This is a genomic window from Mycobacterium sp. MAA66 (assembly GCF_041261665.1).
Classification (GTDB): domain Bacteria; phylum Actinomycetota; class Actinomycetes; order Mycobacteriales; family Mycobacteriaceae; genus Mycobacterium.
Window position 1 is genome coordinate 282,533 of the sequence record NZ_JBGCCC010000004.1, and the last position, 111,825, is coordinate 394,357.

Annotated in this window: 113 protein-coding genes and 2 riboswitches (2 of these 115 only partly in view); of the genes, 69 read left to right on the forward strand and 44 right to left on the reverse strand. The window is 65.7% G+C overall.

The window, feature by feature from the left end; all coding sequences use genetic code 11:
* The 3 genes in view from ABIA30_RS15685 to ABIA30_RS15695 are tightly spaced (at most 24 nt apart) and all read left to right on the forward strand, a layout consistent with a single transcriptional unit that may run on beyond the window.
* Nucleotides 1-262, forward strand: partial view of an SRPBCC family protein gene (locus tag ABIA30_RS15685; protein WP_370066891.1) — the 3' portion only. 176 nt of this gene lie to the left of the window's left edge; only the last 262 of its 438 coding nucleotides appear in the window; its start codon lies off the left edge, out of view; the stop codon is at nucleotides 260-262.
* Nucleotides 263-279: 17 nt separating this feature from the next.
* Complete coding sequence (locus tag ABIA30_RS15690) at nucleotides 280-990, forward strand: GntR family transcriptional regulator (protein ID WP_370066893.1); 711 nt, start codon at nucleotides 280-282, stop codon at nucleotides 988-990.
* Between the two features lie 24 nt (nucleotides 991-1,014).
* On the forward strand, nucleotides 1,015-2,466 hold the full coding sequence (locus ABIA30_RS15695) for an NCS1 family nucleobase:cation symporter-1 (protein WP_370066894.1): 1,452 nt from the start codon (nucleotides 1,015-1,017) through the stop codon (nucleotides 2,464-2,466).
* Here ABIA30_RS15695 and ABIA30_RS15700 read toward each other — a convergent pair.
* Both ABIA30_RS15700 and ABIA30_RS15705 read right to left on the reverse strand, forming a co-directional pair.
* Nucleotides 2,435-3,604 carry a pyridoxal phosphate-dependent aminotransferase gene (locus tag ABIA30_RS15700; protein WP_370067124.1) on the reverse strand — a complete coding sequence of 390 codons (1,170 nt, stop codon included), beginning with the start codon at nucleotides 3,602-3,604 and terminating at the stop codon, nucleotides 2,435-2,437. The genes ABIA30_RS15695 and ABIA30_RS15700 overlap by 32 nt on opposite strands.
* A 28-nt stretch (nucleotides 3,605-3,632) precedes the next feature.
* Nucleotides 3,633-4,103 carry a DUF2834 domain-containing protein gene (locus ABIA30_RS15705; RefSeq protein ID WP_370066896.1) on the reverse strand — a complete coding sequence of 157 codons (471 nt, stop codon included), beginning with the start codon at nucleotides 4,101-4,103 and terminating at the stop codon, nucleotides 3,633-3,635.
* A gap of 70 nt (nucleotides 4,104-4,173) precedes the next feature.
* On the opposite strand from ABIA30_RS15705, the gene ABIA30_RS15710 reads away from it, so the two are divergent.
* The 5 genes from ABIA30_RS15710 (at nucleotide 4,174) to ABIA30_RS15730 (ending at nucleotide 11,012) form a co-directional block, all read left to right on the forward strand.
* Nucleotides 4,174-4,749, forward strand: a complete 576-nt coding sequence (locus ABIA30_RS15710) for a TetR family transcriptional regulator (protein WP_370066898.1) — start codon at nucleotides 4,174-4,176, stop codon at nucleotides 4,747-4,749.
* 48 nt (nucleotides 4,750-4,797) lie between these two features.
* Complete coding sequence (locus ABIA30_RS15715; RefSeq protein WP_370066900.1) at nucleotides 4,798-6,348, forward strand: phytoene desaturase family protein; 1,551 nt, start codon at nucleotides 4,798-4,800, stop codon at nucleotides 6,346-6,348.
* Between the two features lie 77 nt (nucleotides 6,349-6,425).
* The gene (locus tag ABIA30_RS15720) at nucleotides 6,426-7,454 is read left to right on the forward strand and encodes an alpha/beta hydrolase (RefSeq protein WP_370066902.1); all 1,029 of its coding nucleotides are present in this window, start codon (nucleotides 6,426-6,428) and stop codon (nucleotides 7,452-7,454) included.
* A gap of 186 nt (nucleotides 7,455-7,640) precedes the next feature.
* Nucleotides 7,641-8,852, forward strand: a complete 1,212-nt coding sequence (locus ABIA30_RS15725; RefSeq protein WP_370066904.1) for an acetyl-CoA C-acetyltransferase — start codon at nucleotides 7,641-7,643, stop codon at nucleotides 8,850-8,852.
* 12 nt (nucleotides 8,853-8,864) lie between these two features.
* Nucleotides 8,865-11,012, forward strand: a complete 2,148-nt coding sequence (locus ABIA30_RS15730) for a 3-hydroxyacyl-CoA dehydrogenase NAD-binding domain-containing protein (protein WP_370066905.1) — start codon at nucleotides 8,865-8,867, stop codon at nucleotides 11,010-11,012.
* Nucleotides 11,013-11,070: 58 nt separating this feature from the next.
* Here the strand turns inward: ABIA30_RS15730 and ABIA30_RS15735 are convergent, their stop codons facing one another.
* From ABIA30_RS15735 to ABIA30_RS15745, 3 genes are read right to left on the reverse strand one after another with little or no spacing between them, the layout of a single operon-like run.
* Nucleotides 11,071-11,514 carry a TIGR03618 family F420-dependent PPOX class oxidoreductase gene (locus ABIA30_RS15735; RefSeq protein ID WP_370066907.1) on the reverse strand — a complete coding sequence of 148 codons (444 nt, stop codon included), beginning with the start codon at nucleotides 11,512-11,514 and terminating at the stop codon, nucleotides 11,071-11,073.
* Between the two features lie 20 nt (nucleotides 11,515-11,534).
* Nucleotides 11,535-12,545 (reverse strand): zinc-binding dehydrogenase, encoded by a 1,011-nt coding sequence (locus ABIA30_RS15740; RefSeq protein ID WP_370066909.1) that lies wholly within the window; start codon nucleotides 12,543-12,545, stop codon nucleotides 11,535-11,537.
* Nucleotides 12,542-13,441 (reverse strand): helix-turn-helix domain-containing protein, encoded by a 900-nt coding sequence (locus ABIA30_RS15745; RefSeq protein ID WP_370066911.1) that lies wholly within the window; start codon nucleotides 13,439-13,441, stop codon nucleotides 12,542-12,544. The genes ABIA30_RS15740 and ABIA30_RS15745 overlap by 4 nt, the downstream gene beginning before the upstream one ends.
* A gap of 60 nt (nucleotides 13,442-13,501) precedes the next feature.
* Here ABIA30_RS15745 and ABIA30_RS15750 point away from each other — a divergent pair, with 60 nt between their 5' ends.
* From ABIA30_RS15750 to ABIA30_RS15770, 5 genes are read left to right on the forward strand one after another with little or no spacing between them, the layout of a single operon-like run.
* On the forward strand, nucleotides 13,502-14,761 hold the full coding sequence (locus ABIA30_RS15750; protein WP_370066913.1) for a sulfotransferase: 1,260 nt from the start codon (nucleotides 13,502-13,504) through the stop codon (nucleotides 14,759-14,761).
* 9 nt (nucleotides 14,762-14,770) lie between these two features.
* Nucleotides 14,771-16,021, forward strand: a complete 1,251-nt coding sequence (locus ABIA30_RS15755) for an MBL fold metallo-hydrolase (RefSeq protein ID WP_370066915.1) — start codon at nucleotides 14,771-14,773, stop codon at nucleotides 16,019-16,021.
* Nucleotides 16,018-16,767: an SDR family NAD(P)-dependent oxidoreductase gene (locus ABIA30_RS15760; protein WP_370066917.1), complete on the forward strand. Its 750-nt coding sequence runs from the start codon at nucleotides 16,018-16,020 to the stop codon at nucleotides 16,765-16,767. Before ABIA30_RS15755 ends, ABIA30_RS15760 begins: the two co-directional genes overlap by 4 nt.
* Nucleotides 16,768-16,770: 3 nt before the next feature.
* Complete coding sequence (locus ABIA30_RS15765) at nucleotides 16,771-17,718, forward strand: LLM class flavin-dependent oxidoreductase (protein ID WP_370066919.1); 948 nt, start codon at nucleotides 16,771-16,773, stop codon at nucleotides 17,716-17,718.
* Between the two features lie 10 nt (nucleotides 17,719-17,728).
* Nucleotides 17,729-18,112: a nuclear transport factor 2 family protein gene (locus ABIA30_RS15770; RefSeq protein ID WP_370066921.1), complete on the forward strand. Its 384-nt coding sequence runs from the start codon at nucleotides 17,729-17,731 to the stop codon at nucleotides 18,110-18,112.
* Nucleotides 18,113-18,138: 26 nt separating this feature from the next.
* Here the strand turns inward: ABIA30_RS15770 and ABIA30_RS15775 are convergent, their stop codons facing one another.
* The 5 genes from ABIA30_RS15775 to ABIA30_RS15795 form a co-directional block, all read right to left on the reverse strand.
* Nucleotides 18,139-18,735 carry a class I SAM-dependent methyltransferase gene (locus tag ABIA30_RS15775; protein ID WP_370066923.1) on the reverse strand — a complete coding sequence of 199 codons (597 nt, stop codon included), beginning with the start codon at nucleotides 18,733-18,735 and terminating at the stop codon, nucleotides 18,139-18,141.
* A 4-nt stretch (nucleotides 18,736-18,739) separates the two neighbouring features.
* On the reverse strand, nucleotides 18,740-19,165 hold the full coding sequence (locus ABIA30_RS15780; RefSeq protein ID WP_370066925.1) for a pyridoxamine 5'-phosphate oxidase family protein: 426 nt from the start codon (nucleotides 19,163-19,165) through the stop codon (nucleotides 18,740-18,742).
* Between the two features lie 83 nt (nucleotides 19,166-19,248).
* Nucleotides 19,249-19,740: a hypothetical protein gene (locus ABIA30_RS15785; protein ID WP_370066927.1), complete on the reverse strand. Its 492-nt coding sequence runs from the start codon at nucleotides 19,738-19,740 to the stop codon at nucleotides 19,249-19,251.
* Between the two features lie 102 nt (nucleotides 19,741-19,842).
* The gene (locus ABIA30_RS15790; protein WP_370066929.1) at nucleotides 19,843-20,940 is read right to left on the reverse strand and encodes a phosphotransferase family protein; all 1,098 of its coding nucleotides are present in this window, start codon (nucleotides 20,938-20,940) and stop codon (nucleotides 19,843-19,845) included.
* Nucleotides 20,937-21,569, reverse strand: coding sequence for a TetR/AcrR family transcriptional regulator C-terminal domain-containing protein (locus tag ABIA30_RS15795; protein ID WP_370066931.1), 633 nt, complete (start codon nucleotides 21,567-21,569; stop codon nucleotides 20,937-20,939). The genes ABIA30_RS15790 and ABIA30_RS15795 overlap by 4 nt, the downstream gene beginning before the upstream one ends.
* 201 nt (nucleotides 21,570-21,770) lie before the next feature.
* Between ABIA30_RS15795 and ABIA30_RS15800 the strand changes: the two genes are divergently transcribed.
* Nucleotides 21,771-22,820: a TIGR03857 family LLM class F420-dependent oxidoreductase gene (locus ABIA30_RS15800; protein WP_370066933.1), complete on the forward strand. Its 1,050-nt coding sequence runs from the start codon at nucleotides 21,771-21,773 to the stop codon at nucleotides 22,818-22,820.
* Between the two features lie 41 nt (nucleotides 22,821-22,861).
* Here ABIA30_RS15800 and ABIA30_RS15805 read toward each other — a convergent pair whose 3' ends face one another.
* Nucleotides 22,862-24,049, reverse strand: a complete 1,188-nt coding sequence (locus ABIA30_RS15805) for an FAD-dependent monooxygenase (RefSeq protein WP_370066935.1) — start codon at nucleotides 24,047-24,049, stop codon at nucleotides 22,862-22,864.
* A gap of 81 nt (nucleotides 24,050-24,130) precedes the next feature.
* On the opposite strand from ABIA30_RS15805, the gene ABIA30_RS15810 reads away from it, so the two are divergent.
* On the forward strand, nucleotides 24,131-24,682 hold the full coding sequence (locus ABIA30_RS15810) for a TetR/AcrR family transcriptional regulator (RefSeq protein WP_370066937.1): 552 nt from the start codon (nucleotides 24,131-24,133) through the stop codon (nucleotides 24,680-24,682).
* 1 nt (nucleotide 24,683) lies between these two features.
* Here ABIA30_RS15810 and ABIA30_RS15815 read toward each other — a convergent pair whose 3' ends face one another.
* Nucleotides 24,684-26,396, reverse strand: coding sequence for an alpha/beta fold hydrolase (locus ABIA30_RS15815; RefSeq protein ID WP_370066939.1), 1,713 nt, complete (start codon nucleotides 26,394-26,396; stop codon nucleotides 24,684-24,686).
* Between the two features lie 231 nt (nucleotides 26,397-26,627).
* On the opposite strand from ABIA30_RS15815, the gene ABIA30_RS15820 reads away from it, so the two are divergent.
* The 3 genes from ABIA30_RS15820 to ABIA30_RS15830 all read left to right on the forward strand — a co-directional run bounded on the left by ABIA30_RS15820 (nucleotide 26,628) and on the right by ABIA30_RS15830 (nucleotide 29,925).
* Nucleotides 26,628-27,644 (forward strand): VWA domain-containing protein, encoded by a 1,017-nt coding sequence (locus ABIA30_RS15820; RefSeq protein ID WP_370066941.1) that lies wholly within the window; start codon nucleotides 26,628-26,630, stop codon nucleotides 27,642-27,644.
* A 24-nt stretch (nucleotides 27,645-27,668) separates the two neighbouring features.
* On the forward strand, nucleotides 27,669-28,874 hold the full coding sequence (locus ABIA30_RS15825; protein WP_370066943.1) for a hypothetical protein: 1,206 nt from the start codon (nucleotides 27,669-27,671) through the stop codon (nucleotides 28,872-28,874).
* 61 nt (nucleotides 28,875-28,935) lie between these two features.
* Entirely contained in the window at nucleotides 28,936-29,925 is a 990-nt protein-coding gene (locus ABIA30_RS15830; RefSeq protein ID WP_370066945.1) for an LLM class F420-dependent oxidoreductase, read from the forward strand.
* Here ABIA30_RS15830 and ABIA30_RS15835 read toward each other — a convergent pair.
* The gene (locus ABIA30_RS15835; protein ID WP_370066947.1) at nucleotides 29,922-30,371 is read right to left on the reverse strand and encodes a pyridoxamine 5'-phosphate oxidase family protein; all 450 of its coding nucleotides are present in this window, start codon (nucleotides 30,369-30,371) and stop codon (nucleotides 29,922-29,924) included. The two genes, ABIA30_RS15830 and ABIA30_RS15835, sit on opposite strands and share 4 nt — an antisense overlap.
* A gap of 61 nt (nucleotides 30,372-30,432) precedes the next feature.
* Between ABIA30_RS15835 and ABIA30_RS15840 the strand changes: the two genes are divergently transcribed.
* A complete protein-coding gene (locus ABIA30_RS15840) occupies nucleotides 30,433-30,840 on the forward strand; it encodes a MerR family transcriptional regulator (RefSeq protein ID WP_370066949.1) in 408 nt (135 codons plus the stop codon).
* On the opposite strand, the gene ABIA30_RS15845 is transcribed toward ABIA30_RS15840, so the two are convergent.
* A complete protein-coding gene (locus ABIA30_RS15845; protein WP_370066951.1) occupies nucleotides 30,837-31,442 on the reverse strand; it encodes a TetR/AcrR family transcriptional regulator in 606 nt (201 codons plus the stop codon). The two genes, ABIA30_RS15840 and ABIA30_RS15845, sit on opposite strands and share 4 nt — an antisense overlap.
* Before the next feature lie 84 nt (nucleotides 31,443-31,526).
* On the opposite strand from ABIA30_RS15845, the gene ABIA30_RS15850 reads away from it, so the two are divergent.
* From ABIA30_RS15850 to ABIA30_RS15860, 3 genes are read left to right on the forward strand one after another with little or no spacing between them, the layout of a single operon-like run.
* Complete coding sequence (locus ABIA30_RS15850) at nucleotides 31,527-32,279, forward strand: SDR family oxidoreductase (protein ID WP_370066953.1); 753 nt, start codon at nucleotides 31,527-31,529, stop codon at nucleotides 32,277-32,279.
* A 15-nt stretch (nucleotides 32,280-32,294) separates the two neighbouring features.
* Entirely contained in the window at nucleotides 32,295-33,554 is a 1,260-nt protein-coding gene (locus ABIA30_RS15855; RefSeq protein ID WP_370066955.1) for an acyl-CoA dehydrogenase family protein, read from the forward strand.
* Entirely contained in the window at nucleotides 33,551-34,684 is a 1,134-nt protein-coding gene (locus ABIA30_RS15860; protein ID WP_370066957.1) for a phosphotransferase family protein, read from the forward strand. The genes ABIA30_RS15855 and ABIA30_RS15860 overlap by 4 nt, the downstream gene beginning before the upstream one ends.
* Before the next feature lie 75 nt (nucleotides 34,685-34,759).
* Here ABIA30_RS15860 and ABIA30_RS15865 read toward each other — a convergent pair whose 3' ends face one another.
* From ABIA30_RS15865 to ABIA30_RS15880, 4 genes are all read right to left on the reverse strand, one after another.
* Nucleotides 34,760-35,281: a hypothetical protein gene (locus tag ABIA30_RS15865; protein WP_370067126.1), complete on the reverse strand. Its 522-nt coding sequence runs from the start codon at nucleotides 35,279-35,281 to the stop codon at nucleotides 34,760-34,762.
* A gap of 59 nt (nucleotides 35,282-35,340) precedes the next feature.
* Nucleotides 35,341-35,937 (reverse strand): hypothetical protein, encoded by a 597-nt coding sequence (locus ABIA30_RS15870; RefSeq protein WP_370066959.1) that lies wholly within the window; start codon nucleotides 35,935-35,937, stop codon nucleotides 35,341-35,343.
* A 2-nt stretch (nucleotides 35,938-35,939) separates the two neighbouring features.
* Entirely contained in the window at nucleotides 35,940-36,593 is a 654-nt protein-coding gene (locus tag ABIA30_RS15875) for an MspA family porin (protein WP_370066961.1), read from the reverse strand.
* Between the two features lie 262 nt (nucleotides 36,594-36,855).
* The gene (locus tag ABIA30_RS15880; RefSeq protein ID WP_370066963.1) at nucleotides 36,856-37,350 is read right to left on the reverse strand and encodes a hypothetical protein; all 495 of its coding nucleotides are present in this window, start codon (nucleotides 37,348-37,350) and stop codon (nucleotides 36,856-36,858) included.
* Between the two features lie 119 nt (nucleotides 37,351-37,469).
* On the opposite strand from ABIA30_RS15880, the gene ABIA30_RS15885 reads away from it, so the two are divergent.
* The gene (locus ABIA30_RS15885; RefSeq protein ID WP_370066965.1) at nucleotides 37,470-37,802 is read left to right on the forward strand and encodes a cupin domain-containing protein; all 333 of its coding nucleotides are present in this window, start codon (nucleotides 37,470-37,472) and stop codon (nucleotides 37,800-37,802) included.
* On the opposite strand, the gene ABIA30_RS15890 is transcribed toward ABIA30_RS15885, so the two are convergent.
* A complete protein-coding gene (locus ABIA30_RS15890) occupies nucleotides 37,799-39,448 on the reverse strand; it encodes a DNA repair helicase XPB (protein ID WP_370066967.1) in 1,650 nt (549 codons plus the stop codon). The genes ABIA30_RS15885 and ABIA30_RS15890 overlap by 4 nt on opposite strands.
* 58 nt (nucleotides 39,449-39,506) lie before the next feature.
* Nucleotides 39,507-41,750 (reverse strand): helicase-associated domain-containing protein, encoded by a 2,244-nt coding sequence (locus ABIA30_RS15895; RefSeq protein ID WP_370066969.1) that lies wholly within the window; start codon nucleotides 41,748-41,750, stop codon nucleotides 39,507-39,509.
* A gap of 83 nt (nucleotides 41,751-41,833) precedes the next feature.
* Between ABIA30_RS15895 and ABIA30_RS15900 the strand changes: the two genes are divergently transcribed.
* From ABIA30_RS15900 to ABIA30_RS15915, 4 genes are read left to right on the forward strand one after another with little or no spacing between them, the layout of a single operon-like run.
* Nucleotides 41,834-42,031, forward strand: coding sequence for a hypothetical protein (locus ABIA30_RS15900; protein ID WP_370066971.1), 198 nt, complete (start codon nucleotides 41,834-41,836; stop codon nucleotides 42,029-42,031).
* Between the two features lie 2 nt (nucleotides 42,032-42,033).
* Nucleotides 42,034-42,498, forward strand: coding sequence for a cyclic pyranopterin monophosphate synthase MoaC (moaC, locus tag ABIA30_RS15905; RefSeq protein WP_370066973.1), 465 nt, complete (start codon nucleotides 42,034-42,036; stop codon nucleotides 42,496-42,498).
* Entirely contained in the window at nucleotides 42,495-42,968 is a 474-nt protein-coding gene (locus tag ABIA30_RS15910; RefSeq protein ID WP_370067128.1) for a molybdenum cofactor biosynthesis protein B, read from the forward strand. The genes moaC and ABIA30_RS15910 overlap by 4 nt, the downstream gene beginning before the upstream one ends.
* Complete coding sequence (locus ABIA30_RS15915; RefSeq protein WP_370066975.1) at nucleotides 42,968-43,390, forward strand: molybdenum cofactor biosynthesis protein MoaE; 423 nt, start codon at nucleotides 42,968-42,970, stop codon at nucleotides 43,388-43,390. Before ABIA30_RS15910 ends, ABIA30_RS15915 begins: the two co-directional genes overlap by 1 nt.
* A 63-nt stretch (nucleotides 43,391-43,453) precedes the next feature.
* On the opposite strand, the gene ABIA30_RS15920 is transcribed toward ABIA30_RS15915, so the two are convergent.
* The 4 genes from ABIA30_RS15920 to ABIA30_RS15935 form a co-directional block, all read right to left on the reverse strand.
* The gene (locus ABIA30_RS15920) at nucleotides 43,454-44,599 is read right to left on the reverse strand and encodes a transglycosylase family protein (RefSeq protein WP_370066977.1); all 1,146 of its coding nucleotides are present in this window, start codon (nucleotides 44,597-44,599) and stop codon (nucleotides 43,454-43,456) included.
* Between the two features lie 8 nt (nucleotides 44,600-44,607).
* Nucleotides 44,608-44,812, reverse strand: a riboswitch (cyclic di-AMP (ydaO/yuaA leader).
* A gap of 208 nt (nucleotides 44,813-45,020) precedes the next feature.
* Nucleotides 45,021-45,278, reverse strand: a complete 258-nt coding sequence (locus ABIA30_RS15925; protein WP_370066979.1) for a MoaD/ThiS family protein — start codon at nucleotides 45,276-45,278, stop codon at nucleotides 45,021-45,023.
* A 1-nt stretch (nucleotide 45,279) separates the two neighbouring features.
* Nucleotides 45,280-46,269 carry a GTP 3',8-cyclase MoaA gene (gene moaA, locus ABIA30_RS15930; RefSeq protein WP_370066981.1) on the reverse strand — a complete coding sequence of 330 codons (990 nt, stop codon included), beginning with the start codon at nucleotides 46,267-46,269 and terminating at the stop codon, nucleotides 45,280-45,282.
* A complete protein-coding gene (locus tag ABIA30_RS15935) occupies nucleotides 46,266-46,679 on the reverse strand; it encodes a YccF domain-containing protein (protein WP_370066983.1) in 414 nt (137 codons plus the stop codon). Before ABIA30_RS15935 ends, moaA begins: the two co-directional genes overlap by 4 nt.
* A 146-nt stretch (nucleotides 46,680-46,825) precedes the next feature.
* Between ABIA30_RS15935 and ABIA30_RS15940 the strand changes: the two genes are divergently transcribed.
* On the forward strand, nucleotides 46,826-47,236 hold the full coding sequence (locus ABIA30_RS15940; protein WP_370067130.1) for a cold-shock protein: 411 nt from the start codon (nucleotides 46,826-46,828) through the stop codon (nucleotides 47,234-47,236).
* Between the two features lie 86 nt (nucleotides 47,237-47,322).
* The gene (locus ABIA30_RS15945; protein ID WP_370066985.1) at nucleotides 47,323-48,324 is read left to right on the forward strand and encodes a glutathione S-transferase family protein; all 1,002 of its coding nucleotides are present in this window, start codon (nucleotides 47,323-47,325) and stop codon (nucleotides 48,322-48,324) included.
* Between the two features lie 16 nt (nucleotides 48,325-48,340).
* Here the strand turns inward: ABIA30_RS15945 and ABIA30_RS15950 are convergent, their stop codons facing one another.
* On the reverse strand, nucleotides 48,341-48,829 hold the full coding sequence (locus ABIA30_RS15950) for a DUF2771 domain-containing protein (protein WP_370066987.1): 489 nt from the start codon (nucleotides 48,827-48,829) through the stop codon (nucleotides 48,341-48,343).
* 2 nt (nucleotides 48,830-48,831) lie between these two features.
* A complete protein-coding gene (locus ABIA30_RS15955; protein WP_370066989.1) occupies nucleotides 48,832-50,514 on the reverse strand; it encodes an MFS transporter in 1,683 nt (560 codons plus the stop codon).
* 88 nt (nucleotides 50,515-50,602) lie between these two features.
* Between ABIA30_RS15955 and ABIA30_RS15960 the strand changes: the two genes are divergently transcribed.
* Nucleotides 50,603-51,373 carry a DUF3027 domain-containing protein gene (locus tag ABIA30_RS15960; protein ID WP_370066991.1) on the forward strand — a complete coding sequence of 257 codons (771 nt, stop codon included), beginning with the start codon at nucleotides 50,603-50,605 and terminating at the stop codon, nucleotides 51,371-51,373.
* 6 nt (nucleotides 51,374-51,379) lie between these two features.
* Here ABIA30_RS15960 and ABIA30_RS15965 read toward each other — a convergent pair whose 3' ends face one another.
* The gene (locus ABIA30_RS15965) at nucleotides 51,380-51,844 is read right to left on the reverse strand and encodes an SRPBCC family protein (protein ID WP_370066993.1); all 465 of its coding nucleotides are present in this window, start codon (nucleotides 51,842-51,844) and stop codon (nucleotides 51,380-51,382) included.
* Nucleotides 51,845-51,852: 8 nt separating this feature from the next.
* Nucleotides 51,853-52,131 carry a DUF2530 domain-containing protein gene (locus ABIA30_RS15970; RefSeq protein WP_370066995.1) on the reverse strand — a complete coding sequence of 93 codons (279 nt, stop codon included), beginning with the start codon at nucleotides 52,129-52,131 and terminating at the stop codon, nucleotides 51,853-51,855.
* 38 nt (nucleotides 52,132-52,169) lie between these two features.
* Between ABIA30_RS15970 and ABIA30_RS15975 the strand changes: the two genes are divergently transcribed.
* The 3 genes from ABIA30_RS15975 (at nucleotide 52,170) to ABIA30_RS15985 (ending at nucleotide 53,807) form a co-directional block, all read left to right on the forward strand.
* Nucleotides 52,170-52,601, forward strand: coding sequence for a MarR family winged helix-turn-helix transcriptional regulator (locus ABIA30_RS15975; RefSeq protein WP_370066997.1), 432 nt, complete (start codon nucleotides 52,170-52,172; stop codon nucleotides 52,599-52,601).
* A gap of 107 nt (nucleotides 52,602-52,708) precedes the next feature.
* A complete protein-coding gene (locus ABIA30_RS15980) occupies nucleotides 52,709-53,524 on the forward strand; it encodes a TrmH family RNA methyltransferase (RefSeq protein ID WP_370067132.1) in 816 nt (271 codons plus the stop codon).
* Nucleotides 53,525-53,534: 10 nt separating this feature from the next.
* Complete coding sequence (locus ABIA30_RS15985; RefSeq protein WP_370066999.1) at nucleotides 53,535-53,807, forward strand: DUF2537 domain-containing protein; 273 nt, start codon at nucleotides 53,535-53,537, stop codon at nucleotides 53,805-53,807.
* 24 nt (nucleotides 53,808-53,831) lie between these two features.
* Here ABIA30_RS15985 and sepH read toward each other — a convergent pair whose 3' ends face one another.
* Both sepH and serC read right to left on the reverse strand, forming a co-directional pair.
* Nucleotides 53,832-54,830 carry a septation protein SepH gene (gene sepH / locus ABIA30_RS15990; RefSeq protein WP_370067001.1) on the reverse strand — a complete coding sequence of 333 codons (999 nt, stop codon included), beginning with the start codon at nucleotides 54,828-54,830 and terminating at the stop codon, nucleotides 53,832-53,834.
* An 82-nt stretch (nucleotides 54,831-54,912) separates the two neighbouring features.
* Complete coding sequence (gene serC / locus ABIA30_RS15995; RefSeq protein ID WP_370067003.1) at nucleotides 54,913-56,019, reverse strand: phosphoserine transaminase; 1,107 nt, start codon at nucleotides 56,017-56,019, stop codon at nucleotides 54,913-54,915.
* Nucleotides 56,020-56,225: 206 nt separating this feature from the next.
* Between serC and ABIA30_RS16000 the strand changes: the two genes are divergently transcribed.
* Together ABIA30_RS16000 and ABIA30_RS16005 are read left to right on the forward strand one after the other, a co-directional pair.
* Nucleotides 56,226-57,242: a diiron oxygenase gene (locus ABIA30_RS16000; protein WP_370067005.1), complete on the forward strand. Its 1,017-nt coding sequence runs from the start codon at nucleotides 56,226-56,228 to the stop codon at nucleotides 57,240-57,242.
* A 14-nt stretch (nucleotides 57,243-57,256) separates the two neighbouring features.
* Nucleotides 57,257-58,942, forward strand: coding sequence for an FAD-dependent oxidoreductase (locus ABIA30_RS16005; RefSeq protein WP_370067007.1), 1,686 nt, complete (start codon nucleotides 57,257-57,259; stop codon nucleotides 58,940-58,942).
* Nucleotides 58,943-58,994: 52 nt separating this feature from the next.
* On the opposite strand, the gene ABIA30_RS16010 is transcribed toward ABIA30_RS16005, so the two are convergent.
* Nucleotides 58,995-59,441, reverse strand: a complete 447-nt coding sequence (locus ABIA30_RS16010) for a VOC family protein (protein ID WP_370067008.1) — start codon at nucleotides 59,439-59,441, stop codon at nucleotides 58,995-58,997.
* A 120-nt stretch (nucleotides 59,442-59,561) separates the two neighbouring features.
* Nucleotides 59,562-61,586 (reverse strand): putative bifunctional diguanylate cyclase/phosphodiesterase, encoded by a 2,025-nt coding sequence (locus tag ABIA30_RS16015; protein ID WP_370067010.1) that lies wholly within the window; start codon nucleotides 61,584-61,586, stop codon nucleotides 59,562-59,564.
* A gap of 174 nt (nucleotides 61,587-61,760) precedes the next feature.
* Between ABIA30_RS16015 and pdxH the strand changes: the two genes are divergently transcribed.
* The 7 genes from pdxH to ABIA30_RS16050 all read left to right on the forward strand — a co-directional run bounded on the left by pdxH (nucleotide 61,761) and on the right by ABIA30_RS16050 (nucleotide 68,717).
* Complete coding sequence (gene pdxH, locus ABIA30_RS16020; RefSeq protein WP_370067012.1) at nucleotides 61,761-62,429, forward strand: pyridoxamine 5'-phosphate oxidase; 669 nt, start codon at nucleotides 61,761-61,763, stop codon at nucleotides 62,427-62,429.
* A gap of 103 nt (nucleotides 62,430-62,532) precedes the next feature.
* The gene (locus ABIA30_RS16025; protein ID WP_370067014.1) at nucleotides 62,533-63,792 is read left to right on the forward strand and encodes an MFS transporter; all 1,260 of its coding nucleotides are present in this window, start codon (nucleotides 62,533-62,535) and stop codon (nucleotides 63,790-63,792) included.
* 105 nt (nucleotides 63,793-63,897) lie between these two features.
* Nucleotides 63,898-65,187, forward strand: a complete 1,290-nt coding sequence (locus ABIA30_RS16030; protein WP_370067016.1) for a citrate synthase — start codon at nucleotides 63,898-63,900, stop codon at nucleotides 65,185-65,187.
* A gap of 192 nt (nucleotides 65,188-65,379) precedes the next feature.
* On the forward strand, nucleotides 65,380-66,795 hold the full coding sequence (locus ABIA30_RS16035) for an MFS transporter (RefSeq protein WP_370067134.1): 1,416 nt from the start codon (nucleotides 65,380-65,382) through the stop codon (nucleotides 66,793-66,795).
* Entirely contained in the window at nucleotides 66,785-67,204 is a 420-nt protein-coding gene (locus ABIA30_RS16040) for a MarR family winged helix-turn-helix transcriptional regulator (RefSeq protein ID WP_370067018.1), read from the forward strand. The genes ABIA30_RS16035 and ABIA30_RS16040 overlap by 11 nt, the downstream gene beginning before the upstream one ends.
* Before the next feature lie 56 nt (nucleotides 67,205-67,260).
* Nucleotides 67,261-67,626, forward strand: a complete 366-nt coding sequence (locus ABIA30_RS16045; protein ID WP_370067020.1) for an FKBP-type peptidyl-prolyl cis-trans isomerase — start codon at nucleotides 67,261-67,263, stop codon at nucleotides 67,624-67,626.
* A gap of 104 nt (nucleotides 67,627-67,730) precedes the next feature.
* Nucleotides 67,731-68,717 (forward strand): OmpA family protein, encoded by a 987-nt coding sequence (locus ABIA30_RS16050; protein WP_370067022.1) that lies wholly within the window; start codon nucleotides 67,731-67,733, stop codon nucleotides 68,715-68,717.
* Here ABIA30_RS16050 and ABIA30_RS16055 read toward each other — a convergent pair whose 3' ends face one another.
* A complete protein-coding gene (locus ABIA30_RS16055) occupies nucleotides 68,718-70,061 on the reverse strand; it encodes a sensor histidine kinase (RefSeq protein ID WP_370067136.1) in 1,344 nt (447 codons plus the stop codon). It abuts the gene before it with no gap.
* Between the two features lie 101 nt (nucleotides 70,062-70,162).
* Nucleotides 70,163-70,864, reverse strand: coding sequence for a two-component system response regulator PrrA (gene prrA, locus ABIA30_RS16060; protein ID WP_370067024.1), 702 nt, complete (start codon nucleotides 70,862-70,864; stop codon nucleotides 70,163-70,165).
* A gap of 81 nt (nucleotides 70,865-70,945) precedes the next feature.
* On the opposite strand from prrA, the gene ABIA30_RS16065 reads away from it, so the two are divergent.
* The 5 genes from ABIA30_RS16065 to ABIA30_RS16085 are packed head-to-tail and all read left to right on the forward strand — an operon-like array spanning nucleotide 70,946 to nucleotide 76,841.
* Nucleotides 70,946-71,935, forward strand: coding sequence for a phosphatidylserine/phosphatidylglycerophosphate/cardiolipin synthase family protein (locus ABIA30_RS16065; protein ID WP_370067026.1), 990 nt, complete (start codon nucleotides 70,946-70,948; stop codon nucleotides 71,933-71,935).
* Nucleotides 71,928-72,476, forward strand: coding sequence for a chromate transporter (locus tag ABIA30_RS16070; RefSeq protein WP_370067028.1), 549 nt, complete (start codon nucleotides 71,928-71,930; stop codon nucleotides 72,474-72,476). The genes ABIA30_RS16065 and ABIA30_RS16070 overlap by 8 nt, the downstream gene beginning before the upstream one ends.
* Before the next feature lie 30 nt (nucleotides 72,477-72,506).
* Nucleotides 72,507-73,067 carry a chromate transporter gene (locus ABIA30_RS16075; protein WP_370067030.1) on the forward strand — a complete coding sequence of 187 codons (561 nt, stop codon included), beginning with the start codon at nucleotides 72,507-72,509 and terminating at the stop codon, nucleotides 73,065-73,067.
* Between the two features lie 46 nt (nucleotides 73,068-73,113).
* Nucleotides 73,114-75,030 carry an ABC transporter ATP-binding protein gene (locus ABIA30_RS16080; protein WP_370067032.1) on the forward strand — a complete coding sequence of 639 codons (1,917 nt, stop codon included), beginning with the start codon at nucleotides 73,114-73,116 and terminating at the stop codon, nucleotides 75,028-75,030.
* On the forward strand, nucleotides 75,027-76,841 hold the full coding sequence (locus ABIA30_RS16085) for an ABC transporter ATP-binding protein (protein WP_370067034.1): 1,815 nt from the start codon (nucleotides 75,027-75,029) through the stop codon (nucleotides 76,839-76,841). The genes ABIA30_RS16080 and ABIA30_RS16085 overlap by 4 nt, the downstream gene beginning before the upstream one ends.
* A gap of 3 nt (nucleotides 76,842-76,844) precedes the next feature.
* Here the strand turns inward: ABIA30_RS16085 and ABIA30_RS16090 are convergent, their stop codons facing one another.
* Nucleotides 76,845-77,687 (reverse strand): LuxR C-terminal-related transcriptional regulator, encoded by an 843-nt coding sequence (locus ABIA30_RS16090; protein WP_370067036.1) that lies wholly within the window; start codon nucleotides 77,685-77,687, stop codon nucleotides 76,845-76,847.
* A 59-nt stretch (nucleotides 77,688-77,746) separates the two neighbouring features.
* On the opposite strand from ABIA30_RS16090, the gene ABIA30_RS16095 reads away from it, so the two are divergent.
* From ABIA30_RS16095 to ABIA30_RS16115, 5 genes are all read left to right on the forward strand, one after another.
* Nucleotides 77,747-79,447: an AMP-binding protein gene (locus ABIA30_RS16095; RefSeq protein ID WP_370067038.1), complete on the forward strand. Its 1,701-nt coding sequence runs from the start codon at nucleotides 77,747-77,749 to the stop codon at nucleotides 79,445-79,447.
* A complete protein-coding gene (locus ABIA30_RS16100) occupies nucleotides 79,447-81,150 on the forward strand; it encodes an AMP-binding protein (RefSeq protein ID WP_370067040.1) in 1,704 nt (567 codons plus the stop codon). The genes ABIA30_RS16095 and ABIA30_RS16100 overlap by 1 nt, the downstream gene beginning before the upstream one ends.
* Before the next feature lie 397 nt (nucleotides 81,151-81,547).
* Nucleotides 81,548-81,720: riboswitch (M-box (ykoK) riboswitch) on the forward strand.
* A gap of 302 nt (nucleotides 81,721-82,022) precedes the next feature.
* The gene (locus ABIA30_RS16105; protein WP_370067042.1) at nucleotides 82,023-82,175 is read left to right on the forward strand and encodes a hypothetical protein; all 153 of its coding nucleotides are present in this window, start codon (nucleotides 82,023-82,025) and stop codon (nucleotides 82,173-82,175) included.
* A gap of 191 nt (nucleotides 82,176-82,366) precedes the next feature.
* A complete protein-coding gene (locus tag ABIA30_RS16110) occupies nucleotides 82,367-84,049 on the forward strand; it encodes an NRAMP family divalent metal transporter (protein WP_370067138.1) in 1,683 nt (560 codons plus the stop codon).
* Between the two features lie 185 nt (nucleotides 84,050-84,234).
* Nucleotides 84,235-84,387 carry a hypothetical protein gene (locus tag ABIA30_RS16115; protein WP_370067044.1) on the forward strand — a complete coding sequence of 51 codons (153 nt, stop codon included), beginning with the start codon at nucleotides 84,235-84,237 and terminating at the stop codon, nucleotides 84,385-84,387.
* 1 nt (nucleotide 84,388) lies between these two features.
* Here the strand turns inward: ABIA30_RS16115 and ABIA30_RS16120 are convergent, their stop codons facing one another.
* Together ABIA30_RS16120 and ABIA30_RS16125 are read right to left on the reverse strand one after the other, a co-directional pair.
* Complete coding sequence (locus tag ABIA30_RS16120) at nucleotides 84,389-85,141, reverse strand: IclR family transcriptional regulator (RefSeq protein ID WP_370067046.1); 753 nt, start codon at nucleotides 85,139-85,141, stop codon at nucleotides 84,389-84,391.
* The gene (locus ABIA30_RS16125; RefSeq protein WP_370067048.1) at nucleotides 85,138-86,595 is read right to left on the reverse strand and encodes an APC family permease; all 1,458 of its coding nucleotides are present in this window, start codon (nucleotides 86,593-86,595) and stop codon (nucleotides 85,138-85,140) included. Before ABIA30_RS16125 ends, ABIA30_RS16120 begins: the two co-directional genes overlap by 4 nt.
* Nucleotides 86,596-86,858: 263 nt before the next feature.
* Here ABIA30_RS16125 and ABIA30_RS16130 point away from each other — a divergent pair, with 263 nt between their 5' ends.
* The 3 genes from ABIA30_RS16130 to ABIA30_RS16140 all read left to right on the forward strand — a co-directional run bounded on the left by ABIA30_RS16130 (nucleotide 86,859) and on the right by ABIA30_RS16140 (nucleotide 91,820).
* Nucleotides 86,859-88,349 carry an aldehyde dehydrogenase family protein gene (locus ABIA30_RS16130; RefSeq protein WP_370067140.1) on the forward strand — a complete coding sequence of 497 codons (1,491 nt, stop codon included), beginning with the start codon at nucleotides 86,859-86,861 and terminating at the stop codon, nucleotides 88,347-88,349.
* A gap of 82 nt (nucleotides 88,350-88,431) precedes the next feature.
* The gene (locus ABIA30_RS16135) at nucleotides 88,432-89,895 is read left to right on the forward strand and encodes an APC family permease (RefSeq protein WP_370067050.1); all 1,464 of its coding nucleotides are present in this window, start codon (nucleotides 88,432-88,434) and stop codon (nucleotides 89,893-89,895) included.
* Nucleotides 89,892-91,820, forward strand: coding sequence for a primary-amine oxidase (locus ABIA30_RS16140; RefSeq protein WP_370067052.1), 1,929 nt, complete (start codon nucleotides 89,892-89,894; stop codon nucleotides 91,818-91,820). The genes ABIA30_RS16135 and ABIA30_RS16140 overlap by 4 nt, the downstream gene beginning before the upstream one ends.
* 58 nt (nucleotides 91,821-91,878) lie before the next feature.
* Here the strand turns inward: ABIA30_RS16140 and ABIA30_RS16145 are convergent, their stop codons facing one another.
* Entirely contained in the window at nucleotides 91,879-93,018 is a 1,140-nt protein-coding gene (locus tag ABIA30_RS16145; protein WP_370067054.1) for an FAD-dependent monooxygenase, read from the reverse strand.
* 96 nt (nucleotides 93,019-93,114) lie between these two features.
* Here ABIA30_RS16145 and ABIA30_RS16150 point away from each other — a divergent pair, with 96 nt between their 5' ends.
* Nucleotides 93,115-93,657, forward strand: a complete 543-nt coding sequence (locus ABIA30_RS16150; protein WP_370067056.1) for a TetR family transcriptional regulator — start codon at nucleotides 93,115-93,117, stop codon at nucleotides 93,655-93,657.
* A gap of 12 nt (nucleotides 93,658-93,669) precedes the next feature.
* Here ABIA30_RS16150 and ABIA30_RS16155 read toward each other — a convergent pair whose 3' ends face one another.
* On the reverse strand, nucleotides 93,670-94,362 hold the full coding sequence (locus ABIA30_RS16155) for a hypothetical protein (protein ID WP_370067058.1): 693 nt from the start codon (nucleotides 94,360-94,362) through the stop codon (nucleotides 93,670-93,672).
* Nucleotides 94,363-94,376: 14 nt separating this feature from the next.
* A complete protein-coding gene (locus ABIA30_RS16160) occupies nucleotides 94,377-95,855 on the reverse strand; it encodes a carboxyl transferase domain-containing protein (RefSeq protein ID WP_370067060.1) in 1,479 nt (492 codons plus the stop codon).
* A gap of 26 nt (nucleotides 95,856-95,881) precedes the next feature.
* Between ABIA30_RS16160 and ABIA30_RS16165 the strand changes: the two genes are divergently transcribed.
* From ABIA30_RS16165 to ABIA30_RS16190, 6 genes are all read left to right on the forward strand, one after another.
* Nucleotides 95,882-96,616 (forward strand): enoyl-CoA hydratase, encoded by a 735-nt coding sequence (locus ABIA30_RS16165; RefSeq protein ID WP_370067062.1) that lies wholly within the window; start codon nucleotides 95,882-95,884, stop codon nucleotides 96,614-96,616.
* Nucleotides 96,616-97,725 (forward strand): MBL fold metallo-hydrolase, encoded by a 1,110-nt coding sequence (locus ABIA30_RS16170; RefSeq protein ID WP_370067064.1) that lies wholly within the window; start codon nucleotides 96,616-96,618, stop codon nucleotides 97,723-97,725. The genes ABIA30_RS16165 and ABIA30_RS16170 overlap by 1 nt, the downstream gene beginning before the upstream one ends.
* A gap of 57 nt (nucleotides 97,726-97,782) precedes the next feature.
* Complete coding sequence (locus ABIA30_RS16175; protein WP_370067066.1) at nucleotides 97,783-100,191, forward strand: cation-translocating P-type ATPase; 2,409 nt, start codon at nucleotides 97,783-97,785, stop codon at nucleotides 100,189-100,191.
* A gap of 37 nt (nucleotides 100,192-100,228) precedes the next feature.
* Nucleotides 100,229-100,405, forward strand: coding sequence for an antitoxin (locus ABIA30_RS16180; protein WP_370067068.1), 177 nt, complete (start codon nucleotides 100,229-100,231; stop codon nucleotides 100,403-100,405).
* A 3-nt stretch (nucleotides 100,406-100,408) separates the two neighbouring features.
* Nucleotides 100,409-100,846 carry an SRPBCC family protein gene (locus ABIA30_RS16185; RefSeq protein ID WP_370067070.1) on the forward strand — a complete coding sequence of 146 codons (438 nt, stop codon included), beginning with the start codon at nucleotides 100,409-100,411 and terminating at the stop codon, nucleotides 100,844-100,846.
* 75 nt (nucleotides 100,847-100,921) lie between these two features.
* Nucleotides 100,922-101,692: a VOC family protein gene (locus ABIA30_RS16190; protein ID WP_370067072.1), complete on the forward strand. Its 771-nt coding sequence runs from the start codon at nucleotides 100,922-100,924 to the stop codon at nucleotides 101,690-101,692.
* Here ABIA30_RS16190 and ABIA30_RS16195 read toward each other — a convergent pair.
* Nucleotides 101,667-103,376, reverse strand: a complete 1,710-nt coding sequence (locus ABIA30_RS16195) for an NAD-binding protein (protein ID WP_370067074.1) — start codon at nucleotides 103,374-103,376, stop codon at nucleotides 101,667-101,669. The genes ABIA30_RS16190 and ABIA30_RS16195 overlap by 26 nt on opposite strands.
* 10 nt (nucleotides 103,377-103,386) lie before the next feature.
* Nucleotides 103,387-103,833: a cupin domain-containing protein gene (locus tag ABIA30_RS16200; protein ID WP_370067076.1), complete on the reverse strand. Its 447-nt coding sequence runs from the start codon at nucleotides 103,831-103,833 to the stop codon at nucleotides 103,387-103,389.
* Between ABIA30_RS16200 and ABIA30_RS16205 the strand changes: the two genes are divergently transcribed.
* The 6 genes from ABIA30_RS16205 (at nucleotide 103,832) to ABIA30_RS16230 (ending at nucleotide 110,346) form a co-directional block, all read left to right on the forward strand.
* Complete coding sequence (locus tag ABIA30_RS16205; protein WP_370067078.1) at nucleotides 103,832-104,344, forward strand: hypothetical protein; 513 nt, start codon at nucleotides 103,832-103,834, stop codon at nucleotides 104,342-104,344. The genes ABIA30_RS16200 and ABIA30_RS16205 overlap by 2 nt on opposite strands.
* Nucleotides 104,341-104,931 carry a GNAT family N-acetyltransferase gene (locus ABIA30_RS16210; RefSeq protein WP_370067142.1) on the forward strand — a complete coding sequence of 197 codons (591 nt, stop codon included), beginning with the start codon at nucleotides 104,341-104,343 and terminating at the stop codon, nucleotides 104,929-104,931. The genes ABIA30_RS16205 and ABIA30_RS16210 overlap by 4 nt, the downstream gene beginning before the upstream one ends.
* A gap of 203 nt (nucleotides 104,932-105,134) precedes the next feature.
* A complete protein-coding gene (locus ABIA30_RS16215) occupies nucleotides 105,135-105,920 on the forward strand; it encodes a PE domain-containing protein (protein WP_370067080.1) in 786 nt (261 codons plus the stop codon).
* A 143-nt stretch (nucleotides 105,921-106,063) separates the two neighbouring features.
* Nucleotides 106,064-107,128: a hypothetical protein gene (locus tag ABIA30_RS16220; protein WP_370067082.1), complete on the forward strand. Its 1,065-nt coding sequence runs from the start codon at nucleotides 106,064-106,066 to the stop codon at nucleotides 107,126-107,128.
* A gap of 1,381 nt (nucleotides 107,129-108,509) precedes the next feature.
* Nucleotides 108,510-109,400, forward strand: coding sequence for a secretion protein EccK (locus tag ABIA30_RS16225; protein ID WP_370067084.1), 891 nt, complete (start codon nucleotides 108,510-108,512; stop codon nucleotides 109,398-109,400).
* Nucleotides 109,401-109,644: 244 nt separating this feature from the next.
* Entirely contained in the window at nucleotides 109,645-110,346 is a 702-nt protein-coding gene (locus tag ABIA30_RS16230; protein WP_370067086.1) for a CHAP domain-containing protein, read from the forward strand.
* 18 nt (nucleotides 110,347-110,364) lie between these two features.
* Here ABIA30_RS16230 and ABIA30_RS16235 read toward each other — a convergent pair whose 3' ends face one another.
* A complete protein-coding gene (locus ABIA30_RS16235; protein WP_370067088.1) occupies nucleotides 110,365-110,928 on the reverse strand; it encodes a UbiX family flavin prenyltransferase in 564 nt (187 codons plus the stop codon).
* A 5-nt stretch (nucleotides 110,929-110,933) separates the two neighbouring features.
* Nucleotides 110,934-111,431, reverse strand: a complete 498-nt coding sequence (locus ABIA30_RS16240; protein WP_370067090.1) for a TIGR02444 family protein — start codon at nucleotides 111,429-111,431, stop codon at nucleotides 110,934-110,936.
* Between the two features lie 142 nt (nucleotides 111,432-111,573).
* On the opposite strand from ABIA30_RS16240, the gene ABIA30_RS16245 reads away from it, so the two are divergent.
* Nucleotides 111,574-111,825 carry the 5' end (the start) of a UbiD family decarboxylase gene (locus ABIA30_RS16245; protein WP_370067143.1) on the forward strand. Its footprint extends 1,140 nt past the window's final position, so the window shows 252 of its 1,392 coding nt (coding positions 1-252); its start codon is at nucleotides 111,574-111,576; its stop codon lies off the right edge, out of view.

Here is a 111,825-nt window from a genome sequence, read left to right on the forward strand (position 1 = left end):
GGGCGTCACCGACCGGGAACTCCTCGAATACCACTGGGGTGACGACTGGGTGGTCTGGGACGCCACCGACACCCGTCAGCAACGCGGCCAGCATGCCGAGTACAACCTGACCCGGGAAGGCGACCAGACCCGGGTGCGGTTCGACATCATCGTCGATTTGGTGGCGCCGATCCCGGAATTCCTGCTTCGCCGGGCGCGGAAGATGGTGCTCGAAGTTGCAATTGATCGGTTACGTACAAGAGTCACACGCTTTTATGGGTGATCGGTAGGCTGTCCAGAATGTCGAGTCGAGTCCGCTCACCGCTACTGGACAACTTGGTGGTCGATCGTCGCGGTGGTCCGCAGCAGACCGTTGTCACCGAATTGCGGCGGATCATCCTCAGTGGTGATGCCCCTCCCGGAACGCCGGTGCCGTTGGCCGACGTGGCCGAACTGTTTGGTATCAGCCACATTCCGGTCCGCGAGGCGCTCAAGACGTTGATCGGCGAAGGCTTGGTCACCCACCGGCCGAACTCGGGCTATACGGTCGCTCAGTTGACCGTGCAGGAATTGCGTGAGATGTACATCGTGCGTGCGTCGTTGGAAGTGGCGGCGCAGTCGATTGCGGTGAAACTCGCGACCGACGAGCAAGTGGACATCGCCAAAGCGGCCAATGAGCGCATGACACAGGCGATTCTGGACGGCGATGCCGCAGCGTTCCAACGGGAGAGCCGAAACTTCCACTTCGCGTTGGTTCGTCCCTCTGGCATGCGCCGACTGCTGCGGATGCTCGAAGTGGCCTGGAACATCATCGAGCCGTCGCAGCCGATGATCCACGTCTCGCCGGATAACCACGTGTTGTTGAATGCGGACCACGATGACATGTTCGCCGCGTTCGCCGCGCGCGACGGGGAGCAGTTGCGGGTGGTATCGGAGCGCCACGCGCACAGCCTCAACGATGTCATCGGCACGCTGCCGACCGACACCGGCCTGCTGGCGCGAGGCGACTGACAGACCCGCCGCGCGGCCACCAGCGTGATCACCTCCGATACCGCGGGGGTTGGCAGATCCGGATACCACCCCCGGCTGACCAACCAAGACCTTGCCCCGCTGGCCGAGCGGAACTGGTCTTCCTTCAACATCTTTGCGTTCTGGATGTCCGATGTGCAGAGCCTCGGCGGCTATGTCACGGCCGGCACGCTGTTCTCCCTCGGGCTGGCCAGTTGGCAGGTGTTGGTCTCGCTGTTGGTCGGCAGCGTCTGCGTGTACTTCCTCTGCAATCTGACCGCCAAGCCGAGCCAGGCCGGGGGTGTGCCCTACCCCGTGCTCTATCGGTCGGCGTTCGGTGTGCTCGGTGCCAACGTCCCGGCGATCATCCGCGGCCTGATCGCCGTGCCGTGGTTCGGCATCCAGACGTATCTGGCCTCGGCGGCGCTGGATGTGGTGTTGCTCAAGCTGTTTCCGGCGTTATTGCCGTACGGGGACGTGACCAGGTACGGGTTTGTGGGCCTGTCGTTGTTGGGCTGGGGCACTTTCATACTGCTTTGGGGGTTGCAGGTCGCCCTGTTCTGGCGCGGGATGAACGTCATCCGCCGTTTCATCGGTTTGTGCGGGCCTGTCGTGTCGGCGGTGATGTTTCTGCTCTGCGGGTACATGATTTCTAAAGCCGGTTGGGGTGCAATCGATCTCAATCTCGGCGCGATCACCCACGCCGGTTTCGACTCGATTCCGGTGATGCTCGGAGCCATCGCACTGGTGGTGTCCTACTTCTCCGGCCCGATGCTCAACTTCGGCGATTTCTCCCGCAACGTCACGAGTTTCGATGCCGTGAAGCGGGGTAACTTCCTGGGGCTGCCGCTCAATTTCGTGGTCTTCTCGGTGCTTGCGGTGGTCACCGCGTCACTGACGGTGCCGGTGTTCGGTGAGTTGATCACCGATCCGGTGCAGACCGTGGCGCGAATCGGCAGCACTTTCGCGATCGTGTTGGGTGCGTTCACCCTCGCGGTGGCGACGGTCGGGATCAACATCGTCGCGAACTTCATCAGCCCGGCGTTCGACTTCTCCAACATCAGCCCGCAGCGGATCAGCTGGCGGGCCGGCGGGATGATCGCGGCCGTGGGTTCGGTGGCGATCACCCCGTGGAACCTGTACAACAACCCCATCGTCATCCATTACACGCTGGAGTTGCTGGGGGCGCTGATCGGACCACTGTTCGGTGTGCTGGTGGCCGATCACTATCTGGTGCAACGGCAGAAGTTGGTCGTTGACGACCTGTTCACCCTCGACCATCGCGGAAAGTATTGGTACCGCGGCGGTTACAACCCGATCGCGTTGCTGGCCACCCTGGTTGGTGGTATCCCCGCAGTGCTGCCGGTGCTGCTGGGCGACCATGTGGCGGCGCAATACAGCTGGTTCATCGGTTGCGGTGTCGCGCTGGTGGTGCACCTGCTGCTGTCTAGCTGGCGGGCAGCGTTCGGAGCCGGTTGATCGCCTCGTCCAGGGTGTCGTCGCGCTTGCAGAAGGCGAACCGCACCAGGTGATTCCAGCCGGCGGAGTCGGGTGATTCGGGGTCCAGGAACGCCGACATCGGAATCGCCGCGACCCCGGTCCGGTGTGGTAACTCGGCGCAGAGCGCGGCGCTGTCCTGATATCCGAGTGGTCGGGGGTCCGCACACAGAAAATAGGTGCCGAAGCTGTCGTGCACGTCGAAGCCGATGTCGGTCAGCGCAGCGCTGAGTCGGTTTCGCTTGTCCCGGTATGAGTTTCGCAGCGCATCGACCCAGACGTCCTCGTGGTCCAGGGCGTGCGCCACCGCGGGTTGTAGCGGTGCACCACCGACGTAGGTCAGGTACTGTTTGGCCGCGCGCACTCCGGCGATCAGATCGGCCGGACCGCATGCCCAGCCGATCTTCCAACCGGTGCAGTTGAACATCTTTGCGGCACTGGAGATGGTCACGGTGCGTGGCGCCATGCCCGGATATCCGGCCAGTGGGCGGTGCTGGTGACCGTCGAAGGTGAGCTTCTCGTAGACCTCGTCGGTGATCACCAACAGGTCGTGCTCGACGGCGATGGCCGCGATGGCGCGCAGCTCTTGGTCGGTGGCCACCATGCCGGTCGGATTGTGCGGCGAGTTGAGCATCAGGGCGCGGGTACGTGGGGTGACCGCGGCCCGCAGTCGGTCGATGTCGATGGCGAAGCTCTTGCCGTCGGCGATCAGTGGCACCGTGACCCGATGGCACCCGGCCATCGCGATCACCGGTGAGTACGAGTCGTAGAACGGCTCGATGACCAGCACCTCGGAGCCGGGTTCGACCAGTCCGATCACCGCCGAGGCGATCGCCTCGGTGGCGCCGACGGTGATCAGCACCTCGGTGTCCGGGTCGTAGTCGATGCCGTAGTGCCGCTTGCGCTGCGCGGCGACGGCCTGCCGCAGTGGTGCGATGCCCGGGCCAGGTGGGTACTGATTGATGCCCTGGGCTATCGAGTCCTGTGCGACCTTGAGCATGCCGGCCGGGCCGTCCTCGTCCGGAAAGCCTTGGCCCAGGTTGACCGCGCCGACCCGCGCGGCCAGCGCGGACATCTCGGCGAAGATGGTCGAGGCGTAGGGCCGCAGGCGGGCGACCATTCCGGGTGGCGTCACATCAGGCAGTGTCTCAAACCCGCTGTGGGTCAGCGCGCCGCTGCCGCTCGATCACCGCGAAGTAGAACGCCAGCGCGAAGGCGCAACTGGTGAACAGGCTGCTGACGAAGAACAGCCAGGGATGGCGGATGCCGCGCCGCAGGCCGTCGGTGATGGTGAACAGCGGCAGCAGGATCACGTTGATGATGGTGTAGTCCTGGCCCGCCGAGGACGCCGCCGGGTTGACGAACATCAGTCGGATGTAATCAGACCAGCTGCCCGGTCCGACGAGCGGATTACCGCCTGGCGGTTGGTATTCCAGGACGAACTTGGTGTTGAAGTAGTAGCCCAGTGCTATCGAGGCCACGCCGATGACGTAGTAGGCCACCTCGAGCGCGGAGAATCGTGGACCGGCCGGCGGACGGGTGAAGATCGGTCGGTTGAGCCGGACGATGATCGCGATGGTGATGAGGCCCAGGACGGCATGCACGATGAGCGAGACCATGCCAGCGGAGTCTGCTACCGCCGGAAGGTTCTGTCAAACATGACAAAACATGCTGCGGTACCGTACTGCCATGGCCCGGCTGCCGCAGACGATCCGTAGTGAACGCACCCGTGAGGCGCTGCAGCAGGCCGCGCTGGTGCGGTTCCTGGCGCAAGGTGTGGAGGGCACCACCTGCGAGGAGATCGCTACCGATGCCGGGGTGTCGCTGCGCACCTTCTACCGGCACTTCGCCTCCAAGCACGAGTTGCTGTTCGCCGACTACGACGCCGGGCTGCACTGGTTCCGCACCGCGCTGGCGGGCCGTCCCGCAGGCGAGCCGATCCTGGAATCGGTACAAGCGGCAATCTTCGCTTTTCCGTACGACTTTGGCGCGGTCAGCAAGATCGCCGCGCTGCGTGAACAGGAACTGGACGCGGCACGGATCGTCAGTAACATCCGCCAGGTGGAGGCCGATTTCGCCGATGCCATCGCCGAACGCCTGGGCCCCGGGCCGGACCGATTGCGGGTTGCGGTCACCTCGCGCACCATCGCGGCCGCGGTGTTCTGCGCCATGGAGGTCTGGATGCTCGGCGCCGACCGTGCGCTGGCGGATCTGGCCCGGATGTGCCACGCGGCGCTGGATCAGTTGGCCGACGGCCTGCCCTGATGTTTTGTCACTATTGACACAACTATCGCTGAGTGCGAGGGTGCGAACATGGCGCAATATGACGCGATCGTGGTCGGGGCGGGGCACAACGGATTGGCCGCGGCGGTCCTGCTGCAGAAGGCCGGTCGGCGCACCCTGTGCCTGGACGCCAAGCTCTACGCCGGCGGCATGGCCTCGACCGTCGAACTGTTCGACGGCTACAAGTTCGAGATCGCGGGGTCCGAGCAGTTCCCGACCGCGTTGAAGGTCAGTCAGGAACTCGGCCTCGACGAGGTGCCCAGCGTCGAGCAGGAAGTCATGTCGGTGAACCTGCGCGGCATCGGCGACGAGCCGTTCATCTTCTACGCCGACCCGATGAAACTACTGACGCACGTCAACGAAGTGCACGGGGCCGAGGCGCTGGCCGGCATGGCTGGGCTGATGGCCTGGAGTCAGGCCCCGGCCCGGGCTTTGGGACGATTTGACGCCGGACAGCTGCCCAAGACATACGATGAGATGTACGCCTGCGCCACAAATGAATTCGAGCGTTCGGCGATCACCGACATGCTGTTCGGTTCGGTCACCGACGTCTTGGACCGCTACCTGCCGGACAAGGACAAGCACGGTGCCATGCGTGGCATGATGTCGGTGCTGGCCTGCAATTCGACCTACCGCGGACCGGGCACTCCGGGCAGTGCCGCCGCCTTGGCCTTCGGCCTGGCCGTGCCCACCGAGAACGCCTCGTTGATGCGCAAACTCAAGGGTGGCATCGGTGCGCTCGCGCGCCATCTGGAAGACACCTTCGTCGCGCACGGGGGAGAGGTGCGGCTGCGCAGCGCAGTCTCGACGATCATGGTGGCCGACGGCCGGGTCACCGGGGTGCGGCTGGACGACGGTACGGAAATCGCTGCACCCGTGGTGGTTTCATCCGTCGCGCCGTCGCTGACCGTGGACAAGCTGGTCGGCGCCGCATTGCCGGACGAGATCCGAGCTCGTTACACCCGGGTCGACCACCGCGGCAGCTACCTGCAGATGCACTTCGCGCTCGACGGCATCCCCGAGTTCGCCGAGCCCTACGGGATGCTCAACGACCCCGAATTGCAGTCCACCATAGGCATTTTCAGCACACCCGAGGAATTGCAGCAGCAGTGGGAGGATGCCCGACGCGGCATTGTGCCGGCCGATCCGTCGATCGCCTGGCAGATCCCCTCCGTGCAGGACCCCGAGCTGGCGCCGCCCGGCAAGCACGCGTCGTCGGCCTTCGCGCTCTGGTTCCCCGTCGAAGGCTCGGGTGACTATGGAGCCCAGAAACGAGAGATGGGACAGCGGGTGATCGACAAGATCACCAGACTGGCACCGAATTTCGAGAAGCTGATCCTGCGGCACACCACGTTCACGCCACGGCACATGGGCACCATGTTCGGCGCGCCCGGCGGCGACTTCTGTCATGGCCTGGTGCATCCCGAGCAGATGGGGCCGAATCGGCCGGGGCCGCGCGGTTTCATCGATCAGGAGCTGCCGATCTTGGGGCTCTACCTGGGCAGCGCCGGCTGCCATGGTGGACCCGCGGTCAACTTCATCCCCGGCTACAACGCCGCTCACGCCGTGTTGGGGAGTTGACCGGGGGTATCGGGGTTCGGTCGCCCCAGCCAACCGGTGGGTTAGTCTCGGCAGGCAGTGTTGCCTGAGGAGGCCCTATGACCAGTGCCAGTCGGATTCCCGAGCCCGCCGCATATGCGGGTCCGGAGTGGATGGGCAAGGCCAACTGGCATTCCGTGGTCGAGACCTACCTCATGAAGGCCCTCAAGCCCGCCATGTTTGTCATGACCAAGGTCATGTTGGCCATCAACAGACGATTTCCGCAGGCCCTGCTCAACAGGTCCTATGACGGGCTGGAGCGGTATATCGGCTGGTTGCCCGGTGTACCCGGCACGCGTACCGAGCGGGTGACGCTACCGAACTGCCCGGCGGAATGGGTCTGGAATGAGCGCACCGGGCCGTCCGCCGTCGCTGGAAGCGACAAGTCAGCCGGAGCCGGCCCAGTGGTCATCTACTTCCACGGATCGGCATTCATTTCGCTCGGCATCAACAGCCACCGCCCGCTGGTCAGTCACATTGCGCGCGACAGTGGTGCGCGCGCCCTGAACGTCGGTTACCGGTTGTGTCCGCGCAGCCAGGTTGAGGATGCGATCGCCGACGGCGTCGATGCCTACCGGTATGTGCTTGCACAAGGTGTGACACCGGAGCGCATCGTGCTGGCCGGAGATTCGGCCGGCGGCTTCATCGCGGCGATGACCGCCGTCGCGGTGCGCGACCTGGGAATGACACCGCCCGCGGGTTGTGTGCTGCTCTCGGCGGCCACTGACAGTGATATGGAACCGAAATATCAAGCGGCCCGGCATGTTTCAGATGCCATGTTCCCGGTGAACTTCCTGCGAATGATCAGTGAGGTTTTCCTGCTGCGCAACGGTGCGCGCGGACCGATCCCGTGTCCGGTGGAGTCCGATCTGCACGGCTTGGGTCCGTTCCTGTTGCAAGTGGGTTCGAAGGAGCTGCTGCGGCCCGATTCGGAGCTGATGGCCGAGCGACTCGCTGAGGCGGGAGTGCCGGTGCGATTGCAGATATTCGACCGAGCGGTCCACGTCTTCCAGGCGTTCGCCTTCTCGAACCCCGACGCTAGACGGGCCGTCGGCGAGGTCACCGATTTCATCAAGGTGGTCGTCTGACTCCGTCGAGTGTTGGCACGCGTGCCGGTCCGACGTCTCGTCTCGTCCAAAAGCTCACGTTCGGCCAGGCCGAAGCCCCTCCCAACCACCCGGTTGGGAGGGGCTGTTACGCTACCGGGCAGGGGACCGCCTACTCGTCGGTAGGCAAACCCACAACCCAACCTCAACTGGACCTGGAGCAAACACATGTCCGAAGAAGCCTTCATCTATGAGGCCATTCGCACGCCCCGTGGCAAGCAGCGCGGCGGCGCCCTCAACGAGGTCAAGCCGGTCAATCTGGTCGTCGGCCTCATCGAGGAGATGCGGCGGCGGAATCCCGACCTCGACGAGAACCTGATCAGCGACGTCATCCTGGGTGTCGTCTCCCCGGTCGGCGACCAGGGCGGCGACATCGCCCGCACTGCGGCGCTGGTGGCAAAGCTGCCCGAGACCACCGGCGGCTTCCAGCTCAACCGCTTCTGCGCGTCCGGCCTGGAGGCCGTCAACCTGGCTGCCCAGAAGGTCCGTTCCGGCTGGGACGACCTGGTCTACGCCGGCGGTGTCGAGTCAATGAGCCGCGTCCCGATGGGCTCCGACGGCGGCGCGTGGGCGTCGGACCCGGAGACCAACTACCGCATCGGCTTCGTGCCGCAGGGCATCGGTGCCGACCTGATCGCCACCATCGAGGGCTTCAGCCGCGACGACGTCGACGCCTATGCCGTGCGTAGCCAGGAGAAGGCGGCCGCGGCCTGGTCCGGCGGCTACTTCGCCAAGTCCGTCATCCCGGTCAAGGACCAGAACGGTCTGCTGATCCTGGATCACGACGAGCACATGCGCCCCAGCACCACCATGGAGAGCCTGGCCAAGCTGAAGCCGGCCTTCGAAGGCCTGGCCGCGATGGGTGGCTTCGACGATGTCGCGCTGCAGAAGTACCACTTCGTCGAGAAGAACAACCACGTGCACACCGGCGGCAACAGCTCCGGCATCGTCGACGGAGCCGGCCTGCTGCTGATCGGTAGCGAGGCCGCAGGCAAGTCGCAGGGCCTGACCCCGCGCGCCCGGATCGTGGCCACCGCCACCAGCGGTGCCGACCCGGTCATCATGCTCACCGGCCCGACCCCGGCCACCAAGAAGGTGCTGGACCGTGCCGGCCTGACGGTCGACGACATCGACCTGTTCGAACTGAACGAGGCCTTCGCCTCGGTGGTGCTCAAGTTCCAGAAGGACCTGAACATCCCGGACGAGAAGCTGAACGTCAACGGCGGCGCCATCGCGATGGGTCACCCGCTGGGCGCCACCGGCGCCATGATCACCGGAACCATGGTCGACGAGCTTGAGCGTCGCGGTGCCAAGCGTGCGCTGATCACGCTGTGCATCGGCGGCGGCATGGGCGTGGCCACCATCATCGAGCGCGTCTAGGAGCGAAAGACCATGGCAGAGAACACTATTGCGTGGGACAAGGATGCCGACGGCATCGTCACCCTGACGTTGGACGACCCGACCGGCTCGGCCAACGTGATGAACGAGCACTACAAGGAATCGATGCACTACGCGGTGCAAAACCTTGTGGCCGAGAAGGATTCGATCGCCGGTGTGGTGATCACCAGCGCCAAGAAGACCTTCTTCGCCGGCGGTGACCTCAAGGGCATGATCAACATCGGCCCCGATGACGCCGGTGAAGCCTTCAGCATGGTCGAGGAGATCAAGGCCGACCTGCGCCTGTTGGAAACCCTCGGCGTGCCTGTTGTTGCCGCCATCAACGGCGCCGCCCTCGGCGGTGGCCTGGAGATCGCGCTGGCCTGTCACCACCGCATCGCCGCGGACGTGCGGGGCAGCCAGATCGGCCTGCCCGAGGTCACCCTGGGCCTGCTCCCCGGCGGCGGCGGCGTGGCCCGCACCGTCCGGATGTTCGGCATCCAGAAGGCATACATGGAGGTGCTGAGCCAGGGCACCCGCTTCAACCCCATCAAGGCGAAGGCCACCGGCCTGGTCGACGAACTGGTCGACACCATCGAGGAGCTGATCCCGGCCGCCAAGGCATGGATCAAGGCCAACCCTGAAGGCGGCGTGCAGCCGTGGGATGTCAAGGGCTACAAGATGCCCGGCGGGACCCCGTCGTCCCCGGCGCTGGCGGCCATCCTGCCGTCGTTCCCGGCGCTGCTGCGCAAGCAGCTCAAGGGTGCTCCGATGCCCGCACCGCGGGCCATCCTGGACGCTGCGGTCGAGGGCGCGCAGGTGGACTTCGACACCGCATCGCGCATCGAGAGCCGCTACTTCACCCAGCTGGTCACCGGTCAGGTCGCCAAGAACATGATCCAGGCGTTCTTCCTGGACCTGCAGCACATCAACGGTGGTGGCAGCCGTCCGCAGGGCATCGGCAAGACCCCGATCAACAAGATCGGTGTGCTGGGCGCGGGCATGATGGGCGCCGGCATCGCCTACGTCTCGGCCAAGGCCGGCTACGACGTGGTGCTCAAGGACGTCACCCAGGAAGCCGCCGACCGCGGCAAGAACTACTCCGAGAAGATCGAGGCCAAGGCCGTCGAGCGGGGTCGTACCACCCAGGAGAAGTCCGACGCGTTGCTGGCCAAGATCACCCCGACCGCCGATCCGGCCGACCTGGCCGGCGTCGACTTCGTGATCGAGGCCGTGTTCGAGAACCAGGAACTCAAGCACAAGGTGTTCCAGGAGATCGAGGACATCGTCGAGCCGAACGCGGTGCTCGGCTCGAACACCTCCACCCTGCCGATCACCGGGCTGGCTTCCGGCGTGAAGCGCCAGGAGGACTTCATCGGTGTCCACTTCTTCTCGCCGGTCGACAAGATGCCGCTGGTCGAGATCATCCGGGGCGAGAAGACCTCCGATGACGCCCTGGCCCGGGTGTTCGACTACGTGCTGGCCATCAAGAAGACCCCGATCGTCGTCAACGACAGCCGCGGCTTCTTCACCTCGCGCGTGATCGGCACTTTCGTGCAGGAGGCCATCGCGATGCTGGGCGAGGGCATCGCCCCGGCGTCGATCGAGCAGGCGGGTTCGCAGGCCGGTTACCCGGCGGCTCCGCTGCAGCTGTCGGACGAGCTGAACCTGGAGCTCATGCACAAGATCGCGGTGGCCTCGAAGAAGGGCATCGAGGATGGCGGCGGCACCTATGTGGCGCACCCGGGTGAGGTTGTGGTCGAGAAGATGCTCGAGCTGGGCCGCTCCGGTCGGTTGAACGGCGCGGGCTTCTACGAGTACGTCGACGGCAAGCGCGGCGCGTTGTGGCCGGGTCTGACGGAGGCCTTCAACTCGGGTTCGGCGTCAATTCCGTTGCAGGACATGATCGATCGCATGCTGTTCGCCGAGGCTCTGGAAACCCAGAAGTGCCTCGACGAGGGCGTGCTGACGTCCACCGCGGACGCCAACATCGGCTCGATCATGGGCATCGGCTACCCGCCGTACACCGGTGGCTCGGCGCAGTACATCGTCGGCTACCAGGGCGCACTCGGGGTCGGCAAGGCCGCGTTCGTGGCCCGCGCCAAGGAACTGGCCGCCAAGTACGGCGACCGCTTCCTGCCGCCGGCCTCGCTGGAGTCCTGAGCACAAAACGTCAAAAGCCCCCGGCGAGAGTCGGGGGCTTTTGCGTCTGCTGGGCAGATCACCGAGCGGGGTTCGTGTAAACCCGGGTTGGGGAGATCAGCACGGCGGTCCGGCGCTCTTCGCGCATCACCCGGTCGTAGGTATCCCAGTCGTCGTGGGTACCACCGGCCGCGGTAAAGATCTTGCGCAGCAGCAGCCGCAATGTTTCGGGATCGGTGCTCGAGTCGGAAGGACCGATGATCTCTGCGGTTCCCTCGACCGTCACCCAGTGCCAGCCGGAGTGGGCGACGACGGAGGTCCGGGGATCGGCCTGGAGATTGCGCAGCTTGCGTGCGGCACCGATGGCGACGAGGGCGACCACCGGTTCACCGGTTCGCGGGTGTGCCATCACGCCGGCATTCACCACCGAGGACTGGATGCTGCCGTCACCTCGCAGGGTGTTCAGCACGCACAGCCCGTGATCGAGTGCCGACAGCTCGGCGAAGGCGGAAACGTCAGTCACGCTGAAAACGCTACGCCTGATCAGTCGAAGGTCACCACGATCTTGTCGGCAGCACCTGGTGTCGACGCCCTCACCAGCGCTTCGTCCACGCGGTCGAACGGGATGGTGTGGCTGACGATGCGCGCATATTTCTGCCAATTGGCGACGAGATCGGTTGTTACCTCGAAGATTTCGTCGGGGTAGCCCATCGATCCGAGGATCGTGATCTCGTTGCTCATCAAGGACAGGAAGTCGACCGGCACGGGCTCTTTGTGGACGGCCACGACGCCGAGGGTGGCGCCCTTCTTGGCCAGGCTCACCGCGGTCTGGATTACCGCTGGGACGCCCGCGGCGTCGAGGTAGATATCGGTGTCGGCCTTACCGGGAAACATGGCTGCGCCGGTTCCGTGTAACTGGACGAGTCGCTCGGCAAGGTTCTCTTCGGCCGAATTGATGACGGCGTCCGCCCCGACGTCCAGCGCGGTGGCCAGTCGCGACGGGAGCAGGTCGGCGACCACTACATGTTGCACACCAAGGGATTTCAATGCCAACGTCGCGCCGAGGCCGATCGGGCCCGCGCCGAAGATGAGTACCTTGTCGCTGAGTCTGGGCCGGCACCGGCTTACCGCGTGCCGGGCGACCGCCATGGGTTCGTTGAGCGCCGCGACCGCGAAGGGGATGTGGTCGGGGATCACTTCCAGATGGGTCCCGCGCACGGCATCGGTGATGAGTAGATACTCGGCCAGCGCGCCCCTGCCGCCACCGTTCCCGATGATGTCGGTCGGCGTGGCCATCGGATCGATGACGACGTGGTCGCCGACCTTGAGCCCCACGACCTGATCGCCCACCGCGACGAGCTCGCCGGCCGGCTCGTGCCCCAGGGGCATCCGGCCATGATGCGGCGGTAGCCCGCCGATGGCGATGTAGAGCGCGTCGCTGCCGCAGATGCCGCAGGCGCGGATCTTCACCAGCACATCGCTGGGCCCGACGTCGGGCCGGTCCGCCTCGACGACGCCGGTCGTCCCGGGCCCGGTCACCATCGCCACCTTCATGCATTCGCTCCCTGCAGTCGGTCTTCGATTCGTCGGGCGGCGACGCAGACCCGCGCGCCGAGGTCATCCACCTGGGCGGCGGTCAGCGCGGCGAACGGCGCTGCGCTCACCGACATGGTCACCAGGCCGTCGGCGTCCCGGATGGGCGCGGCGATGGTGGCGATGGGGTGCAGGCCGGACTCATCGAATTCGCTTGGCAGATAATCGATCAGGGTGAGGTCGGCGAAAGACCAAGCCAGGCGTCGAGTGATGTCGTCGGGTTCGCCCTCGACCGCCAGGGCGCGCAGCGCTGAGTAAACCCGCACGTATTCCGGGCTCAGTCGCTCGATCACGTATCCGCGCCGACGTGCCTCGTGCAGGGTCGCGGTTAGTCGCTTACGGAGTTGGGTTGCCGGTTGGCCCGGGGTGCCCAGCCAGCCTTGTTGGGTCGACTCGGCGGCCCATGCCACGTAGTCGCGGCCGAAGGGCGCCACCAGCGGGATCCGGAATCCCGCTCCGATCCGTGGGGCGGTGAGCGATTCGCCGACTGCGTCGACGATCTGCAGGGAGGTGCCGTCCCGGCGAGCCAGAAGTACCAGTGTGCCAACCGATTCGGACAGTTCGGACAGCACGGGCCGAAACGCGCGATTGTTCGCCGGTCGTCCCAGCGTCGCCACGGCCGGCCCGCACGAATAGCCCGCGCTCGCCTCATCGCGCAGAACCCATTGGTGCATGGCGAGGGTGGTCAGGATGGCGTGCCCGGTGGCCCGGCTGATGTCGAGCCGGCGGGAAATATCGGCGAGGGAGAAGGCCCGGTCGGGCTCGGCCGCCAGCAGTTGCATCACGGCGACCACGCGCTCGGTGGGCGGTGACGGCACTTGACTGACCGTGTCTTGCCGGTCTACCTTCGGCGTCATACTTTCGAACGGTACGTCGAATATTCGACATGAACAAGTGCGCGAATCGGAGAGTGATCGATGGGTATCGCTTCGGACGTCATCGAATTCGACGATCTGACTGCGCCGCGGCTCACCGAGGCGCAACGGCAGATCTTGGAGTACACCGAGGCCAAACACGTCGACCTGGGCATCGAGACGATGCTGACCGAAGCGGTTGTGCAAGCCGGGGTGGACGACCTGGCCGACACCGACGGCTTCGGCGACCGGCTGGCCGCGCACGTCGCGGCGATCGAGGCCGACGAGGGTCTCACCCAGCTGTCCAGAATGACATTGCGCAGCAGGGTGATTCGATTGTTGCGCAATCGGTTGTCGCTGACCGATCTGATCAAGGCCCACCCCGAGATCGAATCGATCCCGATCGAGAAACCGTTCATCGTGGTCGGAATGCCGCGGTCGGGTACCACGCATCTGGTGAACCTGATCGCCGCCGATCCGCGCCGGCGCGCGCTGCCCTATTGGGAGAGCCAGGAGCCGATTCCCGCTCGAGGCCAGGGCCCCGACATTCACGGCGTCGACCCGCGCTACACCCGCGCCAAATCGGAACACGAGGCGCTGATGGCCACCACCCCGATCGTGGCGGCCATGCACGACAGATATCCCGAGGCGATCGAAGAAGAGGTCGAGATCCTCGACCTGGACCTGGCCTCCTATGTCGTGGAATGGCATGCGCGCGTGCCTGGTTGGCGTGATTACTACCTGGGACTCGACCAGACTCGCCACTACGCCTACCTGAAGAAAGTGCTACAGGCGTTGACCTTCCTGCGCGGCCCGCGCACCTGGGTGCTCAAGAGCCCTCAGCACTGTGAGCAGCTGGGTCCGCTGATCGCGACGTTCCCTGACGCCACAGTGGCATTCACTCACCGCGACCCAGTTGCGGTGATCCAATCGGCGATCACCATGATCGCCTACTCCGACCGGATCCGCCGCACCAGCATCGACCCCGACTGGCTGGTCGCGTATTGGAGTGACCGCGTGCACCGGCTGCTCAGCGCGTGCGTCCGCGACCGCGAACTGGTGCCCGCCGAACGCAGCATCGACATCGGCTTCCATCACTTGGGCGGCAACGAAATGCCGCTGCTGGAAGAGCTCTACGCGCGCGGCGGCGTGGAGCTGACGTCCAAGGCGCGCAAGCATTTCCAGCAGTACCTGGCCGGCAATCCCCGGGGCAAACACGGCAGTATCCGCTATGACCTGCAAGGCCATTTCGGTGTCTCGCCGGAGGACTTGCGGAGCCGGTTCGATTTCTACCTCGACCGGTTCGACGTCCGGGCAGAGTGAGGGAGCCAGATGTCCGAACCGATCTACCGCAGCCGGCCCGGCGCCGACGCCATGGCGCCCGCCGCCGCCGAAGCCGCCGAGCAGCTGGCCCCGGGTCTGTGGTGCTCGCCGGGCCTGTCGAACTCCTACCTGCTGACCACCGACGACGGCCGGGTGATCGTGAACACCGGCATGGGCTTCGAAGGCCCGGTGCACCGGGCCAACTTCGACGCCGTCGACTCCTCGCCGGTGCGCTACATCATCTTCACTCAGGGGCATGTGGATCACGTCGGTGGTCTGGACAGCGTGCGCGACCCCGAAACAAAGGTTGTCGCACAGTCGAGTTGGACCACGTGGCGCGACGACAACGACCGTCTCATCCCATACCGCGCCAGTCGTAGCGCCTTCGCTTTCAGCGACAAGCTGGCCACCGGAGTCCGGGCGATCCAACAACGGCTCGGTACCAAGCAGCTGGCCGGCCAAAGCACGCCCGCCGTCGACATCGACTTCGACGACACCCTGACCCTGGAGGTCGGCGGGCGCCGGCTGGAGCTGATCTCGGTGCCGGGCGGCGAGACCACGGACTCACTGGTGATCTGGTTGCCCGAGGAACGAATCTGTCTGTGCGGAAACACCTTCGGGCCGGTTTTCGGCCACATCCCCAACCTCGTGACCATGCGCGGCGACCGGTATCGCGACGCATTGACCGCTATCGCCTCGGTCGAGCGGGTCCGCGACCTGCAGCCCGAACTCCTGGTGACGGGCCACTTCGGCCCGATCGCCGGGGCGCAGCGCATCGACGCCGAACTCACCCGGCTGCGCAATGCGATCCAGTACATCCATGACGAGACTGTCGCCGGGATGAACGCCGGCAAGGACGTGCGCACGTTGATGCGTGAGATCACGCTGCCCGCCGAGTACGACGTCGGCCAGGGCTACGGAAAAGTGGCCTGGGATGTGCGGGCGGTCTGGGAGAACTACTCGGGCTGGTTTCACCACCGGTCGACCACCGAGCTGTATCCGGTCGGACTCGATGCCGTCGCCACCGACATCGTCGAACTGGCCGGCGCCGACGCCGTGGTGGACCGGGCCCGGATGCACCTCGGTGCGGGCCGGCCGTTGCACGCCATTCAGCTGGCCGAGCTGGTCGGCCAGGACCACCCGGGCGCGCGTGACGTGCTGCGTCGAGCCCATGAAGAGCTGCTGGCCGGCAGCACGAACTTCTGGGAAAGCGCCTGGCTCAGAAACATTCTCAGTCAACTGACAGTGAGGGAGCAATGACAGCTCGAGTCACCTTCGACTTCACCGGGACCGCCGTACTGATCACCGGGGGTACCAGTGGCATCGGCCACGCCACCGCGACGCTGTTCCGGGACGCGGACGCCGAGGTCACCGTCACCGGAACCAAACCCGATGCGGCAGACTACGACACCGACCTGTCGGGGATGTCCTACCGGCAGTTGCAGATCACCGATACCGATTCGGTGGAAGCCCTGGCCCGCGATTACGACCGACTCGATGTGCTGGTCAACAACGCCGGAGCGAATTTCCCTGGCGGCCTTGATGAATCACAGCCCGACGGCTTCGACGCGTCGGTGGCGCTGAACCTGACCGCGCCGTACCGGCTGACGGTCGGCCTGTACCGGGCGTTGAAGGCGTCGACCGCTACGGGCGGTGCCAGCGTCGTCAACCTGGCGTCCATGTCTGCGCTGCGGGCGGTTCCGCTGGTACCCGGCTACGGCGCCGCGAAGGCCGGGATCATCTGCGTCACCCGCAATCTCGCGGTCAAGTGGGCCGACAAGGGTATTCGGGTCAACGCGGTGGCGCCCGGCGTGATCGACACTCCGATGACCGCCCCGATGCAATTCGCCCAATCGCTGGTGGATGCAGAGTTGGCACATATTCCGTTGCGGCGCTTCGGATCCGTCACAGAGATCGCGCCCGCGATAGCGTTCCTGTGCACCGAGCACAGCGCCTACACCTCAGGTGCGGTGCTCGTCGTCGACGGCGCTTCGGATTGCGTGTAAGCCATGCTACTGACCGTACTGCGATTCAATTTTGCCTCCCCGCAAGGAGATCCACGTACCCAGAGTCGGCTGCTGTCCGCTGCGCTTGAGCTGGCGCAGTGGGGCGAATCCCGGGGGATCACCTCGGTGAGCGTCGACGAACACCACGCGACCGGGCACGGCTGGAGCTGCAACCCGATCATGGCTGCATCGATGTTCCTGGCGCGGACCTCGACGCTGATCGCCAGCGTGGACTGCGCGCTCGGTCCGCTGTGGAACCCGGTACGGCTGGCCGAGGACATCGCCCTGGTGGACAACATGAGCCGCGGCCGGCTGTACACCACGGTCGGCCTGGGCTACCGCGAAATCGAATATGACTCGCTCGGCGTGGATTTCGGCCGCCGGGGCGAGCTGATGGACGACCTGGTGACTCGCATGCTGGCGATCTGGGCCGACATCGGAACCTGGACCCGGCCGCATCCGCCGCTGTTCATCGGCGGCGGAGTGCGGGCCACGGCGCGGCGCGCGGCACATTTCGGGCTGCCACTGAGCCTGGTCGACTACCTGCCGGACATCGCCGACCACTACCGCGAGCTATGCGCACAGAAGGGCGTCACCCCGGCCGTCCTCATGCCCGGTCCGGTCAATCGCGGCATGATCTATCTGCACGAGGACCCCGAGCAGGCCTGGGCCGAGCTGGGCGAGCACATTCTGTGGGAGGCGGTCACCTACGGCGGCTGGTCGGTCCGCCAGCGCTCGCTCATGCACCTGCCCGGCGTCAGCACGCTCGATGAGGTGAAAGCGTCTGGGCGGTACCGCATTCTGACGCCTGAGCAACTCATCGCCGAGATCCGCGACGCGGATCAGTACGGGCCGCTGGTCATGCACCCGCTGGTCGGCGCAATGCCAGTCGAAGCGGCCTGGAAGTCCGTCGAGCTGCTGACCGATCGCGTGCTGCCGGCGCTGGCATAGGAGGTTGCACATGGCATCTGTTGACCGCATCCGGAATGTTGTCGCACGGTACGTCGAACTGCTTGCGGCGCACGAACCCGACAAGATTGTCGACCTGTTCGCCGAGAACGCCACCATCGAAGATCCCGTCGGCACCGAACTCAAGACCAGCCGTCAATCCATGGTCGACTTCTACGCGGTCCTTGCGTCGATGGAAGAGATCAGTGTCGAATTTCTCTGGTCCAAAGTCGCTGCCGACACCGCGGTATTCGCGTTCAAGCTCCGCGCCGGTACTGGCGCCTACGGTTACGAGCTCAGTCCGGTCGACATCATGACTTTCGACGACGACGCGAAAATTGTCAGCTTGCGTGCCGTCTGGGACCCAGCCGCCGATATCACCACCATCAATCGGTGACGTCGGTGACGAAGTGTGCCCGGCAGTCAGCTCTGCCGTGCGAACAGGTAATACCGAGCCGGGTTGCGCCCGTTGTGGTCCAGTGCGGATTCTTCGCCGCTGGACAGCAGTGACCACCCGATGGCGAAGCGCCGCTGCACCTCCGCCGGATCGATACCGGGCACCCCGAAAGAGCCGCCGGGAATGAATGCCACGATCAGCATCCGCGCGTCGGGGGCGGCCACCGCCGTCACTTCGCGCACGTACGCGTCGCGGTCGTCCGCGCTCATCCCGTGCAGACAGCCGTTGTCGATGATCAGGGTGAAACCCGTGCCGATGTCCTCGGCAGTCAACCGGGTGGCGTCGGCACGTGAGAAGCGCACCGCAACCTGCTGAGTCGCGGCTTTGGCGGTGGCTTTCGCGACCGCGGTCGCAACGAAATCCACGCCGGTGACATCCCAGCCGTGTCTGGCCAGATACAGCGAGCTGTCCCCGGTGCCGCAGCCGATATCCAGGGCGGCACCGGGTTGCAGCGCCGAGTCACCCTCGATCAGGCCGCGCAGGCTGGTGGCCAGTGGATGGCCGTCCCACGGCGTGAACCCGAGACGATAGAAGACCCGGAACAGCCCATGCCGCGAGGACATGGCCTCAGAGCGCCCCTAGATCCGACGACAACCAGTGCTTCGGCTCGACAGTGATCTTGACGCTGGCGCCGTGCTCACGCTTGGAGAACTCGACGTAGGCCGCGGCCTTCTCCGCACCCAGGTAGCGTTCGGCCATCTCGACCAGTTGTTCGTCGGTGCCGGGTTCGATGCTGAGTATCGGACCGTCGACCGCGACGTAGCGGACTGTCGGCTCCAGTCGCTCGGCCATGATGGACAGGTGCCCGGCCGCCTCGATCAGCTTGTGTTTGCGGGAGCCGGGACCGGTCAGCAGCCACAGCTTGCCTCCGGGCGTGTACTGGTACCAGACCGGTACGGTCAGCGGCCCACGGTCTGATCCTGCGTTGACCGACAGGGCCCCGATGTGTGGTTCGGCCAGAAATTGTTCGCGTTCATCCTTGGAAAGCGCCATGAATCCAACCTAGCGAAAATCACCGACACGGTCGCGGCTTCAGCCCCACCGAACGGGGTCGGTTGACTATCCGGATGTTCGAGTCACGCCGAATCGGCCGGCATACCCGGCGCGAGGGCGATCGGCGGTGCGACTGTCGTGGTTGCTGTGGATTGGAAATGTTCGATCGTTTCGAGTGCGCCCGGCAGGCCTAGCGCAATGACGGCGTGGGCCTTGAATGCATATGCGGCAGAACTCAATTGGTGATGCACCATAGCCGCGGCTGTGGTCGGGCGTGGCCTGTGGTCACCGGCGGGCCAGGTCAGGATCTGGCTGTGGTGCCCGCGGGCCACCTGGAGTCTGCGGCGCATAGGCTCGCTATCGGTGTGGTAGTTGGTGGGTATGACCATCACGGTGGGCGCGGGCCAATCGTCGATCGACAGTTCGTCGTCGATCGTCACCACGTGCACGCCTAGGATGGCCAACGGTCGCAGGTCGCATTCCGGCGGAACGATGGCGATCACGGTCCAGCCCAGTGCGGCGCGGTCGAACATGAAGCCGCCGGCGCGGCGGACGGTGTCATCTACGTCGGACACAAGCACTTCCATCCGGTAGTGCAGACAGGCAGCCGCGCCAATTCGGGTGTTACGAGAGTCTTTTTTGGATCGTTTCACTGTTGGGCCCCTTCGTTGGCCGGCCTAGGTGAGTTCCCGGATCAGTTCGTTGGTGCCGAGGTCCCGGATTGCGCGACAACCGCGCGCGAGCATCGTCAGCACCATCGCATCGCCGCGGTCGGTGGTGGCGGCAAACGCGTAGCCGAAAGTGGTGAGCAGCGGCACTTGCAGCATTCCGATTCGATAGTCGCTCCAGCATTGCGCCGCTGTGTAGTCCCTGACGCCGATGTCCCGCAGACGCCGGTGGTACGCGTCGACCAGCTCTGACTCGGTTTGAGTACGCAGGTCTGCGTCCATGCTGGTCCCGAGGAAGTAGGCGAGGTCGCGGGCCGGCAATCCCACGGTGATGGTCTGCCAGTCGACAACGGTCACAGCCGCTCGCTCGGGGTGGAACAGCAGATTGTCGAGCCGGTAGTCGCCGTGCAGCAGGCAGAACCGATCGGGGTTGATGCCGAGCCACTGTTCGACCAGATGCGCCGACTCGATCAGCGTTGATCGATCCTGGATGGTGATGCGGTCGCCCAGGCCGGCCAGGGTGGCATCGAGGGCGCTGTGGGCGAGTTGCCCCATGCCGCGAGCGATGTCGAGGTCTGCCTTGGGCATGGTGACCCCGTCGAAAGTCAGCCATGCCGGGTCACACCAACGAGGTCCGTGCAGTCCGGCGAGCGCTTCAACGGCCAACTGCGCCTCGGCCGGGGTGCAGCCACGGATCTGATCGCCTTGCGTGGCCGGAGACAAATCCGCCATCAACAGGACGAATTCGGAACCGTCAGAGGAGGTTTCGCAGTAGTAGACCGCTGGCACCGGCGCTCTGACCGTGCTGGCGGCGCGGGTGTAGAAGGCGTGCTCGGCCCGATAGCCGAGTGCCACCCGGTCGCGGACGTCGCGGTCTTGCGACGGCAACTTCATGATCAGTGTCCGGGGCAGGCCCGATGGCCGTGAGTAGACAGGCGTGATGCGATACGTGGCGCCGGTCTGCCCGGTACCGACAGCCTCCACACAGATCGACCCGACGTCGGTGCCCAGTACCGATCCCAGCCAAGCGGCCGTCAGGTCGCCGGGGCCCGTGGGAAGTGGCAGTGGCACAACGGGTTTGTGTTCGGGGTGGGCCGATTGGATCATGACGCACTGTTCTTTCGTTGTGAGCGCGAACGGCCGTTGCCGACATCCGCGACGCCGGCGGCCCGCTGCTTCTGTGTGCGCACCTGGGCTATGCCCTGCAGAAGCCAACTGACGGTGGTGGCGAACACGCGCGGGTCGTCCCACTGCCCGGGGGCAGCCACGTCAGAAAGGGTCATGCTCAAGGTGACGTGGGTCAGGATGCCCACCGCTCGCACTGCCTGGCCGTGGCTGAATCCGCATCGCTGCAGCGCTTCGATCAACTGAACGGCGTAGTCGACGATGACACCGCGGTCAGCGGTGGTCATCAACTTGCACAGGTCGGGGTGGTCCAACAACGCCGAACGCAGCGCCATGCACCACGACTCAGCGGCCTCCTGCCACTCACACTCTGCGCAGAACGCCAGCTCCAGTTGGCTGAAAGCCCGCGCGACTACACCTCGGATCAGCACGTCATGGGCGCCGACCTGTTGGTACAAGGTCTTGTTCGAACAGCGAAGGCGCCCTGCAAGATTGCGGATCGTCAACCCCTCGGCGCCTTCTTCGGACAGCACCCGCAACGCCTCGTCGAAGATCTCTTCGGCACTCAACAACGGCTTCGGCAACGCGTGGCAGCCCTCTCCCTCGGACACCGCATCAACCTCTTACGAACGTGAGGAAACGGTGTTATCTTTCCTTGGGAAACGAGGTTATCTTAACTGCGCGACGCCGACAAGGGGCGCAATGCATCATCGCCATCAACACCCGGAGGGACGGACCGTCGCCATGCGATCAATCCACCAGCACCACGCCGCAACCAGATCCGCCCCGCGCTGCGGACAAGGGCAGCGTCGATGACCGCCGTGCACGAAGAACTGGGGTTCTATCTGCTCGGCGGCGCCGCCAACGAGGGGCCAGCGGCCCTGATCCACCAGGCTCAGCGGGGCGAACAACTCGGCTTCGGAACCGCGTTCATCTCCGAACGGTGGAACGTCAAAGAAGCGTCATCACTGGTTGGCGCGGCGTGCGCCGTTACTGATCGGATGAACATCGCCACTGGTGCCACCAACTGCAATACTCGCCATCCACTGATCACCGCGTCCTGGGCAACCACCATGCACCGCCTGTCCGGCGGCCGATTCACTCTCGGCGTCGGCCGCGGCGTTGCGGCAATGTACTCGGCGTTCAGCATCCCCGAGGTCACCACCGCCCACCTCCGCGACTGGGCCCAAGTGATGCGCCGGTTGTGGCGCGGCGAGGTCATCGTCGGCCACGACGGTCCGATCGGCCAGTATCCACTGCTGTTCTTGGACAACGACTTCGATGAAGACATCAACCTGGGGTTGGTTGCCTTCGGCCCCAAGACCCTCGCCCTCGGTGGTTCCGTCTTCGACGACGTCATCCTGCATACCTACTTTCCGCCCGCAACATTGCAGCGCTGCGTTGCAACCGTCAAAAGGGCGGCGGAGCAAGCGGGCCGCGACCCCGACACTGTTCGCGTGTGGTCATGCCTGGCCACTGTCGGCGACCACCTGCCCGAAGATCTGCGACTGCGCAAAACCGCTGGCCGCCTGGCGGGCTACCTGCAGGGGTACGGCGATTTGCTGGTCCAGATCAATGACTGGGATCCCGCTGTCCTGCAGCGCTTCCGCAACGACCCGGTGGTCACCTCCATCGCCGGCGCCATCGACGGCAAAGCCAGCGACGACCAACTCGAACACATCGCGACGCTGCTCCCCGATGAATGGTTATCGGAAGCAGCGACAGGTGACCCGAGCCAATGCGTCACCCGCATCCGCCAAGAACTCTCCTACGGTGCCGATCGGGTCATTCTGCACGGCTCCACTCCCGATGAACTTCAACCGATCGTCGCCGAGTACGGCGCGGCCAAGATACGTCAATAGCCAGGACTGATGGACGTAGGGCTGCCCGCCGTCACTTCAGGTCAATCCGGCAGCGGCATGGTGTCGTACAGCCGGACGCCCTTCGGGTTGAGCCGGGCCAACGATTGCGTCAGGCTCGTCGGAAGCAGCGACACCGACCGTGCTGCAGCGACCAAAACCTTTGTTCCCCAATGTGATCGGGGAACGATGGTCTTTGCATTCACACTGGCCATCTTGCGGCTGCCGGCCACCGGCGCAGCCATGGTTCGTTCGTAGTTGGCGAATGCAGCCGGGTAATCATCACCGGTCCTGGCTATTTCCACCGCCAGCACGTAGGCGCCGTAGACCGCCAAGCTGGTGCTGCCGCCCACTGCCGGTCCCGGGCAGTACCCGGCGTCGCCGACCAACGTCACCCGGCCGCGCGACCAGCTACTCATCTGAAGCTGGGTGATGGCATCGAAGTAGAACGCGGGCGTTTGGTCGACCTCCTGCAACCAGCGGTCGACTTCTGGTGCCAGACCAGCGAAAGCCGAGCGCAGTTGGCGTTGCTGCCGTGCAACGTCACGGTGGTCGTAGTCGAGTGCCTGCCGGGGACGGAACATGTATACCGCGCGGGCATCGTCAAGGTGGTCGGCTGTATAGACCATGGCTACCTGCCCTGGAGCGACGTAGCCGGCCATCTGGCGTTCGTAGGCAAGGGATTTCGGCACGGAAACCACCGATAGATAGCCGCCGAGGAAGCGTTCCGGAACGTGCTCGCCAAAGGTCAACCGACGAACCCCGGAGTGCAGGCCATCGGCGCCCACCACCAGGTCGAAGCGCTCGGGAGTGCCGTGCTGGAACGTCACCTCACCGTCGTCGGAAATGGCAGTGATCTGGTCGCCGAACCGGAACTCGGCTACGTTGCGGGCGACGTCGTAGTAGGCCTCGGACAGGTCGTCGCGCATGATCTCGACATGTCGGTCGGACATCGCCGCTATCAGCTTGACGTAGTCGATGTGTGTGGGACGGCTCGATGGCGGACGGTTGATGGTCAGCAACGTGGTGCCGGTGGCGTGCGCCTCGATGCGGTCCAGGACGCCCATGCGTTCGGAGATTTCCATCGCTGGCCGGAACAGGTCGACGGCGTGGCCGCCGGTTTTGCGCAGCGCGGGCGCGCGTTCGACGACGGTGACGTCGAATCCGTTACGGCCCAGCCAGTATGCCAGTACTGGGCCTGCGATGCTGGCCCCGGAGATGAGCACTTTCATAGGTTTCTCCTTGCTTACTTAACGGTCGGTAAGTGCGCGCTCGTTGAGCTTACCGCCCGTTGAGTAAGTTATGTTGGCCAGGTGACCAGGCCCGTGTCCGAGACTCGGCTGCGCATCCAGAACGCGGCGCGTGAGTTGTTCACCCAGAAGGGTGTGCAGCGCACCAGCCTGCAGGACATCGCCGACCGGTTGGGTATCACCAAACCCGCTCTCTACTACCACTTCACCTCGCGTGAAGATCTGGTGCGCAGCATTCTGCAGCCATTGATCGACGAGGGAGAGGAGTTCGTGGCGGCCCAGGAAGGGCTGCGTGGGTCGGCCCGGGCCACGCCCCGCGAACTACTCCAGGGGTACTTCGACTTTCACTACCGGCACCGGGCCGACCTGTTCCTGATCGTGGCGGAGTTGACCACCCTGGCCGATCTGGGGCTGATCGACCTCATGCTGGCTTGGCGGGACCGGCTGGGGAAGCTGGTCTTCGGGCGGCGGCCCACGCTGGAGCAGTCCACCCGCGCGGTCATCGCCTTCGGCGGTCTGCAGGACTGCTGCCTGCAATTCCCGGACGCGCCCCACGACGCACTGCGCCGGGCCACCGTGGACGGCGCGATCGCCGCATTGGGTGTGTCCGACTGAATCAGGCAACAGCTGCGAGCGGCTGCACCGGGCTGGCGGCCGGGTTCGCCGCGAGCATGCCCAGGATGTCCTGCCAGACCCCGTAATTCACCACGATGCCCACGTGACCGGCGATGAATCCCGGATCCTGTTGCTGAACAATCACATTGGTGACGTTGGGGCCGTTGAGCGCCTGCTGGGTGTACGGCGTCACCACTTCGTCGTTCATCGAGGTGATGGTGTCGTAGATGACGCCCGGACGGGTATCGCCATTGCCGTACACCTGCTGCACCATCGACGAGCCCAAGGCTTGCTCCAGCCATGCGGCACCACCCTGGGCCACCAGGCCTTTCAGCAGCGTCCCGAGGATCGGGATCGACAGCAGGGCCGTCAATCCGGAGACCGTGGTGCCGTGATTACTCGGCGCGATGCCGATGAACTGCGACACCTTGGACGCTCCGCCGAGGTTGTTCAGGTAGTACTCGGGCGTGATGCCGCCGCCCTGCGAGTGCCCGATCAGGATCACCTGCGAGGCACCGGTTTCGGCGAGCACCTTGTTGACCTCGTCGGACAGTTGTTGGGCGGATTTTGCGATGTCACCGATGGCTTGAATCGGGAAATTCGGATTGCTGGTGTTGTTGCCGTAATTGAACGTGAAGACCTTGTAGCCCGCGTCGGCCAAGGCCGGCGCCCCGACGCCCCAGTTCGCGTCCTGGGTGGCGGAGGTGCCGTTGATCAGGATGATCGGCAACGGATGCGCCGCGGTGACGGTGATCGACGGGTCGTTGGCGCCGGGCGGCGAGACCCACGGCGTCAGAAAGCCCAGGGCGTTGAAGACGCCGTAGTTCACGGCGAACGGCCCCGTGCTGGTGGCGTTCAACGGGGTGCCGTCGAGGATCTTGCTGACATCGCCGGCGACGGTGGCCACCGCATTCAACGCGTTGTACGGCAGACCCCACAGCAGATTGCGCCCGACATTGTGGGCGGCCAGGGCTGCGATGTTGTTGACCAGCGAAGCGACCACCACGCCGGCATCGGACCCCAAGCCGACCATCTGGCGGGTGAACTGGGTGAGCTGCCAGACATCGGTGGACAAGGTCGAACTCAGATGCGCCGCGGTCCCGGCCAGCGCCGCCCCCACGGTGTTGATCACCGAGTTGACCAGGTATCCGGGGCTCAGTTGGGTCGCCACAGTGGACTTGCGCTGTACCTCTTCACCGAGAGCGGCCAGGGTCGCGCTGTCCGGCACCAGCGGGGCCGACGGCGTGGATGGCGCGCGGGGAGAGCTCGCGGTGGTCACCGCGCTGATCGGGGTCGCGGCCACCGCGGCCTTCGGCGACTTGGTCACCAGGGGTGCGGGCGACGTCGCTGCGACGGCCTCGGTCTTGCCGGGTGCCTTGGCCGTGGCGGTCGGCTTCGTCGGAGCGGCGGTGCTCGTCGCCGGCTTCGTGGTCAGTTGCGGATCTGCCTTGGGAGCCGCGGCGGTCGGCTTGGCCGCAGGCGCGTCGGCTGCGGTGGCGTCGGGTGCAGTGGTTTTGGTGCGGTGGTGCGACGGGGCCGGTTTGGCCGGGTCATGCGTTGCGGAGTGTCCGGACGATCCCTTGCCGCCACCCTCGGCCCAGGCCACCCCGTCGGCCACCTCGAGCATCATCCATGCGGTCAGCACAACTGCCACCACGAGCAACCACACCCGCAGTGGGTGCACGCCGCGCACTGCCATCCCCCCAGAACCCACCCGATCAAACCTCTCAACCGGGCGGTTTGAGACTCGGACCGCCGTCGACCGATTCAGCTGGAGCTGTCGAATGGTCACCGATCTCGGCCACAGCCCCGTGATGGGTACGATTATTGGATATTCGAACCATGCGGCGAGCTGAAATGACAAGGTCGGCCTGACGCGGTCGCCCGCACTGTCACAGCAAGTACTACGGAGGGCACGTTTGCAGACCCCGTCAGGGAAACGGCCATGAACATCCCCTTGGTCGGGCCACTCACGCTTTCCGGATTCTCCACCGCATGGTTCTTTCTGTACTTCCTCGTGGTGGTCGGTGCGCTCGCCGGCTATCTGCTGCTGCGCCGGGCCCGGCGCAAGCGGGTACTGCGATTCGCCAACACCGAACTGCTGGAGCGGGTGGCTGCAGCCCGACCACGCAAGGAATCGCGATGGCGGAACCTGCCGATCGTGCTGCTGGTGTTGTCGCTCGTCCTGCTCACCACGGCAATGGCCGGCCCCACCCACGATGTGAAGATCCCCCGGAACCGGGCCGTCGTCATGCTGGTCATCGACGTGTCCGAATCGATGATCGCCACCGACGTCGCGCCGAGCCGTATCGAAGCCGCCAAGAGTGCCGGGCAACAGTTCGTCAGCGGGCTGACCGAGGGCATCAGCGTGGGACTGGTCGAGTTCGCCGCCAGCGCCACCATGCTGGTCGCCCCGACCAGCGATCATGACGCCGTCAAGCGCGCCATCAGCACGCTCGAGCCGGCGCCGCGCACCGCTACCGGTGAGGGCATCTTCACCGCGCTTCAGGCGATCGCGACGCTCGATGCGGTGATGGGCGGTGGGCCCGGTCCGCCGCCGGCCCGGATCGTGCTGATGTCGGACGGCAAGGAGACGGTGCCCGCCGACCCGAATGACCCACGTGGTGCGTTGACCGCGGCGCGCGCCGCCAAGGATCAGGGCGTCGAGATCTCGACCATTGCGTTCGGTACCCCGTCGGGCATCATCAACTACGAGGGCCAAGAGGTCCCGGTGCCGCCGGACCCGGACATCCTGCAGAAGATCAGCAAGATCACCGGTGGCCAGTCGTTCAAGGCCGAAAGCCTCGACGAGCTGAGCGGCATCTACGCCAACCTGCAACAGCAGATCGGCTACCAGGTGATCCGGGGTGATGCCAGCGCGAGCTGGACCCGCATCGGATTCTTCGTGCTGGTGTGTGCCCTGTTCGCCGGGGTGATGATCAACAACCGACTGCCTGGCTGAGAAATGATCCGGCGGTGTCTCACAGTGGGGGTGACGGCGTTGCTGGTGGCCGGTTGCTCTCACGACCAGTCGGGTCAGGCGGAAAAGGCCCAGGCTGCACCGCAATCGGCTGCCGTCGACCTTAATCTTCTTGGCAGCGGCAACTTTCCGATCAAGCCGGTGCCGACACTGGGTTCCGCCGGCTCGGGAGCACAGGGCGCGATGATCGATGCTCGTCGGATGGCGGACAGCGTGGTGGGTCCATGGGAGGTCGACCCGACCATGGTGGTGCCGACCGGTGCGCGGGCGATGGTGGTGCCCGATCCCGCCGCCTTGGCTGACGTCCTGCCGGCTGCGGTGGCCGCTGCTGCCCTGCCCTACAACCTGATCTACGGCTTCACTTCGGACCGGCAGAATTCCACGCAGGGCCGGTTGATGAATACCGTGTTGCGATTCGACAATCCTGCGGCTGCCGTTGCCGCCGCCGCCGACATGTCCGCTGCGGCAACGGCTGAGGCGCCCACCGTCAACCATCCGGCACCGATCCCCGGCCACCCGGACGCCCGGGCGACGACGTTCACCTACAACCTGGACACCGACGGCAATCCGCCGGTGACCCTGTACTCGTTCACCCCGCACGGAACGTATGTGCTTGTCCAACTTGCCCATTCGGAGACATTGGATTCGGCGGCCGCCCTGGTCCGACGAACGTTGGACGCCCAACAGCCCCGTATCGACCAATTTGTGCCCGCCGACCCGGCGAACTTCCCGACGTTGCCGGTCGATCCATCGGGGTTGTTGGCGCACACCATGTCGGCGCCGACCTACCCGGATCCTCCGGGCGCCAAGCCTTATGACCCGAAGATCGGGATCTATCTGCCGCACGCCGCGTTGCACTTTCAGGATTCGCCGATCGACGCCCAGGCCGCCTTCGCCGCTGCCGGTATGAGCGAGATGACGTTCAACCAGACCATCATCTATCGGACGCGCGATGCCGCGTCGGCGACGAAACTGGTCGACGCCCTGTCGGACATCGCACTGCGCACCGAGCCGTCGGCGCATCCGGCGAACGCCGTGGACTTCCTGCCCGGCAGCCGGTGCGTGCAGTCCGAACACAGCGCGGCCGCGGACGAATCGAACTACTTCTGCTTCGCGGCGCTGAACGAACTCACCATCGCGGTACACGACCCGGATCCCACCGGAGCCCGGCAGGAGACCGCGGCGCAGTACAAGATGCTGCTGGCCAAATAGCGCGCTGCGAGTTGGCCGCGTGTTCACCCGCGGCCCCGCGGTGACACATAGAGTCGGTGCCATGCGCTTTGGAATGTTCATCCCGCAAGGTTGGCGTCTCGATCTGGTGGGGATACCCACCGAGCAGCATTGGCAGGTGATGCGCGATCTCGCGGCCTACGCCGATGCGGGGGCCTGGGATTCCCTGTGGGTATACGACCATTTCCACACCGTGCCGGTGCCGACCTCCGAAGCCACCCACGAGGCCTGGACGCTGATGGCGGCCTACGCGGCGACCACGTCGCGGATCAAGCTGGGACAGATGTGTACGGCCATCAGCTACCGCAACCCGGTATATCTGGCCAAGGTGGCGGCTACCACGGACATCATCTCCGGCGGCCGGGTGCAGATGGGCATCGGTGGCGGCTGGTACGAACATGAGTGGCGCGCATACGGTTACGGCTTTCCGTCGGCAGGGGTTCGGCTGGGCCGGCTGGACGAGGGCGTGCAGATCATGCGGGACGCCTGGCGCGACGGCGTGGTGAGCTTCGAGGGCAAGCACTATCAGGTGGATGGTGCGATCGTGCAGCCGAAGCCGTTGCAGGACGGCGGTATTCCGCTGTGGATCGCCGGTGGCGGCGAGAAGGTGACGCTGCGGATCGCGGCTCAGTATGCCCAGTACACCAATTTCACCTCGGAAGCGGCCGGCTTCGCGCATAAATCCCAAGTGCTGCAAGAGCATTGCCGTGAGTTGGGGACCGACTACGACGCCATCGTGCGGTCCGCCAACTTCAATGTGGTGGTGGGGGAATCCGATGCCGACGTCCAGGCGCGCATCGCGCGTCTGCGGGAGCGGCAGGTTGCCGTCGCAAACGAGGGTGCGGTCGATGCCATGCTGGGAACCTTGACCGGTCCGGATGCGTCATCTGGCACGACCGAACAGATCACCGAGAAGCTCCGGGCACTCAAAGACCTTGGCTGCGAGTACGCCATCCTGTACTTCCCGGAGGCAGCCTACGACCGCTCCGGGATCGAGGCGTTCGAACGCGAGGTCATCCCAGCGCTGAGCTAACCGCGCGGGTAATTGCCGTAGCTACGAATGATGTCGAAGTCGAACACGAACAAGCCGTTGGTCTGTACGTGTGTGCGGTATTCGGCCAGGGTGTAGGCGCGATCGGACTCGGTGCTCTCGTCGTGTGCCGTCACGTATCCCGCAGACGTGTCGGGATGGCGGGCGTGCATGAGCCGAGCGCTGTGGGTGGCCGCGTCCGGACCGTCCAGGATTGTGGCAACCGCCTCGATGCCGAGCCACAGCGGCGGCGGGCCGAAGACGAACAGCGTGCAGCGGTGGTCACGACGGACGTTGCCGGTACGGACCAGCCCTGGTGCACCGGAGCTGCGGATCCGTCCGTCGACCACCCCCAACTCGACGCGCGCCACGTGCGGGCTGCCGTCGCCGCGCAGGGTGATCATGGCGGCGTCGGGGTGTTCGACGACGAACTGGAGTTCAGGGGTCATGGCACTACCGTGCAGCTTCAACCCGGCTTGAGCGCAAGTGCCGGCCGGGCGATAATGAGGCGTGTCCAGCTTCCCGGTCGACGACGAATTGCTGCCGATAGGTGAGGTGGCGCGCCGATTGGGGTTGCGGCCCTCGGCTATTCGCTATTACGAAGATCGGGGCCTGATCGAACCGACGCAATGGCGCGGAGGACAGCGATGGTTCGACCGCGCCGCAGTTCGGCGATTGGCCGTGATCCAGCTGTGGAAGCAGGCCGGACTGCTCAGTCTCGACGGCATCGCGTCGTTCCTCGCGGGCGATGTGGATGACTGGGCTTCGAGCGTCGATGCGCATATCGAGGCGCTGACTGCCCAGATCGGCCAGCTGGAGCAGGCTCGGGACTTTCTGCGGCATGTCCGGCACCACCACCAGACCACAACCCCGGATGGGTGCCCGCACTACGAGGCACTCCTGGACGAACTCTGCTAACGCTCGACTGAAGTCTCGAGGATGTGGGGCAACTGCTGCAGGAGGTACTCGACGAGTTCGTCGGTGCTCAGCGCGGTTCCGGCGCTCTCGATCGCCATCTCCTCGGCCATCGCCAGCCAGCCCCGCACCTTCAGGGTCTGGAAGGGCGTCGGGTCGGTGATTCCGGCGGCCCCCAGAATACGGTCGGCCATCTCGATGCTGGTGCGGCCGACCGCGGCTGCGATCCGTTCATCGCCACCGGCCGCGCCCCGCACCAGTGCGACGTAGCTGCGGGTGCGGCGGTGGATGAAGGCGACGAAACCGGTGGTGATGGCGCGCAGCCGTTCGGTGCTGGTGCCGGTCTGCGGGTCACCGGATTGGTTGAGGATGCGCCGTGAAGCGGCCTGCACCACCGCGACGTAAAAGTCGGTCTTGGTGTCGAAGTAATGGAACAACAACCCACGGGAGATGCCGGCTTCGGCGGCGACCTGGTCGACGGACAGCTCGTGGATGGGCGTATCGACCAGGAGGCGCAACCCGATGCCGATCAGTTCCGACCGCCGGTCGGTGGCGCTTTTGCGTCGCGTGACCGACGGCTGTGCTGCCTGTGTGGCCTTGACCATGTTTCGGAGATTAGCACTTGTTGAGCAATGCTCAATTAAGGTAGTTTGTTGAGCATTGCTCAATAAGTGATTCGGGAAGGTGTCATGAAGCGATCGAAGATCCTCATCACCGGAGCCAGCTCCGGGCTGGGCATGGGTCTGGCCCGCGAATTCGCCACGCGTGGCGCAACTTTGGCCCTCTGTGCCCGCCGAACCGACCGACTGGAAACGCTTGCCGCCGAGTTGACCGAACTCCATCCGCAGACGCAGGTACACCTGGAGTCCCTCGACGTCACCGACCACGGGGCGGTTTTCGACATCTTCGAGTCGTTCGCCGACGACCTCGGCGGGCTGGACCGGGTCATCGTCAACGCTGGGATCGGCAGCGGCCGGGCGCTCGGTACCGGGGGATTCGACGAAAATCTGGCCACCCTGGAAACCAATCTGATCGCCGGGCTCGCCCAGATCGAGGCCGCCATGGCCATTTTCCGGCGCCAACAGGCCGGTCACCTGGTGGTGATGTCCTCGGTCAGCGCCTTCCGCGGCATGCGGAAGTCGATGAACGCCTACGCCGCCAGTAAAGCCGGACTGGCCATGCTGGCCGAAGGTCTGCGGGGAGAGCTGCAGGGCCGCAGCGCCATCAAGGTCTCGACAATCTATCCGGGCTACATCCGTACCGAACTCAATGAACACGTCACCGACGCACCGAACATGGTCGATGCCGAAACCGGCTGCCGACTGCTGGCCCAGGCGATCGAGAAGGAACCCGACACCGCCGTGGTTCCGGCCTGGCCCTGGCGTCCGATCGCCGTTGCCATGCGCACGCTTCCGCTCGGGCTCGTGAACCGACTCAACTAATCGAAGGAGCATGACATGCTGTTGTCCCCGTCGCCCCGCGGCGCCGAATTAGGCCAGCGGGTAAAGGATTTCATCGACACCGAGATCACGCCGGTGGAGTCCGACTACTTCTCCGAGCTGGCCGAGGCCCGCGAAGCGGGCAAGCAGTGGGAGCAGCTGCCCCGGATGGGGGAACTGCAGGGCAAGGCCCGTGACGCCGGGCTATGGAACCTGTTCCTGCCGGCCGGACACGGCGACCGTTACGCACGGCAATTCGGTACCAGCGGCGGCGCCGGCCTGTCCAACGTGGACTATGCGCCGATCGCCGAGCTGATGGGCCGATCGCTGATCGCGCCGTACGTGTTCAACTGCAACGCCCCTGACACCGGCAACGCCGAGGTGCTGCTGCGCTACGGCAGTCCTGAACAACAGCAGCAGTGGCTGGAACCGTTGCTGCGGGCCGACATTCGTAGTGCATTCCTGATGACCGAGCCCGGCGTCGCGTCGTCCGATGCCACCAACATGGAGGCCACCGCCGTCGTCGATGGCGACCAGCTGATCATCAACGGCACCAAGTGGTGGTCCACGGGCGTCGGTCACGCGGACTGCGAGCTGCTGATCTTCATGGGTCTGACCTACCCGGACGCCCACCGCCATCTTCGGCATTCGATGGTGATCGTGCCGCGCAGCACCGCCGGTGTCGAGGTGGTTCGGATGCTGCCCACCATGGGTTGGTACGACGAGCCTTATGGGCACGGCGAGGTCAAGCTCACCGACGTGCGCGTGCCACTGAGCAATGTCATCGCCGGACCCGGCCGCGCCTTCGAGATCGCGCAGGGCCGGCTGGGACCGGGCCGGGTGCATCACTGCATGCGGCTGATCGGTCTGGCAGAGCATGCGCTGGAACTGGCGTGCCGTCGTGCCCTGTCCCGCAACGCATTCGGCAAGCCGCTGGCGAATCTGGGCGGCAACCGGGAACGCATCGCCGACGCCAGGATCACGATCAATCAAGCGCGGCTGCATGTGCTGCACGCCGCCTGGCTCCTGGACAGTGGCGACCCTGCAGCGATCGGCGCGGTCAGCGAGATCAAGGTAGCCGTCCCGAACATGGCACAGGAGGTCATCGACATGGCAATGCAATTGCACGGCGGCGGTGCGCTGTCCGAGGACTTCCCGCTGGCCCCGGCGTGGCTGCAGGCCCGCGCCATCCGGTTCGCCGACGGTCCCGACGCCGTGCACCGGGGAGTGGTGGCTCGCATCGAGCTGGCCCGCTACCAGGAGGCGGCCTCCCGATGAGTGCCGAGCTGGATCCAGCGCGCGAGGTCCGCGGAGAGGATTCCTTCGACGTCGCTGCGGTCGCGGACTGGCTGCGGGAAAATGCCGGCGATGCAACAGGATTGGAGGACGATCCGGAGGTCAAGCAGTTCACCGGTGGGGTGTCCAACCTGACGTATCTGCTGCGCTACCCGGCCGGACGCGAGGTGATCCTGCGGAGGCCGCCGGCCGGCAGCAAGGCCAAGAGCGCCCACGACATGCGACGCGAATACGACGTACAACGGCTGCTGAAACCGGTTTTCGGCTACGTCCCGGAAATGATCGCGTTCTGCGAAGACCAGAGCATGATCGGGTCGGAGTTCTACGTCATGGAGCGGCTGAACGGCCGCATCCTGCGCGACAACTTGCCCGACGACATGACGCTGTCGGCCGGGCAGGCGCACGACTTGAGCCGGACCTTCATCGACCGCCTTGTCGACCTGCACCAGGTCGATGTCGCCTCGGCAGGGCTGGATACCTTCGGCCGCGGAGACGGTTATGTGGCCCGCCAGGTGGCCGGCTGGTCCGAGCGCTACCGCAGAGCGCGGACCGAAAACGTAGGGTCGTTCGAAAAAGTGATGGCCTGGCTGCAAGCCAACCGGCCCGCGGACCGCGGGCAGTGCTTCATCCACAACGACTATCGGCTGGACAACCTTGTCTTGGACCCCGACGACCCGCTGCAAGTGATCGGCATTCTGGACTGGGAGATGGCCACCGTCGGTGACCCGCTCATGGATCTCGGTGCGGCGCTGGCATATTGGATCGAACCCGGCGACAACGCCCTGGTGCAGAAGTTCCGCAAGCAGCCCAGCAATGCACCCGGCATGATGACCCGAGCCGAGATCGTGGCCTACTACGCCGAGCGCACCGGGCAGGTCATCACACCGCAGCAGTGGCGGTTCTACGAAGTGTTCGGGCTGTTCCGGCTAGCCGTGATCGCCCAGCAGGTCTACTACCGCTTCTTTCACGGGCAGACCACCAACCCCGCCTACAAGCAGCTCCGCCTGGCGGTGCTGATGCTGGACTGGCGCTGTTCGCAGCTGATCGACTCGAGTCCGCTCGGACAGTTACGCGCCATCGCCGGACCCGTGGTGCAGTTGATTCGCTCCTGACCGACCCGCCGACGCTACGGTTTGTGGTATGAAATCGATTGATTTCCAGCAGAACTCGTAGCGTCGGCGCAGTGATCAGTTGGTCGTGTTCGGGGCGGCCAACCCACTCATTGCCGGTTGTCTGGATTCAGAACCGGCCGGCGGCCTCTTCGGCCCCTTTCCGCCGGGATTGGGATCCTCCAGCCCGGTGGCTTGCCCGGTCGCCGGATTGCGCCGGCCCATTGCCGAGGTCTGCCCGGGCATCACGCCGCCGGAGATATCGGGATCCGCGGTCAGTTGCATCGGTTCCGGAGTCCGGACGCCGTACTGCTGCCCGCGCGGGCCGTCGCCCTGCGGCTTGACCACCACGTGGTTCGTCTGCACCCCGAGTTTGTCCCCGGGCATGCCGGCGTGTGATGACTTGGGATCGGCATTGGACCGTGCCGCGGTACCGCCGGAGTCGACCAGGCGAGACGGCGGGGTCAGGGACAGCACGGTCTGAAACCCATAGGCGCCCGGGTAGTAGCCGATGTATCCGGGCGGGCTGTAGATCTGTCCGGTCGGGTCGTTGGGCACCGAGGGATTGGTGTCCGCCGCCGCCTCGGGTGCGCTGAGCATGGCCACGACCAGAGTCCCGACGACAGCGGTGATCTGTAGGTAATGCTTTGTCTTCAACGTCATTTCGTCACACCAGGGTCGGGGTCTGGGCCGTCGTTCTGCGAATCGGGTTCGACATTTCCACCCGATTTGGGCTGGCTGGACTCGCCGCCCAACGGGAGCGCACGTGCGGTCCCGCCGGTCGGGTCTTCGAGACCGCCGCCGGTGAAGCCCACCGGCATCGAGGTCGCCGGCCGCACCCCGCCCGCCGCATCGGTCGCACCGGGCGCGTCCATCGGCACGTCAGCACGGACTCCGGGGACGTTTCCGGTCCACGATCGACGTATCGGTTCCACGCCGAGTTCGTCGCCGGGTAGCCCGAACTCGGATGACCTCAGGTCCGTGTTGGACATCGCCCCGATGCCGGCGGTATCGAGGACGCGTCGTGGTCTCAAGTAGAAGCCGAGGATGTAGGTGTAAGCACCCGGCTGGTGGCCGATCCGGCCGGGCATGTTGTGGTAGGGCAGGCCGTCATAGCCCGGCGGAGGGCCCGGCGGGGGAGGTGCCGGGGCGGCCACCGCGGTAGGTGCGAGGGTCAGCCCCGCACCGAAGAAGGCCGCGATCGCTGCGCCTTTGGCGAGGCGTGACGACGGAGATGCTGCGCGGTGTCGTCCCATGGTCAGATCTTGATCGGGTCGCCGTAGATGGCGTACGAGGAATGCGCATTCGCCGTCGAGACCCGCAGGTACGCGTACGAGCGAACAGTCACGTCACCACCGCAGGCGTCTGCTTTGATGTGCAGATTTGTAATGGCAAGTGTCGCATGCCCACTCGGCGAGAGCGCCATGTTCGACATCGGCAGGTCCACGATGACACCTGGCTCGAGAACGGTCTGCAGATAGCCGGTCGCACCGGCACCCGCGGAGCCAGCGAGCGTACTGCTGGTACCGAGGGTTCCGGTTCCACTCAGGCCGCCGGACACTGCGCCACCCATCTGCAGACCGCTGGATACGTCCGACTGACAGCCGAGTTGGTAGCCGGTGATGAACAGGCTGTCTTGAACCGCGCTGGCGCCACCGACCGTGGCGTTGGCAGTCAGGGTGACGAACGCCTCGCGGGAGTTCACCGCGGCGGCGAGGTTCGGGATCGAGTTGATGACTTCGTTGGAGGTGGAAATGTGGATGCTCAAGCCGTCGGGGGTGACCTGATCGAGATCCTTCGGGGCCATGTCCACGTCTTCGGCAAATGCTGACGGTGCACCGGCCATCGCGACACCGCAGAGCACCGCCGCAATGCCTACATTGCGGATCGCGCGAACGAATCTTGCTGCCATCTTGGGCCTTCCAGGTGATTGCTGAGGATCTACGCGACGTTGCCGGCGCGCTGAGATCAGTCCGTTGTGAGCGAGCCTCATCTAGCTAGAGAGCGGTGAATGAGGTGTCGAATTCGGGTTAACGGAAATCAAACGCGGCAAATGGTGTGGTTACCCGCCATGTCCGGATGGTGGCTCGCCGCCATAGGTGAGAAGTGCAGTCCACGAAGGCTTATCGAGGGTTGATGAGGAAGCGATGCCCTCGGTGAAGTTCGGTGAGCGGTCAGCCCACGAGTGGGTGGACCACGATGGCAGCGGCCGGCAGTCCGGTGACCGCCGCGATGATGGACCTGCCGATGGCCTCGGCTTCGGCGCGGCTGTCGATGTTTGCCAGAACCACGCCGAACGTGGGTATCTCCATGCGCCAACCAGTGCGCCGCCGCTTCACTGTGATGTCGAAATGGCGCGGCAGTTTGGTGACCTCAAGTACTTCGGCGCTGAGTCTGCGACGCACACTGTGGCAGAGCAGGTCGAGCTCGTTCTGCGCGCGGGACATATGGCGGAAGGCTTGCCGCAGACGATGCGACGAGAGGGCGTCGCCGCTGTCCTGGTGATGTGCGATAGCTGCTGCGGTACTGCGGATGTCCGCGGCGATCTGCTCGCGGTGCTCGCCGAGCAATGCTGCGAACAACTCGGCTTGCTTTCGGTCCGCCGCCGACATCGGCAGGCCCGGGCTGGCGGTCCGGTCCGAGACGTGGGCTGCTGCGGCTCGGTTCACTGCACCACCATGACGGTTCTGGGCAGTCGAGGCATCAAGGGTGGCCGCACAGTTGCGTTGCGGTTAACCGCAATTCCCAATCGGTTCCGATGCGTGCCGGACAGGCGGATAGTCGAACCATGGAGAAGATTTCACTGACCGCGTTGGCCCGGCAGCACCTCGAAATTGCCCGGGACGGCAGTGGCGGGCGCAGCGCGCACACGGTCTACGGCGGCCACGAGCATGCCCTGCGGCAGACCCTGATCGCCCTGGCCGACGGCAATGAACTGGCCGAGCACGAAAGTCCCGGCGAGGCCACCCTGCAGGTGTTGCAGGGCCGCGTGCAGCTGGTCAGCGAACAAGCCAGTTGGGACGGCATGGCCGGCGATCACCTGATCATCCCGTCGACCCGGCACAGCCTGCGGGCCCTGGCCGACTCCGTGGTGCTGCTGACTGTCGTCAAGGGCCGCTAGATCGCAGGCCCGAGCAGATCGTCGGCGTCCTTGATGATGTAGCCGTAGCCCTGCTCGGCCAGGAATCGCTGCCGGTGCGCGGCGTACTCGGCGTCCAAGCTGTCGCGGGACACCACCGAATAGAACACCGCGCCGCCGCCGTCGGCCTTGGGGCGCAACAGTCGGCCCAGTCGCTGGGCCTCTTCCTGGCGGGATCCAAAGGTTCCGGAAACCTGGACTGCCACAGAGGCTTCCGGCAGGTCGATGGAGAAGTTGGCCACCTTCGACACCACCAGGGTACGGATCTCACCGGAGCGGAACGCGTCGAACAGCTTCTCCCGCTCGGCGTTCTTGGTCGAACCCTGGATGACGGGTGCATTCAGTTCTTCGCCGAGTTCTTCCAACTGGTCCAGGTAGGCGCCGATCACCAGCGTCGGTTCGTCGGGGTGACGCTCCAGGATGGACTTCACCACCGCGATCTTGGTGTGCGCCGTCGAGCACAGTTTGTAGCGTTCCTCGGGCTCGGCCGTCGCGTAGATCATCCGCTCGTTGTCGGTCATGGTGACCCGGACCTCGATGCACTCCGCCGGGGCGATCCAGCCCTGTGCCTCGATGTCCTTCCACGGCGCGTCATAACGCTTGGGGCCGATCAAAGAGAACACGTCGCCCTCGCGGCCGTCTTCCCGAATCAGAGTGGCGGTCAAGCCAAGTCGACGGCGGGACTGCAGATCGGCGGTCATCCGGAACACCGGAGCCGGCAGCAGGTGCACCTCGTCGTAGATGATCAGGCCCCAGTCCCGGCTGTCGAACAGCTCAAGGTGTTTGTACTCACCCTTGGTACGCCGGGTGATCACCTGGTACGTGGCGATGGTGACCGGACGAATCTCCTTGCGCTCGCCCGAATATTCGCCGATCTCCTCCTCGGTCAGGGAAGTGCGGGCGATCAGCTCGCGCTTCCACTGCCGACCTGCCACGGTATTGGTGACCAGGATCAGAGTGGTGGCACCGGCCTTGGCCATCGCCGCGGCGCCCACCATCGTCTTGCCCGCGCCGCACGGCAGTACCACCACGCCCGAGCCGCCGGCCCAGAACGAGTCGGCCGCCATCTCCTGGTAGTCCCGCAGCTTCCAGCCGTCCTGCTCCAGGGCGATCGGATGTGCCTCGCCGTTCACGTAACCGGCGAGATCCTCTGCGGGCCAACCGATCTTGAGTAGCATTTGTTTGACCCGGCCGCGCTCGGACGGGTGCACGATCACGGTGTCGGCGTCGATCTGCGCGCCGAGCATCGGGGCGATCTTCTTGTTGCGCAACACTTCTGCGAGCACCGCGCGATCCAGGCTCAGCAGGGTCAGCCCGTGCGCCGGATGCTTGACCAGCTGCAGTCGGCCGTAGCGGCCCATGGTGTCGACGATGTCGACCAGCAGCGGCTGTGGCACCGCGTACCGTGAGAACGACACCAGCGCGTCGACGACCTGCTCGGCGTCATGCCCGGCGGCGCGGGCGTTCCACAGGGCCAGCGGTGTGATCCGGTAGGTGTGCACGTGCTCGGGCGCGCGTTCCAGTTCGGCGAACGGCGCGATGGCCGCGCGCGCGGCGCCGGCCTGCTCATGGTCGATCTCCAGCAGGACGGTCTTGTCCGATTGGACGATCAGCGGGCCGTCAGTCATCCGCGGTCCACTCCGTTACTCGCTGCCCAGTCATGGTGCTCCAGACTCATTCGGTCCATTATCCAGACTCGGACGACACCACCGAGGTGATGCGGTGGATCGCGAACTCACGGACCCTGCCGGCCGTCGGATCGTAGGCGGTCAGCTGGCCGCCGCGCACGTTCACCGGTGACACCACCCGCTGGGCCGCGACCCCGGCCGCGTCGACGTAACCGATCACCACCGATGCCTGCATCAGCGCCGCCTCGGTCAACAGTGAGATCGCGGTCGCCGGGTCCAGCCGTCCACCCGCGGCCATCCGACCGGACTGGCGCAGTACCGCGACGATCGCGCCGAGCGTCTTCACCGGCGGCGTCCCCGGGTGCCGGTATCGACGACGGTGCAGCGGTGCCGGCACCCGCACACCCCGCGGCCGGATGTCCACGATAGCGCCGGCCGAATCCTCGGCGGCGGGTGCGAAGCCGGCCCGCCGCAATGCCGCGAGCACCTCCGAGATCGGGGCTTGCGATACCGCGACGGTGGGCGCCAGGGCCCGCATGTCCAGATGTTCGAGCAGCGGCGAGGCCACCGCCTGCGTCAGCAGCACCGGATCCTCGCATCGCACGAACGAGGCGGCCATGCCCACCCGAAGCTGACCGTGCCGGCGGGCGACATCGTCGATCAGATAGGTAAGACCTTGGGGCACTGACGTTTTGGAATGCCGACCGAACAGTGCGTGCAACTCGCTGGCGGTCTTGCCGGTGTCCAGGGCACGCCGGACGGAGGCTTCGCTGACCCGGTACACCATGGCTGCGCCCGCGGACTCGACATCGGCGACGACGGCCAGCTGTTCGGCCAGATCGCGCTGCAGCGGGCCGGGCACCACCACGGTCAGGTCGGCCTGGACCAGGAAGTGATCGATCGGGTCGGGCAGCACCTTGGCCAGTGCCGCGACCATGGCCTCTTCGTTGTCTTCGGTCAGCAGCAGCCGCATCGGGCCGGCGAGTGCGCCGCGGCCGAGCAACCCCAGTGCATGGGCCTCGGTGAGCAGGTCGTCGACCGGCTTCGGCTGCAGTCGGGCCGCCCATCGGGGGCGGTGCCAGAGCAGCGCGGCGGAGGCCGTCAAGGTGTTGTTCACCGAGCTGCCCGGCGGTAGGTCGGCCAGCATCGTCACCAGCAGCCGCCGGTCCAGTGGCGCAGCGGTCGAGTACAACGCAGGGGTCAATGCCGCATAGGGTTTGCCGTCCGGCCCGCGTTCGCCGATCAGACCGGGCCGGGACGGCAGCTCGAACCAGGTCGACACCAGCAGGTGCCACCGCGCCGCGGTGCTGGATTCCAGGAAACGGTCGGTGGCTACGGTCGGTGCCCAGTACGGGCCGGGGTCGTCCAGCCATTCGGCCTCACCGGACGCGATCAACCCGGCGCCGACGGCCACCTCGAGGACCAGGGCCAGTCGACGCTCGTCGATGCCGGTCACCTTGGTCAGCCGCTTGGCTTCCCGAACGCCCAGGCCACCGCTGCGCAGTTCGGGAACCGGTGTGGCGGAAAGTGTTTCGAGGACCAGCTCGACCTCGCGCAGAATGTCGATGGCAGCCCCGGCGGCGGCCGCGTCGACGTCGCGTTCGGCCAGCACCGGCAGATCCGATCCCGGCGGTGTCAACTCGGTCGGGCCCGGCGTCTGACCGCGCAGCAGCTGACCGACCAGCCGGGGCAGCAGCACCGTCTCGTCGTCGAGCCGGCGCAACAGACCGGCGGCGATCAGCTGGGGAACCGGGCGCTGCACGGGAGTGTCAGGTGCGGCTTCCCGGGTGCGGCCGATGGGTGAGCCGTCCGCCAGACGTTCCAGCAGCTCCCGCTGGGTGGGGTCGACGGTCGCCAATGCCGCGTCGAGGCCCTGGAGGTCGGTGCTCTCCAGGGTGACCTGACCCGGCTGCCAGGGCAGGCAGGATGCGGCCTCCGAAACCGTGCGGATGGTGTCGGCGCCCCACACCAATCCTCGGGCGCGCAGGTCATCGACTGCGGCGGTCAAAGCCGCTTCATCGGTGCGGTCGCGCAGCGTGCCGACCAGCTCGGAGTTGGGCACCGGCGCCCTGTCGGCATGCAGCGTCAAGAGCGCGTCGAGTACAGCGAGGTGCAAAAAGTCCAGGTCATCGGTGGCGGCTTTGACCGATTGCCGGGACTGGGCCCGAGCGGCCAACGCCGCCAGCGTGGCCGGCGGCGGCTGGGTGAGATCGGGCCGAGCCTGCAGCAAGTGCACCAGCTGCTCATCGGACAAGTCGGCCAACCAGGAGCCCAGTTGCGCGCCCGGGGAATGATCGGTCATTGCTGACCAGCGTAAAGCAGGAGCCGTATTCCTCCTCGCGTCCGGGAAGCCCGAGCTCGCCAGCGGACGCCGGGCCTGCCACAATGTCATCCGTGGCTGAGAAGAGCAAGAACCACTACGTCGACAACGGCTGGCCTGAGGTGAACGGTCACGACGACCACGCCGTCAGCGAGCTGGCAACGGACCGCACCGGTGCACTCTCGCCATTCGGCGATTTGGAGTTCCCCGTGCCGGCCGAAACGCTGCCATACACCCACCCGGTCACCGTCATCAACAAGTAGTCATGGGACTTTCGCACCTGGACGATTCGGGTGCGGCCCACATGGTCGATGTGACCGGCAAGGACGCCACCCGGCGCAGCGCAGTTGCTGCCGGAGTGTTGCGTACCCGCGCCGACGTCGTCGACCTCATCACCAGCGGTGGCCTGCCCAAGGGCGACGCGCTGGCGACCGCCCGCATCGCCGGGATCATGGCGGCCAAGCGCACCAGCGACCTCGTCCCGCTGTGTCATCCGCTGGCCCTCACCGGTGTCGACGTGGACTTCGACGTGCACAGCGCGCACATCGCGATCACGGCCACCGTGCGCACCACTGACCGCACCGGCGTCGAGATGGAAGCTCTGACTGCGGTCAGCGTCACCGCACTCACGCTTTACGACATGATCAAGGCCGTTGACCCGGCCGCCCGCATCGACGACATCCGGGTGCTGCGCAAAGAGGGCGGCAAGACGGGCACGTGGACGAGGTGACGCGCAGTGCCCGCGTCATCATCGCCTCGACCCGGGCGGCCGCCGGGGCCTACCAGGACCGCACCGGACCATCGATCGTGGCGTGGCTCGCCGACCGCGGATTCGACGTCGCCGGTCCGGTTGTCGTCCCCGACGGTGAACCGGTGGGTGTGGCACTGCGCGCGGCCGTAGACGACGGCGTCGCGATTGTGCTCACCTCCGGTGGCACCGGCATCTCGCCCACCGACGCCACCCCGGAAGTGACGGCGGCGGTCCTCGATTATCAGATTCCGGGGCTGGCCGACGCCATCCGGCGGGCCGGCCTGCCGAAGGTCCCGACCTCTGTGCTGTCCCGCGGGGTGTGTGGGGTAGCCGATCGCACTTTGATCGTCAACCTGCCGGGTTCGCCCGGCGGGGTGAAGGACGGACTCGGCGTGCTGTCCGAGGTGCTGGACCACGCGCTGGACCAGCTCGGCGGGAAGGATCACTGATGATCGTGTTGCGGGCCGAGCTCAGCGAATCGCCGATCGTGGTGGCCGAACACGAGGCGCTCGTCGACCATCGTGCGGCGGGGGCGGTGGTGAGCTTCTCCGGGGTGGTGCGCGACCACGACGGCGGACGGTCGGTGACCCACCTGGAGTACTCGGGGCATCCGTCGGCTGAGCAGACCCTGGCCGAGGTGGCCGCCGAAGTAGCCGCGTCGTGCACGGGCGTGCGGGCGATCGCCGTCAGTCACCGGATCGGCGTCCTACAGATCGGTGACGCCGCCTTGGTTGCGGCGGTATCGGCCGATCATCGCGCGGCAGCGTTCCACACCTGCGCGCTGCTCGTCGACACCGTCAAGGCGCGGCTGCCGGTGTGGAAACACCAGTTCTTCGCCGACGGGACCGACGAATGGGTCGGCTCGGCCTGAGACCGCGGTCCCGACGACAAAAAATGCCGCCCCGGAATTGGGGCGGCATTTTTTGTTGCGTCGTCAGTTGGCGGGAGCCGGTGCAGCAGGCGCGTCGACCGGGCCGGGCGCCGGAGCGGCCGGGGCACCCGGTGTGTTCGGCGGTGCCGGGATCGAGCCCGACGGAGATCCCTCCATCATCGAGCGCTGCGAGGCCACGGCCAGCAACGCGTCGCGACCAGAGATGTCCTGGTTCTGTACGGCGTGCCAAAGCTGCTTGAGGTAGCTCACGTTCGGGCTGGAGCCGGAGTCGTCGCCCTGATCCATGGTGGCGCCGGGCGGCAGGTTCTGCGGGCTCGCCAGGTGCGGCACACCGTCCGGAGTGGCCTGAGCGCCGGCAGCGATCGGCGTGGCAACCGGGGCGGCACCGGGAGCAGTTTGGGGGGCCGCGGCGGGCTCCGGAGCGTCGGCGGCAGGCGCCGGGGGCGCCGGCGGCAGGTCCTGCGGCGCGCCGACATGCAGTGCCCAACCCTCACCCTGCGCGATGGGCGCCGGGCCGTTGCTGGTGTCCCAGCTGGCTGCTTGGATGGTCGGGCCGACGGGGGCGTCCGGGGCCGGAGCGTCGGAGACGTTGACCACTGCCGGAGCGGGCGGCAGCGGCGCGTCCATGGGCGCGGCGTCGGGAGCCGGGGCGTCGGGGGCCGGGGGAAGAGGAGCTGCATCGGCCGGGGGAGCGGGCACCGGGGCATCCATCGGTGCGGCGGCGTCGGGAGCCGGGGCGTCGGGAGCCGGAGCGTCGGGGGCCGGAGCGTCGGCGGCGTTGACCTTGTTGTCCATCGGCTCGGACTTGGTCACGTTGCGCGGCGACGAGCCGGACAAGCCGTGTCCGCAGACCGGCCAGGCGCCGCGGCCCTGGCTGGCCAGCACGCGCTCGGCGACCGCGATCTGCTCATCCTTGGAGGCCATGTTGGCCGCGGGGGCGTATTCACCGCCACCGTGGGCGGACCAGGTACCCGGCGAGAACTGCAAGCCGCCCTGGTAACCGTTGCCGGTGTTGATAGCCCAGTTGCCGCCGGATTCGCAGCGTGCGACCTGATCCCATTCGCCGTCGGTCGCGGCTGCGGCCTGACCGGCGAGGGCGAGGCTGCCGCCACCGAGTACCGCGCCGGTTACGGCGATCTTGGCGACGCTGACAGTAGAGGTAGTGGGCTTGCGGTGCCGTCCACTCATAAGAAAGGCATTCCTCTCGTCAACGCCTGCGAGGTCAGCTGTCGGGTTCGGGCTGGAGAGGTTGCCCGGCCTGGGTCGTTTCCGACTCTGGCTTCACCCCAAGGAACTTGCGTTCCTGGTCCTGCGATTCGGTGGACCGGTGGGTCCCCCGCCTCCATCCACGGTGTTTGTGGTTGACCATGCCCGGCGGATGGAGCTCGGCGTTTCGGGTATGGCTGGCCACTCTCAAGTGGCTCAGGCCATGACGGTATCGGCTCATGCGGTATCCGTCACCTTGGGCGGTTTTCGGCGTTTCAGCCTCCGGCAAATTATGAGAGAGCGTTAAAGCCGCTGGATGTTCGGGCGTTTTCGCAGGTATATACGGCGTGCCACCGGCTCGTGGCCAGTCCGTAACCGTTTTGTTATGTGACGCAAATCACGATCATCCGCCGGCGAAGGGCGGTAACACATCGAGCGTCTGGTTTGTTCGGAGAGCGTCGTCCCGGTTGCGGACAGCGACGCCGTCGCGAAGGAACGAGCAGCGTGCGAGCACTTTGGCCACATGCGCACCACGCGTACCAATAGAGTCCACGAGTTCGCGGATCGTCGTGCCATCCGAGAGATGCAACGTTTCGGTCTCGATTCCGGTGGCGGCCTGTGCGGCCGCGAAATACCGGACCGTGACGTCGATCTGGCTCACCTCATCCACCGATGGCGCTCATCGGGCGGTCCGGCTGAACGAAGCCGGGCTCGTTGATGCCGTGACCGGCCGGTTTGGCCCACATCGCGTCCTGCCATGCCTGCACCAGGGCGTCGTCGTCCGCGCCGCTGCGGATCAGCCCGCGCAGGTCGGTCTCCTGCCGGCTGAACAGGCAGCTGCGCACTTGGCCGTCGGCGGTCAACCGGGTCCGGTCGCAGGCACCGCAGAACGGCGTCGACACCGACGCGATGACGCCGACGGTGCCCCGCCCGCCATCGACCTGCCACAGCTCGGCGGGAGCCGAACCGCGCGGAGCCGGGTCCGGGGTCAACTGGAATCGGCTGTGCAGCGTCGCGAGGATGGCGTCGGCGGTCAGTGTCTGACCGCGTCGCCAGAGGTGGCCGGCATCCAACGGCATCTGCTCGATGATCCGCAGCTGGTAGCCGCGATCCAGACAGAACTCCAGGAGCGCCACCGCATCGTCCAGCCCGGTTTCTGGGTCCAGTACGGCATTGACCTTGACCGGTGTCAGCCCGGCCGCGGCGGCTCCCTCGAGCCCGGCGAGGACGTCGTTCAACCGATCGCGCCGGGTGACGCGGGCGAACCGCTCGGGATCGACCGTATCGAGTGACACGTTCACCCGGTCCAGGCCCGCACGCTTGAGCGCCTCGGCACGGGCCGCAAGTCCGATCCCGTTGGTGGTCAAGGCAATCCGTGGACGCGGAGACAACGCTGCCGCGGCGGACACCGCTTCTTCCAGATGTGGCGCCAGCAGAGGCTCGCCGCCGGTGAACCGGATGTTGGTGATGCCGAGCCGGTGTACCGCCAGACCCAACAGGCGGACCAGTTCGTCGATGCGCAGTAATTCCGGCTTCGGCAGCCAGGACAGCCCCTCGGCGGGCATGCAATAGGTGCACCGCAGATTGCACCGGTCGGTCAGAGACACCCGCAGATCGGTGGCGGTTCGGCCGTAGGAGTCACGCAGCGTCATCGGGAGTTCCCGAATGCGGGCCCGGATGTCGGGATCGAGTCAACCGGCACGATCTGCTTGCCCAGCGGCATCAGCGAGACCGGGATCAATTTCAGGTTGGCCAGGGCCAGTGGAATGCCGACGATGGTGAGGGCTTGGGCGATCGCGGTGACGATGTGGCCGAGCACCAGCCACCAGCCGCACAGGACGATCCAGAGGACATTGCCGATCAGGGCGCCGGGCCGCGGACCGGGCTTGTCGATGACGGTCTGGCCGAACGGCCACAGGGCGTAGAGGCCGATCCGGGTGGCCGCGACGCCGAACGGGATGGTGATGATCAGTACGAAACAGACCAGTGCCGCAAGGAAATAGCCGAGTGCCAGCCACAGGCCGCCGAAGATCAACCAGATGATGTTCAGGACCAACCGCATGTTTCCTCCAGCCGTTTCCTCACCCTACCCAGTAATGGGGATGCTGCCGATCTTCGTAGCCGAGTAAGATCTACAGCCAACGCGTCCTGCCCATGTGGGGCGCTTCTGTTATGTGACCAGATGTGTAGAGCGAGCGGGTGAGACCAGTGCCGACCGGCCGGGTTAAGTGGTATGACACCGAGAAGGGCTTCGGCTTCCTGTCCCAGGAAGAGGGCGAGGACGTATATGTGCGGTCCTCTGCTCTGCCCGACGGGGTCGAGGGGCTCAAGGCGGGCCAGCGTGTCGAGTTCGGCGTGGCTGCCGGTCGTCGCGGCCCGCAGGCGTTGAGCCTCAAACTCATCGACCCGCCGCCCAGCCTGGCGCGCACCCGTCGGGAGTCGACGGCGCCGGAGCACAAGCACACGCCCGACGAATTGCACGGCATGGTGTCGGACATGATCACGCTGCTCGAGGACGCGGTCCAGTCGGAGTTGCGACGTGGTCGCTACCCCGACCGCAAGACCGCTCGCAAGGTGTCCGAGGTGGTCAAGGCTGTCGCGCGGGAGCTCGACGCGTAGGGCCGCGCCCGCCGAACGTTGGCCTGTGTTCGAGGATCCATTGATTTCTCGCACACAAGCCAACGTTGGACGGGAACACTGGGGTTGTGACGTACGTCAATCCCGGTACCGAGTACACCCGCGACACGAACTACCTCACCAGCCGGATTACCCGCGACGGAAGTGACGGGTATCCCGTCGAGCCCGGCCGGTACCGGCTGATCGTCGCGAGGGCATGTCCATGGGCGAACCGCGCGATCATCGTGCGCCGCCTGCTGGGTCTCGAAGACGTGCTCTCCATTGGCTTTTGCGGCCCGACGCACGACCAGCGCAGCTGGACCTTCGACCTGGACCCCGGCGGCATCGACCCGGTACTGAAGATTCCGCGGTTGCAGGATGCCTACTTCAAACGGGTACCGGGCTATCCGAAGGGCATTACGGTGCCGGCGATCGTCGACGTGCCCTCCGGAGCAGTGGTGACCAATGACTTTCCTCAGATGACCCTGGATCTATCCACCGAATGGATCGACTATCACCGTGACGGTGCTCCGCGTTTGTATCCGGAACACCTGCGCACCGAGATCGACGAGGTGGCGCGCCGGGTGTACACCGAGGTCAACAACGGGGTGTATCGCTGTGGGTTCGCCGGGTCACAGCAGGCCTATGACGCCGGCTACGACCGGCTGTTCACGGCGCTGGACTGGCTCACCGAAAGACTCAGTGAGCAAAGGTATCTGGTGGGCGACGCCATCACCGAGGCCGACGTGCGGCTGTTCACCACCCTGGCCCGGTTCGACCCGGTCTATCACGGCCACTTCAAATGCAACCGGTCCAAGCTTGCCGAGATGCCCGTGCTGTGGGCCTACGCCCGAGATCTGTTCCAGACACCGGGTTTCGGCGACACCGTCGATTTTGTGCAGATCAAGCAGCACTACTACATCGTGCATGCCGACATCAACCCCACGCAGATCGTGCCGAAAGGACCCGAGCTGGCCAACTGGCTCACTCCGCACGGTCGGGAAGTGTTGGGCGGCAGACCTTTTGGTGATGGCTGTGCACCCGGACCGGTCCGCGAGGCCGAACGGGTGCCGGTCGGTCACGGCGCCTGAGGCGGACGCCCGAGCGTCAGTTCCAGTTGGTCCGGACCGACCACTCCGCGTGTGGAACCGGTCCCTCACTGCCGTTGGCGTCGCGCACCATGGTCAGCAGTTGCACGGCGAACCCGAGTAGTCGCCCGTGGTTGGGGTCGAGAGTCGGGATGGTCATGGTCATCCGGGTGTTCGGTCGGATCCATTTCATCTGTGCCAGTGGTGAATCCTCGTATGCCAGCTGCAGGACCCACGGTGCACGCGCGATCTGTTCGGGAACCGAAAGCTGAACGGGGTGACGGGAATTCACCGTCAGCTCGCCCCATACCGCCGGGACTATGCACTTGTCGAGGTTGAGCACCTCGCAATAGCTGTACGGACCGACCCGGGTCAGTTGGCCATTGCTGAAGGCGCTGATCTGGGGCAGGTTGGGCCCGTAGCTGCGGGACATCCGCCAGATCAGGACGCCGGTGCCGGTCGTCGCCACCAATGCGACAGCAGCCAGCATCGCGACAATTCGTTTCATCTCTATCCTCTGGGCGCAGACGCGAAATTCGGTCTGGGCCCCTCCTTTTCGGCGAACACCGGACGGTTACCGCCCAGGCCCGGTATCAGTGACGCACCGTTGTAGCTCACCAGGGTCTGGGCCAGGCCAGGGATGAGCACTGCGGTGACGGCGGTGAAGCCTATCGACAGATCGGTGTAGATCAGTACACCGATGGCCCCGCCGATCACCCAGGCCAACTGCAGTACGGATTCGGACCGCCCGAACGCTGATGCGCGCGATTCTTCCGGCAGGTCGTCCTGCAGGGAGGCGTCCAGCGAGGCCTTCGAGATTGCGGACGCCGACGAGGTGATCAGCGCGGCGATCGCAGCCATCAGGAGGTTGCCACTCACCGCGGCCACCAATGCCGCCGCGGTGACGATCACGGTCGTCCAGACCACCAGTCGGGCGGGGTGACCCAGCTTGATGCGGGCACTGGCGATGTTCCCGGCGAACGTGCCGATGCCCGCCGCAGCGCCGATGAGGCCGAGGATCTTCAGCTGCTCCACGGCGCTGGCGTCTTGATGTGATTTCGCGACGAACGCCGGATACAGGAACAGGAAGCCCACCAGAACCTTCATCGTGCAGTTGCCCCACAATGAGGTGATGATGTTGCGACCCAACGGTTGTCGCGGCGCCTTGCCATGGGGTTGGCGACGGAGCTTCTCGGTGGGCGCGTGATAGGACAGTGTCGCGGGGACCTCGCCCTCGGTGACCTCCACCCATTTGGGGATGCGCATCGACAACACCGTCCCGGCCACGGTGACCGCCAGGACGACGTACAGCGCGCCGGGAAAATGGATGAGCCCGAGTAGGTACTCACTGGCCGCTGCGATACCACCGCCGAGTGTCGTACCGCCCAGCAGACCGAAGGTGGTCAGCCGGGAATTGACCCGGACCAGGTCGATGGTCGGTGGCAGCACCCGTGGTGTCATGGCGCTGCGCAGTACGCTGAACGACTTGGAGAGCACCATCATGCCGAGCGCGCACGGATACAGAATCCACGGCGGATACGTGCTGTTGGTGCCGTCGAAGTTCGCGATGAGAATCAGCGCCAGCACGGTGCGCAACGCGAAAGAGCCCGCGAGGGCGACCCGGCGGCCGTGCTGGAGCCGGTCCAGCGCGGGTCCGATGAGCGGAGCGATGACCGCGAACGGGGCGATGGTGATCAACAGGTAGAGGGCGACCTTGCTCTTGGACTCACCGGAGGCCGCGGCGAAGAACAGGGTATTGGCCAAGGCGATGCCCATTGCGGCGTCGACTGCGTTATTGGCGACCACTGGCCAGGTCAGCGCCGTCAGCCCGGATTTGTCCGCGCCGTCGGCGGTGGCTGCGCGCTGCACGAAGTCGTACATCTTCGAGCCCATTTCCCGGCTGCGCTGGGCCGCGGCACGGGTGACGGTGACCTTCTCGCTGCGGCCCGCGCCGGTCGACCGACGCTCGTGGTCGGGCCCGTAATGCTGTGTGCGTCCGGACCTGTCGTCAAGTGGCGGCAGCCAGCGGTTGGAACTGGAGGACGGCTGGCGGGGCGGCCGGTGGAAGTCGCCATCGCTCGGGTAGTTGGCCATGCCGGGGTGTTCGTCCGGCTGGCCGCGGGGTGGGCGCGGCGGGTAGTAGCGCGGATCCCCGGAAGCGGAATCCCTCCCGCTGCGCGACGACCCATTCATGACGATGATTGTTCCCCATCGCGCTGACAGCGGCCCGCAGGTGGCCGGTGTGGCCATGTCGACAGGGGCTCAGGCAGTATTGACCACGATGGACACGCCCACTGACACCGAGTCGACCGCCCCGATCGAGTCGACCTCGCCCGATCTTGCCGCGATCTTGACCGCTGCCGTCGAGCAGGCGCGCGCCGCGATCATCGAATTCAGCGGCGCGGGTGTGGTCGGCGAGTACCTAGGTGCCAGCCTGGACGATCCGGCCGCCGTCACCCACCGATTCCTCGCGGTCATGCCCGGCTACCAGGGCTGGCAGTGGGCGGTCGTGATCGCCGGCTATCCCGGCGCCGACCACACCACGATCAGTGAGGTGGTCCTGATTCCCGGACCTAACGCAGTACTGGCCCCGCAGTGGGTGCCCTGGCAGGACCGCGTCCAACCGGGTGATCTGACACCTGGGGATCTGCTGGCCCCACTGGCCGACGACCCGCGCCTGGTGCCCGGCTACCTGGCTTCCGGCGATGCCGAGGTCGACGAGGTCGCCGCGGAGATCGGGTTCGGCCGCCGCCAGGTACTCAGTGACTGGGGCCGTGCCGATGCCGCCCAGCGCTGGTTCGACGGTGATTACGGGCCTGCGTCGCCGATGGCTCGGTCGACCCGCCGGGTGTGCCGGGACTGCGGATTCTTCATCCCGCTTTCCGGTGCATTGCAGACGGTGTTCGGCGTGTGCGCGAACGAAATGTCGGCTGACGGCCGCGTCGTGGCCGGGGAGTACGGCTGCGGTGCGCACTCCGACACGCCGCCGCCGGCTCCCATCGGTTCGCCGATGTACGAGCCGTACGACGACGGCATGGTCGAATTGGGCTGAGGCCCGCTACCAGGCGCCTTCGGCCGCGGTCTTGATGCGGACGAGCGAGGTGTTCATGCCGGCCACGAGTTCCTGCTCGAAGGTCGGCACCCCACCCATGAACCGATCGATCAACGTGCCGGAGATCGGCTTGACACCGTTCTCGGCGTGCCGGCTGGCGGTCAGCTTGGTGCCCTCACCGGCAGGTTCCAGCTCGTAGGACCACTCAGTGCCGTTCTCGTTGATCCGGAACGCCAGCTTGCGCTCGGGTTCGAATGTGGTGATGGTCGCGGTGGTGGGCCAGAACATCAGGCCGCGGCGATTCAGGTTGGCGGTCTTGGTGCCGACCTGAACGGGGCCGAATGCCTTCATCTTCCGGCACTGCGGGCTCCACTTGGGCATGTTCTTGAGGTCGGAAACCAGGGCCCAGACCTTCGCCGCAGGAGCGTCGATGGTGATGTCTGTCTGCAACAGGGGGGCTTCGCCAGCCACGGTGTCTCCTAGTCGTCGGTGAGCAGTCCGCGTTGGGCACCCCGAGAACCCCGGCGTGCCGCTCTGCGCTGCCACAGGAATATAGATGTGCCGACTACCCCGACACCGAGGCCGGCAACGGTCACCGGCCGCCAGTCGTGCAGGGCCGGCACCGCGAATGCCAGGACCAGTGCCACCAGCCAGCCCACTGCGATGGCGACGATCACCGGGCGCGGGTCCAGCAGACGGCCGGGCAGCGCTGGGGGTTCGGGCGTTGCCTGCGGTTGGGGTGTCGGGGTGACCATCATCGCTAAACGTAGCCGATCGGTCGGTACGCTATGTCGTCGTGACGGACGTCGACGAGCGCTTGGCCAATGACTTGTCGTTGGCCGTCATGCGATTGGCGCGGCAGCTCCGGTTCCGTCGTCCCGATTCCCCGGTGTCGCTGACCCAGCTGTCGGCCCTGGCCACGCTGGCCCAGAACGGTCCGATGACCCCGGGCGCGCTGGCCGTGCGGGAGCGGGTCCGGCCGCCTTCGATGACCCGCGTGATCGCGTCGCTGGTCGACCTCGGTTTCGTGGAGCGCAGTGCGCACCCCGACGACGGCCGGCAGGTACTGGTGTCGGTATCGCCCGAGGGCACCGAGCTCTTCGAGGCCGAGAAGTCTGCCAGCCGGGAATGGCTGCAGCGGCGGCTCGATGAACTGCGTCCGGAGGATCGCCTGACTCTGTTGGCCGCCGCGGACCTGATGTTCGCGATGATCAACGAGAGCCCGTGACGACGGTCGGAGGGCAGGAGCGGAGCGACCGGGGAATCGGCATCGGAGGGCAGGAGCGGAGCGACCGGGGAATCGGCATCGGAGGGCAGGAGCGGAGCGACCGGGGAATCGGCACAGTTATCGATGTTGATGATCCGGCGGATTCGCGGCTCGACGACTTCCGGGATCTGAACAGCGTCGATCGACGGCCGGACCTGCCGTCTGGCAAGGGCTTGGTGATCGCCGAGGGTGTGTTGGTGGCCCAGCGCATGCTGGCTTCCCGTTTCTCGCCGCGCGCATTCCTCGGCACGGATCGTCGGCTGACCGAACTGGCTGATGATCTGCTGACCACCGATGCGCCGTTCTACCGGGCCACTGCCGAGGTGATGGCCGAGGTGGTCGGGTTCCACCTCAATCGCGGAGTGCTGGCCGCGGCGGCCCGCCCGCCCGAGTTGTCGGTCGCCGAGGTGCTGGCCGGGGCGCGGACGGTGGTGGTGCTCGAAGGCGTCAACGACCACGAGAACCTGGGGTCGATCTTCCGCAACGCAGCGGGGCTGAACGTCGATGCGGTGGTGTTCGGCGCCGGCTGCGCCGACCCGCTGTACCGTCGCGCGGTGCGGGTGTCGATGGGCCATGCCCTGTTGGTGCCGTATGCTCGCGCCGAATCCTGGCCGGGTGATCTGAAGCTATTGCGGGACAACAATTTTCGCCTCGTCGCCATGACCCCTGGGGAAGGTTCGGTGCCGTTGGCGCAGGCCTTGGACGAGCTCGGCGCCGAGAAGGTCGCGGTGCTGGTCGGTGCCGAAGGCCCAGGGCTGACCGAGCACACCATGAGGGCCTGCGACGTGCGGGCCCGGATCCCGATGTCGCGGGGCACCGACTCGCTGAATGTGGCCACTGCCGCTGCGTTGGCGTTCTACGAACGTGCCAGGCAGGCAGGTTAGATTGGCTCCGATGACACCGACCCGGACCCCATGGGGCACTGGCCTGGCCGTGGCCGGATTCGTTGCCGCAGTGGTCGCCGCCGGGATCGTCGTGCTCAGCTTGGGTTTGACCCGCGTGCATCCGCTATTGGCTGTCACGCTCAACCTGATTGCCGTGGGTGGTTTGGCGCCGACAGTGTGGGGCTGGCGGCAGCGGCCCGTGTGGCGCTGGTTCGTCCTCGGCAGCGGCGCCGGGGTGGCGATCGGCTGGCTGATGACGCTGGCGTTCGCGTTCGCTCAGTAAGTCAGCCGGGCCGGCTGGTGGCCGTCAGCCCTGCACGCTGGAGGACCGCACGCCCAGCAGGACGTCCTCCCAGCCGGGAACCTCGGCCTTGCGCTTGCGCGAGCGCTGCTTGGGCGCAGCGGGCGCGGCAGCAGCGGGCGGGGTATCGGTAGCCGCGGCAGGCTCGACCACCGGCGCGGCCTGCACTTCAGGCTCCACCGCAGCAGTGGCAGCGGGTAGGGTCGGTTGAACGATTGGCTCGACCACCGGCGCCGGCTGGGGCGCAGGTGTCGGAAGCGGCGCAGGCGCAGCTGCCGGCGCCGGGCTCATCGCGACCACGGGCGCCGTTTCGCGTACCGGCGCGGGAGCGGGGCTGGGTGCCGGAGCGACGATCGCGGGCTCTTCGAAGATGAGCTGGGCGACCGGGGCGACGGAGCGCAACGCCGGACGGGTGTAGTTCGGGTCGATCAGCTCGGCGGCTGCGTCGTCGAAGGCGCTCGCGGTGCCGCCGTGTGATCCGGGGGCGAACCGGAAGTGCGCGACGTTGTCCGACCGGCCGGCCTTCCACGCCAGCTGCACGGTCCAGCGGCTGTCCTCGTTGCGCCAGGCATCCCACGAGGTGCTGTCGGGGTCCAACCCGCGGGAGATCAGGGCACGCGTGACGGTTTCCAGCAGGGTCAGCACCGACGGGCCGTCGGCCAGGATCGGGTGTGCCGCGGTCGCCAGCTCGGCGGCGCGGCTGCGCTCGAGCAGAACCGGGTGGGCGAACCGCAGGATTCGTTCGGTATCCACACCGGCGGCCGCGGCGAGTTGCTCGACCGAGGCACCGGCCCGAATGCGGGCCTGGATCTCGCGGGGCCGCAACGCGGGCGGAGTCGGCGCTTCGACGTCGAGCTGCGTCTGGTTGCTCAACGCCCGGTCGCCGCGGGTGGCGGCTTTCAGTCGATCGTCGACGCGCAAGGTGAATTTCTCTGCGGAGTCGGCAGTTTCGCAGACGATGCGTGTGCCGTCGACGTCCAGTCCGACGACCTTGAGTTCCCGCATTGGCGACCTCCTAGGCGCGGCTTAGCCGCTGACCCTACTGTGTTATCGACTCGTAACCGAGCGGACACACCGCAGTCGGCTTCTACAGGTTCGACACCACCCAGTCGACGCAGGCGGTCAGGGCGCTGACGTCATCGGGATCGACGGCCGGGAACATGGCCACCCGCAGCTGGTTGCGGCCCAGCTTGCGGTACGGCTCGGTGTCCACAATTCCGTTGGCGCGCAACACCTTCGCCACCGCAGCGGCGTCGACATCGTCGTTGAAGTCGACGGTGCCGACGACCTGGGAACGCAGTGCCGGGTCCGCCACGAACGGGGTGGCGAACGCCGACGCCTCGGCCCACGAGTACAGCCGCTGGGACGAGTCGGCGGTGCGCTTGACCGCCCAGTCCAGGCCGCCGTTGCCGTTCAGCCAGTCCAGCTGTTCGGCGAGCAGGATCAGGGTGGCGATCGCCGGGGTGTTGTAGGTCTGGTTCTTCAGGCTGTTGTCGACGGCGATCGGCAGGGACAGGAAGTCGGGCACCCAGCGTCCGGTGGCCGCGATCTGCTCGATGCGGGCCAGCGCAGCCGGGCTCATGACGGCCAGCCACAGGCCGCCGTCGGAGGCGAAGTTCTTCTGCGGGGCGAAGTAGTAGGCATCGGTGTCGGTGATGTCGACCGGCAGGCCGCCGGCGGCCGAGGTTGCGTCGATGACCACCAGCGCGTCACCGGCCGGGCGCTGCACGGGCACCGCGACACCGGTCGAGGTCTCGTTGTGGGCCCAGGCCACCACGTCCACATCGGGATCGGACTGCACGGCAGGTGCGCTGCCGGCGTCGGCCTTGATGACGATCGGGTCGCCGATGAACGGGTTGTTCTTGACGCAGGAGGCGAACTTGCTGCTGAACTCGCCGTAGGTCAGGTGCAACGAGCGCTTGTCGATCAGGCCGAAGGCGGCGGCATCCCAGAACGCGGTCGAGCCGCCGTTGCCGAGGATGACCTCGTAGCCGTCGGGTGTGTTGAACAGTTGCTTGACGCCGTCCCGGACGCGGCCGACCAGATTCTTGACCGGGGCCTGGCGGTGCGAGGTGCCGAACAGATCGCCGGCGGCAGCCAGGGCGGTCAGCTGCTCGGGGCGTACTTTGGACGGTCCGCAGCCGAATCGACCGTCGGCGGGCTTGATGTCGGCGGGGATGATGAGCTCAGCCATGGCGTCCAGCGTAGTTGCAGGTCGTCGGCGGTTGATTGGGGAGGTCCGCCGAGTTTGCCGGATTCCACTCACCAAGTGTGTGACGTAGGCCACAATAGAATGCTTGCTGTGAGCTAGCGGGGCTAGTTTTTATGCGATACCCGCGGTATCGTTGGACATTCAACGGCTCGATGTAAAGCCCACGCGATAGCCTTGGGAGGCTCGAAATGGCTCGTACCCGCATGATCCGTCGCTGGCGTCGGAACATGGACGTGTTCGATGACACGGCATACGTTGAGAAGCTCGCCACGCTGTCCGAGGGGTCTGTGCGGCGCAACTTCAATCCTTATGTCGACATCGCGTGGGATTCCCCGGAGTTCGCCGTGGTGCCGAACGACGAGCGCTGGGTGCTTCCGGCGACCGACCCGCTCGGTGGCCACCCGTGGTACCAGGCCCAGTCCACGGAACGCCAGATCGAGATCGGCATGTGGCGCCAGGCCAACGTCGCCAAGGTCGGCCTGCACTTCGAGAACATCCTGATCCGCGGCCTGATGGAGTACTCGTTCTGGGTTCCCAACGGCTCGCCGGAATACCGCTACTGCCTGCACGAGGCGGTCGAGGAGTGCAACCACACCCTGATGTTCCAGGAGATGGTCAACCACATGGGGGTCGACGTCCCGGGCATGCCGCGCCTGCTCAAGTGGCTGCAGCCGATCATCCCGCTGGCCGCCGGTCCGGCCCCGATCCCGTTCTTCTTCGGTGTCCTCGCCGGCGAGGAGCCGATCGACCACACTCAGAAGAACATCCTGCGTGAGGGCGCTGTACTGCACCCGATCATGGAGCGGGTGATGGCGATTCACGTGGCCGAGGAAGCCCGGCACATCTCGTTTGCCCACGAGTACCTGCACAAGCGCGTTCCGCACCTGTCGCGCTGGAAGAAGTTCTGGCTGTCGCTGTTCGTGCCGGTCACCATGCGCGTTCTGTGTTCGGCGATCGTGGTGCCGCCACGTGCCTTCTGGAAGAAGTTCGACATCCCGCGTTCGGTGCGCAACGAGCTGTTCTTCGATGCCCCGGAGTCCCGGATGTTCCTGCGCAACATGTTCTCCGACGTCCGGATGCTGTCGTACGACACCGGCCTGATGAACCCCATCGCCAAGCTCATGTGGAAGATCTGCAAGATCGATGGACCGCCGAGCCGGTACCGCAGCGAGCCGCAGCGTCAGCACGTCGTGGTCGCTGCCTGAGCGCCACGTAACTCATGCCGCACGTCATCACACAGTCGTGCTGTAGCGATGGGTCGTGCGTCTTCGCATGCCCGGTGAACTGTATTCACCCGTCCCCGGACGAGCCGGGGTTCGCTACCGCCGAAATGCTCTTCATCGATCCTGCCGCCTGCGTGGACTGTGGTGCTTGCATCACGGCCTGCCCGGTCGGCGCGATCCAGCCCGATACCAAGCTGACCGAGGCTCAGCTGCCGTTCATCGAACTCAATGCCGCCTTCTATCCGAAGTACGAGGGCAAGCTGCCGCCGACGTCCAAGCTGGCCCCGGTACCCGACGCGCCGGCCGTCGACCGTCGGCCGCGTGGTCCGCTGCGGGTGGCGATCGTGGGCTCCGGCCCGGCTGCCATGTATGCGGCCGACGAACTGCTGACGCAGCGGGGCGTTCGGGTGAACGTGTTCGAGAAGCTGCCGACGCCGTACGGCCTGGTGCGGGCCGGGGTGGCCCCTGACCATCAGAGCACCAAGGGCGTCACCCGGCTGTTCGACCAGATCACCGCGCGCCGCGGGTTCGGCTTCTACCTCAACGTCGAGGTCGGTCGGGACATCACGCACGCCGAGCTGTTGGAGCACCACCACGCCGTGCTGTACGCGGTCGGTGCGCCCAATGACAAGCGCCTCGAGATCGAGGGCATGGAACTGGCCGGCACCGGCACCGCCACCGAGGTGGTTGCCTGGTACAACGGGCACCCCGAATTCTCCCATCTGCCAGTGGATTTGAGCCACGAACGAGTGGTCATCATCGGCAACGGCAACGTCGCATTGGATGTCGCGCGCATCCTGACGACCGATCCTGATGCGTTGGCGCGCACCGACATCTCCGACCACGCGTTGGAGGCATTGCGCGGCTCGAAGGTGCGCGAAGTTGTGATCGTCGCTCGGCGCGGCCCGATCCACTCCGCATTCACCCTGCCTGAGCTGATAGGCCTCACCACGACCTGTGACGTCGTGCTCGATGCTGCGGACCACGAGTTGGTCAAGCGGGACTTGGATGTGGAGTCGGATTCTCCGTCAAAGTCTCTGACCCGCAACAAGCTTGAGATCTTGGCCAAGCTCGGCGACAGCTCGACCGCCGCCACCCGGCCGCGGATCCGGCTGGCCTATCAGCTGACCCCGGCTCGGGTGCTGGGCTCGGACAAGGTCACCGGCATCGAGTTCACCGTGACCGGCTCCGATGAGGTCCGGCAATTGGATACCGGGCTGGTGCTCACCTCGATCGGCTACCACGGCAAGGCGATTGCCGATCTGCCGTTCGACGACGCCGGCGGTGTGGTGCCCAACGACGAGGGTCGGGTCGTCGATCCGGCCACCGGAGAACCCGTCCAGGGCAGCTATGTCGCGGGCTGGATCAAACGCGGCCCGACGGGTTTCATCGGCACCAACAAGACCTGTGCCGCACACACCGTGGACCGCCTGGTCGGCGACTACAACGCCAGCCGGTTGGGTGAACCCACTGCGAAATCCGGTGCGCTGCAACAGTTGATCCATAGCCGTCGGCCCGACGTCGTGGACATCGCCGGTTGGCGGGCCATCAACGCCGCCGAGATCGCCCGCGGTGGAGACGACCGGCCCAGGGACAAGTTCATAGACGTCGCAGACATGGTGGCCGCAGCAGCTGCGGCGCCGAAACCCTCACTCCGTCAGCGTCTGCTCAGCGCGTTTTAGCGATTTGGGCGCGCTCCGTCACGCTCAGCGATACGGAGCGCGCCCCAAGTCCCTACTGTTGGGCCATCGCGGCGGCGATCTCCTCGGGGTTCACCTCGCGCACTGTCTGGGCCAGCGACCAGTGGTGCCCGAACGGGTCCTCCACCTGGCTGTAGCGGTCACCCCAGAACATGTCGGCGGGAGCCATCAGCTCGGTGGCGCCGGCGTCGATCGCGCGCTGGAACGCCGCGTCGACATCGGTGACCTGCAGATGGATGGTCACCGGCGTGCCGCCGTACGCCTTCGGGGTCTGCGACTTGCCGCCACAGGTCTCCGGGAAGTCGTCGTTGAGGTACACGTACGAGCCGTTGATGGTCAGTGCGGCGTGCATCAGCCGACCGTCGGGCCCGGGTACCCGGCCGAGCTCGGTAGCGCCAAAAGCCTTGACGTAGAAGTCGATTGCTCCTGCTCCGTCGCCGACAACGAGGTGTGGTGCCAGGAAGGTCTGTGATTCGGTCATGATGATCTCCTTGTTCTGCGGCAGGGTCATGGTTATGACTGACCGCCACGCTACTTCTCATCGGTGACAAGAAATGTTCGGCGATGTGGCCGGTGCCGAAACCGCCGACCAGGCGGGCTGCTATCCCCGGATTCCGGCCTGCTCAGCGATCGCGCCGGCGGGCAGCGGCGCGGCGTAGCGGTACCCCTGCGCGTAGTCGCAGCCGAAGCTCGACAGCAACTGTTCCTGATGCGCGGTCTCGACCCCTTCGGCCACGACAGTCAAACCCAGCGAATGGCCGAGTCCGATGATGGCCTGCACGATTTGGGTGTCGCCAGTGGTGGTGCCCAGTCCGGCTACCAATCTGCTGTCGAGCTTGATGGCGTCGAAGGGGAAGCGCCGTAGTTGCGCCAGACTGCACCAGCCGGCGCCGAAGTCGTCGAGCGCGAGGAAGACGCCCATGTCGTTGAGCTTCACGACGTTTCGGTGGGCTGCACTGCTGCTTTCGATGAGTGTCGATTCGTTCAGTTCGAGACAGACGTGCCGCGGATGCAAGTTGTTGCCCAGCAAGATGGCGGTGAACTGGTCGATGAAGTCCAGCGCGTCGAGTTGGCGCGCCGAGACGTTGACCGTGATCCGCTGGGTCGCGACGCGGTTCGCACGCCAGATGGACTGCTGGGCACACGCAGTTCGCAGCACCGACTCACCGAGGGGAACGATCAGTCCGGTGTCCTCGGCCACCGGTACGAATCGCTCCGCATTGATCAGTTCGCCGTTGGCGCAACGAAGCCGGGCCAGTGCCTCGGCGCACGCCATCAGACCGGTGCGCAGGTTGATGATCGGCTGGTATTGAACTTCGATTCCGTGGTGGTCCAGCGCCCACCGAATGGCCTGTTCGGTGGTCATCCGGCTGAGTGCCCGGATACGCATCTCGTGGTTGTAGATCTCGGTGCGGTTGCGGCCGAGTTCTTTGGCCCGGTACATCGCCAGGTCTGCTTCCTGCAGCACCGATTCGGGGTCCTCGTGATCGGCGGGAAACGCGATGCCGATGGAGCATCCGACCGAAACCGGTTGTTGGTCAACGAAAATCGGCTCTGTGATGGCTTGATGTAGCCGGTTGGCCAGCGCGCTGGCCTGCTCGGGTTCGCTCAGGCTCTCCGACAGCACCACGAATTCGTCGCCGCCGATGCGCGCGATGGTGTCGATCGGACGCACCGTTGCCTTCATGCGCTCGGCTGCGGCGATGAGAACCTGGTCGCCGACCGCGTGCCCCAGGGTGTCGTTGATCCGTTTGAACAAATCCAGGTCGATGTACAGCAGAGCCAGGGTGGTGTTTCGGTGTGCTGCGGCGCGGGCGGCATGTTCGAGACGGTTGATCAGCAGCGTCCGGTTGGGCAGGCCGGTTAGCGTGTCGTGGAGCGCCTGATGCTGGAGTCGTTCGGCGTTCTCGATCCGTTCGGTGATGTCTCGAATGTTGCAGACCAGCGCGGCGATATCCGGGTGGCCCAGACGATTGGCGATGGTGGTCTCGATGTGCCTCCAGCCGCGCTCCGGATGCTCGATGCGACAGCTCAACGTCGTCATGTCCAAGTCGCCGACGACAAGCCGGTTGATGCGGTTGACGGCCTCCTCGAGGTCGTCGGGATGCATCAGGTCGCAGATCGACGTGCCGATCAGGTCGCTGGGGTGCCGGCCATGGACCGCCCGGCAAGCCGGGCTGATGTAGCGCACGATCCCGAACTCGTCGGTCACCGCGATGGCGTCGGAGCTGTGCTCCACGATCGCCGAATAACCGGTGTTCGCCAGCTCGATGGCCCGAGCCTGGGCCTTCTGGGCGGTGAGGTCTTCGACCTGCATGACGCCGTACCGCCGCCTGTCCAAGGTGTCGCGGGCCAGCGCCAGGTGAACTCGTGCGTAGAAGATCGTCCCGTCGACCCGGACGTATCGCGTCTCGAAACTGCTGCTACCGACCCGGCCTTCGATCACGGCGGTGACGGATTGGATGCTGGCCGGCAGATCGTCCGGGTGGACGACATCGTGATATTTCTTGCCAGCAAAGTAATCATCATGAGCGTGAAACAGTTGGCACAGGACCGCGTTGACCGACAGCCAGGTCCCGTCTAGGCCGACCAAGGCTTGGCCGAATGGCTCAGACTTGGTGCTCATTCGGTATCGGTGATGGAGATCGGCCACCGTGAAGTCGTTGGTGGCATCCCGATGCGGGTCCACTTGTTCGTCGCCTCCACTGCGAATGCATGGTTTGCGAGCTCTGATTCTAGTTATTCTCTACGAACAGTGCTCGTGTCGCAGGATCGAAGATCGGGCGTACCGTCTTCGCACGTGACGTTCGACGACAACGAACATCTGGCCCGGATGCGGGCCGAATACGGCTCAGCGGAGAAGGACGGCAGCGCCGACCTTGATGACGCTTGGCTCGGCCGGGGCTGGTTGGCGCTATTCGTAGATTGGCTCGCCGACGCGGAGCGGGCCGGCGTGGCAGAACCGAACGCCATGGTGCTCGGAACGGTCGACGAGCACGGCCGGCCAGTCACCCGCACGGTCCTGTGCAAGTCCGCTGACGAGAGCGGGATCTCGTTCTACAGCAACTACGACTCGGACAAGGGCGAACAACTTGCCGCCGCGCCGTACGCTTCGGCGACCTTTCCCTGGTACCAGCTGGGGCGTCAGATCCATATCCGCGGAGCCGTCACCAAAGTGAGCCCGCAGGACACCGCGGCCTACTGGGCCAAACGACCCCGCGGTTCGCAACTCGGCGCCTGGGCGTCGCACCAGTCGCGGCCGATCGCCTCGCGCGACGCGCTGCTGGATCAGCTGGCACACGTCACCGCGCGGTTCGCCTACCTCGAAGCCGTCCCGGTCCCGCCGAATTGGGGCGGCTATCTCATCGCCCCCGAAGTCGTCGAGTTCTGGCAGGGTCGGGAGAACCGCGTGCACAACCGGATTCGGGTCACGCCGGCCACCGGCGCGACCGAACGGCTGCAGCCGTGACAGCTCACGCTGCGACATCTCCCCGTCGCTTCGCTCGCACTGTGGCATCTCCCCGTCGCTTCGCTCGCGCTGCGACGTCTCCCCGTCGCTTCGCTCGCCCCAGGTGAGGCACCTGATAGCCGACACCACACCACTGCGCACCCCGGATTTCCGGCGGCTGTGGTCGGCGAACATCCTCACGGTCATCGGTGCGAACCTGACCATCTTCGCGGTCCCGGTCCAGCTCTACGCCCTCACCGGCAGCTCGGCTTACGTCGGGTTGGCCGGCATCTTCGCCGTGGTGCCGCTGATCGTGTTCGGCCTCTGGGGCGGCGCTTGGGCCGACGCGATGGACCGCAGACTGCTGCTGATCATCGCCTCGGTCGGGCTGGCAGTGGCCTCGGCGCTGCTGTGGGCGCAGGCCGCGCTGGGCTGTAACAACGTCTGGTTGGTGCTGTGTCTGCTGGGCGTGCAGCAGGCGTTCTTCGCGGTCAATTCGCCGACCCGCTCGGCGGCCATCCCGCGCATGGTCCCGGCCGAGCAATTGCCGGCGGCCAACTCGCTGAACATGACCGTCGCCCAGGCCGGCGCGATCGTCGGACCACTGCTGGCCGGCATCCTGCTGCGGTGGGTGGACCTGTCCACGCTCTACCTGATCGACGCCGTGTGCTGCGCAGCGCCGGTGTGGGCCACTATCCGGTTGTCGCCGATGCCGCCGGAACGGGCGGAGGACGACAACGCCCGCTGGGGGCTGGCTGCCGTTCTGGACGGCTTTCGGTACCTGTCCGGCAATCGGGTGGTGCTGATGTCCTTCGTCGTCGACCTGATCGCGATGATCTTCGGGATGCCCCGGGCGCTGTTCCCCGAGATGGCTCACGCGAACTTCGGCGGCCCGGTCGAGGGCGGTACGGCGATGGCGTTGTTGTCCGCCGCGATGTCGGTTGGCGCGGTAGCCGGTGGCGTGTTCTCCGGATGGCTGCCGCGCGTGCGCCGCTGGGGTCTGGCGGTGGTGCTGGCGATCGTGGTGTGGGGCGCGGCCATGGTCGGGTTCGGGCTGAGTGCCGGCCGGGCGCTCGGCGTGCCGGGGCTGTGGTTCTGGATCGCGTTGGTGTTCTTGGCCATCGGCGGCGCCGCAGACATGGTCTCTGCGGTGTACCGGTCGACGATTCTGCAAGAGGCTGCGTCCGACGACCTGCGGGGCCGTTTGCAGGGGGTGTTCACGGTGGTCGTCGCCGGTGGGCCGCGGATTGCCGATGCAGCGCATGGCGCGGTGGCGGCCGCGGTCGGTACCACGGTGACGGCGGCCGGTGGCGGCGCATTGGTGATCGTCGGCGTGCTGCTGGCGGCGGCGGTGGTGCCGGCGTTCGTGAGGTACCGGCGGTAGCGGATTGCATCGAAGAACCAACCCACGCAAGCGCGCCGATGCGCCAACGACTACCGTCTACACACGACAGTCTTGTTCCTGTCAACGACCGCAGAAGGGGTTCACGTGGCCGACACCTCCAGCTCTGACGACTTCGCTACTCTCCGGTATCCCGGGGGCGAGCTCGACCTGAAGGTCGCACACGCGACTGAGGGATCCGACGGTATCGAGTTGGGCCCGCTGCTGGCCAAGACCGGTTACACCACGTTCGACGGCGGTTTCGTGAACACCGCCTCGTGCAAGAGCGCGATCACCTACATCGACGGTGACGCCGGCATCCTGCGTTACCGCGGCTACCCGATCGATCAGCTCGCCGAGAAGTCGACCTTCATCGAGGTGAGCTACCTGCTGATCTACGGTGAGCTGCCGACCGCCGAGCAACTCGATTCGTTCACCAACCAGATCCAGCGGCACACCCTGCTGCACGAGGACCTCAAGCGCTTCTTCGACGGCTTCCCGCGTAACGCGCACCCCATGCCGGTGCTCTCCTCGGCGGCCAATGCGCTGAGCGCCTACTACCAGGACTCGCTCGACCCGAAGGACCCCGAGCAGGTCGAGCTGTCCACCATCCGGCTGCTGGCCAAGCTGCCGACCATCGCGGCGTACGCGTACAAGAAGTCGGTCGGTCAGCCGTTCCTGTACCCGGACAACTCGCTGAACCTGGTGGAGAACTTCCTACGGATGACCTTCGGCCTGCCGGCCGAGCCCTATGAGGTCGACCCGGAGATCGTCCGGGCGCTGGACATGCTGTTCATCTTGCACGCCGATCACGAGCAGAACTGTTCGACCTCGACGGTGCGGCTGGTCGGCTCGTCGCAGGCCAACCTGTTCACCTCGATCTCCGGTGGCATCAACGCGTTGTGGGGCCCGCTGCACGGCGGCGCCAACCAGGCCGTGCTGGAGATGCTGGAGAAGATCCGCAGCGAGCACAGCGACGTCCGCGACTTCGTCAAGAAGGTGAAGAACCGCGAGGACGGCGTGAAGCTGATGGGCTTCGGGCACCGGGTGTACAAGAACTACGACCCGCGGGCGCGCATCGTCAAGGAGCAGGCCGACAAGATCCTGGGCAAGATCGGCGGCGACGATGAGCTGCTGGACATCGCCAAGTCGCTCGAAGAGATCGCCCTGACCGACGACTTCTTCGTCGAGCGCAAGTTGTACCCGAACGTGGACTACTACACCGGCGTGATCTACCGGGCCATGGGCTTCCCGACCCGGATGTTCACCGTGCTGTTCGCGCTGGGCCGGCTGCCCGGCTGGATTGCACACTGGCGGGAGATGAGCGCCGACCCGTCGACCAAGATCGGCCGCCCGCGGCAGATCTACACCGGCTACACCGAGCGCAACTACCCCTAGTTCCTCTCGCGCGAGAGTGCGTGTTCGTTCCCGGACACGCCCAATTTCGCGTGTGTTTTACGCACCCCGGGACGCTGGGCGTGCGCCGACTGTCGCCAATGTCACTGCTGCTGTGGCTTGCCCGGTTAATAGTTGTAGTTTCACAATGGTTGTGTGAATGTAACTATTGATGCGCTCAGCGGGCGGCGCAAGATGATCATCCTGATCTCCTGTTGCCTCAGTCTGCTGATCGTGTCGATGGACGCGACCATCGTCAACGTCGCCATCCCGTCCATTCGCGCCGACTTGCACGCGTCGTCCACCCAGATGCAGTGGGTGGTGGATGTCTACACGCTGGTGCTCGCGTCGCTGCTCATGCTCTCCGGCGCCACCGGTGACCGATTCGGCCGCCGTCGGGTGTTCCAGATCGGGCTGGCGGTGTTCGCATTCGGTTCGTTGCTCTGCAGCCTGGCGCCGAGCATCCACCTACTGATCGCGGCCCGGCTGGTTCAGGGCATCGGCGGATCGATGCTCAATCCTGTTGCGCTGTCAATCATTTCGCAGATCTTCACCGGAAAGGTGGAACGTGCCCGGGCGCTCGGGCTCTGGGGCGGCGTGGTCGGTATCTCGATGGCGCTGGGCCCGACGATCGGCGGCTTGTTGATTCACGCGGTCGGCTGGCGGGCAGTGTTCTGGATCAACCTGCCGATCTGCGCCGCCGCAATTCTGTTGACTGCAATCTTCGTCCCGGAGAGTAAGTCGGCCACCATGCGCAACGTCGACCCGGTGGGCCAAACCCTTGCGGTGACATTCCTTTTCAGCCTGGTGTTCACCCTGATCGAAGGCCCGGGCATGGGGTGGACGCACCCGCGGACCCTGGCGGTTGCAGCCCTGGCAGTGGTGGCGTTCGCGGCCTTTCTGCGTTACGAGCGACAGCGCCGCGACCCGTTCATCGACCTACGCTTCTTCCGCAGCATCCCGTTTGCGGCAGCTACCCTCACCGCCGTCGTGGCGTTGACCGCCTGGGGCGCATTCCTGTTCATGATGTCGTTCTATCTGCAGAACGAGCGACACTTCTCGGCGATGCACACCGGCCTCATCTACCTGCCAATTGCCGTTGGCGCGCTGGTGTTCTCGCCGCTGTCGGGGCGGATCGTGGGGCGCTACGGATCGCGTCCGTCGCTGGTGACTGCGGGTGTGCTGATGGCCACTGCCGCAGCCATGCTGACCACCTTGACCGCGACCACTCCGATCTGGCGGGTGCTGCTGATCTTCGCGGTGTTCGGCATCGGGTTCTCGATGATGAATGCACCGGTGACCAATGCGGCCGTCAGCGGCATGCCGCTGGACCGGGCCGGCGCAGCCTCTGCGGTGACCTCGACCAGTCGCCAGGTCGGGGTGAGTATCGGTGTGGCACTGTGTGGTTCGATCGCCGCTCCGGCACTGGCCGGTGCCGGTGCGGACTTCGCGGTGCAGTCCGCGCCGCTGTGGTGGATGTGCGTGGCCATCGGCGTGACGATCACCATCCTGGGCTTCGTGTCGACATCACCGCGTGCCCTGCGCTCTGCCGAGCGGCTGGCGCCGCTGATCGAAGACCTGCCGCAACCGGAGCCTGTCGATGTCCGATAACCCAGTGGCAGACCAGGTTTGGCAGGTGATGGCCGCGGTCGTCTTCGAGCATCGCGACGGGTGGAAGCGGTCCGTGGTAGAGCAGTCCGGGCTGCCGTTCAGTCGGATCAGGGTCTTGCGCCGAGTCGCGATCAGGCCCATGACGGCCAAACAACTGGCTGAGGCCACCGCCATGGATGCCCCGGCAACCACTGTGGTGATCAATGACCTCGAAGAGCGCGGTCTGGTTGTGCGAGAGACCGATCCGGCCAACCGGCGCTGCAAGCAGGTGTCGCCGACCGCCGCGGGGCGGGCCATGGTCGAGCGCATCAACGGAGTCGACGACCCCGCGCCCTCGGTTTTCGGCAACTTGGACGACGCCGACCTCCGGGCACTGGGTGAGCTGCTGGACAGACTGCGGACCACGTAGCGTCCGACGGGTAGGTTCCCGCCCATCGCGCGGGCGCGTCCGACTACGGTGGGAACGTGGCTAACACCAAACCTGAGATCGAATTTCCCGACGGCCCCGCGCCGACCGACCTCGTCATCGAGGACCTGATCGTCGGTGACGGCGCCGAAGCTGTGCCCGGCGGCAATGTCACCGTGCACTACGTCGGGGTGGAGTACGACACCGGTGCCGAGTTCGACAGCTCCTGGAACCGCGGCGAAACCATCGAGTTCCCGCTGCGTGGCCTGATTCAGGGCTGGCAGGACGGCATCCCGGGGATGCGTGTCGGAGGCCGACGCAAGCTGGTGATTCCGCCCGCGCAGGCCTACGGACCGGCCGGTTCCGGTCACCGCTTGGGCGGTAAGACCCTGATCTTCGTGATCGACCTGATCGGCGTCCGCTGACCTGATGGCTCCACCGCGGCGTGTTGTGTCGTGGTGGAGCCAGTCGGTGGCCTGCTGGTTCTAGGCTCGAAATGCTGCAGTCGCCGACAGACGGGGAGGATGCTGTGTCGCAATCCGATGAGTCGGGACGATGGCGCCTGCGCAGCCGTCGCGGGCTGATCGTTGTCGCAGCGATCCTGTTGGTGCTGGCCGCAATTGGCTGGCTGGTGTTCGGTATCAGCAGTGACACCGCCTCCAAGAACGCCACCGCCACCACCACCGCCGAAGCGGTGCCAGGCACCACCGAGACGACCACGCGGTCGCCGGCAGTGCGGGCCGAACTCTCGCTGAACCGGGACGGCCACGACGTCACGCTGGCCGGCGCGTTGCCCGACGACGCCGCCCGATCGGAGTTCGTATCTGCGGTCAAGTCACAGTGGCCGACGGCCAACGTGGTCGACAACGTCAAACTGGCGCCGGGCGTCGGCGCGCTTGACCTGGCCGGCATCGGCGGCCTGCTGACCGTCGCCTCCGATATCCCGGACTTCGGCATGGCGGTCAACGGCGCCGATCTCACCCTCACCGGTACCGCTCCCAATCTCGACGTCGCGTCGCAGGTGCAATCCACCGCGACGCTGGCATTCCCGACCCTCAAGCTGACCAACAACCTTCAAATTCCGGCATCGGACGCACCGCCGATAGGCCCCGTAACACCGGCCCCGAACGCTGTCGGTACGCCCGCTGGGCCGACCTGCCCGACCCTGCAGGCCGACATTGCCGGGCTACTGCGCACCCCGATCAGCTTCACCACCGGTGGGGCCGAATTGGCCGGTGACTCCAGGCAATTGGTGGCGCAGATCGCGGCCAAGATCAAGGCCTGCCCGGCTGCCGCTGTCACCGTCGTCGGCTACACCGACAACGTCGGCAGTGAGTCGATCAATCAGCACCTCAGTGCCGTTCGGGCCAAAGCCGTTGCCGACGCCCTCGTTGCCGACGGTGTTGCCGCCGAACATGTTTCGTCTCGCGGTGCCGGCTCGGCCAACCCGATCGCCAGCAATGACACCCCGACCGGACGGGCGCAGAACCGACGGGTCGCGATCACCGTCAACTGACTATTGGGGGCCGGGCAGCCGTAGCAGCAGCCGGGCACCGCCCAGCGGGCTGGAGTCCAATGTTGCGGTACCACCGTGTATTTCGGCCTGTTGTGCCACCAAAGCCAGGCCCAGGCCGGATCCGGAGTGGGAGGCGGTCGAACCGCGGCTGAACCGGTCGAAGACCCGTTCGCGCTCTTCCTCCGGCACCCCGACGCCGTCGTCGTCGATGGCTATCTCGACCCCGGCGCGAGAACTGGCAGCGGACAGCTGGACTCGGGTGGCGCCGCCGTGCTTGGCCGCGTTGGCGATCGCATTGTCCACCGTGAGCCGAAGTCCGGCAGGCAATCCCACGATGATGATGGTGGGCGCAGGAACCAGCGACACCGCCAGATCCGGGTACACCCGCATGGCGTCGTGGGCGGCTCGGTCCAGCAGGTCGGTGATATCCACCGGGACGTGGTCATCGGACGTCGACAGCTCGCCCTGGGCCAGCCGCTCCAGCGCCCAGAGCGTCGTCTCGATGCGTGACTGGGTGCGGATGATGTCGTTCAACACTTCTTTGCGCTGCTCGTCCGGTAGGTCCAGGGTGCTCAGGATCTCGACGTTGGTGCGCATGGCCGTCAACGGTGTGCGCAGCTCGTGGGCCGACACCGCGGCGAAGTCCCGCGCCGAGGCCAGTGCGGCCTTGGTGCGTCCCTTCTCCTCCCAGATTCGGTCCACCAAACCCTTTACCGCATCGGCGATTTCGACGGCTTCGGTGGCACCGCGCACGTCGATCTCGGGTGAGTCGTCCTCGGCGTCGATATCGCGCGTCTGTTGGGCCAGGCGTTTGAGGGGTCGGACCGCGAACGCCGCCAGTAACCAGCCGGCCACCGCCGCCGCGCCGATGGCGAACGAACACACCGCGATGACCCTGCGGTGCAGGTTGTTGGTGTCGACGATGGTGGCGTCGTAGGTGGCGCCGACCGCGACCAGCATGGGTTCGGGCATCTGGATCTGGACGGTGCGCACCCGATAGCGGATGCCGTTGACTTCGGTATCGGCATAGCCGACCGGAAGCTGGGGCAGCACCACCCCGGCGGAGTTCGAGTTGACCCGATCGCCTTGACGCGCGGTGATCACCGCGTTCTCGTCGCGCGGCGAGCGTGGGATCTCGTCCAATCCGCGCGGCAGGAACGGGATGGCGAACCCGGCGGCTTCATCGAGCCGACGGTCCAGCCGTTCCTTGCGGTCGTTGGTGATACCGATCCACACGATGGTGCCGACGATGCCGACCACGATCGCGGCAGCTACGGCGGTGACGAACGCAACGCGGGTGCGCAGGGACGGGGTGCGCCGGAATATCCGCGACAGCTGGTTCACTACACGGGAACTCTTCGCGCGAGCGCTCATCGGTACATCCCGTTCTTCGCGCGAGCGCTCATCGGTACATCCCGTTCTTCGCGCGAGCGCTCATCACCGTGCTACTGCTGGCGGAGGACAAACCCCACACCGCGCACGGTGTGCAACAACCGCGGGGCGCCACCGGCTTCGAGCTTGCGGCGCAGATACCCGATGAACACATCGACGACGTTGGTGTCGGCGGCGAAGTCGTAGCCCCACACCAGTTCCAGCAGCTGAGCGCGGGACAGCACTGCGGTCTTGTGCTCGGCCAGCACGGCCAGCAGGTCGAATTCGCGCTTGGTCAGGTCGACGTCGGCTCCGTTGACCCGGGCCCGCCGACCGGGAATGTCCACTTCCAGCGGCCCGACCTGGATGGTCTCTGATGAGAACGTCGCCGTCGCGCCGCGACGGCGCAGCAGCGCCTTGACCCGCGCCACCAGCTCGGCCAGCACGAACGGCTTGGTCAGGTAGTCGTCGGCGCCGGCCTCCAGACCGGCCACCCGATCGTCGACCGAGCTGCGTGCCGACAACACACAGACCGGAACGTCGTTGTCCATCGCCCGCAGTGCGGTGACCACGCTGACGCCGTCCAGCACTGGCATGTTGATGTCCAGCACGATGGCATCGGGCCTGGTCTCGGTGGCGCTGCGCAGCGCTTCGGCGCCGTCGACAGCGGTGGCCACGTCAAAGCCCGACAGGCGCAGCCCTCGTTCCAGGGACGCCAACACGTCCGGGTCGTCGTCGACTACCAGCACGCGGGGTGAGGTGCTACCGCTATCCATAGCGTCATCTTGCCCGATGACGAACTCCGATTGCCGTAGGCACGTCTGGCGGACCCCATTCGGTGCTAGCATCCGGCGCTTATGGTGCCTGTGTTGCCGCGAGTGATCGTCCAACCTGACGAGGGCGTGCAACCGGTTCGGGACTTCATCGCCTCGGCACAGAAGTCTCTGCTCATCAAGCAGTTCACTTTTGTGGAGCCGTCACTGGTCGCTGCGGTGATCGAGCGGCACCGCGCCGGGGTCGCGGTCCGAGTGATGCTGAATCCGGCGCGGTCGGCCGGGGACCGGGCCAATGACGAGACGTTCGAACAATTCTCCGACGCCGGGGTGAACGTCCAGTGGTCGAATCCGAAGTTCTATGTCACGCACGAAAAGTCGATCGTGGTCGACGAGCAGGCGGCGCTGGTGGCCACCTTCAACTTGTGCGAGAAGTACTTCACCCTTACCCGCGACTACGGCGTGATCACCTCCGACGGTGAGCAGGTAGCCCAGATCGTAGCGGCGTTCGACGCGGACTGGTCCCAAACAGACTGGGAACCAACGGTTTATCGCGGGCTGCTGTGGAGCAACTTGAACTCGCGCTACCACATGGCGAAGTTCATCGACACCGCCGAACATCGGCTGCGCATCCAGCACCCCAAGTACGTCGACGCCGTCATCCTCGACCACATCGCCGCTGCGGTTGGCCGCGGCGTGAACGTGCAAGTGCTGTGCGGTGGGCGGCACGGCATCAGCGACTGGGACATCCTGGACACCTTCGCCTCGTTGCGGATGTTGCGCCGGTTCGGCGTGAAGGTGCGCAAACAGAAGAACCTGCGGGTGCACGCCAAGCTGGTCATCGTCGACGACCGTGAAGCCTTGGTGGGCTCGATGAATATCGATCGCAGCGCTTTCGATCTGCGTCGCGAACTGGGCATCACGGTCGACGATCCGGCTGCGGTCGAGCAGTTGAGCCAGGTGTTCGACGCCGACTGGGAAACCTCGCATCACTATGAGCCGCCGGATCCGCTCGATCCGTCACAGCACCACGAGGACGACTTCCCGCATGATCCGGATCTGGTTCATGAATGAGCAGCGGGTCTCACTGCCAGAGTTGATGCTGACGTTCAACCACATCGCGTTGGCCTCGTTCGGTGGCGGGCTCTCGGCCTGGTCGCGCGAGGTGCTGGTGGTCGAGAAGGGCTGGCTCGGTGAGTCCGAGTTCCTGTCCGCGACGACGATGTGCCGCATTCTGCCCGGTGCGAACCAGGTCAACATGGCGGTGTTCGCCGGCACCAAGATGCGCGGATTCCCCGGTGCAGTCGCCGCCGTGTTCGGCTTGTGCGCCATGCCGTTGGTCATCGTGCTGACGTTGTCGTTCGCCTACTTCCGGTTCAAAGAGGTGCCGGCGGTCAAGGGCGTGCTGCACGGCGCGTCGGCGGCCGCGGTGGCGCTGACCCTGACGATGGTGATCAAGACCGGCCAGAAGTGCCTGACGAGCACGGTGCCGGTACTGCTGTTCGCCGGGGCCTTCGTGCTGAACGGGCTGCTGCGCCTGCCATTGCTGGGGACGCTGGCGATCCTGGCTCCGCTCAGCCTGATCTGGGCGTGGCCGCGGGGCAGCGCGGCGTGAGTCCGACGTGAAGCCGGAGGCGGATGGCGCGTGAGTTCAGCGGCGGTTTCCACGTACCTCCAGCTCATCGGGCTGTTCGGCATGCTGTCGTTGCTGTCCATCGGCGGCGGCAATGTTGTGCTGCCGGACATGCACATGCATGCCGTCAACGACAGGCACTGGCTCACCAACAGTCAGTTCGCCGATCTTTTCTCGATCTCGCAGACCGCGCCCGGACCCAGCATCCTGATCGTCTCGATGGTTGGCTACGGCGCGGGTCTGCAGGCGGCCGGCATTCCCGGCGCGATCATCGGCGGAGTCCTCTCCATGGTGGCGATGGTGGTGCCCGCCGCATCGTTCGTCTACATCGTCACGCTGTTCTGGCAGAAGGCCGAACGTTCGAAGCTGCGCCGGGCCGTCGAGAAGGGTTTCGCCCCGTTGACGGTCGGACTGATCCTGGCGACCTCGCTGGTGATGAGCCGGGCCGCCGACCATGACTGGCGGGCCTATAGCGTCACGGCGGCGTGCACGGTGATCTTCATGCGCACCAAGGTGAATCCGCTGATCGTGGTGGCCGCAGCAGGAGTGGTCGGGTACCTCGGCTTCATCTGAACCGGCGCGCACCGCGATAGATGTCACTGCCGCGTGGGAAGATCAAATGCCTGTGTCCCAAGTCCATGATGATCCCCTGCGTTCGGTACCGGCGATAGCTGCGCGACCGGCGCGGATTCGCGGTAGCTCAGACCTGCTGCGGCTGTTGCCCTATCTGCGGCCCTATCGCGGCCGCTGGGCCGGCATGGTGCTGACGGCGTTGGTCGGACTGGGCACCACCGTGGCGATCCCGTTGGTCACCAAGGCCGTCATCGACGGCCCCGTCCGGCACCAGGATCAACACGGGCTGTGGGTGCTGGGCACGGCTGCCCTGGCGCTGGGCCTCGTCGAGGCGGTGTTGTGGTTCATCCGGCGCTGGCTCGGTGCGCGGGCGACGGTGGGCGTGGAGGCCGACATCCGCAAGGACCTCTACGCGCAGTTGCAGATCCTGCCGATGTCCTTCCACCGGCGGTGGCAGTCCGGGCAGTTGCTGTCCAGGGTGATGAATGACCTCAGCACCATTCGCCAATTCTTGTCGTTCGGCCTGTTGTTCTTGGTGCTCAACACAATTCAGATCGTGGTGGTGACGGCCATCCTGCTGGCCATGTATTGGCCGTTGGGTGTGGTGGTGTTGGCGTCGGTGCTGCCGATCAGCGTCACCATCTTCAAATTCGAGCGTAAGTTCACTCGGCTGTCCCGCTTGGCGCAGGACCAATCCGGCCATGTCGCAACGCATGTTGAAGAATCCGCGTTGGGTCTGCGGGTGATCAAGTCGTTCGGCCGGGAGGACTACGTCTACCAACGGTTCGATGACCGTGCAGTGGCACTGTATGACGCCGAGGTCGGCAAGGTGGCGGTGTCGGCGCGGTTCTGGACTCTGCTGGAGGTCATCCCCAACGTCACGCTCATCGTGGTGCTCGGGTTCGGTGCGTATGCCGTTGGCCATGGCCTGGTGACGATGGGCACGTTGGTCGCCTTCATCACCATGATGCTGTCGCTGGTGTGGCCGATCGCCTCGCTGGGCTATCTGCTCTCGATGATGCAGGAGTCGATGACCGCCGCCAATCGGGTGGCGGAGATCTTCGACGCGCCGGTCGACATCACCAGCGGTCCGGTGACCGAGGTGCCCCGGGGCGGCCTTCTCGAACTGCGCGACGTCGGCTTCCGATTCCCCGACGCGGAGCCCGACGACTGGGCCTTGCGCCATGTCACGGTGACGGTGGAGCCCGGCCAGACCCTGGCTCTGGTAGGCGCCACCGGTTCCGGCAAATCGGTTCTGGCTGCACTGTTCTCGCGGCTCTATGACGTCACCGAGGGCGCCATCCTGCTCGACGGCCGCGATATTCGGGAGCTGTCGCTGCCTGCGCTGCGCTCGGCGGTGGCCACCGCGTTCGAGGACCCGACATTGTTCTCCATGTCCGTCGTCGAGAACCTCACCCTGGGCCGCGGCTCGGACGATCCCGCCACCGAGGAACAGATTCGTGCGGCCATCGACATCGCCGCCGCACAATTCGTCTACGATCTGCCATTCGGTCTGGACACCCGGATCGGCGAACAGGGCATGAGCCTGTCCGGCGGTCAGCGGCAACGGCTTTCGCTTGCTCGCGCCATCCTGGCGGCGCCGTCGGTGCTGGTGCTCGACGACACACTGTCGGCACTGGATATGCACACCGAGGCGATAGTCACCGCGGCGCTGCGCCGGGTGCTCCGCGCGGTCACCGGCCTGGTCGTCGCGCACCGTGCTTCCACCGTGCTGCTGGCCGACCGGGTGGCGCTGTTGCAAAACGGCACCATCACCCGTATCGGTACCCATTCCGAGCTGCTGGCCGAGGCGCCGGAGTATCGCTACCTGCTGTCGGCCGACGACGAGCTGGACGATGGCGCCGAACGCAGCTGTGACTGGGAGCAGGACGAAGATCGCGAGCGGCTTGAGCAGCTGTACCTGGAGCAGACCGATGAGTCTGAGGAGGTGCGTAGGCGATGAGCACCGACTGGCGCGGTCGCACCGTGGACGCCACCGACGACCTGCCCATCGATGAATCCGTACCGCGGCGCCGCGAAGCCCGGGCGCTACTGGGCTCACTGCTGGTTCCGTACCGGGTCACCGTTCTGCTGCTCGGGTTGGTCGTGGTGGTGGAGAACGCCGCGCGGCTGTCGGTCCCGCTTTTGGTTCAGCGGGGTATCGATCACGGCATCCCGCCGATCCTGCAGGGCGGGCCGGCCCGTGAGCTGGTCACTGTTGTCTTGGCCCTGTGCGCCGTGGTGGTGCTGCAGGCGACCAGTCGGATGTTCTTCCTGAACCGGTCCGGCCGGATGGGCCAGAACGTGTTATTGGAGCTGCGGCGCCGGGTCTACCGGCAGTTCCAGCGGCTCGATGTCGCGTTCCACGATCGGTACACCTCGGGCCGGGTGGTGAGTCGTTCCACCAACGACATCGAGGCCATCCAGACCATGCTGTCGACGGGATTCGACAGCCTGATCACGGCGGCGCTCACCCTCGGCGGTACCGCGGTGCTGCTGGTCACCCTGGACGTGCGTCTCGGCCTGATGTGCCTGGGCGCCTTCCCGCTCCTGGTGCTGCTGATTGCCTGGTTCCGTAGTGAATCGGCCAAGACCTACCGCGTCGTTCGTGAACGTGCGGCTCTGGTGATCGTGCAGTTCGTCGAGACCATGACCGGCATCAAGGCGGTGCAGGCCTATCGGCGCGAACCGCGTAATCAGCAGATTTTCGATGGCGTCGTCGACGACTACCGCGTGATCAACGAACGGACGATGATCCTGCTCGCGGTGTTCATGCCCGGGGTCAAACTGGTCGGCAACATCACCACCGCCGTGGTGCTGTTCTACGGCGGGTACCTGGTGCTGCATGGCCACATGACCATCGGCACGCTGGCGGCGTTCCTTTTGTACCTCCGGATGTTCTTCGAACCGATGCAAGAGATCTCGCAGTTTTTCAACACGTTCCAGTCGGCGGCCGCGGCGTTGGAGAAGCTCGCCGGCGTCCTGGGACAGCGGCCGGCGATAGCGGACCCACCGGACCCGGTTCGACTCGATAAGGTCAAGGGCGACATCGTCTTTCGCGAGGTGCGGTTCGGGTACAGCCAGGACCGGCCGGTGCTGCCGGAGCTGAATCTGATGGTGCCGGCGGGGCAAACGGTCGCGCTGGTCGGTGCCACCGGAGCCGGGAAGACCACGATCGCCAAGCTGATCGCCCGGTTCTACGATCCGGTTTCGGGCTCGGTGACCCTCGATGGGCTGGACTTGCGCTCTGTTGCCCAAGCCGAACTGCGCCGCCACGTGGTGATGGTGACCCAGGAGAATTTCATGTTCTCGGGCAGCGTCGCGGACAACATCAGGTTCGGCCGCCCCGATGCCACCGACACCGAGATCCGGGCGGCAGCTGTCGCCGTGGGCGCCGACCGGTTCATCGCGGCGCTGCCGGACGGCTATGACACCGATGTGGCGGCGCGAGGTGGGCGGCTGTCGGCGGGGCAACGGCAACTGGTGGCCTTCGCCCGCGCGTTCCTGGCCGATCCAGCGGTGCTGATCCTGGACGAGGCGACATCCTCGCTGGACATTCCCACCGAGCGTCTGGTGCAGCGGGCGCTGGCGACGGTGCTGGCCGGGCGCACCGCGCTGGTGATCGCGCACCGCCTGTCCACCGTGCAGTCCGCTGACCGGGTACTGGTCCTCGACGGTGGACGGATCGTCGAGGACGGTGCCCCCGGCGACCTGATCGCTGGGAACGGGCGGTACGCGGCGCTGCACCGGGCCTGGATCGAGTCGCTGGCCTGACCGTCAGGGAATCAGCCGCAGCCGGCGCGCCTTCGACACCGCCTCGTGCCGGGTGTGGGTGCCGAGTTTCGTTGCGGCACTGCGCAGATAACTCTTGACTGTCTCGTGTTGTAGCGAGAGTCGTTGTGCGGCCTCGGCATTGGTGCACCCCAACGCGATCTGGGCGAGCACATCGAGTTCGCGGGGGCTGAGCGGACTGACCGGGGCCGGCCCGCCTGCCATGGCTTCGGCCAGTCGGTCGGCGAGGTGGCCGAGGGTGCCCGGGGCGACGGCCTCGTCACCGGATGCCAGTCGACGCAGTTCGGCGTGCACCTGCCGGATGCGTTCGGTGTTCACCGCGGTGGTGTCGGCGGGTTCGGTCTGCAGTAGCCGCAGCCGGCGATCCACTTCGTCGCGGATGGTCAGCTCGTCGGCCAGCCGACGGGCAGAGGCCAGCATCAAGTCCACGGCCTGCCCGCCGAACGGTGCACTGGAGCGGTAGGCGCCGTAGAGCATGGCCCGGGGCTGCCCGTCGACGACCACCGGGACCGCCAGCACCGAACGGATGCCCTCGGACAACACCGGGACGTCGTAGTCGTGGGTGATGGACGGTGCGCGCCGGTAATCGGCCACCGCCAGCGGCCGGCCGGACACCATGCTGGCCCCGCCGAGGCCGAAGTTCGACTGCACCACCAGGCCGCGCAACCGGCTGGTTCGGGTGCCGTAGAACTCGGTGAGCAGCAGCACGTCGTCGTGAACCTCGCCGCCGAACATCACCGGCACCTCGCCCTCGGTGCCGATCCGGCGCAGCTCAGCGCGCACGGCGTCGGTGTCGCTCGGGCGTAGCAGGGACGGGCCGGTTGGCACGGGGCGATACCCTCTTTCGGGGGTAGCGGGCGGATAGGTGTGACGTAGATCCTACGTTCATGGTGACCAACACCGACATGTATCGCGCTGCGCGGGATCGTCTCGTGGCGTCGATCGGCGACTATCGGCAGGCCGTCGACACCTTCAGCTGGCCGCAGCTGACCGGTGCGTTCAATTGGGCCACCGACTGGTTCGACGTGATCGCCCGCAGACCCGAGCGCGCCGAGCGCACCGCGTTGTGGATCGCTGAAGAGGGCGGGGCTGAGCAGCGCTACACATTCGCCGAGCTGGCCGACCGATCCGACCGGGTGGCGACGTGGTTGCAGACGCTGGGTGTGAGCAAGGGCGACCGGGTCATCGTCATGCTGGGCAACCAGGTCGAACTCTGGGAGTCGATGCTCGCGGTGGCCAAGCTCGGCGCGGTGGTGATGCCGACCACCGGGGCGCTCGGGCCGGCCGATCTGGCCGATCGCATCACCCGCGGCGGGGCCGGCTTCGTGGTGGCGGGCGCCGCGGAGACCGACAAGTTTGCCGCGGTCGACGGGCGTTACGTCGGCATCGCAGTCGGAGCCGCTGTGCCGGGCTGGAATTGTTATGCCGATGCGTACCAGGTGGTTTCGGCGGGTCCGTTCGCTGCGGTCACCGATGTGACCGACCCGCTGCTGGTCTACTTCACCTCGGGCACCACCAGCAAGCCCAAACTCGTTGAGCACTGCCAGATTTCATATCCCGTCGGGCATCTGTCCACGATGGCCTGGATCGGGGTGCGGCCAGGTGACGTCCATCTGGCGATCAGCTCGCCGGGTTGGGCAAAACACGCATGGAGTTGCGTGTTCGCACCGTGGATCGCGGAGGCGACGATCTTCGTCTACAACTACAGCCGATTCGATGCTGCCGCGCTGATGCGGCAACTGCGCCGCGCTGAGGTCAACACCTTCTGCGCTCCACCGACTGTCTGGCGGATGCTGATCCAGGCCGACCTCGGTGCCAAACCCGAAGGACTGCGCCAGATTCTGGGTGCGGGTGAGCCGCTGAACCCGGATGTCATCGCGAAGGTACAGCAGGCCTGGGGGCTGACCATCCGGGACGGTTTCGGGCAGACCGAGACCACTTTGCTCGTGGGCAACACGCCCGGTCAGCCCGTCAAGTCTGGCTCGATGGGGCGACCCATGCCGGGCGTCCCGGTGGTGCTGGTCGACCCGATCACCGGTGCTCCGGCGGACGAGGGGGAGATCTGCCTGGACCTGAGCGCCAAGCCGTTGAACCTGATGACTGGTTATCTCGGTGACCCGCAACGCAATGCCGCGGTGATGGCGGGCGGCTACTACCACACCGGAGACGTGGCCTCCCGTGACGAAGACGGCTACATCACGTATATCGGTCGCACCGACGACGTATTCAAGTCGTCGGACTACAAGGTGTCACCGTTCGAGCTGGAAAGCGTGCTGATCGAGCATCCGGCAGTGGTCGAGGCGGCTGTGGTACCGCAGCCCGATGACACCCGGCTGGCCGTGCCGAAGGCATATGTGCAGCTGGCCTCAGGCTGGCCGGCAGAGGCCGAAACCGCAAGGTCCATAATGGAATTCGCGCGCGACCACCTGGCGCCGTATTTGAAGGTGCGACGGATCGAGTTCGGCGACCTGCCGAAGACCATATCCGGCAAAATCCGCCGCGTGGAGTTGCGCAACCGTGAGGACGAGGCACATCGGGCCGGCATCCCGATTGCGTCGGAGTACCGCTACGAAGATTTGGTGAGTTGATGCTGAGCTACGACGCGGGGCCGACTGCCACCCCGATTCTCGAGGAGACTCTTGGCGCGAATTTCGAACGTATTGCCGCGCAACATCCGGATGTCATGGCGCTGGTGGACCTGGCCCAGGGGTTGCGCTACACCTACGCCGAACTGAACGTCGAAATCGACTTGATCGCAAGAGGTTTGATGGCACGGGGTGTCGGCAAGGGCGACCGGGTGGGAATCTGGTCGCCGAACTGTGCGCAGTGGGTGGTCGCGCAGTTCGCAACGGCGAAGGTCGGTGCCATCCTGGTCAATATCAACCCGGCGTACCGGTTGCACGAATTGGCCTACGTGCTCAATCAATCCGGTGTCCGGACGTTGATCTCGGCCTCCCACTTCAAGACCTCGGACTACGCGGCGATGATCGGCGAAGTCCGGTCCGAGACACCGGAATTGACGGACGTGGTGTTCCTGGACGGACCCGACTGGCGGCGGCTGCGCAGCGACTCCGACGGCGTACCAGCCGCGCTGTTGGCGGACGGTCAGCGCCGGCTGCATACCAGCGACCCGGTCAACATCCAATACACCTCGGGCACCACCGGTTTCCCGAAGGGCGCCACGCTGTCGCACCGCAACATTCTGAACAACGGGTTCTTTGTCACCGAGGGCATCCGGCTGATGCCGGGGGAGCCGCTGTGTCTTCCGGTGCCCTTCTATCACTGCTTCGGCATGGTGATGGGCACCCTCGGATGCACGACTCACGGTGCCACCGTGGTCATTCCGGCACCGGGCTTCGACCCGGGCGCGACGTTGGCGGCCATCGAATCAGAGCGCTGCGCCGGTGTGTACGGGGTGCCGACGATGTTCATCGCCATGCAGAACCACCCCACGTTTGCCGAGCGGGACCTGTCGAGTCTGCGTACCGGGATCATGGCCGGGTCGGTATGTCCCACCGAGGTGATGAAACGTTGTGTCGCCGAGATGAATATGACTGAGGTCGCCATCGCATACGGCATGACCGAGACCTCGCCGGTGTCCTGCCAGACCTTGATCGATGATGACCTGGTGCACCGGACCACGTCGATCGGCCGGGTACAGGCGCACCTGGAGATCAAGGTGATCGATCCGGAGTCCGGGCAGACCGTCGAGCGGGGTCAGTCCGGAGAGTTCTGCACCCGCGGCTATTCCGTGATGCTGGGCTATTGGAAGGGCAGCGAGAAGGTTTCTGCGCACGTGAGGAGCGGATATGACTCTGCGCACGTGAGGAGCGGATATGACTCTGCGCACGTGAGGAGCAAATATGACAGGGAAGCAATCGATTCCGACGGCTGGATGCATACCGGAGACCTGGCGGTGATGGCGGACGACGGCTACTGCAGCATCGTCGGCCGGATCAAGGACATGGTGATCCGCGGCGGCGAGAACATCTACCCGCGTGAGATCGAGGAGTTCCTGTACACCCATCCGGATATCGAGGAAGCGCAGGTGATCGGGGTGCCTGATCCGCGCTACGGCGAGGAGTTGTGCGCCTGGGTCCGCATGAAGCCGGGGGCAGAGCCGCTGGATACCAAGGCCATTCGGGATTTCGCTGCGGGATCGCTTGCGCACTACAAGATTCCGCGGTACGTGCGCGTGGTCGACGAATTCCCGATGACGGTCACCGGCAAGGTGCGCAAGGTCGACATGCGCGTCGAGAGCGTGCGGCTGTTCGGGCTGGAAGACCCCTAGCGTGGGCCTCTCCTGGCATTCGCGCGTCGACGGTGCACCCAGATCGCGATTTTCGCGGATCGACGGTCTGGTCGCACATTCGTGGTGGTAACCCGTACGGGCCAAACTGTTGCGATTTCGCAATGACGGCGGTAATCAGCCCACACTTGCGTCGCTCTCCCACAGCAACGTCGATCTGGGATGGTCAACTTTCCTTGCCGGTCAAGGTAAGTTGACGGCTCCAAATCGCAAGTGTCGCATCAGGACCGACACACGGTGGCGCGATATCGGGGCGCACTGTGAGCGTGTCGGACGGTCGGCATGGAATCGAACCTGGTGATCTCCCCGCAACGTCGTTGTGGCCACCTCGTTCGCGCCGAGTTGACGGGCCCCGCAAGCCGGGGTTACCTTTCATTGGTCAGCACCTCGCTAGGCGAGGCTCCTGAACGAACAGAAGCCACTGATCCGACGACGTCGAGAGACGCCCAGGGTTAGGACAGGTCTCCCCGGATTAAGGGGTGACCCGAAGTGGCTATCCGCCCCGGCGGATTACGTCGTTCAGTGCCGAAGCTCTGACGAGAGGGGTGTTCGCGGCGACGAGTATTGACGGGTTCTTGAGGCCCGCTTCGGAAGCCGCATCCTCCCCTGCGTGTTGTCATAGAGATACGTGGCACAGCTGCCCCGACGGGGCCCGACGGCGAGGAGGTGAGGGACGACATGAAATCTGGCGATGGTCCGAGTTCCAGTCCGGGACGAAAACCCAACGTAGACAAATTCATTCAAGCCCTCCCGTGGCCTTGCCGACTCTTCATCGGGGTGGCCGTCTAACCGACGGCGCCTGACCGATGCCCTGTGTGGCCGGCGCGCGGGACTTATCCGACAGGAGTCCTGTCATGACCGTATTCCGTAGTGATGCAGTACGTCGCGCCGTCCGGCGGGTGAGCACTCGTGCGCACCTGACCCCGCAGGAACGGCACAACCTCCGGATGTCGCAGACGCCGCTCGCGGTGATCTCGGCTTCCCTTGGGGCGCACCCCGACTTCTGACTCTCGGTCGCCCCGCGCGGCGCGGCCCGTCCACCGATTCCGGTGGGCGGGCCCGTACCCGCGTGAGCCGACGATGCCGCTTGCCCGCTAAACCTCACGAGAGGACTCTCGACATGGCCTTCTTTGCACGCCCGCCACGCGCTTCGGGCGGAACGCCGCTAGCACAACATGATTCGGTCGGTACCGCGGTTCTGGACACCGCTCACGTCGGCGACATCGTCGGCGCGCTCGGCACCATCCGCACCGACGAGACCACCTCCGGCCGCAGCTGGATGCAGCGGCTCAAGATGCTGCTCGTGGTGATGGGCCCCGGCTTGATCGTCATGGTGGGAGACAACGACGCCGGTGGCGTCGCCACGTACGCCCAGGCCGGCCAGAACTACGGCATGGCGCTGATGTGGACACTGGCGCTGCTGATTCCGGTGCTGTACGTGAACCAGGAGATGGTGGTCCGGTTGGGTGCCGTCGCCGGGGTGGGACATGCCCGGCTGATCTTCGCCCGGTTCGGCAAGTTCTGGGGCGCATTCAGTGTCGGGGACCTCTTCATCGTCAACGCGTTGACGATCGTCACCGAATTCATCGGTGTGTCACTGGCTTTGAACTACTTCGGGCTGCCCAAGTCGATCTCGGTACCCCTGGCCGCGGTGCTGTTGTTCGCGGTGGTGGCCGGCGGCTCGTTCCGCCGTTGGGAGCGTTTCATTTTCGCGCTCATCTCGATCAACATCGTGATGTTCCCGTTGGCGTTCATCGTGCACCCGTCGGCGGCGGACACCGCCAAGGGGCTGATCCCGTCGTTGCCGGGTGGCCTGAACTCGACGCTGCTGCTGCTGATCGTGTCGATCGTCGGCACCACCGTGGCACCGTGGCAGCTGTTCTTCCAGCAGTCCAACATCGTTGACAAGAGGCTGACCCCGAAGTGGATCCGGTACGAGCGCATCGACCTGTGGATCGGCATCGTCGTGGTGATGGTGGGTGCGGTGGCGATCATGGCTGCTGCGGCGTTCGGGCTTGCCGGTACTGATGCTGTCGGTAACTTCACCGATGCCGGCGACGTGGCAAACCAGTTGGGGCAGCACGTATCCCACACTGCCGGTGCGTTGTTCGCGATCTTGCTGTTGGACGCCTCGCTCATCGGAGCCAATGCGGTAGGCCTGGCCACCACCTACGCGCTGGGTGACACCTTGGGCAAGCGCCACTCGCTGCACTGGAAGGTCACCGAGGCACCGGCCTTCTACCTGGGCTACGCAGCGCTGCTGGCTGTGGCTGCAGCGGTGTCGTTCAGCCCGGACCACGTGCTGGGTCTGCTGACCCAGGGCGTGCAGGCGCTGGCCGGGGTGCTGCTGCCGTCAGCGACGGTATTTCTGGTGCTGTTGTGCAACGACAAGGCGGTTCTGGGTCCGTGGGTGAACAACCTGCGGCAGAACATCGTGGCCGGGGTGATCGTCTGGTCGCTGGTGCTGCTGTCCCTGGCCCTGACCGCCGCGACGTTCTTCCCGAATCTGACTGCAGGACAACTGGAATTGGGCTTCGGAGTGGGGGTCGCGGTCGGAGTGCTCGGTGGCGGCGCCATTGCGATGGCCAACTGGAGGACCCGTCGCGCGGACGATCAGTACGTCGCAGCAGTGGTGGCAGCTGAGTTCGGTGGCCTCGACCCCGACCAGGTCGCCGACCTCGACGAACAGCCGCATGACCGCACTGTTCGCAAGGCGATGCTGAGCCAGGACCGGGATAGCTGGCGCACACCAGCATTGGACACGTTGGAGCGTCCGGCATGGTCACCGCTTCGAGTGGCCGGCATGGTCGCGCTGCGCGGTTACCTGCTGATTGCGGTGGCGTTGGTCGGGGTGAAGATCGCCGAGGCAATCGGCAGCTGAGTCCGATCAGACTGGGCCCTCTGCTGGTAGATCACCCCAGCAGGGGGCCCAACTGTGTTGCGCAGTCCTGCGATACCGGAATCTGAGCTCGCGGATTTTTAACGAGCTCTTGATGGCTCAGATCGATGCCGTGCTCTCGATTGCGTGCTGTGATTGATGTAGCTGGTCTCGACAGGAGTTCTCTCATGACCGTATTTCGCGCCGCCGCCGTACAACGCGTGGTTCGGCTGATGCACGCCCGCACGCACCTGACCCCGCAGGAACGGCACAACCTTCAGCTGTCGCAGGTTCCGCTTGCGGTGATCTCGGCTTCCCTTGGGGCGCACCCCGGTCACTGAATCACGCCAGCAAGGGACCCAACTGTGTTGCGTAGTCCTGTAATACCGGGAGCTGACGGTGCAGCAGCTGGTCCTGCTCGGCACGACCGGACATCGCCACCGCGGCCACCAAGGTCCCGACGGGGGACCGTACCGGTACCGCGACACAGGCCGCATCGGTCCGCAGTTCCCCGGTCTGGGATGCGTACCCACGCTCCTGGACTTCCGTGAGTTGTTCGGCCAGAGCCGCTTTCGATGTGACGGTGCGGTCGGTGAGAGCGGCCGGCGACGAGCTGACCAGCACACTGGCGTCGAGTTTCTCAGCGAGTAGTAGCTTGCCGACGGCGCTGGCGTGCAGATTGCGGTTGAGCGCGGATTCGTCGGCCGGCGGCGGGTATTCACGGTCGGCGTCGGCCAGCCGCAGCGAGGTGTTGGTGAAGTAGAACAGGTGAACCCCGAAGCGCACCGACAGTCTCAGTTCGGCCAGCGTCTCCCGGGCCTTGGTGCATACGCTGGGGGAGACTGCCGCGTCGATCAACAACCCCATCCGGGGCCCGAGCGCAAAGCCGGACAGGTCCGGCAGTCGCACGATGTAGCCGTCGGCGACAAGGAGATTCAGTAGCCGGTACGTGGTGGCCGAAGGCATCGACAAGTGCTCGGCGATGTCCTTCGCGGTGACACCGGTGCCGGCCAGTGCAACGGCCTCAAGTACCTGGAGTGCGCTCTGTACCGCCTTGGGTTGCCGGCCGGACAGTGCGCCGTCAGCGGGGCTCATCGGCGCACCTGCCACGGGTTGTAGTCGGCGAACACGTCGGCGGCGACGGTCTCGTCGAACACTCCGACGCGTTCGGGGAGATCAGGCACCTGGTGGCGGCGGGCGAGAAACACCGTCAAACCCATTGCTAGCACTACCGTGTAGACCGCGGTGGCGACCCACACGGGTGCGGCCACAGACAGAGCGGCCCAGACGATGATCGCGACCATGGTTGCGGCGGTGGTCAATCCGACGACCAGCGGAGCGGTGGTCAGCTCGCCGATTCGGCGCAGGAAGGCCGGAGTGGCAAGGCAGACCAGCAGATAGGCGCCGATGTAGCCGTGCGCCGATACTGCCAGCAGTCCGACCAGGACATCTCGGCTGGACTCAGCCACGAACAGATAGCCGACCGGCACTCCGACGATCACTGGCATCGCAATGGCGAGCGCGATGTGAGGGGTGTGGTACCGCCGATGGGTCCTGCCCACCGAGGTCGGCAGGACCCCTTCGCGACCCATGGCGAACAAGATTCGCGACAGCGCGGTGCTGGACCCGATCACGCAGGCGAACCAGGACGCGGTGATGCCCACGTTCATGGCGATGGACAGCACACCGGCAAGGGTGTCGGTGGCGTCGGGCAGGGCGAGCACGATCGGCGTCGAACCGATTCCGGTCTGGATGGTGCCGGTGGCCTGCAGCCCGGCAGCGAAGGTGTACAGCACGCCGAGCGCGAGCGGTGTCCACCGGATGGCCCGCGTCACTGTGACGAATGGTCGCTGTGCCTCCCGGGCCACGGTGCTGGCGCTCTCGAACCCCACGTACGAGGTGATGGCCAGGAGCAGCGCGAAGCCGAGTGCCGAATGTGATGCACCCGCAGCAGTTTTCGCGGCGACATGACCGCCTGTGACGGCGCCGCCGACGGCGATCACCAGCACCGCGCCGGCCACCACGATGGCGAACAATTCAACAGCCAGAGAGATCCGGGCGGACAGCCTGATGCCACGGACCATGAGGATCAGGGCGGCGCTGCCGACCAGCACGGTCAGGCCCGCGATGAGTGGCTTTCCGGGCGGTACCCCGACATGGCCCAGCAGGGCGGCGAGGTAACTGGCAGCGCCGAGCGCACTGGCCATCGCGGCGGCGGCGTAGCCGACGATCAGTGACCAGCCGGCCGCGATACCGGGCACCGGACCGAGGCCTTTGACGGTGTAGCTGTACAGCCCGCTGACCGCGACCATGCGGCCGGAGAACTGCGCGATGCAGTACCCGACCGCAGCCATCATGAGGGCCGTCAGGATGAACACCGCGATGGTGGCCTGGCCGGCCGCGGGCAACACCAGTGCCGGCAGGGTGACCATCACGGCGGACGGTGCCACCGCCGAAACCGACTGTCCCAGAACCTGGCTGAACGTCAGCTGTGCGCGCCGCAGCCCGGCGACCGGCGACCGGCTCCGGATGGTTCTGCTAGGGCCCATGCGACGCAAGGTAGCCGATCGGCGCGGACCGGACAGCGATGTCGGGTAAACATCCGCGAACTTCAAATGAGAATCCGGTCGCCGGGCGCTCCCGCCGCGGCCGGCAGCGCCCCCCGATGTTCGAGGCAAGCTGGGTTTATCGGCCGGGCCAAATGAGAATTGCCGCACCACTTCAAATGAGAATGTCAGCCGAATAAATATCCATTTGAAAATGGTGGTGACGTGCACCACATCGGCGCGTAAACATGTTTTGCATGACAGCAATGTTCACCGCGGACCTGGACCCGCGAACCGTCGATTTCATGTCGCGTCCCCGGAATATGTATATCGACGGTCAGTGGGTCGAGGCCGCGTCCGGCCGCCGATTCGACACTGTCGATCCCGCCACCGGTGAGGTCATCACCACCGTGCCGCACAGTGGTCCGGAGGATGTCGAGCGGGCGGTTCGCGCGGCGCGGCGGGCGTTCGAGGCCGGACCGTGGCGTGCCCTGACCCCGGCGCAGCGCCAGCGCATGTTGTGGCGCATCGGCGAAGGCATCTACGACCGTGCCGACCAGTTCGCCCAGCTCGAGTCCATCGACAACGGCAAGTCCGTCGCCGTCGCGAAGGCCGTGGATGTCACCTGGGCCGCAGAGATCTTCCTGTACTACGCCGGCTGGGCCACCAAGATCGAGGGCCGCACCATTCCGGTCTCGGTGCCGTGGGCGCCGGGCGCCACCTTCCACGCCTACACGCTGCGCGAACCGGTCGGGGTCTGCGCCCAGATCACCCCGTGGAACTTCCCGCTGGTCATGGCTGCCTTCAAGGTGGCCCCCGCGCTGGCCTGCGGCAACACCGTCATCCTCAAGCCCGCCGAGCAGACCCCGCTGACCGCACTGCTGCTGGCCGAGGTCATCGCCGAGGCCGGCGTCCCCGACGGCGTGTTCAACCTGCTCACCGGCTTCGGTGACGTGGGCGCGGCGCTGTCCGCGCACCACGACGTCGACAAGGTCGCGTTCACCGGGTCGACCGAGGTCGGACGCAAGATTGTCAACGCGGCGTCCGGCAACCTCAAGAAGGTCTCGCTGGAGCTGGGCGGCAAGAGCCCGCAGGTCATCTTCGCCGACGCCGATCTGGAGGCTGCCGTACCGGGCGTGGCCGGCGGTTTTCTGTTCAACCACGGCCAGACGTGCACGGCTGGCACCCGGCTGCTGGTCGAGGACGCCATCTTCGACGAGTTCACCGCCGGGGTCGCCGAGTACGCCGCGGGTCGTCGCATCGGCCCCGGCCTGGACCCGGAGAACGAGGTCGGGCCGCTGGTATCGGCGGCACAGCTGGCCAAGGTCACCGGCTACTTGGATGCCGGGATCGCCCAGGGGGCCCGGGCCCTGGCCGGCGGCGGCCGGCACGGCGACACCGGCTTCTATGTGCAGCCGACGCTGCTGGTCGACGTGGAGCGTGACTTCACCGTCTACCAAGAGGAGATCTTCGGTCCGGTCGCCGTCGCGGTGCCCTTCAATCGCGAGCGTGGCGTGCGGGCGGCCGCCAACGACACCCCCTACGGTCTGGCTGCCAGTGTCTGGACCCGCGATGTGTCCACCGCCCATCGGGTGGCGGCCGAGATCAAGGCCGGCACCGTATGGATCAACTGCCATAACGCGTTCGACACCGCGCTGCCTTTCGGTGGCTACAAGCAGTCCGGTTGGGGTCGCGAACTCGGTGAAGGCGCGATCGCCGAATATACCCAGACGAAAGCCATAAACATGGCGCTGTGAATTCGCCGTCAAATGAGAATTCGGTGGACCGGCAATTCTCATTTGAATACCACCACTATTCAAACGACTGAAAGCGTCTCTCATGGCCACTGAAATCCTCGTTGACACCGGATTGCCCGCCGGTGACCGGCCGAACCGATTGTCGGGTCGCCTCGGCCCGGTGGCAATCGTGTTCATGGTCGTCGCCGCGGCCGCGCCATTGACCGTCGTCGCCGGCACCTTCCCGATCGGTATCTCCGCCGGCAATGGCGCGGCATATCCCGCGTCCTACCTGATCTGCACTGCGGTGCTGCTGCTGTTCGCGGTCGGCTTCACGGCGATGGCTCGGCACATTCCAGGCGCCGGCGCCTTCTATACCTACATCGCGCACGGCTTCGGCCGGCACGCCGGACTGGGCGCGGCCTTTCTCGCGCTGTTGTCCTACACCGCCGTTCAGGGCGGTGTCTACGGCTACATCGGCGCGGCGATCGACAGCCTGGTCAGCTCGCACGGTGGCCCCCACTTGCCGTGGTACCTGTACGGACTGCTGATGATGGTGCTGGTCGGCACGCTCGGTTACCGGCACATCGAATTGTCCGGCAAGGTGCTCGGGGTGCTACTCGTCTGTGAGGTCGGCATCGTCCTGGTGATCAACGCGGCGGTCATCGGACACGTTGGCGCACAAGGACTTTCCACCGCGGCATGGTCGCCGGCCAAGTTCTTCTCCGGCGCACCCGGCATCGCGCTGATCTTCGCGCTGGCCGGTTACATCGGATTCGAGGCCACCGCGGTGTTCCGCGACGAGGCCCGCGACCCGGTCCGCACGATCCCACGCGCGACCTACGCCGCCTTGCTGCTCATCGGTGGCTTCTACGCGCTGAGCAGCTGGGCGCTGGTCAGCGCCTGGGGCGACGCCGACGCCGTGCAGATGGCCACCGATCACCCCGAGGGCATGCTGACCGCCACCGCCACCCGCTACCTGGGCTCTGCGGCCGCCGACCTGGTTCAGATCTTCCTGATCACCAGCCTGTTCGCCGCGCTGCTGTCCTTCCACAACGTGCTGGCGCGGTACATCTTCTCGCTGGGCAACACCCGGGCCCTGCCCGAGCAGTGCGGCCGCTCGCACGTGCGGCACGACTCTCCGCACATCGCTTCGGTGGTGCAGACGTTGTCCGCACTGGTGCTGGTCGTGGTGTCGGTCGTGGCGGGCCTCGATCCGGTGACCCAAGTGTTCACCTGGTTCGTCGGCGCCGCCTCGGTGGGCATCGTGGTGCTGATGACGCTGACCTCGGCAGCCGTCGTCGTCTACTTCCGCCGCACCCGCCTGGACACTCGGCCGTGGCACACCGTCATCGCGCCCAGCCTGGGCTTCCTCGGCCTGGCGGTGCTATCGGTGATGACGGCGGTGAATCTGCCTCTGCTGGTTGGTGGTTCGGGCACCTTGGCCACCGTCATCGGCGCACTGCTGGTGAGCGCCTTCCTCGGCGGCATCGCGATCGCGATGCTGCGCCCACGTGCCGGACGACAAGACGAAAACACTGATATCGCAAAGGAGATCGCACGATGACTGCCACGATGGAACCCGATCACAAGACCGCCACCGCCGACCACCCGCTCACCCCACTGAACGCCGACGAGATCCGCACGGTACGCCGCATCGTCGATGCGCACGGCCTGCTGGGTGACGGTGTGCGGTTCGTGTTCATCGCCCTGGAAGAGCCGCACAAGAGTGAGGTGCTGGCCTTCATCCCCGGCGACGACATGGACCGCCGAGCCCGGGTGCTGCTGCTGAACCGGGCAACCGGCCAGGGTTTCGACCTGGTGGTGTCGGTGACGCAGGGTCGCGTGGTCACCGAGGTGACGATCGACAGCGCGTCCGAAGGCCACGTGCCGATCCTGGATCAGGAGTTCGAGGACATCGAGTCGTTCCTGCTCGACTGCCCCGAGTGGATCGAAGCCATGACGAAGCGCAACCTGAATCCCACTGACGTACGGGCGGTTCCGCTATCGGCCGGAGTGTTCGGCCACGAGGATGAAGTGGGCCGCCGGATCGTGCGGGTGCTGGCGTTCTACCAGTACGACGCGGCCGATCTGCCGTGGGCACACCCGATCGACGGGGTGGTCGCCTATGTCGACCTGACCCAGCGCACCGTGGTCAAAGTGATCGACGAGGTCGTGTTGCCGGTGCCGGCAGAACGCGGTGAATGGGACGCCGAACCGCACGCCGTCCCGCCCCGCACCGACCTCAAGCCGATCGAGATCACCCAGCCCGAAGGGGCGAGCTTCACCGTCGATGGCAACCAGATCACTTGGGCCGATTGGTCTTTTCGGTTCGGATTCGACGTTCGTGAGGGTCTCACCTTGCACCAGCTGTCGATCGACGGCCGGCCGGTGGTGTACCGCGCATCGATCGCCGAGATGGTGGTGCCCTATGCCGATCCATCGCCGGTTCGCTACTGGCAGAACTACTTCGATCAGGGTGAGTACTTGTTCGGCCGCTACACCAACTCGCTGGAACTGGGCTGCGACTGCCTGGGTGAGATCAAGTACTTCGACGTCACCATCGCCGACGAGGCCGGTAATCCGAAGCTGATGAAGAACGCGATCTGTATGCACGAGGAGGACTTCGGTGTGCTCTGGAAGCACACCGACATGTTCAACGGCATGGCCGAGGTCCGACGCTCGCGCCGCCTGGTGATTTCTTTCTTCCTCACCATCGGCAACTACGACTACGGCTTCTACTGGTACCTCTACCTCGACGGCACCATCGAGCTGGAAGCCAAGGCCACCGGCATCGTGTTCGCCTCGGCTTACCGTGGGCCGGAAGGTTTTTCCACCGAGATGGCCCCCGGCCTCGGTGCGCCGTTCCACCAGCACATGTTCTCCGCACGGTTGGACATGACGGTCGACGGGCTGACCAACACGGTCGAAGAGGTCGACGCCGTACCGGTACCGATGGGCCCGGAGAACCCGTGGGGCAACGCCTTCCGCCCGCAGAAGACCAAGCTGACCCACGAACTCGAGGGCATGCGCACCGCGGACAATCTCAAGGCCCGGGTCTGGCATATCACCAACCCGACCAAGCAGAACCGGCTCGGCCAGAACGTCGGCTACGCCCTGCACCCCGAGGGGCAGCCCACCCTGCTGGCCGACCCGTCGAGCTCCATCGCCAAGCGGGCCGCGTTTGCCACCAAGCACCTGTGGGTGACGAAATATGATCCGGCAGAACGTTATCCGGCAGGCCAGTTCGTCAACCAGCATCCAGGTGATGCCGGCCTGCCGACCTACGTCGCGCAGGACCGCAGCATCGAGGGTGAGGACATCGTGGTGTGGCACACCTTCGGTCTCACGCACTTTCCGCGGCCCGAGGACTGGCCCGTGATGCCGGTGGACTACGCGGGGTTCAAGCTCAAGCCGGTCAGTTTCTTCGACCGCAACCCGGCACTGAATGTGCCTGCGGCACCGAAGAAGTCGCACTGCTGCAACGGCTGAGCGGAAATAGGCTGCCGGGTCTGGTCGCCCCGATGACCAGACCCGGCTTTTCCGTTGCTCACCGGTTGGCCAGGCCCGAGAGCCGCCAGGCCAGCTGGTGCTGCAGCGCGGTGGTTCGCCCGGCCAATCCGACTACGGCATTGCGGATCGGCCGAACCGGTGCGGGCAACGTGGCCAGCCGGGTCAGCCGATCGGTCAGGGCCACGACCTGCTGTGCGAGTGGGCGCCGGGCGGCGCTGTATTCGTCGAGTGCGGCGTCGCGGCCAGTTTCCAGAACTGCGGTCAGAGCATCGCCCAGCGCCATGGCGTCCTGGATGCCCAGGTTCATGCCCTGACCGCCGGCCGGGCTGTGCACGTGGGCGGCATCGCCGGCCAGTAGTACCCGACCGGCCCGGTAGCGGTCGGCGACCCGATGATGGACCCGGAACCGGGATCCCCAAGCGACGTCGGTCACCGTCACCCGGCCCGGTCCGAATCCGCGGGTGTCGAGCATGTCCTGGATGAACGTCGAGGACGGTTGCTCGGGCGCGGTGTCGACCGGCGCGACGATCCGGTAGATGTCGCCGGGCAGCGGAGCCACCACGGTCATCCCGTTCGAGGCCCAGAACAGGATCACCTCGTCGTCGGTGACCTCGCCGGTGAGCCGGACGTCGGCCAGGGCGAACGACTCGCCATAGTCGCCACCGATGAATCCGATCCCCGCCTGATCCCGCACGGTGCTGTGCATGCCGTCGGCGCCGACGATGTACTGCGCCCGGATCTGCTCGCCGTCGTCGAACCGCGCGGTGACGCCGGTCGGGTCCTGGGTGATGCCGGTCAGCGTTTTCGGCCGGATCACCTCTCCGCCGAGTTCGGTCAGCCGTTCCAGCAGTAGTCGCTCGGTGGTGGACTGCGGCGCCATCAGGATGAACGGGTAGCGCGTCGGCAGCCAGCTGAAATCGACGGGGACCAGGATCCGGCGGCCATCGCGGACGGTGAACCGCGGTGCCTGAATTCCTTCTTTGAGCAGTCGCCTCGACACGTCGAGATCCTCGAGCACCTCCAGGGTGCGGGCGCTGACGGCCGCAGCGCGTGAGGTGTTGGCACCGGCGGTCAGGCGGTCGACCACGGTGGCGTGAACGTTGCGGTCCTGCAGGGTGGCTGCCAGCGCGAGTCCGGTCGGGCCGGCTCCGACGATCAGCACATCAGTGTCAGTCATCTGCTACTTCTTCCGTCAATGCCAACGCTTGTTGGCATAACCATGGTCGCTCGCGCCAGGGCCAAAGTCAACAGTTGTTGGCCTACACTTGTTGGCATGCGTAGATCGTCGGAAGAGACCAAGGCGGTGATCCTGGCGGCGGCCCGGGAACGGTTCGCCGAAAGCGGCTATCAGGCCGCGACGATCCGGGCCATCGCCGCGGACGCCAATATCGATCCGTCCATGGTCATGCGCTACTTCGGCAGCAAGGACCAGCTGTTCGCGGCTGCGGCCGAATTCGACCTACAGTTCCCCGACCTGTCGGACGTGCCCCGGCCAGAGCTGGGTGCGGCGCTGGTCGCGGCATTTCTACGGCGCTGGACCCAGGACGAGGGCCTGATCGTGCTGTTGCGTTCAGCGACCACGAACGACGAGGCGGCCGAACGCATGCGCGGAATCTTCGCCGCACAGTTGCTCCCGGCAATCGCCCGGCTGAATGCGGCTGACGCCGACCGATGCGCAGGCCTGATCGGTACGCAGATGCTCGGCATGGCGCTGTGCCGATTCGTGCTCAAGCTTCCGCCGGTCGTCGAGATGACCGACGACGAACTGGTCCGGTGGCTCGGGCCGACCCTGCAGCGGTATGTCGACGGGTCCTGAGTCGCCCGGGGATCAAGCCTCGATCTCGCCTGCCACCCGGCGCTCGATCGCGGCGCGGGTGACGGCGGGTAGTGCGATCAGTCCGCCGAGTTCGCGGCGGGCCTTGTCGTAGGCGCTCTGCCGCTCACCGGGGGTCGCCGACGGGTCGGCAGCTACCCGCAGCAGGTGCTGCGCGCGCGCCAACCGGGCCTGGTCATCGGCGGAGAAGTCACTGCGCCGACGACGGATGGCGTCGGCCTCCGCGACGTCGAACGCCGAGGCGTACTCGTGCACCGCGTCGCGGTATTCGAGTTGGGCATCGCGATCGCCGACCAGGTCGTCGGGCGAGGAGGGACGCAGTAGCTCGGCCCGGCTCTTGGCCTTGTGGAAGCTGACGGTGAGCGGGTCGCGCAGGTCGGTCATGGCCGGGAAGTCCAGCAGTTTGGCCACGTCCATCTCGTAGCTCATCCAACGAGCGTCTGTATCTGCATGATGCGCAAGCACTTTGGTGATGGTGCGGCGTTCGGTTCCGGCGTCGGTACGGCCCCGGCCGGCGGCTTCGGCCACCGCGACCTTGGTCTGCTGCTTGATGCGGTACCGCTCGAGGCGCCGTTCTGCGCGACGCTCGCTGGCGATCGTGACCGTCCGCACGGCGCCACCGATCATGCCGCCGAGCGGAAAGATGAGCCACCAGAAATGCATGACCATTTCCACCTTGTCCAGCATGCCACCGACTCGCGTCAGTCGGGCAGTCCGATTCGTCGATACCGGGCCAGCCGCGCATCCAGTCGTGCCGAGGCGGGAACCGTGCGCAGTTGGCGGAGCTCGTCCGCGATCGCCCCTGACATCCGGCCGATGAACTCCACCGGATTGTCCGCGGCATCGGGGGATTCGGGCACGATCGCGTCCACGATCCCGGCACGCAACAGATCCGCGGACCGAATGCCCTGGGCCGCGGCGAGTTCAGGAGCGTGCGCGGTATCGCGGTAGACGATCGCGCTGGCGCCTTCGGGAGGCAGCGGAGCCAGCCAGCCGTGTTCGGCGGCCAGCACCCGGTCGGCCGGCACCATGGCCAGCGCAGGGCCACCACTGCCCTGACCCAGCAGCACCGACACCGTCGGGGTGTCCAGGGTGACCAGTTCAGCCAGACACCGGGCGATCTGGACGGCCAGCCCGTCCTCTTCGGCCTCTCGGGACAGGGCCGGCCCTGCGGTGTCGATCACCAGCACCAGGGGCAGTTGCAGCCCGGCGGCCAGGGCCAGGCCGCGGCGGGCTTCGCGTAGCGCCCGTGGTCCGACCAGCCCGCCGGCCACCCGACGCTGGCCGACGACGACAGCGGGCTGTCCGCCGAATCGAGCCAGCGCCAGCAGCGTCGTCCCCGATTCGCCACGCCCGGTTCCGGACAGCAGCACCCGGTCGGTGGCGCCGTGCTCCAAGAGCGAATCCACGCCCGGCCGGTCCGGCCGCCTCGACGCCAGCACCGAATCCCACGCCGGGGTGTCGGCGCGCGGTGTATCGCTGACCGTGACGGACCGTGCCGAAGTCGCCGCCGGCGGGTCGGTGAGCACCGTGAGCACGCGGTCCAGGACGCCGCGCAGCGACGACAGCGGCACCACCCCGTCGATCACGCCGTGGGCGAACAGGTTCTCCGCGGTCTGGACGCCGGCCGGAAACTTCTCGCCGTACAGCTGTTCGTACACGCGCGGCCCGAGGAATCCGATCAGCGCACCCGGCTCGGCGGCGGTGAGGTGGCCCAGCGACCCCCAGGAGGCGAACACCCCGCCTGTGGTCGGATGTCGCAGATAGACCAGATACGGCAGGTGAGCCTGCTTGTGCAGTTCGACCGCGGCGGCGATCTTCACCATCTGCAGGAACGCGACTGTGCCCTCCTGCATCCGGGTGCCACCGGAACTGGGTGAGGCCAGCAGAGGCAAACGTTCGGCGGTGGCGCGCTGCACCGCCGCGGTGATGCGCTCGGCAGCGGCCACCCCGATCGAGCCGGCCAGGAAATCGAACTCGCAGGCCACGACGGCCACTCGCCGCCCGAACACCGTGCCCTCGCCAGTGCGGATGGATTCGTCGAGCCCGGTGCGGTCGGCTGCAACGGCCAGCTCAGCGCGATATTCGTCGGTCGCCGCCACATCCAACGGTGGCCCGTCCCAGCTAACCAGTGACCCGTTGTCCAGGATGGCCTCGAACCACTGCCCGGCACGCCCCATTCGGCAAGCGTATATAGGCTGGCCGCATGATTGGTGTGACCCGGGACGGCAACGTCCTCACCCTGGAAATGCAGCGACCCGAGCGCCGCAACGCGCTGAACGGCGCACTCGTCGACGGCGTACGCGAAGAGATCGAGAAGGCCTCGGGCTCCGATATCCGCGCCATCGTGCTGACCGGCGCGGGCACCGTGTTCAGCGCAGGTGCAGACCTGTCCGACGCCGAGGGCGTCGCCAAGGAACTGCCGGACAAGGCCTTGGCGTTGAACCTGGCGATCGACGCCAGCCCGGTGCCGATCATCGCGGCGCTCAACGGCCCCGCCATCGGCGCCGGCGTCATCATGGCCATGATCTGCGACTTGCGAGTCGCCGCTCCCGGTGCCTACTTCCAATTCCCGATCGCCAAATACGGCTTGGCCCTGGATAACTGGAGCATTCGCCGGTTGACGTCGTTGGTCGGCCACGGCCGGGCCCGCGGCATGTTGCTCGCTGCCGAGCGGCTCGATCTGGAGACTGCCGTGCAGACCGGCCTGGTCAACCGCACCGGAACCCTGGCCGACGCGCAGGCCTGGGCTGCCGAGATCGCCGGGTATGCACCGCTGTCCCTCGCCCACTCCAAGCGCGTGCTCAATGACGACGGCGCCTACGACACCGTGCGTGGCGAACACACCCGAATGTTCAACAAGGCGTGGGCCAGTCCGGACGTGATCGAGGCGCAGGTCGCGCGGTTCGAGAAGCGGCCACCGAGGTTCCTGGGAATCTGATGCTGGGTCCAGCGTTGCGGTTGATGGGTGGGACGGCAGCCCTGGTGGCCGGCGGCTGGGTGCTGCGAGCGCTCAACGGGACGCCGGCTGCGCTCGGTGCCAGTCCGATGGACGTCGCGGCGGCGGCCGGTACGTCACCGAACTACCGAGACGGCACGTTCGTCAACCTGGAACCCCCGTCCGGGACGGCGCTGAACCGGGATCAGCAGGCCGGGCTGCTGCGGGACCTGGTGCTCGGAGGCTCCACGCAGAAACCGGCGGTGCCGATTCCCCTGGTGGTTCCGGACGCCGGGGTGTTGACCGCTGATTTGGCGGTCACCTGGTACGGCCATTCGTCCGCGGTCATCGAAGTCGACGGTTACCGGATTCTGGCCGACCCGGTGTGGAGCCAGCGGTGCTCGCCGTCGCGGACTGTCGGCCCGCAGCGGCTGCATCCGGTGCCGGCGCCGCTGGATGCACTGCCCGCGATCGACGCGGTGATCATCAGCCATGACCACTACGACCACCTGGACATCGACACGATTGTTCAACTGGCGCGGTCTCAGCGAGCCAAGTTCTTTGTGCCACTTGGTATTGGAGCGCATCTGAGGTCCTGGGGAGTGCCGGCCGAGCGGGTTGTCGAGCTGGACTGGTTCGAGAGTGCGAAGCTGGGCGAGCTGACTCTGGTGTGCACGCCCGCGCGCCATTTCTCTGGGCGGTTCCTGACCCGCGACACCACGTTGTGGGCGTCATGGGCATTGATCGGTCCGCGGCACCGGGCGTTCTTCGGGGGCGACACCGGCTATACCAAGAGCTTCGCCGACATTGGCGCCGACTATGGGCCGTTCGATCTGACCCTCATGCCGATCGGTGCCTACCACCCGGGCTGGCCGGACATTCACATGAACCCGGAGTTCGCGGTGCGTGCGCATCGCGATGTCACCGACCGCGGTCTGCTGGTGCCGATCCACTGGGCGACGTTCCGATTGGCCCCGCACCCGTGGGCCGAGCCGGTCGAGCGGCTGCTTGCTGCGGCGCGGGCCGAGTCGGTCAGTGTGGCGGTGCCCAAGCCGGGGCAGCGGCTGGAACCGGCGAGCCTGCCGGCGCTGGACGACTGGTGGCGGCCATGATGGTGTCGTTCTCCTGATATTCCGGGACTGTGGCCATTGCACTGAGGGCGGTGAACTGTGGTTGTCGACGACCCTGAACGCACTACGGGGGTAGCAGGGCTCACCGACGCCGAGGTGGCGCAGCGCGTGCAGGCCGGCCAGACCAACGACGTACCGAGCCGGGCGGCCCGCAGCGTCCAGGACATCATCCGGGCCAATGTGTTCACCCGGATCAACGCGATCCTGGGTGCGCTGCTGCTGATCGTGTTGGCCACCGGATCATTGATCAACGGACTGTTCGGGCTGCTGATCGTCGCCAACAGTGGCATCGGCATCATCCAGGAACTGCGGGCCAAGCAGACGCTGGACAAGCTGGCCATCGTTGGTCAGGCAAAACCGTTGGTACGCAGGCGTTCTGGTACCCAGGCCCGGCCGCCCAGCGAGGTGGTGCTCGACGACGTCATCGAACTCGGCGCCGGTGACCAGATCGTGGTGGATGGAACGATCATGGAAGCCGCCAGCCTCGAGGTCGACGAGTCGCTGCTCACCGGCGAAGCCGACCCGATCGACAAGAACCCCGGTGACGTCGTGATGTCGGGGAGCTTCGTGGTGGCCGGCACCGGTGCCTACCGCGCCACGAAGGTGGGCCGTGAGGCCTACGCAGCCCAATTGGCCGACGAGGCAAGCAAATTCACGTTGGTCAAGTCCGAGTTGCGCAGCGGCATCGACGCCATCTTGCGGTTCATCACCTATCTGTTGTGGCCGGCCGGTGCGCTGATCATCTACACGCAGTTGTTCACCACCACCGGCGTGGGTTGGCGGGAGTCCGTGCTGCGCACCGTCGGCGCATTGGTGCCGATGGTGCCCGAGGGCTTGGTCCTGATGACCTCGCTGGCCTTCGCGGTCGGTGTGGTTCGGCTGGGCCGGCGTCAATGCCTGGTGCAGGAATTGCCCGCCATCGAGGGTCTGGCCCGGGTCGACGTAGTGTGCGCCGACAAGACCGGCACGTTGACCGAAAACGGCATGCGCGTGGCTGATCTGAGTACTTTCACCGCCGATGACGCGGCGTCGGTGCTGGCCCAGATGGCTGCCGACGACGCCCGGCCGAACGCCAGCATGGCCGCGATCTCCGAGGCTTACAAGTTGCCGCCGGGCTGGACGCAGACCGCCAACGCACCCTTCAAGTCGGCCACGAAGTGGAGCGGTGTGTCCTACGGCGAGCATGGCAACTGGTTGCTCGGTGCGCCCGATGTGCTGCTGGACCCCGGCTCACCGGAAGCCGAACAGGCCGAACAGCTTGGCGCGCAAGGTCTACGGGTGCTCCTGCTCGGGTCGTCGGACCGATCGGTGGATGCCCCCGATGCGCCCGGCGCGGTGACTCCGGTGGCGTTGGTGACGCTGGAGCAGCGGGTCCGGCCGGACGCCGCCGAGACGTTGGAATATTTTGCACAGCAGCAGGTCTCGGTCAAGGTGATCTCCGGAGACAACGCGGTGTCGGTGGGCGCGGTGGCCGGGTCACTGGGATTGCACGGCGAGACGTTGGATGCCCGCGAGCTGCCGGACGAGCCCGAGCGCCTGGCCGAAACGGTCAGCGAATACACCACTTTCGGCCGGGTCCGGCCTGATCAGAAGCGCGCGATGGTGCACGCGCTGCAGTCTCGCGGGCACACCGTCGCGATGACCGGTGACGGCGTCAACGACGTGCTGGCGCTCAAGGATGCCGATATCGGCGTGGCGATGGGTGCGGGCAGCTCCGCGGCCCGGGCCGTTGCGCAGATCGTGTTGCTGGACAACAAGTTCGCCACCCTGCCCTATGTGGTCGGGGAGGGGCGTCGGGTGATCGGCAACATCGAGCGGGTGTCGAGTTTGTTCCTGACCAAAACGGTGTACTCCGTGCTGCTGGCCATCTTCGTCGGGCTGGCCGGTCTGTCGTCCAAGCTGCTGCACACCGCACCGGTGTTGTACCCGTTCCAGCCCATCCACGTCACCATCGCCGCCTGGTTCACCATCGGGATTCCGGCGTTCGTCCTGTCACTGGCACCGAACAACGAACGCGCACACCGAGGTTTCGTGCGTCGGGTGATGACGGCGGCGCTACCCTCCGGGTGCGTGGTCGGAACTGCGACGTTTGTCATGTATCTGGTGGCTTACCAGGGCAAGTACGCCAGTGATGCTCAGCAGAACCAGGCTTCGACTGCGGCGTTGATCACGTTGCTGGTATCGGCGGTATGGGTGTTGGCCGTGGTGGCCCGGCCGTATCAGTGGTGGCGGGTGGCGCTGGTCGCGGGCTCGGCGTTGGCCTATGTGGTGATTTTTTCGATTCCGTGGGCGCAGCAACAATTCATGCTGGACCCGTCGAACCTGCCGCTGACCTCGGCCGCCGTCGGGATTGGCCTGGTCGGTGCGGGTGCGATCGAGGTGCTGTGGTGGCTGCAGGGCAGATGGTTGAGGGAGCCTCGGCGGTTGTGGCGAACCGACGTGCAGTGAACAATGAGCGCAATCGGCTACAGATAGGGTGGGAAACATGGGATTTCTGGACAAGGTCAAAGATTTGGCGGCGCAGAACGCCGACGCTGTGAACTCGGCGATCGAGAAGGTCGGCGACATCGTCGACGAGAAGACCGACGGCAAGTTCAAGGGCGTCGTCGACAACGCCCAGGAAGCCGCCAAGAAGGCGGTCGAGGGGAATCACGAGCAGTAATACATGGCCAAGCTTTCAAGTTCCATCGAAGTACCGCTGTCGCCCGAAAAGGCTTGGGAGGCAGCATCGAATCTCTCCCGATACGACGAGTGGCTGTCGATTCACCGGTTCTGGCGCAGCGGGTTGCCGGAGAACCTGGAGAAGGGCACCAAGATCTCGTCCATCGTTGAGGTCAAGGGCATGCTCAACCGGGTGAACTGGACCATCGTCCATTTCAACCCGCCAGAGTCGTTGACGCTCAACGGGGACGGCAAGGGTGGCGTCAAGGTCAAACTGATCGCCAAGATCAAGCCGGCCGGTGATGGTTCGTTGGTGTCGTTCGACATTCATCTGGGCGGAGCAGCCTTGTTCGGTCCGATCGGCATGGTGGTCGCCGCGGCATTGCGCAGCGATATCGCGCAGTCATTGGAGAAGTTCAAGGCGGTGTTCGCGCCGGCTTGAGAATCGGCGATGAGTTTTCGACGGGGTGGTTGTCTACATGGATGACCACCCCGTCACTCTTTTAGGGAGAACACCATGGCAACTCGTACCGCCACCCCGCTCGGAGCCCCGGTCTGGGTCGACCTGGGCACCTCCGACATCGCTGGCGCGCAGGCGTTTTACTCCACCGTATTCGGCTGGACCCTGGAAAGCCCTGGGCCCGACTACGGCGGCTATATCAATGCCCAGCGCGACGGCCGTTACGTCGGCGGCATGATGGCCAATGACCCGGAGTGGAACGCCCCGGACGCCTGGACTGTCTACCTGCACACCGCTGACATCCACGCCACTGTGGCGGCGGCCGTGGCAGCCGGTGCCACCAACTGTGTCCCGCCGATGGAAGTGCCCGACAAGGGTTGGATGGCCATCCTGACCGACCCGACCGGCGCGCCGATCGGACTGTGGCAACCGACGGGGCACGTTGGTTTCGAGGCCTATGGCGAGGCCGGGACGCCGGTCTGGTTCCAGTTGACCACCACCGATTTCGCGGCCGCGACTGCCTTCTATACCTCGGTGTTCGGCTGGCAGCTTCAGGTCGAAGCCGACTCCGACGAGTTCCGTTACAGCAACGCCATTTTCGACGGAATCCCGTTGATCGGGGTGATGGACGGCTCGGTGCTCCCCGGGTTGGAGCGTTCCACGTGGAACTGCTTTTGGGGTAGCGACGACGTCGACAAGACCATCGAGGTGATCACCTCTGGCGGTGGTTCGGTGGTGCGTGCTGCCGAGGACACCCCGTACGGCAGGCTGGCTGCGGTCACCGATGCGACCGGCGCGGCGTTCAACCTGTCGTCGTACCAGGCGTGACGTCCGCGGCACGCTGACCGGTGAGCAGTGTCTTGAGTAGCTCGCGGTACGGGCCTACCAGATAGGCGGTATCGCCCGCGGCGAGTTTGGTATCGCGCCTGGGGTGCAGATGGGTTGGCGTGCCGACCCGGGTGATCGCGATGACGCGGGTCTGGGTCGGCATGTCCGCCATGCGCATGCCGTCCAGCCCGCTGCCGGCGTCGACGTGGACGCCGCCCACGGTGAACGACTGTTGGCCCACCGAGAAGGTGCCGAGCACCTGCAGGCCCATCGCTGCACCGATGAACCAGGGTGCGGCCAACTCGACGGTGGAGCGCACATTGCCGAACCCGAATCGTTGAGCGACCGCGGTGCCGAGAGTTCTGTCGTAGATGCGCAGCACCAGCGGCACATCTGGCCGGTCGATCTCCGGAAGCACTCTGGGACTGAGCATCTCGCGCAGCACGATGCCGGTTTCGATGTTGATCATGTCGTCTGGCGTCAGCACCGCGATCGCACGGGCCTCGTCCAAATGGGCCAATTCCAGGGTCTGGCGCAGGGTGGCGTCGCCGAAGATCACCGGCACGTCGAGTTGTGCGGCCTGCGATAGGTACCGGTTCGACTCGTCGCGTTCGATGACGGCGACGTCATAGCCGGCGGCGGTGAGGTCGTTGACCACCCGGATGCCGAACGATCCGAGGCCCACGACGATGACGTGATTGCGCAGATGCTGAACTTGCCGGCGCCCGGCTGATCGTCTCAGGCGGCGGGAGACCAATGTATCGGCGACGAATGCGACCAGGACTGCGGTGGTGGTGACGCCGGCGAACATCAATCCGATACCCCACAGCCGCAACCAGGTCGGCTGTTGCAGGAAGCTGAAGTCGCCGTAACCGACCGTCGCGATCGTCTCGGTGGAGAAGTACAGCGCATCGATCCAGCTCATGCCGTGCGGATTGTGGTACGCGAAGCGCAGCAGGACCGTCGAACCCACCAACAGCGACGCCGAGGTTCCGAGTGCCCACCAGAAGGCCGGGTTGATGTCGTCGCGGGTGATACGCAGTGTGTCGATCACGCGCCGGAACCATGGCCGGTGCGTTCGGCTGGTCAGCGGGCGCGGCACTGAGATGCCGGCGGCGGTCAGTTCTTCCGCAGTACCGATCATCGCGGTCCAGTCGCCGTGGTGGACTTCAAAGTCCCTTCCGGGACAAGGAATCACATCACCGGCGTGCTCTGACTTCTCGCCGCGGACCACGGCGACTGGCGCCAGGTCGCCGAACATCTTGCGCAAGGTGGAATCCTGCGGCGCGTCGGTGCCGGAGATGACGAAGTCGACGCCGGCGACGGAAATGGTGTGGGTGGTGCGGGCCAGGCAGGCCTCGACCACCGACGGCGCAGCCAGATCGGCGACGTCGAGGACCGCGCCCGGCCCGTTGCCAAGCGCGACGGCTTCGCGCAGGACACCGTTGGCCAGGCGCGTCACCACCCGAACAGTAGAACTGAATTGTCTTGCCAGTAGGGCAATTTCGAGATTGACCGCATCGTCATCGCCGGCACACACGATGGCGCTGGCGCTGGTGATGATGGCCGCCTTGAGTCCCGCGGGTTCGTGGATCGACACCACGGTTGCGCCGGCTGCCTGAAGCCCTTCGGTGATCCGGCCGGCCAACGCATCCGTGCCACAGACGACGACGTGTCCCTCCATGCGCGCAACGTTATTGGCTGGTGGCGGTCAGTGCGAAGTCGGCGAAATCGAACCCCGGCACCACGATGCAGCTGACCAGGGTGGGTTCCTGATCACGAGGACGGGCACGCTGCCAATGGCCAGGTGGGACGAGGAGCTGCGGCTGCTCACCGGCGGCGATATCGGCGCCCAGGAGCAGGGTGTCCGCGGTGGACTGCTCTGGCCCCACCTCTAATTCCAGCGGGCTGCCTCGGTGAAAGAGCCAAAGTTCGGCGCTGCGCACCGTGTGCCAAGCCGACTGTTGACCTGGCATCAGCAGAAACAGGATCGCCGTTCCGGCGTTGCGTGGACCGGTGTAGCCGGGCGGCAGCGCCGCGTCGGGGATGGTCAGGTCGCTGCGCCAGGTTTCGCGGTACCAGCCGCCCTCGGGGTGCGGGGACAGATCCAGTTGCCGGGCCCAATCAGGAAGATCTGTCATGGCAGTCAAGGCTACGACTGGTCCGGGGTGGTTGCGCGGCGGAAACGGTCGTGGCGCTCAGGTGGTGATCCGGTGTGTCGATACCCTCATGGGCATGCAACGGTTGCGTCCCGCCTGGATCGTCGCGTTCTGTGCGACGGTGCTGCTGGTCAGCGCCTGGCTGCCGTGGCTGTCGAGCTCCGCTGGGCGAGCCAACGCCATCGGCGGCAAGGTCGGGAGCATCACCGTTCCGCCGCATGGTTTCGGTGTCGGGCAGTCGATGGTGCTGCTGTCGTCCTGTTTGTTCGTGGCCGCGGCGATGGCGGCACGCAGATTGTCAGCGCGCATTGCTTCCACTGCGGCGCTTGCCATTTCGGTGCTGTCTATGGTGCTCGAGACGTGGTACTACCGGCTGTACGTGCACGGTTCGGTGACCGCGGGTTACGGGTTCTATGTTGGTATCTCGGTGACTGGCCTGGCAGTGGTGTTGTCGGTGCTGGCAATGGTGGTGGCGTGGTCGGAGGGTCGTTGATGGGTTTTGTTGAGCCGGTGACACTGACTGGGACGCGCTGGGTTTCGCTGGAGCCGCTGTCCGCAGACCATGTGCCTGAGATAGCCGAGGCCGCCTCCGATGGTGATCCGGGTCGGCTGTGGTTCACTTTTGCGCCGTCGCCGTCGACGGCTGCTGACTGGGTTTCCGCTCGGCTGGCTGCGCAGTCCCCGGACACCGGGCTGACATTTGTGGTGCGCTCGTTGGACGGTCGTGTCGTTGGCTCGTCGAGCTATCTGAATGTCGACGGACGCAACCGGCGGCTGGAGATCGGCTACACCTGGTATGTCGGATCGGCGCGACGGACCGGGGTGAACACCGAGGCCAAGCTGCTGTTGTTGCGGCACGCGTTTGAGGCGTTGGGCTGTATAGCGGTGGAGTTTCGGACACACTTCTTCAATTCCCACAGCCGGGCAGCCATCGAGCGGGTGGGCGCCAAGCTCGACGGGGTGTTGCGGTCGCACCAGCTGGCGGCTGACGGTTCGCGGCGGGACACCGTGGTGTATTCGATCCTGGATATCGAATGGCCCGCGGTGCGGAACAACCTGGAGTTTCGGCTCGATCGGTAGGCTGCGGCGGGCTCGGTGAAGTCTTCGCTGAGATTGGCCTGTTCCGTTCGACCTGCCACGGAATCAATGGTGTGTGCGGCGATTTCAGTTGTCGCCTCGCGCCCGCGAATGCCCCATTACGACCGCAATTGGCGCCGGTTGCCCGTCGATTGCTCGGGTACGCTCACTAATTGGGGTTTTTGAATGGGGGTTGGTGATGCCCAGTGACGACTGATCCGCTGCGCGTGGACCCGGAAGCGTTGACCTGGGATCCCGCGAATGTGGTCGTACCGGATGTGCCCGCGGTGCCGCCGGGTGCTGATCCGATGAGCACGATGGTGTCCGCGTTTTTGCCGACGTTGCCCGCGGACCTGAACAGCAAGGTCGCGGCCACGCAGGCGGCGGAGCAACAGTTCGTAGACAGTCTCACGGCGGCCAAGGGGAACTACCAGAACTCCGATGACGCCGGGCAGCAGTCGATCCAACAAGCGAGCGCGCGCAACGACGCTGCCTACGCGCCGGCGGCCAGTGCTTCGTCCGGTGGTGCGCAGGGCGCCGGGGGACAGTCGAGCCAATTTGGCCAATTGATGAGCACGGCCATGCAAGCCGCCGGCCAAGTGGTGCAGATGCCGATGCAGGCTGCGCAGATGGCCGGATCAATTCCACAGACGGCGATGCAGATCGCGCAGCAGGTCGGGCAGCTCGGTGGCGGCGCCGACAAGGGCGCCTCCGACAAGGGCGCCGATGCAAGCGGTGCGTCACCCAACGGTGGTGGTGCACCAGATGCGCAGGCCTCCAACGCCTCCGACCATGACCAGGCCCGCGACGCAGCACGGGAGCAGAACCAGCACGAGCGCGACGAGAAGCGCGATCATCCAGACACCAGCGGGGGAGACAAGGTCGGTTCGGGTCGTCATGCGACCGAGCGGGCGCCGGTCGAGCTGAGCCCGCACAGCCCGGTATCGACGGGGCCGGGGCGGCACGCGGCCGATCGCGCTGTGGATATGTAGGGGCGGACGGAACCGATGGATGTTCGTGAACAGCGCTACGTGTTGGAGGACCATCTGTGACGCAACCACCGCAGCCGGGACCGTGGGGAGTTCAACCGCCGGGTCCACAACCCGGTGATTGGCAGTCAGGCCAGCCTGGGCAGGTGCCGTCGTGGAATCCGCAGCAGCCGTGGCCGGCTCCGGTTCCGCCGCCCAACCGTGGACCCTGGAAATGGATTTTGGGTGGTGTCGCCCTCGTTGCGGTGATTGCCGTGACCGCGGTTGTCGCGGTGTCGTTTGACCGCAGCAGTGGTGCGAATAACGGCAATGGATCAGCAAGTGCGAAGCCGAGCCCTTCGGGTTCGACGTCCGATATCGCGAGCGCGAACGACACTGGGCCGGTAGGGATCATTACCGAGGATCCGTCGTGTGCGCCGTGGGAGCCAATCAACAACACGCTCGCGGCCGTTGAACGTAATGGATGGGGTGATCGCAACCCGGCGATTGCGGCGGCAGACTGGACTCCAGAGTTGCGCGCCCAATATCTGGCGGTTGCACAAGCGATGAAGAACGCGGCCGAGCAGACAATTCCATTGATCAAACTGACCACACATCGAGTAGTGCGGGAACTGTACGATCAGTTTATCTATTATGCGCGAGCCTATGCTGAAAGCATCCCCAATTATGTTGCCAGCAATAACAACTTCGCCCAGGCGGCAGTCAGTGCACATGGAATTGTTTCTGATATTTGTGACGCTATAACATCGGGCTCTGCGGCAGCGCGAGGGCCGCTGGTGCCTCCTGTCGATACTCCGAGCCAAACAGCGCCTGTGGGCGATCCCTCGAATCCTGTCGGGCTGATGTCCACGCCAGATCCAATATGCCAAGACTTGGAAACTGCGGTACGCAACTTTCTTGCCGACTTAATATTCAAGGATTGGATTCAGACAAATTCAGACCTGGCTGCCAGCCAGTGGCCGCCGCAGCAGCTTGAGCTCAGCAAGGCGGTTGGGCCAATTATTACCGATATCGCAAACAAGGTAGAAGAAATCGGCAACAGGAGTCCGAACCCGATTGTTCAGGATTTTCTGACCTTATCAGCTCAGTACTACCGGGCGTACGTCATAACCCTCCCGACGTATATGCCGAGTGACAAACCTCTCTATTTTGTTGGTCAATATACGCCGGGGCTGGTGAGGTCTGCATGCGGACTAGCGCCCACGAATTGAGCGAGAAAATATCGTTGCGTAGAGCGGACGGTCCTGAGCGATGACAATACAGCCCGATGACAGCAAGTATGGTGGTCAAACGGTTATCGGTCCTGCTTGGCCCCATGTTGATGAGGATGTAATTGCTCGCAGCGGGCAGCAGTTCGAGAAGTTGGCCAGTCATTTACGTACTGAGGTAATTCCGGATGTGCGCAAGCAGATGATGCAATTGTCTGATCGCTGGGACGGAGGCGGAGCGCGGTCGGCAGTGCAGAATGCAAGCGCTATCGCTGACATGTTTGAGGACGACGCGTCCGCCGTGGATGCAGTTGCGAAGAAGCTTCGTCGTATTGAATTCGTCGTCGCCTTCGCCAAGGCCGTTGCCAATCGCACCGCAGAAAACGTTCAGAAAGATTGTGAAGCAATTGACAATGATGAGAATTTAACCGATAAAGAAAAGGATTCGAAACGCAGTAGTCGCATTGCGGACGGTCTTCGTGAAAATTCCGACGACGTGGCGAAGCTAACGGCTTCGCTTGCTGGTGATATCGGGGTGGCTCTTGGCACGCCAGGAGTCGATGGTTTGGTGCCACCGCCGGCACCGTCCCCACAAGACCCATCAAACGTGACCGGAGCACCGGGGGCTCCGTCCGCGTGGGGTGGCGGGTCTGGTTATAAGCCGAGCGGCTGGGCTCAGCGGCCAGCGTCTAATGGAGGTCCAGGTGCCGGGTCTGGTAACGGCGGATCGTCGCTGGCGGTCAGCGGCACTGGGTTCAAGCCGAGTGGGAAGGACGTGCGACCGGCGAACAATGTTGCCGGACCACAGGCGACGTCATCACCTACAGTCTCGAACGGTCGTGGTTCACCGGGCGTGACGTCATCGCCGGCAGCGGCCCCTAGCACGGGGCCGTCTTCAGGCAGCGCAAGTGGTGGCGGGGGAGGTTCGTCAGCCTCAGGCGGGGGAGCAGGTGGCTCGGGACCACTTCAAGGCGGGAGTGGACAACCGCCTCAAGGTGCGGGCGGTCAGCCTGCGAGCCCAGCCGGACAGCAGCAGCCGGGCGGTCCCGGCGGCACCGGCACCAGCAAGGGTCAGTTTCCGTCGAACCTGCAGCAGTCGCTGCAGGCGGCAGCGACGGCCGCGTCGAACGCGATTCCAACCAATGCGGCCCCACCTGCGGCAGCCGAGTCGGCTGCGCCGGCAGCTGCCCACACGGCCGGCGCTACTTCCCCGACTGGTGCCGGCGGCGGCATGGCTCCCGTGAGCACCGCGGCTAGTGCAGGTCCTGTCGGTGGTGCGCCAGCGGCCCCTCCGTCGATGCCGCTCGGTCCGCCACCGACGCCGACTCCGGCTGCCCCGGCTGCCAGTGCGCCAGCCGGCGCCGGCGGAGGTGTGGGTCCGGGCGTGGCACCGGCGTCGACCAACAACAACCAGCAGGCTGCGGCAGCGCCGATTCCGGTGACCGCGGCCCGCGCCGAGCGCGATGCGATGGCCAACGCAGTGGCGGCAAATTCGATGCGCACCAATGCCGGTGCCAACGGTGGCGTCATGGGCCAGCTGGCGCGGCGAATCGCGGCGGCCTTGCATGCCCCACCCTCGGTCCCCGCCGCTGCGTTCGAATTCGTCTGGGCGGTCGGGTTGACCACCGATGACGACATCGTCGTAGCGAACCCGTACGGCATCGGGTTCATCCCGGATGGCGTGAGTCTGCCGGAACAGGCGATCCTGGTCAGTGCCGACGATGCGATCCCTGCGCGAGAGCGTGGAACCTGGGTCGGCTTGCCCTATTTGGCGCTGCAGGGTTGGGCCCACTTCCACGGCAAGTCGCTCAAGATGATCTTCGGCACCGAAACGGAACTCAAGGGCTTTGATGTCGGTGCGGCGAAGGATGTGCTGCAGCCTGATGACATCCCCGAAAATGGCACCATGCAGGGTCGCGGTCGCCTGCAGGTGATTTCGGCTGCCGCAGCCGCCGCGCTCGACGGTGTCTCGGATATCGAATTGGCTTCGGTGCTGCCGCCGCGACCGGTGCAGGACGTCGTTCCCGATGAAGAGTCGGCGCAGAAGCTGTGGATGGAGATGCTCAAGCCGCTGATGCGCACCATCGGCTCCAATGCTGGTGGCGAGCACCTCAAGCGGTTCATCGAATACGCCGTGTATCGGCAACAGGCTGCGTTGTATCGGGCTTACACGGCGCCCTATGTAGTCGCTCAGCGCGAGGCGATCTCCGAATGGATCTACTGGCAGCACGTTACGGTGATCATCGCCGATGCGCTCAATTCTGAACTCGTGTAACGAAATACAGAGCTCAGGTGCCGCCCAGTTCGACGTCTCGCGCGAGGCTCGCGGCTGCGCTCGGAAATTGTGCGCCAATCGCCTGAATATATCGACGCATTCGGTGTAGTTTGCTGCACACGTCTCGTAGAGGCGTTAGGCCTTGGCCTATATGTGATCCGAGCCGTCGAAGGGCTTCGCTCGCGGGATTGGGGGACCGATGTATACGACGAGTGCTGGTGCCCTGCGCGCCGGTCGCATCGGCGTGATCGCCGCCGCGTTGATGGTATGCGCCGAATTGGCGGCTGCCGTGCCGGCGCATGCCGATCCCTTGGCCACGGTCAAAGTGCGTACCCAACGGATGGCTGATGCGAATCCCGGTGCTGCACAGGATGGTTGGTACAACATCGGTGATCAGCTGACTCTGGTCTGCTGGAAGCGTGGTCAACCGGTGAAAGGGGACGACCTCTGGTATCGGGCGTCGGACAGCCACTATGTCGCGGCCGTCGATATTCAGACGGGCGCAGGGAAGCCGGTCGGCGCCGACTGCGGTGCAGGCACACCGGCTGCCGACGTCAGCTCGGGACGGACGATGGGCGCCCGCCGTGCGTCGAACTCGGGCGCCCCCGGGCAATGCACGTGGGGCGCATTGCAGAAGTGGTTCGAGAATTCCGGTTACTACCCGGATATCACCGGCGATGCGAAAGATTGGGCCGACTCCGCACGGGCTCATGGTTGGACTGTGGTGAACGGGGCTCAGGACCGTTCGATCGTGGTGTTCACGCCGGGGCTGGCGGGCGTCGACGTGAACGGCCATTCAGCGTGGGTGAATTCGGTATCGCAGCGACCAGATGGCTTGTGGATCAACATCACCGAGATGAACAACGCATCATATGGCGGCGTTGGCGCGTGGTGGACACGAGATGTCAAGGACGAGCCGGGGATGAGCTACATCCTGATGCCTTGAGTACGGCGGCGGACACAGCTAGTCGACGCCCGTGCCGTGCCACCGTTTGACGTCCGGTACCGCAACGTCGAGCAGATCGAGTGCGCGGCCTACGGTTTGGTTGACGACATCGTCGAGCGTCTGTGGAACGGCGTAGAACGCAGGGACCGGTGGCATGATGACGGCGCCGTTGCGCGTCGCTCGCGCCATCAACTCGATGTGCCCTGCATGCAGGGGAGTCTCGCGCAGCAGCAGCACCACCCGGCGGCGTTCCTTGAGGCAGACGTCGGCGGCGCGCACAACCAGAGATTCGTTGTAGGAGTGCGCAATTCCGCTGAGCGTCTTGATCGAGCACGGCGCGATCAGCATGCCGGCGGTGATGAACGAACCCGACGATACAGGCGCCCCGATGTCCCGCGGGCTGTGTAGCTGATCGGCGAGCTCGCGTACGTACTCCAATGTGTACGGCGTCTCGTGGGCGATGGTTCGATGCGCCGAGGTGGTGATGATGGCGTGGGTTTCCACGTCGGCGACACCGCGCAGCAACTCCAACGCACGGATGCCATAGATGGCCCCCGACGCGCCGGTGATCGCTACGATCATTCGCTTCACATGGTCCCCACTCTGACGGCCACTGCCGTGATCGTAGCCAGCGCCGCGTCTTCGTCACCTGCCAATGGCCGGTCCGACTGTGCCCGCACAACCAACATGAGCGCCGCAGTGATCTGCGCGGCGGGGTCGTCGGTTCTGGATTCGCCCGAGGGCACCAGGGCATCCAGCTCATCGAGCTCGATCAGCTCGGCCCGGATCTCCAGTGCCTTGAGCTGCTCGCGCAATTCGGAGGTGACCTCATTCGGCGCGGGCGGCGGCCCAGACTTGAGCCGCCGTCGTACCCCGCGCAGCGGCCGGACCACCTCGACCTGCCACTGGCCAACCCGCTCGGCGGCAGCAGCAAGCTTGTCTGTCGTCAACGGGCCGGCGCTGCCGACGCGCGCAGCGAACAGCAGCAGGTTCACGTTGAGACCGAACCGGTCTTGCAATAGGACGCACGCCTGCGCGACTCCGTCACCGCGGTGCACTTGCAACGCAAAATCTGGTAACTGCACGGTGACCAATTGTGCTGTTCGGTGGCCCTGCCTGCCTAGTCGTAGTAGATAGTTATTTGCCACGAGAAAAGGAAGGTCGCGCTCCATGCCCTTCGACGACTTCCGATCCTTCCTCACCGCGCTGCGCGACTAAGGGCAGCTCATCGAAGTCGACCGGCCGGTGGCTCTCGAACTGGAAGTCGCCAAGGCCATGCGCAAAAGCGCCGCGACGGGCGGGCCGGCCATCGTGTTCAACAACAACGGGACCGCGTTCCCACTGGTCGGCGGCATCTACAACTCACGTGCCAAGGCGCTGCTGGCCTACGGCTGCACCGAGGAGAACGCCTTCGACGACATCGTGCAGCGACTGAGTACCAGGATTCCGCCGACGTACGTCGATGACGGACCGGTGCAC

Bases quoted from the DNA above. Each gene is read 5' to 3' on its own strand.
- ABIA30_RS15935 (WP_370066983.1), bottom strand. From the start codon at position 46,679: ATGCGGTTGGTCCTGAACATCATCTGGTTGATCTTCGGCGGCCTGTGG.
- ABIA30_RS16100 (WP_370067040.1), top strand. From the start codon at position 79,447: ATGCTGAGCTACGACGCGGGGCCGACTGCCACCCCGATTCTCGAGGAG.
- ABIA30_RS15800 (WP_370066933.1), top strand. From the start codon at position 21,771: ATGACCGCCGTGCACGAAGAACTGGGGTTCTATCTGCTCGGCGGCGCC.
- moaA (WP_370066981.1), bottom strand. From the start codon at position 46,269: ATGACGCTGCGTGACTCCTACGGCCGAACCGCCACCGATCTGCGGGTG.
- ABIA30_RS16195 (WP_370067074.1), bottom strand. From the start codon at position 103,376: ATGGAGGGACACGTCGTCGTCTGTGGCACGGATGCGTTGGCCGGCCGG.
- ABIA30_RS16120 (WP_370067046.1), bottom strand. From the start codon at position 85,141: ATGAGCCCCGCTGACGGCGCACTGTCCGGCCGGCAACCCAAGGCGGTA.
- ABIA30_RS15875 (WP_370066961.1), bottom strand. From the start codon at position 36,593: ATGGCAGCAAGATTCGTTCGCGCGATCCGCAATGTAGGCATTGCGGCG.
- ABIA30_RS15775 (WP_370066923.1), bottom strand. From the start codon at position 18,735: ATGTCCTCGCGGCATGGGCTGTTCCGGGTCTTCTATCGTCTCGGGTTC.
- ABIA30_RS16065 (WP_370067026.1), top strand. From the start codon at position 70,946: ATGGTGCCTGTGTTGCCGCGAGTGATCGTCCAACCTGACGAGGGCGTG.
- ABIA30_RS16170 (WP_370067064.1), top strand. From the start codon at position 96,616: ATGCTGGGTCCAGCGTTGCGGTTGATGGGTGGGACGGCAGCCCTGGTG.
- sepH (WP_370067001.1), bottom strand. From the start codon at position 54,830: ATGCGGGAACTCAAGGTCGTCGGACTGGACGTCGACGGCACACGCATC.
- ABIA30_RS16135 (WP_370067050.1), top strand. From the start codon at position 88,432: ATGGCCACTGAAATCCTCGTTGACACCGGATTGCCCGCCGGTGACCGG.
- ABIA30_RS15725 (WP_370066904.1), top strand. From the start codon at position 7,641: ATGTCCGAAGAAGCCTTCATCTATGAGGCCATTCGCACGCCCCGTGGC.
- ABIA30_RS15730 (WP_370066905.1), top strand. From the start codon at position 8,865: ATGGCAGAGAACACTATTGCGTGGGACAAGGATGCCGACGGCATCGTC.
- ABIA30_RS15895 (WP_370066969.1), bottom strand. From the start codon at position 41,750: ATGACCGATCATTCCCCGGGCGCGCAACTGGGCTCCTGGTTGGCCGAC.
- ABIA30_RS15885 (WP_370066965.1), top strand. From the start codon at position 37,470: ATGGAGAAGATTTCACTGACCGCGTTGGCCCGGCAGCACCTCGAAATT.
- ABIA30_RS15920 (WP_370066977.1), bottom strand. From the start codon at position 44,599: ATGAGTGGACGGCACCGCAAGCCCACTACCTCTACTGTCAGCGTCGCC.
- ABIA30_RS16085 (WP_370067034.1), top strand. From the start codon at position 75,027: ATGAGCACCGACTGGCGCGGTCGCACCGTGGACGCCACCGACGACCTG.
- ABIA30_RS15955 (WP_370066989.1), bottom strand. From the start codon at position 50,514: ATGAATGGGTCGTCGCGCAGCGGGAGGGATTCCGCTTCCGGGGATCCG.
- ABIA30_RS15845 (WP_370066951.1), bottom strand. From the start codon at position 31,442: ATGGTCAAGGCCACACAGGCAGCACAGCCGTCGGTCACGCGACGCAAA.
- serC (WP_370067003.1), bottom strand. From the start codon at position 56,019: ATGGCTGAGCTCATCATCCCCGCCGACATCAAGCCCGCCGACGGTCGA.
- ABIA30_RS16200 (WP_370067076.1), bottom strand. From the start codon at position 103,833: ATGACAGATCTTCCTGATTGGGCCCGGCAACTGGATCTGTCCCCGCAC.
- ABIA30_RS15870 (WP_370066959.1), bottom strand. From the start codon at position 35,937: ATGGGACGACACCGCGCAGCATCTCCGTCGTCACGCCTCGCCAAAGGC.
- ABIA30_RS16235 (WP_370067088.1), bottom strand. From the start codon at position 110,928: ATGATCGTAGCGATCACCGGCGCGTCGGGGGCCATCTATGGCATCCGT.
- ABIA30_RS15985 (WP_370066999.1), top strand. From the start codon at position 53,535: ATGACACCGACCCGGACCCCATGGGGCACTGGCCTGGCCGTGGCCGGA.
- ABIA30_RS15770 (WP_370066921.1), top strand. From the start codon at position 17,729: ATGGCATCTGTTGACCGCATCCGGAATGTTGTCGCACGGTACGTCGAA.
- ABIA30_RS15960 (WP_370066991.1), top strand. From the start codon at position 50,603: ATGGACACGCCCACTGACACCGAGTCGACCGCCCCGATCGAGTCGACC.
- ABIA30_RS15780 (WP_370066925.1), bottom strand. From the start codon at position 19,165: ATGGCGCTTTCCAAGGATGAACGCGAACAATTTCTGGCCGAACCACAC.
- ABIA30_RS15720 (WP_370066902.1), top strand. From the start codon at position 6,426: ATGACCAGTGCCAGTCGGATTCCCGAGCCCGCCGCATATGCGGGTCCG.
- ABIA30_RS15765 (WP_370066919.1), top strand. From the start codon at position 16,771: ATGCTACTGACCGTACTGCGATTCAATTTTGCCTCCCCGCAAGGAGAT.
- ABIA30_RS16095 (WP_370067038.1), top strand. From the start codon at position 77,747: ATGGTGACCAACACCGACATGTATCGCGCTGCGCGGGATCGTCTCGTG.
- ABIA30_RS15835 (WP_370066947.1), bottom strand. From the start codon at position 30,371: ATGACCCCTGAACTCCAGTTCGTCGTCGAACACCCCGACGCCGCCATG.
- ABIA30_RS15830 (WP_370066945.1), top strand. From the start codon at position 28,936: ATGCGCTTTGGAATGTTCATCCCGCAAGGTTGGCGTCTCGATCTGGTG.
- ABIA30_RS15805 (WP_370066935.1), bottom strand. From the start codon at position 24,049: ATGAAAGTGCTCATCTCCGGGGCCAGCATCGCAGGCCCAGTACTGGCA.
- ABIA30_RS15865 (WP_370067126.1), bottom strand. From the start codon at position 35,281: ATGCTCAGCGCACCCGAGGCGGCGGCGGACACCAATCCCTCGGTGCCC.
- ABIA30_RS15820 (WP_370066941.1), top strand. From the start codon at position 26,628: ATGAACATCCCCTTGGTCGGGCCACTCACGCTTTCCGGATTCTCCACC.
- ABIA30_RS15690 (WP_370066893.1), top strand. From the start codon at position 280: ATGTCGAGTCGAGTCCGCTCACCGCTACTGGACAACTTGGTGGTCGAT.
- ABIA30_RS16145 (WP_370067054.1), bottom strand. From the start codon at position 93,018: ATGACTGACACTGATGTGCTGATCGTCGGAGCCGGCCCGACCGGACTC.
- ABIA30_RS16150 (WP_370067056.1), top strand. From the start codon at position 93,115: ATGCGTAGATCGTCGGAAGAGACCAAGGCGGTGATCCTGGCGGCGGCC.
- ABIA30_RS15750 (WP_370066913.1), top strand. From the start codon at position 13,502: ATGGGTATCGCTTCGGACGTCATCGAATTCGACGATCTGACTGCGCCG.
- moaC (WP_370066973.1), top strand. From the start codon at position 42,034: ATGGGACTTTCGCACCTGGACGATTCGGGTGCGGCCCACATGGTCGAT.
- ABIA30_RS16035 (WP_370067134.1), top strand. From the start codon at position 65,380: ATGATCATCCTGATCTCCTGTTGCCTCAGTCTGCTGATCGTGTCGATG.
- ABIA30_RS15970 (WP_370066995.1), bottom strand. From the start codon at position 52,131: ATGATGGTCACCCCGACACCCCAACCGCAGGCAACGCCCGAACCCCCA.
- ABIA30_RS16160 (WP_370067060.1), bottom strand. From the start codon at position 95,855: ATGGGGCGTGCCGGGCAGTGGTTCGAGGCCATCCTGGACAACGGGTCA.
- ABIA30_RS15740 (WP_370066909.1), bottom strand. From the start codon at position 12,545: ATGAAGGTGGCGATGGTGACCGGGCCCGGGACGACCGGCGTCGTCGAG.
- ABIA30_RS16000 (WP_370067005.1), top strand. From the start codon at position 56,226: ATGGCTCGTACCCGCATGATCCGTCGCTGGCGTCGGAACATGGACGTG.
- ABIA30_RS16070 (WP_370067028.1), top strand. From the start codon at position 71,928: ATGAATGAGCAGCGGGTCTCACTGCCAGAGTTGATGCTGACGTTCAAC.
- ABIA30_RS15950 (WP_370066987.1), bottom strand. From the start codon at position 48,829: ATGAAACGAATTGTCGCGATGCTGGCTGCTGTCGCATTGGTGGCGACG.
- ABIA30_RS16010 (WP_370067008.1), bottom strand. From the start codon at position 59,441: ATGACCGAATCACAGACCTTCCTGGCACCACACCTCGTTGTCGGCGAC.
- ABIA30_RS15745 (WP_370066911.1), bottom strand. From the start codon at position 13,441: ATGACGCCGAAGGTAGACCGGCAAGACACGGTCAGTCAAGTGCCGTCA.
- ABIA30_RS16165 (WP_370067062.1), top strand. From the start codon at position 95,882: ATGATTGGTGTGACCCGGGACGGCAACGTCCTCACCCTGGAAATGCAG.
- ABIA30_RS15915 (WP_370066975.1), top strand. From the start codon at position 42,968: ATGATCGTGTTGCGGGCCGAGCTCAGCGAATCGCCGATCGTGGTGGCC.
- ABIA30_RS16105 (WP_370067042.1), top strand. From the start codon at position 82,023: ATGACCGTATTCCGTAGTGATGCAGTACGTCGCGCCGTCCGGCGGGTG.
- ABIA30_RS16155 (WP_370067058.1), bottom strand. From the start codon at position 94,362: ATGCTGGACAAGGTGGAAATGGTCATGCATTTCTGGTGGCTCATCTTT.
- ABIA30_RS16015 (WP_370067010.1), bottom strand. From the start codon at position 61,586: ATGAGCACCAAGTCTGAGCCATTCGGCCAAGCCTTGGTCGGCCTAGAC.
- ABIA30_RS15710 (WP_370066898.1), top strand. From the start codon at position 4,174: ATGGCCCGGCTGCCGCAGACGATCCGTAGTGAACGCACCCGTGAGGCG.
- ABIA30_RS16005 (WP_370067007.1), top strand. From the start codon at position 57,257: ATGCCGCACGTCATCACACAGTCGTGCTGTAGCGATGGGTCGTGCGTC.
- ABIA30_RS15850 (WP_370066953.1), top strand. From the start codon at position 31,527: ATGAAGCGATCGAAGATCCTCATCACCGGAGCCAGCTCCGGGCTGGGC.
- ABIA30_RS15890 (WP_370066967.1), bottom strand. From the start codon at position 39,448: ATGACTGACGGCCCGCTGATCGTCCAATCGGACAAGACCGTCCTGCTG.
- ABIA30_RS16180 (WP_370067068.1), top strand. From the start codon at position 100,229: ATGGGATTTCTGGACAAGGTCAAAGATTTGGCGGCGCAGAACGCCGAC.
- ABIA30_RS15705 (WP_370066896.1), bottom strand. From the start codon at position 4,103: ATGGTCTCGCTCATCGTGCATGCCGTCCTGGGCCTCATCACCATCGCG.
- ABIA30_RS16080 (WP_370067032.1), top strand. From the start codon at position 73,114: ATGCCTGTGTCCCAAGTCCATGATGATCCCCTGCGTTCGGTACCGGCG.
- ABIA30_RS16140 (WP_370067052.1), top strand. From the start codon at position 89,892: ATGACTGCCACGATGGAACCCGATCACAAGACCGCCACCGCCGACCAC.
- ABIA30_RS15855 (WP_370066955.1), top strand. From the start codon at position 32,295: ATGCTGTTGTCCCCGTCGCCCCGCGGCGCCGAATTAGGCCAGCGGGTA.
- ABIA30_RS15760 (WP_370066917.1), top strand. From the start codon at position 16,018: ATGACAGCTCGAGTCACCTTCGACTTCACCGGGACCGCCGTACTGATC.
- ABIA30_RS15900 (WP_370066971.1), top strand. From the start codon at position 41,834: ATGTCATCCGTGGCTGAGAAGAGCAAGAACCACTACGTCGACAACGGC.
- ABIA30_RS16125 (WP_370067048.1), bottom strand. From the start codon at position 86,595: ATGGGCCCTAGCAGAACCATCCGGAGCCGGTCGCCGGTCGCCGGGCTG.
- ABIA30_RS15860 (WP_370066957.1), top strand. From the start codon at position 33,551: ATGAGTGCCGAGCTGGATCCAGCGCGCGAGGTCCGCGGAGAGGATTCC.
- ABIA30_RS15790 (WP_370066929.1), bottom strand. From the start codon at position 20,940: ATGATCCAATCGGCCCACCCCGAACACAAACCCGTTGTGCCACTGCCA.
- ABIA30_RS16190 (WP_370067072.1), top strand. From the start codon at position 100,922: ATGGCAACTCGTACCGCCACCCCGCTCGGAGCCCCGGTCTGGGTCGAC.
- ABIA30_RS16185 (WP_370067070.1), top strand. From the start codon at position 100,409: ATGGCCAAGCTTTCAAGTTCCATCGAAGTACCGCTGTCGCCCGAAAAG.
- ABIA30_RS15755 (WP_370066915.1), top strand. From the start codon at position 14,771: ATGTCCGAACCGATCTACCGCAGCCGGCCCGGCGCCGACGCCATGGCG.
- prrA (WP_370067024.1), bottom strand. From the start codon at position 70,864: ATGGATAGCGGTAGCACCTCACCCCGCGTGCTGGTAGTCGACGACGAC.
- ABIA30_RS16115 (WP_370067044.1), top strand. From the start codon at position 84,235: ATGACCGTATTTCGCGCCGCCGCCGTACAACGCGTGGTTCGGCTGATG.
- ABIA30_RS16040 (WP_370067018.1), top strand. From the start codon at position 66,785: ATGTCCGATAACCCAGTGGCAGACCAGGTTTGGCAGGTGATGGCCGCG.
- ABIA30_RS15715 (WP_370066900.1), top strand. From the start codon at position 4,798: ATGGCGCAATATGACGCGATCGTGGTCGGGGCGGGGCACAACGGATTG.
- ABIA30_RS15700 (WP_370067124.1), bottom strand. From the start codon at position 3,604: ATGGTCGCCCGCCTGCGGCCCTACGCCTCGACCATCTTCGCCGAGATG.
- ABIA30_RS16130 (WP_370067140.1), top strand. From the start codon at position 86,859: ATGTTCACCGCGGACCTGGACCCGCGAACCGTCGATTTCATGTCGCGT.
- ABIA30_RS16205 (WP_370067078.1), top strand. From the start codon at position 103,832: ATGGCAGTCAAGGCTACGACTGGTCCGGGGTGGTTGCGCGGCGGAAAC.